Source organism: Paractinoplanes toevensis, from assembly GCF_018332695.1.
Classification (GTDB): domain Bacteria; phylum Actinomycetota; class Actinomycetes; order Mycobacteriales; family Micromonosporaceae; genus Actinoplanes; species Actinoplanes toevensis.
Window position 1 is genome coordinate 1 of the sequence record NZ_BOQN01000118.1, and the last position, 114,292, is coordinate 114,292.

Consider the following 114,292-nt stretch of genomic DNA (forward strand, 5'->3'; position numbering starts at 1 on the left):
CGCGATGATCGCGGCCGCGGCGGCGGCCGCCTGTGTGGGCTTCCTGTGGTGGAACACCTCGCCGGCCCGGATCTTCATGGGTGACACCGGCGCGCTCGGTCTGGGTGGCCTGATCGGCGGCCTGGCCGTGGCGACCCGCACCACGCTGCTGTCGATCATCATCGGCGGCCTCTTCGTGATCATCACGATGTCCGTGGTGATCCAGATCATCTCGTTCAAGACCACCGGTAAACGGGTCTTCCGGATGTCCCCGCTCCAGCACCACTTCGAGCTGGCCGGGTGGAGCGAGGTCAACATCGTCGTACGGTTCTGGATCGTCGCCGGCATCTGCGTGGCGATCGGTCTCGGGCTGTTCTACTCGGACTTCCTAGCGGTAATGGGATAGATATCTCTTTGCGACACGCCACAGTCATGACAGGGGCTCGCGTGTCGCCGGACCGATGATGTGTCCATGGCGGACGACCGAACGCAAGCGGCGGCTCGCCCGTCACTCAGCCGGCAGTTGCTGCCCGCCGTGCACGGGCTGCTCGCCCGTCCGCTTTCCTCGTACTACCTGCTGATCGCGAGCTCCGGTCTGCTGCTGCTGATCGGGCTCACCATGGTCTTCTCGGCGACCAGCGTGAAGGCGTACGCGGAGAACGGGAACGCCTTCTCGGCCATCGCCAACCAGGCGGTCTACGCGCTGCTCGGTCTGGTCGCCTTCTGGATCTGCCAGCGCCTGCCCTCCGGGACCCTGCGCGACCTGGGCAAATACATCCTCGCCACGGCGATCGTGCTGCTCGCGATCCTCGACCTGCTCGGTGCGCTGGAGTCGGTCGGGGTGATCAAGGACGCCGCGATCGGCCCGGTCCACGCCGAGCTGCTCTGGCTGTACCTCGGCCCGGTCGGCCTGCAGCCCGCCGAGCTGGCCAAGCTCGGCATGGTGCTGTGGGGCGCCGACGTCATCGCCCGCAAGGGCCCGGCGCTCGGGCACTGGCGCGAGCTGTCCCGCCCGCTGTTCCCGGTGGTCGGCCTGCTGTTCGTCCTGGTCGGCTACAACGACCTGGGCACGATGCTGGTGCTGCTCGCGCTGATCGTCGGCCTGCTCTGGGCGGCCGGGGTGCGGCTACGCGTGTTCGCGGCGCTCGGCGTACTCGGACTGGCCGGCATCGGCCTGCTCATCGCGGCGGCCTCCGGCGGTGCCGGCTCCGGCTCGACCGGCGAGGAGAACTACCGGCTGGCCCGGCTCACCGACTTCCTCAAGCCGCTCGACCAGTGCGACACGGCCGGGCCCTGTTACCAGCTCATCCAGGCGCGGTCGGCGATCTTCGAGGGCGGCTGGTTCGGCGTCGGGCTGGGCAAGGGCGTGATGAAGTGGAACTGGTTGCCCGAGGCCGACAACGACTTCATCTTCGGCGTGGTCGCCGAGGAGCTCGGAGTGGTCGGCTGCGCCGTGGTGCTGGCGCTGTTCTCGGTGCTGGCCTACACCGGCTTCCGGATCGCCCGCCGCTCGGTCGATCCGTTCCGGCGGCTCGCGGCCACCGCGATCACCACCTGGCTCGTCTCCCAGGCCGTCATCAACGTCGGCGGCGTGACCGGCATGCTGCCCATCACCGGCCTGCCGCTGCCGTTCATCTCCGCAGGTGGTAGCGCCCTCGTCGTGACGATGGCGGCGATCGGCATGCTCGCCTCGTTCGCCCGTGCCGAACCGGACGCGGCCAAGGCCCTGAACGCCCGTCCGCCCGCGAGATGGGTACGGCTAGTCTGGGCCCCGCTGCCGCCGCTCCCCCCGCAACGGCAGCCGGCCAAGAAAGCCGGCCGGGCACCTGCCGACGCCGGGGGTGTAAGGAGACGGTGATGGGTCTGCTGCGGTCGGTCGTGCTCGCCGGAGGAGGCACCGGCGGCCACATCTATCCGCTGCTTGCCTTCGCCGACGCCGTGCGGCGGCACTTCCCGGACGTCCGGATCACCACGCTGGGCAGCCCGAAGGGCATGGAGAACGAGCTGATCCCGCCGGCCGGTTACGACCTGCGCGTGATCCCGGCCTTCCAGCTGCCGCGCTCGGTCAACCTGAACCTGCTGCGCACCCCGGACCGGATGTACAAGTCTTCGCACGCGGCCGGCAAGATCCTCGACGAGGTGCAGGCCGACGTCGTGGTCGGTTTCGGGGGGTACGTGTCGGTGCCGGCCTACCTCGCGGCCTGGCGCCGTGAGCTGCCCATCGTCATCCACGAGGTCAACGTGCCGCCGGGCGTCGCCAACCGGATGGGCATGAAGTTCACCAAGAACGTGGCGGTCGGCTTCCCCAACCAGCCGCAGGCGGCCGAGTCGCTCAAGGACGCCCGGGTCGTCGGCGTGCCGCTGCGCACCGCGCTCACCCACCTCGACCGGGCGGCCCTGCGCCCGCAGGCGCTCTACCAGTTCGGCCTCCGGCCCGACCTGCCGGTGCTGTTCGTCTCGGGCGGCTCGTCCGGCGCCCGCACGATCAACCTGGCGGTGGCCGCGGCGGCCAAGCGGCTCGCCCACGCCGGCATCCAGGTGCTGCACGTGCAGGGTGGCCGCAACGATCCGTTCGAGGTGCCCGCCGACCTCCCGGTGCCGTACGTGGTGATTCCCTACCTCTCGGACATGCAGCTCGGTTACGCCGCCGCCGACCTGATGCTCTGCCGGGGCGGCGCGATCACGGTGGCCGAGACGACCGCGCTCGGCGTGCCCGCCGTCTACGTTCCCTACCCCCACAGCAACCAGGAACAGAAGCGAAATGCCCTACCGGTGGTGGAGTCCGGTGGCGGCATGCTGGTGGACAACGCCGAGTTGACCCCCGAGTGGATCGAGCAGCACATCATCCCGTTGGCACGCGACCGGCAGCGGCTCGCGATGATGGGTGCCGCCGCCTCCCGCTACGGGCGCCGCGACGGCGACGAAGCCCTGTTGGAATTCGTTCTGGAAGCGGTGGCGAAGACACGATGAAGGGGACTGGACAGTGAACACCGCGGAGCTCACCCCGGCCGGCAAGCTGACCGCCGAAGAACTGGGCAGCGTGCACCTGATCGGCATCGGCGGGGTCGGCATGGGCGGTCTCGCCCGGCTGCTGCTCACCCGCGGGGTGCCGGTCTCCGGCAGCGAGCTGCGCGACTGGCCGGCTCTGGCCGCGCTGCGCGCGCTGGGCGGCACGGTGCACATGTCGCACGTGCCGTCGAACCTCGACGGGGTCGACACCGTCGTCTACTCGACCGCCATCCCGCACGACCACCTCGAGCTGGCCGAGGCGCGCCGGCGTGGCCTGCGCATCCTGCACCGCTCCGAGGCGCTGGCCGCGGCGATGACCAACCGGCAGACCATCGCGGTGGCCGGCACCCACGGCAAGACCACCACCACCTCGATCATGACGGTGATCCTGCAGCACGCCGGGCAGGACCCGTCCTTCGTGATCGGTGGCGAGATCTCCGAGGCCGGCTCGAACGGGCACCACGGCACCGGTCCGCACTTCGTGGCCGAGGCCGACGAGTCCGACAAGTCCTTCCTCATCTACCGGCCGCACGTCGCGATCATCACCAATATCGAGGGCGACCACCTCAACAACTGGGGCGACCTGGACGGGCTCAAGGCCGGGTTCCTGCAGTTCGCCGGGCTGACCGACGACGACGGCTTCGTGGTGACCTGCGCCGACGACCCCGGCACCCAGGAGCTGATCGCGGCGCTGCGGGCCGCCGGTCGCACGGTCTGGACGTACGGCGAGAGCGCCGACGCCGACCTGCGGATCAGCGAGGTCGTCTCCACCGTGAGCGGCGTGCGCTACCAGGCGTGGCTGGACGGCACCTCGCTCGGCGAGATCAAGCTGGCCCTGCCCGGCAAGCACATGGGCCTGAACAGCGCCGCCGCCGTGCTCACGGCGCTGCGCCTGGGCCTGCCGCTCGACAAGATCACCGAGGCGCTGGCCTCGTTCCCGGGGGTGCGCCGGCGCTTCGAGCGCAAGGGCATCGCCGCCGGGATCCGGGTCTACGACGAGTACGCGTACCACCCGACCTCGGTCAAGGCCGCGCTGCTCACCCTGCGCGAGGTGGCCGGTGACGGCCGGCTGCTGGTGGTCTTCCAGCCCTACCGCGTCTACCGCACCCGCGACCTGCAGGCCGAACTGGCCGAGGGCCTGGCGATCGCCGACCAGGTGATCGTGATGGAGGTGTTCGGGCCGGGCGAGGTGCGCGGGCCGGGCGAGGGCGGGGTGGCGCTGACCGCGGCCATCGACCTGCCGGCCGACCGCAAGGTTTTCGTGCCGGACTGGGAGGACGTCCCGGCCGAGGTGCTGCGCCGCAGCCGCCCCGGCGACGTGGTGGTGACCATGGGCGCCCCGCCGATCTCGATGATGGGCGACGAACTGCTGACGGCCCTGGCCGCCGGGCAGCCGGAGTAAGCGACCGTGAGCGGGGGCGGCGGGCGCAACTGGCGGCTGGTCCGGGCGAACACCGACGCGGTGCCGTCCTCGGCGCGGCGGTTCATGGCGCGCGCCCGCCAGCGGCGGCTGCGGGCCGCCCTGCCGTGGGCGGTCGCGGCCGGCGTGGCGCTGGTGATCGGCGGCCTGGCCTGGGTCGTCTACGGCACGCCGCTGCTCGGTGTGCGTGACGTCAAGGTGGTCGGCGTCCAGTTCCTGACCACGCTGCAGGTCGAGGACGCGGCGGCCGTGCCGATGGCGGAACCGCTGGCCCGGGTCGACCTGGACGCGGTGCGGGCCCGGGTGCGCGGCCTGGCCGCGGTCGACCGGGTCACGGTGCGCCGCAGCTGGCCGTCCACCCTGGTGGTCGAGGTGGTCGAGCGCACTCCGGTGGCGGCCGTGCCGGTCGCGCCGGGCAAGCTCACCCTGATCGACGCGACCGGGGTGCCGTACCGCGAGGTGAGCCGGCAGCCGGACGGCCTGCCGCTGCTGCGCACCGCCTCGCCCGGACCGTCCGATGTGAACACCCGGTCCGCCCTGACCGTGCTGGACGCCCTCAGCGCCGAGCTGCGGGAGCAGTTGGTCGCGATCTCGGCGGCCACGCCGGCGCAGATTCGGCTGCAGTTGACCAAGGAGCGGGTCGTGGTCTGGGGCGACGACACCGAGAGCGACACCAAGAGCCAGGTGGCGACGGCCCTGCTGAAGAAGGCCGCGAAGCAGATCGATGTGAGCGCGCCGAAGGTCGTGACTATCCGCTGAGCGGGTAACTAAGCGGACATTCGGGCAGGAACCGCGTATTTTTCTGGAGGTTACGGCCGCGTCGGATATTCGCCAGGTAAGCGCCCCTCGACACGCCGCGCCGGTCCTTGGTTGCGGCATTACATGCGTTTACGTTGCCCCCAGAGGTTGAATGGTTGACATAACCCTAAGCCTCTAGTAGAGGGTGAGGGTTTCCTCGCCCTCCCTTGTACGGCAGCGGATGTTCGAGTTGCGGTTCCTGGCCGGACCGCACGGGGCCCACGACATCCGCCAACCCCGAAGGGAAGGCTGAGCCCGATGACACCTCCACACAACTACCTGGCGGTCATCAAGGTCGTCGGGATCGGCGGTGGCGGCGTCAACGCCGTGAACCGCATGATCGAGGTGGGGCTCAAGGGTGTTGAGTTCATCGCGATCAACACCGACGCCCAGGCGCTGCTCATGAGTGACGCCGACGTCAAGCTCGACGTCGGCCGGGAGCTGACCCGCGGCCTCGGCGCCGGCGCTCAGCCCGAGGTCGGCAAGAACGCCGCCGAGGACCACCGCGACGAGATCGAAGAGGTGCTCAAGGGCGCCGACATGGTCTTCGTGACGTGCGGCGAGGGTGGCGGCACCGGCACCGGCGGCGCGCCCGTCGTCGCCAACATCGCCCGTAAGCTCGGCGCGCTCACCATCGGCGTGGTCACCCGGCCGTTCTCGTTCGAGGGCAAGCGCCGCCAGGTGCAGGCCGAGGCCGGCATCGACGAGCTGCGCAACCAGTGCGACACCCTGATCGTCATCCCGAACGACCGGCTGCTCGCGCTGGGCGACCGCGGGATCAGCATGATGGACGCGTTCCGGCAGGCCGACCAGGTCCTGCTCTCCGGTGTCCAGGGCATCACCGACCTGATCACCACGCCGGGTCTGATCAACCTGGACTTCGCCGACGTCAAGAGCGTCATGAGCGGTGCGGGCAGCGCCCTCATGGGCATCGGCAGCGCGCGCGGCGACAACCGCGCCGTCGAGGCGGCCGAGAAGGCGATCTCCAGCCCGCTGCTGGAGCAGAGCATGGACGGCGCGCGCGGCGTGCTGCTCTCCATCGCCGGCGGCTCCGACCTGGGCCTGTTCGAGATCAACGACGCGGCCCAGCTGGTCACCGACGCGGCCCACCCGGATGCGAACATCATCTTCGGCGCGGTCATCGACGACGCGCTCGGCGACGAGGTGCGGGTCACCGTGATCGCGGCCGGGTTCGACGGCGGCACCCCGTCGTACAAGCCGGTCGAGACCACGCGCAAGGTCACCCCGCCGGTGCAGACCGCGCCCGCGACGCCGGCCCCGCCGGTGGTCACGCCGCAGGCTCCGCCGGCGCAGACGCCGCGGCGGGTGCTGTTCGACGACGTGGACGTGCCGGACTTTCTCAAGAACGGCTCCTGAGGGCCGGTGACCGACGCCGCGCGGCGCGACGAGCTCGCCGCTTCCCTCGCCCAGGTGCGGGAGCGGATCGTACGCGCCTGCGTGGCGGCCGGCCGGGAGCCGGACGCGGTCACGCTGGTGGCGGTCACCAAGACCTACCCGGTCGGCGACGTCGTGCTGCTGGCCGAGCTCGGCGTCACCGACGTGGGCGAGAACCGCGATCAGGAGGCCGGGCCGAAGATCGAGGCGGCCCGGGCCGCCGGTGCGACGCCGCGATGTCACTTCATCGGCCAGTTGCAGCGGAACAAGGCCAGGTCGGTGGCCGGGTACGCGGATGTGGTGGAGACGGTCGACTCGGTCCGGCTGGTGACCGCACTGGACCGGGCGGCCGCCGACCGGCCGGTGCCGCTTGATGTGCTGGTGCAGGTGAGCATCGACGGCGACGCGGCCCGGGGCGGTGCGGTCGGCGACGATCTATGGCGGATATCCGACGCGGTGGCCGCCACGGCCACCCTCCGGCTCGGCGGCGTGATGGCGGTCGCGCCCCGCGAGTGGGACCCGGACCGCGCGTTCGAGCAGTTGGCCGTCCTGTCCGGCCGGCTCGTCGAGCGGCACCCGGCGGCGACGGCCATCTCGGCCGGCATGAGCGGCGATATGGAGGCGGCCGTCCGGCACGGTGCGACACACGTCCGGATCGGCACTTCTTTGCTCGGAATGCGAAACCTGCTGCGGTAGCCTTGCGGCGGGCAGCAAACTACATAGGTGTTGTTTAGCAGCATGGCGTTGCCGGTCCGGATCGGACGGTCGGCACCGCGAGGGGGGAGCGGTTCGCCGGGGGGCGCGCACCGCGTAGCGGACTGAAGGTGGGGGACATGTCTGGTCGGGTCGACATCGCCCGGGTGCGGAATGGGGTGGGGGCATGAGCGCGATTCGGAAGGCGGGCGTCTGGCTGGGCCTGGTCGAGGAGGACGACGACCGCGACTACGGCGAGCAGGACTACCGCGAGTCCTCCTACCGTGGCCGGGATCGCGATCGCGACCGTGACCGCGGCGACCGCTACTCGAGCTCCCGCTACATCGACGACGAGGACGACGAGGTCGATGAGGAGGAGCGGGCGGTCCCACGCGCCCGCACCGAGCGGACCCGCGTCTCGGAGCGGCTGTCCCGCGCGGACCTCGATGACCACGATCGGGTGGATTCGTCGGATCGGGCCCGCGTGCGTTCGATCACCCGGCCGAACACGTCGAGCGAGCAGGCCGCTCCGCTGAGCTACGCCACCCGGGACAACCTGGCCCTGGCGCCCCAGCAGGTGCACCAGCCGCAGCCGCAGGCCCGCCCCGTCGAGGAGGAGCAGCGGTACCAGATCACCACGCTGCACCCCACCACCTACCGTGAGGCGCGCACCATCGGGGAGCACTTCCGCGACGGTGTACCGGTCATCATCAATCTCACCGAGATGGATGAGGGTGACGCTAGACGGCTGGTCGACTTCGCGGCGGGTCTGGCGTTCGGACTTCGCGGTACGATCGAGCGCGTTACGAACCGGGTTTTCCTGCTCTCTCCGGCAAATGTCCAGGTCACAGCGGAGGACAAGGCCAAGATCGCTGAGGGTGGGTTCTTCAACCAGAGCTGACCCGGCATAGCTCACCCGAGTGGGGGACCCTCAGACGTGCTGTCGATCCTGTTCCAAATCCTCTACCTTGTGGTCTATCTTTTCGTCCTGGTCCTGCTGGCCAGGTTCGTTCTGTCCGCGGTACTCCAGTACGGACGGCGGTGGCAGCCCGGCAGGGGCGCGTCGGCGGCACTCGAAACGGTGTGGAGCGTCACTGACCCGCCTCTCAAGGCGTTGAGGCGTGTGATCCCACCGCTGCGCATTGGTAACGTGAGCTTGGACCTGGCTTCCATCGTGCTGCTGGTTATCCTGTTCGTGCTCATGGAACTAGTGCTAACTAAATTGATCTCGACGTACAGCTAGACAGCAGCCCCCACCGCGGCCGCGACTGACCCGAGGAGTTTCGATGCCGCTGACCCCGGCCGACGTGCACAACGTCGCCTTCAAGAAGCCCCCGATCGGCAAGCGGGGGTACGACGAGGAGGAGGTCGACGCCTTCCTAGATGAGGTCGAGCGCGAACTCGCCCGTCTTATCGAAGAGAACAACGAGCTGCGCGCCCAGGTGGAGCGCGGCGGCCGGGGTGGCGCGCCAGCCGTCTCGGGTGCCGACCCCCGTCTCGCCGCCGAGCTCAACGATGTCAAGGCGCAGTTGGACCGCGTCCAGCGGGACAAGGCGCAGGCCGAGCAGGCCGCCCGTCAGATGCAGGCCGAGCTGGAGCAGGTCCGGGCCCAGGGCCCGGTCGGTGCGCCCAGTGGTGCCGGCGGTGACGGTGAGCAGCAGGCCCTGCGGGTGCTGATGATGGCCCAGCGCACGGCCGACGACCACGTCTCCGACGCCCGTCGCGAGGCGGACAAGCTTCTCTCCGACGCCCGCTCCAAGGCCGAGGAGGTCACCCGCGAGGCCCGCGCCAAGGCCGACGCTCTCGAGCGCGACGCTCGCCAGCGCCACCAGGAAGCCATGGGCGGCCTGGACGCCAAGCGGTCGGCGCTGCAGAAGCACATCGAGGAGCTCAAGCAGTTCGAGCGGGAGTACCGCACGCGACTGAAGGCGTACCTCGAGAGCCAGCTGCGCGACCTCGACGGTCGTGGCCAGGGACTCGAAGCCGAGATGTCGCGAGCCGATTCGGCTCGTGCGGTCGGTGGTTCCGGCGGTCTCGCTGCGGCCGGCCTCGCCGGGTCGTACGGCGGCTCCCGCACCGGTGCCATCGAGTCCGGGCGCTGACCCTCCACCCCCGGTAACCCCGACGAGGATGAGCCATGATCGTTGCTAGTTTGCTGCTCATCCTCGTCGCGGTGACGCTGCTCGTGCTGGGCCTCACCGGCGGTTCGAGCAATCTCCTCATCAGTTCGATCGTGGCCAGCCTGTTGGCCGCGGTCGCGCTGGTCATCGGCGCCCGCCAGAGCGCGGGCGCCCGCCGCGCCGCGGAGGAGGCGGTGCCCGAGCCGGCCCCTCGCACCGACGATTTTGCCGACCCGGCCGCGGCCTTCGCAGCCGAACCAGCATTTGTGGCCGAACCCGCATTTGTCGCCGAGCCGGAGTTCGTCGCCGACAGCCAGGACCGGCGCGAGACCGTGCAGTTCGACACCGGTCCGCTCCGCGACGAGCGGGATGACTTCCGCGACGACCACGATGACTTCCGCGACGACCGCGAAGATTTCCGCGATGACTTCCGCGACGAGCGCGACGAGGCCTTCGAGGCCGGCCGCCGTGACGCCGCCGCCGGCATGACCGCCGGCGCCTCGGGTGCGCGTCACGACGACGGCCTCGACCTCGTCGACGACTCCGGTCTAGGTGAGCCGGAACCCGACTACGAGCGCGCGGCCGAGGCGATCAACGCCGCACGCAGCGAGAACCCCGGGGAGCACGCGTGGCGCCGGGCCGATGCGCACGCCGAACCGGTGGACGCCGACCTGGCCGGTGACGACCTCGGCGAGGCCGACGACGACGATCCGGCCGACGAGCCGCTGCCGCAGGTGGTGAGCCCGGGCGACGCGGTCCGGGTGGCCCGGATGGACGCCGAGGTGCTGGTCGTCGACGGCCGCCCGCGCTACCACGTGCCGGACTGCCAGCACCTGGTCGGCCGGCTCAGCGAGCCGATCCCGGTCAACGAGGCCGTCGAGCTGGGCTTCAGCCCCTGCGGCCTGTGCCGCCCGGTCGACCGCCTGGTCGCGGCCGCCGCCCGCAACTGAGGGCCGCCGCCCGCCAACTGAGGGCCGGGGCGCTACTCCCTGCACAATGTGGGGCATGGTCAACCGCCGTCCCGCCGAAACCGCAGCTCTGTCCGTGGTCGTCCGGGTGCGGCCGGGGGCCGGCCGGGACCGCGTCGGCGGGCGTTACGAGGGGCCGCACGGGCCCGCGCTGATCATCGCGGTGGGTGCGCCGGCGGTCGACGGCAAGGCGACCGAGGCGGTGCGGCGGGCACTCGCCGGTGCGCTCGGCGTACGCCCGGCGGCGGTGACGCTGCGACTCGGTGCGACCAGCCGCGACAAGGTCTTCACGGTGACCACGGACAGCGACGAGACCCTCGCCCGCCTGGTCGCCTTGCGTGACGGCTCGGCGTGACCGGCCACCTCGACATCGCGCTGCTCGTCGGGGCCGCGGTGCTGCTGGTCGCGGTGTTCGCGGTGCGCGTCTCCACCCGGCTCGGCCTGCCCAGCCTTCTCGTCTACCTGGCGATCGGCATGATCATCGGGGAGGCCGGCTTCGGCATCCGCTTCGACGACGCGGAGTTGACCCGCACGCTGGGCTTCTGCGCGCTCATCGTGATCATCGCGGAGGGCGGGCTGACCGCCCGGTGGAGCACGCTGCGGCCGGTTCTCGGTCTGTCGGCCTCGCTGGCCACGGTCGGCGTCGCGGTGAGCATCCTCGTGGTGGGTGTCGTCGCACATTTCATCCTTGGTCTGAATTGGCGGTTGGCGCTGCTTTACGGTGCGGTGCTCTCCTCCACCGATGCCGCGGCGGTCTTCGCCACTCTGCGGCGCCTGCGGCTGCCGCGCCGCCTGGTCACCACCCTGGAGGCCGAGTCCGGCCTCAACGACGCCCCGGTGGTCCTGCTGGTCGTCCTGCTGAGCGCCCCGGTGCTGGGCCACCACCCCTGGTGGTACGAGGTGGTGATCGTCGCGTACGAGCTGGCCGCGGGCGCCGCGATCGGGGTGGCCGTGGGTGTGGCCGGGCGCTGGACGCTGCGCCGGGCGGCCCTGCCGTCGGCCGGCCTCTACCCGATCGCCGCGGTCGGGCTCACCGTCCTCGCGTACGCGGCCGGCACCGTCGCGCACGCCTCCGGTTTCCTCGCCGTCTACGTGGCCGGGGTGGTGCTCGGCAACGGCCGCCTGCCGCACCGCCGGGCCGTGCTCGGTTTCGCCGACGGCCTCGCCTGGCTCGCCCAGATCGGCCTGTTCGTGCTGCTCGGCCTGCTCGCCTCGCCCGGCCGGCTGGCCGGTGCCCTGGTCCCCGCGCTGGTCGTCGGCCTGGCCCTGGTGCTGCTGGCCCGCCCGCTGTCGGTGATCGCGTCGGCGGTGCTGGCCCGGCCGGTGCGCGGCCCGCGGCGGCCCGGTAACCGGGTCGGGTGGCGCGGGACCGCGTTCCTGTCCTGGGCCGGGCTGCGCGGCGCGGTGCCGATCGTGCTGGCCACCATCCCGCTCTCGGCCGGCACGCCGGGGGCGGACGGCCTGTTCGACGCGGTCTTCGTGTTGGTCATCATCTTCACCCTGCTCCAGGCGGGCACCCTGGGCCGGGCCGCCAAGCTGCTGGGCGTGACCGCGCCGGACGAGGCCGCCGAGATCCACGTGGAGACCGCGCCGCTGGAGAACATGCAGGCCGACCTGCTGCAGCTGGACGTGGCATCCGGGTCGCGGCTGTCCGGCGTCTACATCGACGAGCTGCGCCTGCCGGCCGGTGCCTCGGTGACGCTGGTGGTGCGGGACGGCGCCGGCTTCGTGCCCGGTCCGGACACCCGGCTGCGCACCGGCGACGCGCTGCTGATCGTGGCCACGGCGGCGGTCCGGGACGTGGCCGAGCGGCGCCTGCGGGCGGTGAGCCGGCGCGGCCGGCTGGCCCGCTGGTTCGGCGAGGACGGCCGTGAGCAGCAGTCCTGAATCAGGAACGGTCAGGTATCCGACCGGGGAATTTATGACCTTTGTCGGATCAAGATCGGAGGGCCGTGTTGTCGGTCCCGCATACGTTCCGTATCCTTGCGAACCTCCGGAGTGCGCGGCTGACGGTTCAGCCGCGCCGTTTGTGCAGGTGGGGCAAGATCTAACGGCGTGCCCGCCGCCCCGGGGAAGCCCGGCGCCGGCCGGGTCTCTATAACCGCTGATCGCCGCGCCGGGGGGTGCGGCCGAGGGAGCGACGATGGCCAAGGCAACCGAAACCCCGACCGCAGCCAAGGCCGCCACGAAGCGGAACCGCAGTGCGGCCGAGACGGAGAAGATCCGGGTCGCACTGACCGAGCGCCGCGACGAGCTGCAGCAGGAGTACGACCAGTCGATCACCGAGCTCACCGAGCTCCAGCGCGATCGGCTGGCCGACTCGGCCGGCGACGACGACGCCGACACCGGCACCAAGACGCTCGAGCGTGAGCAGGAGATCACTCTCGCGAACAATCTGCTCGAGCGGGTCAATCAGGTGGAACGCGCCATCGACCGGCTCGGCGAGGGCAACTACGGTTGGTGCGAGCGGTGCGGCAACGCGATCCCGGTCGAGCGACTGGCGGCGTTCCCGTCCGCGACTCTCTGTGTGTCCTGTAAGCAGTTGGAGGAACGACGCTGAACGCCGACGAGGCAGCGGGCGCAACGGTCGTGGGCGAGCCGGAGCGGGGTCCGAAACCCAGCTTCAGCGGCCGGGCCGTCGCCGTGCTCGGCGCCACGGCGGTGCTCGCCGTGGCGCTCGACCAGTGGGTCAAATGGCTGTCCACGGAACACCTGACCGAGGGCGAGCCGGTCCGCATCCTGGGCGGGCTGATCTACCTGTCGCTGCTGCGCAACAGCGGCGCCGCCTTCAGCATGGGCAGCGACCACACCTGGGTCTTCCCGGTGATCACCCTGGTGGTCATCGGCTGGATCGTCTACATGGCCACCCGGCTGCGGTCGGTGCCCTGGGCCGTCTCGCTCGGGCTGGTGCTCGGCGGCGCCTTCGGCAACCTCGGCGACCGGCTGTTCCGGGCGCCCGGCCCGTTCCACGGGCACGTGGTCGACATGATCAGCCTCTTCGCGCCGTACGCTGAGAAGTTCGCGGTCTTCAATATCGCCGACAGCTGCCTCACCGTGGGCGTCTGCCTCGCCGTACTCCTGGAATTGACCGGACGTCAGCGCGACGGCCGCAAGGTCGTACGCAAGAAAGTTGAATCAGCGTGACCCAGCGCTCCCTGCCGGTGCCCGACGGGTTGGACGGCATGCGGCTCGACCAGGCCGTCTCCCGGCTCTTCGGGCTGTCCCGCACCGCCGCCGCCACCCTCGTCGAGTCGGGTGACGCGCTGGTCGACGGCTATCCCCGGCCGAAGTCCGACAAGGTCGCGGCCGGCTCCTGGCTCGAGGTCACGCTGCCCGCGCCGGTCGCGGCGCCGGTCGTGGTCGCCGAGTCGGTGACCGGCCTGACCATCGTCTACAGCGACGACGACATCGTGGTGGTGGACAAGCCGGTCGGCGTGGCCGCCCACCCGAGTCCCGGCTGGACCGGCCCGACCGTCATCGGTGGCCTGGCCGCGATGGGACAGAACGTCGCGACCAGCGGCGCCGCCGAGCGGCAGGGCATCGTGCACCGGCTCGACGTCGGCACCACCGGGCTGATGGTGGTGGCCAAGAGCGAGATCGCCTACAGCGTGCTCAAGCGGGCGTTCAAGGAGCGCGAGGTCGACAAGCGTTACCACGCCGTGGTGCAGGGTCACCTCGACCCGCTGCGCGGCACCATCGACGCCCCGATCGACCGGCACCCCACCGCCGACTACAAGTACGCGGTGATGAACGGCGGCAAGCCGAGCGTCACCCACTACGACACGCTCGAGGCGTTCCGATCGGCCAGCCTGATCGACGTGAAGCTGGAGACCGGCCGCACCCACCAGATCCGGGTGCACTTCTCGGCGATGCGGCACCCCTGCGTCGGCGATATCACCTACGGCGCCGACCCGACCCTCGCGGCCCGGCTCAAGCTGAACCGCCAGTGGTTGCACGCCCGAGAATTGGGGTTCATCCACCCCCGAACGCACGATGAGGTTCGGTTCGTCAGCGAATACCCTGACGATCTGAAGTACGCGCTGGACGTCCTTCAGGATGCGAGCTGATTCGGGGAGCAGTCACGTGGGGCCCGCCGAAGGAGTGCGGGAGCCGATCGTGGACCGCGCGGCAGTGATGCGAGTGGTGAGCGGACTGGCCGTCGTCGCGGCCGCCGTTCTGGTGCTCGGCGTCATCTGGGCGACTCGCCGGGAGGTCATGCCACCCGGCGACGACCCGGGCGACGTCGTCCGGGTCGGGGTCGTGCAGGGGCAGACGGTCGACGGTTACCTGCGCTCCAGCGCGACCGAGCTGGCCGCGCTCACCGATCCCTCCGCGCCCGCCTCCACCGATACGTGGGCGCTGGTGAGCCTGAACGACTACGTCCCGCCCAGCGCGCTGGCCGGTCTGCTCGAGGGGGCGGCGGTGGCCCAGGTCTACGCCCGGGTACCGATCGCCGGCGCGCACACCCAGGTGGTGCGGATCCCGGTCTACCGGCTGTCCTCGGACGTGATGTCGGGCATGCTCGACGCGGCCCTGCAACGCGATCAGGAGCAGGCGGAGTACGAACAGTTGAGCCGTCGTCTCGGCGGTGACGACGCGAACCGGCGGGCCCGGGCGGCGTACGAGTCGGCCGCCCGCACGGCGCGGACCGAGGCCGACGCGTACCGATCGGGGTGTGCCTGTGTCTTCGCGGCCGTGGTCCGCGCCGCGCCGGCCGGGTTGCAGGCGGTCGCGGCCCGGTCCGGGGTGCGCGGTGTCGACCCGGCGCCCGAGGTCCGGCAGCTCGACCGGGCCGAATTCCGGCCACCGCAGCCGGAGCAGGAGGGCACGATCCCGGCCGAACCGAGCGGATCTCCGATTCCTGTGCCAAACGGCGGTTCTGCCATTGCCTCGCGGACGCCCGCGCCGATACTGTCTTCGTCCGGAGCACCTGTGACATCCAACTCATCGGTGGTCTCCGACCCCTCGCCTGATTCGTCGGCCACGGCACCGGAGGAGCGCACTGCCGTGCCCTCAGCAACAGACGTGAGCGCTGCTCAGGGCGTGCCGAGTCCTTGACAAACACATCTCGAGCGCCATCCGGCCGTTAGATTTCTCGTCCGCGAAACGTACGGATGGCCAGTCGATCACGACCATTGAGCCGTTGTTCGATCAACGAGAATGGCCAGGGTTGGTCGCTCGGGCAGTGGCCCGAATAGGGTTCGCTCCGTAGCCTGTCATGGGCGTAGCACGAGCCGTGGAATCACTGGAAGTAAGCGCAGGGAGGACGAGCCGTGGATGGGACCGAGACCGGCTGGGGCCGGCCTGCGGAACCAGCCCCGCGTTGGCGGGCGCTGCTCGATCGCGCCCGGCACGGCGCACGCGCCGCCGCCGAGGAATCGGCCGAACCGGAGCAGGAAGCACCGCAGGCGCCGCCGCAGCAGTTCGGCCAGCCGCTGCCGACCCGACGGCCCTACAACCCGCTCGACCCACGCTCCCAGCAGCCGCCGGATCGTTCCTTCGAGCAGCGTGCGCCCGAGCAGCCGTTCGAGCCGCGACCGATGCCGCAGCGGCCGATCAACCCGCTCGACCCGCGCCACCAGGTCCGCCAGCCGCCACCGCCCCCGCCGGCTCCGGTCCCGCAGCAGCTGCCGGCCGAGCCGAACGGGAACGGCCGGCGCGCCGCCCCGGAGCAACCGCACAGCTTCTTCAGCCCGGCCCCGGCGCCGGCCCGTTCCACCCCGGTCGCGCCGCCGGCCCCGCCGCAGCGCGACTATCCGCAGATCCGGGCGTCCGCCGCGGCGCCCGTGCGGCCGCCGGCCCCGGCTCCCGTGCTGGCCCCGGCGCCGACCTCACCGGCCGGCGCCCGCATCGAGTGGCGGCAGACCGAGCCCGCCGGCGAGATGGACCGTGCCGTCGCGGTGCTGCGCCGCAAGCTCGGCAAGCCGCGCGTGCTGGCCTTCGCCAACCCCAAGGGCGGCGTGCACAAGACCACCGCCACCGTGCTGGCCGCGGCCACCATCGGCAGCGTTCGCGGCCGCGGCGTGCTCGCCTGGGACGACAACGAGCTGCGCGGCACGCTCGGCCTGCGGGCCGGGAGCGCCCGGCACGCCCGCACCATCAAGCACCTGCTGGCCGACCTGATGCAGATCGAGAACCTGCACGGCGACGGCCTGCTCAGCGAGCTCGACGCCTACCTGCGGCACGCCTCCGACGGCTCCTACGACGTGCTGGCCGGCGAGGAGAACCCGCGCTTCGCCCAGCGGCTCGACCAGGGCACCGTGCGCCGGGTGATGGACCTGCTGCGCCGCACCCACGACGTGATCTGCGTGGACACCGGCAACAACGTGGAGAGCGTCAACTGGCAGACCGTGATGCGCCAGGCCGATCAACTGGTGATCACCACGGTGCCCCGGGAGGACGCCGCGTTCACCGCCGACTGGATGCTCGACGTGCTCGACGAGAGCGGCATGGGTGACCTGGTCGCCAACGCCGTGACGTTGATCTCCTGCCCGTCGCCCGGGCCGCTGCCGATGCTGGCCGATTTCGCCAAGCACTTCGCCACCCGCACCCGCGCGGTCGCGGTCGTGCCCTACGACCCGTCGCTCGAGGTGGGCTCCTCGATCGAATATCAGGAGCTCCAGCCGGAGACCAAGCAGGCGTGGCTCAAGGCCGCCTCGCTGATGATCGAACCGTTCGCCGAATGACCCGCGGGTTGGTCTCGTTCTTGTCGTAGGGTCCGGCTAAAGTCGCTCGGGTCGTCACAACTTAAGGGGGCCCCGGGTGTCTGACTCGTTCGTGCATCTCCACGTGCACACCGAGTATTCGATGCTCGACGGTGCCGCCCGCGTCAAGGAGTTGCTCGCCGAGGCCAAACGCCTAGGCATGCCGGCCGCCGCGATCACCGACCACGGCAACATGCACGGCGCCTACGACTTCTACAACCAGGCGAAAGCCGCCGGCATCACCCCGGTGATCGGCGTCGAGGCCTACGTCGCCCCCGAGTCGCGGCTCACCAAGAGCCGGATCAAGTGGGGCCGCCCGGAGCAGAAGAGCGACGACATCTCCGGTAACGGTGCGTATACCCACATGACCATGTGGGCGCGCAACGCGGTCGGCCTGAAAAACCTCTTCCGGCTCAACTCGCGGGCCTCGATGGAGGGCCAGCTCGGTAAGTACCCGCGGATGGACTTCGACATCATCGCGGAGCACGCCGAGGGCATCATGGGCACCACCGGCTGCCCGTCCGGCGCGGTGCAGACCCGGCTGCGGCTCGGCCAGTTCGACGAGGCGCTCAAGTCCGCCGCGATTTACCAGGAAGCCCTTGGTAAGGACAACTACTTCCTCGAGATCATGGACCACGGTCTCTCGATCGAGAAACGGGTCCGCGACGGCCTCCTCGAGATCGGGCAGAAACTCGGCATCAAGCCGCTGGTCACCAACGACTCGCACTACGTCTACGAGGCGCAGTCCGAGGCGCACGACGTGCTGCTGTGCGTGCAGACCGGCAGCAACGTGGCCGACCCCAACCGGTTCCGCTTCGACGGCAACGGTTACTTCGTGAAGTCGGCCGACCAGATGCGCGCGGTCGACTCCTCCGAGGCGTGGCAGGAGGGCTGCCGCACGACGCTGCTGGTGGCCGAGCGGGTCGACGTCGAGGGCATGTTCACCTTCAAGAACCTGATGCCCCGGTTCCCGATCCCGGAGGGTTACACCGAGGAGGAGTACTTCCGGCACGTCGCGTACGAGGGCCTGCACCGCCGCTTCCCGGACGGCATCCCGGAGACGCACGTCAAGCAGGCAGAATACGAACTCGGCATCATCATCCAGATGGGCTTCCCGTCCTACTTCCTGGTGGTCGCCGACTTCATCCAGTGGTCCAAGAACAACGGCATCGCGGTCGGCCCGGGCCGTGGTTCCGCGGCGGGCTCCCTGGTGGCGTATGCGATGGGCATCACCGACCTCGACCCGCTGCCGCACGGCCTGATCTTCGAGCGGTTCCTCAACCCCGAGCGCATCTCGATGCCCGACGTCGACATCGACTTCGACGAGCGCCGGCGCGGCGAGGTCATCAAGTACGTCACCGAGCGCTGGGGCGAGGACAAGGTCGCGCAGATCGCCACGTTCGGCACGATCAAGGCGAAGGCCGCGATCAAGGACTCGGCCCGGGTGCTGGGTTACCCCTACTCGGTGGGCGACCAGATCACCAAGGCCATGCCGCCGGACGTGATGGGCAAGGGCATCACGCTGGGCGGCATCTTCAACAAGGACGACAAGCGGTACAGCGAGGCCGGCGAGGTCCGGACCCTCTACGAGCAGAACCCCGACGTCAAGAAGGTGATCGACACCGCGCGCGGTATCGAGGGCCTGATCCGGCAGACCGGTGTGCACGCGGCCGGCGTGATCATGTCGGCCGAGCCGATCATCGACCACATCCCGCTGATGCGCCGGGCCGCCGACGGCGTGATCATCACGCAGTTCGATTACCCGACCTGCGAGACGCTCGGCCTGCTCAAGATGGACTTCCTGGGTCTGCGAAACCTGACGATCCTCGACGACGCCGTCAAGAACATCAAGCTCAACCACAGCATGGACCTCGACCTGCTGGCGCTGCCGCTGGACGACAAGCCGGCCTACGAATTGCTGGCCCGGGGCGACACGCTGGGCGTGTTCCAGCTCGACGGCGGGCCGATGCGGTCGCTGCTGCGGCTGATGAAGCCGGACAACTTCGAGGACATCTCCGCGGTCCTGGCGCTCTACCGGCCCGGTCCGATGGGCGTCGAGTCGCACACCAACTACGCGCTCCGCAAGAACAACCTCCAGGAGATCACGCCGATCCATCCGCAGCTCGAGGAGCCGCTGCGGGAGATCCTGGAGCCGACCTACGGCCTGATCGTCTATCAGGAGCAGGTGCAGCGCGCCGCGCAGATCCTCGCCGGTTACAGCCTCGGCCAGGCCGACCTGCTCCGCCGGGCGATGGGTAAGAAGAAGAAGGAGATCCTCGACAAGGAGTTCATCCCGTTCCGGGACGGCTGCCGCGAGCGTGGCTACTCCGACGAGGCGATCCAGGCGGTGTGGGACGTCCTGGTCCCGTTCGCCGGCTACGCGTTCAACAAGGCGCACTCGGCCGCCTACGGCCTGGTCTCCTATTGGACGGCCTACCTGAAGGCGCACTACCCGGCGGAATACATGGGTGGTCTGCTCACCAGCGTCGGTGACGACAAGGACAAGATGGCGATGTACCTGGCCGAGTGCCGGCGCATGGGCATCCAGGTCCTGCCGCCCGATGTCAACGAGTCGGCCGGCCCGTTCACCCCGGTCGGCAAGGACATCCGGTTCGGTCTCGCCGCGGTCCGTAACGTCGGGCACAACGTGGTCGAGGCGATCGCCCGGTGCCGTAAGGAAAAAGGCAAATACCAGGACTTCTACGACTTCCTGTCGAAGGTGGACGCGGTCGCCTGCAACAAGAAGACGATCGAATCGCTGATCAAGGCGGGCGCGTTCGACTCGATGGGGCACAGCCGCAAGGGCCTGCTCGCGGTGCACGCCGAGGCGATCGACGCGTACGCGGACGTCAAGCGCAACGAGGCGGCCGGCCAGTTCGACCTGTTCGGCGCGTTCGGCGACACCGACGGCGGCAGCGCCGCCACGGTCGCCATGCCGACCATCGGCGACAGCGAGTGGGACAAGCGCGACAAGCTGGCCTTCGAGCGCGAGATGCTCGGGCTCTACGTCTCCGACCACCCGCTCGCCGGTCTCGAGCAGCTCCTCGCGAACGCGGCCGACACCACCATCGCCGCCCTCAACGAGGAGGGCTCGGTCCCGGACGGGCAGATCGTCACCCTGGCCGGCATCCTCACCGGCGTGCAGCGGCGGATCACCAAGCAGGGCCGGGCCTGGGCGTCCGCCACCCTGGAGGACTTGGCCGGTGGGGTCGAGGCGCTGTTCTTCCCGAACACCTACGAGGTGATCGGGCAGTACATCGCCGAGGACGCGATCGTGGTGGTGAAGGGCCGCGTCGACCGCCGCGACGACACCCCGCGGATCATGGCGATGGACATGTCGCTGCCCGACGTCACCCACAACCCGGACAGCAAGCCGGTCACCCTGACCATGCCGATCACCCGCTGCACCCCGCCGCTGGTGTCGGAGCTGAAGGAGATCCTGACCAGCCATCCCGGCGACTCCGAGGTGCACGTCCACCTGCAGAACGGCAGCCGCACCACGGTCCTGCGGCTGGGCGCCGTCCGGGTCGCGCCGACGCCCGCACTGCGCGCCGACCTGAAGATGATCCTCGGTCCCTCCGCCGTGGCCTAGACAAGCCCAGGGCCGATCGCGACAGTTACCGGGCGGACCTGGCAGGATCGTAGGGTGAACCCGAGTCAGGAGCCGGTGCAGCCGCCCGACGAACCGGTCGGCTACGGCCTAGCCCATCCGTTCGGCGCCGAGGGCGACGCCCCCGACGCGCCGGCCCCCTGGTGGTCGCTGAGCCGCACCCCGCGCCGGCCGTGGCGGCGCACCGCGCTGGTCGCGACCCTCGCCGCGGCCGCGGTGTTCGTGCTGGGCGCCCCGTTCGGCCTGCTGTGGGCGTGGCTGGCACCGGCCGTTCCGGTCGTGCAGACCGGCACCGACATCGTCATCAACGATTCCTCCCCGGAGGAGTACATCGCCGCCGACGGGTGGTACACCCTGCTCGGCCTGGGCTTCGGCCTGCTCGTGGCGATCGTCGCCTGGCTGGTGCTGCGCCGCGACCGCGGCCCGTTCCTGCTGCTCGGCGTCGTGGTCGGCACCCTCGGGGCGGGCTATCTGGTCGGCCCGTGGATCGGCGAGATGATCGGCCGCGGCGACTACCAGCAGTGGGGCCGCACCGCCGCCAAGGGCGCCACCTACCTGGCCCCGCCCGAGGTGCACTCGACCGGGCCGCTGCTGGTGCCGGCGTTCGCGGCGGCCATCGTGCTGACGTTGCTGGCCGGTTGGTCCAACGACCCCGACCTGGACCAGCCGGGCGCGAAACCCGGTTACGGCCCCAACACGGCCGCCGAGCAGGACGCCTGGCCCGACCTCGAAGAGGCCGAGCCGGGCCGGCCGTCGGTCAGTTAGGGCTGGCCGGGCGGGCCAGGTCGGAGAGCGGCACCGGAACCGCCCGCACCTTGGCCAGCAGACCGGCCTCGCGGTTGAGCAGCTTGAGCTCGGCCCGCAGCCGGCTGGCCGTGTCGGGCGCGGCCAGCAGCAGCTGCCGCTCGTCGATGGTCAGCTGGGCGGTCGCCGCGATCAGGTGGGACAGCACGGTCGGGTCACCGGGGACCGCGTCGAGCGCCTCGGAGTCGGGTCGCAGCAGGTCGAGATAGGTGCGGAAGGCGGCGAGGGCCCGCGGGGCCAGCTGGGCGGCGGTCTCGTCGGCGGACTCTTCGGGGAGCCACTCGATCTCGGCCGTCAGGTAGGGCTCGGTGCCCTGCTGCACGTCGCGGACCGTGAACCGGCGCCGGCCCACGGTCATGATGTCGAAACGACCGTCGGGCAGCTCGGTGACCTGGCGGAGCTCGGCCGTGCAGCCCACCGGGTAGAGGTCGTCGGCCTTGATCGGGGGCGGCTCGGGGGCCGGGTCGTCGTCGGACTCGGGGGAGGGCGCCTCCACACCGCGGCGGAGGGTGACCACGCCGAACTCGTGCGGGCCGTCCTCGGTGCTGGCCACCAACTCGCGGACCAGCGAACGGTAACGCTCCTCGAAGATGTGCAGGGGGAGCACAAGGCCGGGAAACAGCACCGTACCCAGGGGGAATACTGGTAGCCGCTCGCTCACGACCTCAGCCTATCGGCAGCTTCACCATGGTCAACCCGCCCCCGGGCCGACCGAGGGCCGGAAACCGTCCCACCGGCTGGGCGCCTAGGATTGAGGCGTGCTGAAACTGACTGACCTGCGTGGCTCCCGCCGGGATCCCCGAGGCATCCTGCCCCGGGCTCAGCTCGACGTCTCCGAGGCCGTCGAGCGCATCCGTCCGGTGGTCGAGGCGGTCCATCAGCGCGGGTTCGCCGCCATTCAGGAGGCCACGACCAGGTTCGACGGTGTCGAGCTCACCCGGCTCCGGGTTCCGGTGGAAGCCATCGCGGCGGCGGGGGAGGCCCTCGAGCCGGAGATTCGCGAGGCGCTCCTCGAGGTGATCACCCGCACCCGCAAGGTGCACCGTGATCAGCGCCGGCCGGACGTCACCACCCAGGTGGTCGACGGCGGCACGGTCACCGAGCGCTGGCTGCCGGTGCAGCGGGTTGGGCTCTACGTTCCCGGCGGCCTGGCCGTCTACCCGTCGACTGTCGTGATGAACGTCGTGCCCGCCCAGGAGGCCGGGGTGGACGCGCTGGTCGTGGCGTCGCCGCCGCAGAAGGAGAACGGCGGCCTGCCGGACGCCCGGGTGCTGGCCGCCTGCGCGCTGCTCGGCGTCGACGAGGTCTACGCCGTCGGCGGTGCCCAGGCCATCGCGATGCTCGGCTACGGTTCCGACGGGGTGGACGAGGGTGACCGGTGCGAACCGGTCGACGTGATCACCGGGCCGGGAAACATCTGGGTCACCGCGGCCAAGCGGCTGCTGCAGGGCACGGTGGGCATCGACGCGGAAGCCGGGCCGACCGAGATCGCGATCCTGGCCGACGAGACCGCCGACCCGCGGCACGTCGCCGCCGACCTGATCAGCCAGGCCGAGCACGACCCGCTCGCGGCCAGTGTCCTGGTCACCGACTCGGAGTCGCTGGTCGCGGGGGTCGAGTCCGAGCTCACCCGGATGGTTGCGGCCACCAAACACTCGCAGCGGGTGCACACCTCGCTGACCGGCGCGCAGTCCGGCGTCGTCCTGGTCGACGACCTCGAGCAGGGGCTTGCGGTCGTCGACGCGTACGCCGCGGAGCACCTGGAAATTCAGACGCGCGACGCGCGGCAGTGGGCCATGCGGGTCCGCAATGCCGGCGCGATCTTCGTCGGTGCCTGGTCGCCGGTCTCGCTCGGTGACTACGCGGCCGGCTCCAACCACGTGCTGCCGACCGCCGGCTGCGCCCGGCACTCCTCCGGGCTCTCCGTGCAGTCGTTCCTGCGCGGGATCCACGTCGTGGAGTACGACGAGGCGGCCCTCTCCGACGTCGCGAAGCACGTGGTGACCCTGGCCAACGCCGAGGACCTGCCCGCGCACGGTGAGGCCGTGAAGGCACGGTTCGACCGATGAGGATCGACGATCTGCCGATCCGGGACGACCTGCGCGGGAAGTCGCCGTACGGTGCTCCGCAGCTCGACGTCGCGGTGCGGCTGAACACGAACGAGAACTCCTACCCGCTGCCCGACGACGTGGTGGAGGCGATCGGCAAGGCCGTGCAGGCCGAGCTGCGCGATCTCAACCGCTACCCCGACCGCGACGCGGTGGCGTTGCGCACGGTCCTCGCCGACTACCTCGGGCACGGGCTGACCACCGACAACCTGTGGGCGGCCAACGGCTCGAACGAGGTGCAGCAGCAGCTGCTGCAGGCGTTCGGCGGGCCGGGGCGCACGGCGCTCGGGTTCGGCCCGTCCTACTCCATGCACCCGCTGCTGGCGCTGGGCACCGGCACCGAGTGGATCGGCGCGCTGCGCGACCCGGATTTCGGTCTGGATCCCGATAAAGCGGTCGCCGAGCTGGCGAAGCACGACCCCGATCTGGTCTTCCTCTGCTCGCCGAACAACCCGACCGGCACCGCCCTGGACCCCGAGGTGATCACCGCGGTGCTGGAGCGGGCCCGCGGTGTGGTGATCGTGGACGAGGCGTACGCGGAGTTCGCCCGGGCGGGCACGCCGAGCGCGCTGACGCTGCTGTCCGAGCACCCTCGGCTGGTCGTCAGCCGCACCATGAGCAAGGCGTTCGGGTTCGCCGGCGGGCGGCTCGGCTACTTCGCCGCGCACCCGGCAGTGGTCGAGGCGATCCAGCTGGTTCGCCTGCCCTACCACCTGAGTGCCCTGACCCAGGCCGCCGCGCGCGCGGCGGTGGCGCAACGTGACGCCCTGCTCGCGACCGTCGAGGCGATCAAGGAGCAGCGCGACCGCATCGTCCGCACGTTGCGCGAGCGCGGTTACCGGGTGGCCGACAGCGACGCCAACTTCGTCCTCTTCGAGGTGGGCGGCGACCAGAAAATCGCTTGGCAGCGGCTGCTCGACCAGGGTGTATTGATCCGCGACGTCGGCCTCCCCGGCTGGCTGCGGGTGACCGCCGGGACGCCGGCCGAGACCGACGCTTTCCTGCAGGCAACGGAGGCCCTGAAGTGAGTCGCACCGCGAAGGTGGAGCGCGTCACCAACGAGACCAAGGTGCTCGTCGAGATCGACCTCGACGGCACCGGCAAGGGCGACCTGGACACCGGGGTCGGCTTCTACGACCACATGCTCAACCAGATCGCCAAGCACGGCGGCTTCGACCTGACCGTGCGCACCGAGGGTGACCTGGAGATCGACGCGCACCACACGATGGAGGACACGGCTATCGCCCTCGGTGAGGCCTTCTCCCGGGCGCTGGGCGACAAGGCCGGCATCCGGCGGTACGGGTCGGCGACGATCCCGATGGACGAGGTGCTCTGCCGGGCCGCGATCGACCTGTCCGGCCGGCCGTATGTGGTGCACGACGAGCCGGAGTTGGCGCCCTACATCGGGCCGGTCTACCCGACCAGCATGACCCGGCACATCTTCGAGTCGTTCGGCTTCGCGGCCAAGGTGACCCTGCACGTGAGCGTGCTGCGGGCGGCCCGCGACGGCGGCAAGCCGGACGCGCACCACGTGGTGGAGGCGCAGTTCAAGGCGTTCTCCCGGGCGCTGCGCGAGGCTGTCGAGATCGACCCGCGCAACGCGGGCGCGCTGCCGTCCACCAAGGGCGTGCTCTGATGGCGGTCGTCTGCTTCATCGTGGCCGGTTTCCTGGTCGGCGGCGTGATCCAGCTGGTCCGGTCGGGAGCCACCAAGTTCAGCGTGGGCGTGGTCGGCGTGCTCGCGGCGCTGGCCGTCGCGGGCGGCGTGGCCTGGATGCTCCCCGGGGGTGACTCGTGACCTCAGTGGTGATCCTGGACTACGGCTCCGGCAACCTGCGGTCGGCCGAGCGGGCCGTGGCTCGCACCGGTGTCGACGTGACGGTGACCAGCGACCTGGACGCGGCGGCCGCCGCGGACGGGCTGTTCGTGCCGGGCGTGGGCGCCTACGCGGCGTGCATGGCCGGCATCGAGGAGCTCGGGGCCGGGCCGGTGATCGCCGAGCGGGTCGCCGCCGGCCGGCCGGTCCTCGGCGTCTGCGTCGGCATGCAGATCCTCTTCGACTCGGGTGTCGAGCACGGCGTGGAGACCAAGGGCCTCGGCCTGCTGCCCGGCGTGGTCAGCAAGCTCGACGCGGACCGCATCCCGCACATGGGCTGGAACACCGTCGACATTCCCGAGAAGTCCAATCTGTTCAGCGGGCTGCCCCGAGACGCGCGGTTCTACTTCGTGCACTCGTACGCAGCGCGGGATCTCGGGGCGTTGAGTGGGGCCACGGTGACCACGGCGAGCCATGACCAGCCCTTCGCGGCCGCCGTCGAGCGAGGCAGCCTCACCGCCACCCAGTTCCACCCGGAGAAGTCGGCCGACGCCGGCTATGCGCTGCTGCGCAACTGGGTCGCTGGACTGTAGGTGTCGAAGGAGCGGGCAAAACGGCGGGCCGAGCGGCTCGCCGTACTCGAAAAAGAGAAAGCCGCCCGGGCCCGCAAGGTGTCCCGGCGGCAGCGCCGCCGGCAGTTGGTCCGCAAGCTCACTCCACAAAGAAAGGGCCGGCCCGGCCGGATCTACCGGCGCAGCCGCGGCCAGCGGCTCGGCATCGTGCTGGTGCCGCTGATCGCCGTCGCCGCGGTCTGGCTCTTCGTGCCGGACGTGCCGCTGCGCATCGTGCTGACCATCGTGATCGTCATGGCCCTGCCGGCCCTGGTGGTTCTGATTCTGAACAGGGAGAGAACGTGACCCTCCAGTTGCTGCCGGCCGTCGACGTCGCCGACGGCCAGGCCGTCCGCCTCGTGCAGGGCGCCGCCGGTTCCGAAACCGCCTACGGCGACCCCCTCGAGGCGGCGCTGGCCTGGCAGAACGACGGGGCCGAGTGGGTGCACCTGGTCGACCTGGACGCGGCGTTCGGGCGCAGCTCCAACGCCTCGCTGCTCGCGGATGTGGTGCGGCGGCTCGACGTGAAGGTCGAGCTGTCCGGCGGCATCCGCGACGACGAGTCGCTCACCCGGGCCCTCGCCACCGGTGCCGCGCGGGTCAACATCGGCACCGCCGCCCTGGAGGACCCGGAGTGGTGCGACCGGATCTGCGCCGAGTACGGCGACCGGGTCGCGATCGGCCTCGACGTGCGCGGCCGCACCCTGTCGGCGCGCGGCTGGACCCGCGACGGCGGCGACCTGTACGAGGTGCTGGCCCGGCTCGACAAGGCGGGTGCGGCCCGGTATGTCGTCACCGACATCACCAAGGACGGCACCATGCGCGGCCCGAACCTGGACCTGCTGCGCGAGGTGTGCGCCGCCACCGACAAGCCGGTCATCGCCAGCGGCGGCGTGTCCACCCTGGACGACCTGCGCGCCCTCGCCACCCTCGAACCGGTCGGGGTGGAGGGCGTGATCGCCGGCAAGGCGCTTTACGCCGGCGCGTTCACCGTGCGCGAGGCCCTGGCCGCGCTGGCCTGATCCCAGGACGCCCGCAGCGCCTGCTCGGCCGCCTTGATGGCCGGGCGGGCCGCGGCCGCCTCCCGCCAGGCGACCACGACCCGGCGGCGGGGCTCGGGATGCAGCCGCACGACCCGGACGCCGTCCGGGAGCGAGGTCCGGGCCAGCCGGGGGATCACCGCGATGCCCAGGCCCGCGGCGATCAGCGTCATCTGGGTCTCGAACTCGCCGACGTGGAAATCGGGCTGCACGCCCGGCAGCACCCGCATCAGCCACTCGTGGCAGATGTCCCCGACCGGCGCCGCGATCCACCGCTCGTCCCGGCATTTCGCCAGGGTCGTCGTGCCGCTGAGCCGGTGGCCGCTCGGCACCACCAGGTCGACCAGGTCCCAGCCCAGTTCGACGTGCGCGACGCCGGCCGGGTAGCGCAGCGCCGCCTCCGGCCAGTCGTCCAGGACGGCGAGGTCGACATGGCCGCGGTGCAGCGCGTCGAGACCCTCGTGCGGGTTCGCCTCGATCAGCCCGGTGGACAGCTGCGGATGCTCGGACGCGAGCCGGTGCAGTGCCCACGGCAGCAGCGCCCGGCAGGCGGTGGCGAAAGCGACCACGGTCAGCCGGCCGGTCACCGTGTCGCGGTGGGCGGCCAGGGCGGCCTCGGCCTCGTCGACGGCCGCGAGGACCCGCTCGGCGTGCCGGGCCAGCAACTGGCCGGCCTCGGTGAGGCGCAGGCCGCGGCCGTCCTTCTCGACGAGTGTGGTGCCGGTCTCCCGCTCCAGCTTGGCGAGCTGCTGCGAGACGGCCGACGGGGTGCAGTGCAGCGCGTCGCCGGCCGCCAGGACCGTCTTGTAGCTGGCCACGGCGTGGAGCGCGCGCAGACGGCCCAGGTCAATCATGTAGCAAACCTACAACGTAGGTGAAGCACTATTCGATGGTGCTTAACGGTTTTTCAGCGCATTTTTAGGCGATGAAACCGAGAGACATCGCTCTGGCGGTCGCCGTCATGGCGATCTGGGGCGTCAACTTCGTCGCCATCGAGAAGGGCCTCGACCACTTCCCGCCGCTGCTGTTCAACGCCCTGCGCTTCACCCTCGCCGCGTTCCCGGCGCTGTTCTTCGTCGGCCGCCCGCAGGTGCCCTGGCGCTGGGTGCTCGCGGTCGGCCTGATCCTCGGCGTCACCAAGTTCTCGCTGCTGTTCGCGGGCATGGCAGCCGGGATGCCGGCCGGGCTCAGCTCGCTGGTCCTGCAGAGCCAGGCCGTGTTCACCGTCGTGTTCGCGGTGCTTCTGCTGCACGAACGCCCGCGCCCGGTGCAGGTCGGCGGCCTGGCCGTCGCGCTGGCCGGCGTGGCCGTGGTGGCCACCCGGATGGGCACCAACCTCGGCGCGTTCCTGCTGATCATCGGGGCGGCCGCGGCCTGGGGCCTGTCGAACATCGCCACCCGCAAGGCGTCCCCACCCGACGCGCTGCGCTTCATGGTCTGGGCCAGCGCCGTCGCGTGCGGCCCACTCCTCGTACTCTCGCTGCTCATCGACGGCCCGGCCGCCGACCTCGCCGCGCTGCGCGCGATCGACGGCGAAGCCGTCGGGGCCCTGGCCTATGTCGCGCTGATCTCCACCCTCGCCGGATTCGCGGGCTGGGGTTTCCTGCTCAAACGGTACGGGGCCACGACGGTCGCCCCGTTCTCGATGCTCGTCCCCCTGTTCGGCATCTCCTCGGCCGCTCTGGTGCTCGGCGAGCGGATCCACCCCACCGACCTGATCGGCGGCGCGCTCGTGCTCGGCGGCATCCTGATCGGCCTGGCCCGGGCGCCCACGCCGAGAAGAGCGCTGGTTAGGGTGGACGCATGACGGTGGCGGTGCGGGTTATCCCTTGTCTTGACGTGGACGCCGGGCGGGTGGTCAAGGGGGTCAACTTCGTCGACCTGCGCGATGCCGGGGACCCGGTCGAGCTGGCCGCCGCCTATGACGCGGCCGGGGCCGACGAGCTCACCTTTCTCGACGTGACCGCCTCCTCCGACGACCGCGGCACCATGCTCGACGTGGTGCGGCGCACGGCGGAGAGCGTGTTCATCCCGCTCACCGTGGGCGGCGGGGTCCGCTCGGTGGAGAACGTCGACGTGCTGTTGCGGGCCGGCGCCGACAAGGTGGGGGTCAACACCGCGGCGATCAACCGGCCGGCGCTGATCTCGGAGATCGCCGAGCGGTTCGGCAACCAGGTGCTGGTGCTGTCGCTCGACGTGCGGCGCTCGGCCGATCAGCCCAGCGGGTGGGAGGTCACCACGCACGGCGGGCGGCGCAGCGCCGGCCTCGACGCGATCGAGTGGGCCCGCACGGTCGCCGAGCTGGGCGCGGGGGAGATCCTGCTCAACTCGATGGACGCCGACGGCACCAAGGCCGGCTTCGACCTCGACCTGATCACGGCGGTGCGGGCGGTGGTCGACATCCCGGTGATCGCCAGTGGCGGGGCGGGCGCGGTGGAGCACTTCCCACCGGCCGTGGCCGCCGGGGCCGACGCCGTGCTGGCGGCGAGCGTCTTCCACTTCGGAGACCTCAGCATCGGCCAGGTCAAGGACACCCTGCGGGCAGCCGGCAACCCGGTGCGCTAGCGACCGTTGGTCTCTAGCGGCCGTCGGCCAGGCGGAGCGAATATTCGCGTACGGCGGTGGCGTAGGTCTGTTCGTCCAGCGCCCAGTCCGAGTCGCCGGGGCGGGTGGCCCTGTTGAGCTGGGCCTGCAGGGTCATCACCGCGGAGGACAGGCCGCTGAACGGGCGGGTGCGCCACAGCTGCTCACCGCTCGGGGCGACCTCGATGATGTCGTCCTCGACCACGATCAGGCCGGCCCCGGCCAGGCGGCGCAGTGACTCCTGCAGCTCGTCGCGGCTCGGCACGGCGTGGTGCAGGAAGTCGGCGGCGGCCAGCAGGTCGGCCAGGCTGGCGCCGGTCACCGGCAGGGCGGCGTGCAGGGCCCGGTCGCGCTCGAGGCGCTCGGCGATGACCGCGGACACGAAGATCCAAGCGTCGTTCCACTGCCAGCCGCCAGCCCCCATGTCGCAATGATGCCGCGCGACGGGCCTGCCCGGAAGAAAATGTGTCCGGATGATCACCGAGGTGTGTCAGTCCACAGAGGTCAGTTTCGGTTCCCGGGCGGGTGCGACGGTGCACAGCGGCAGGAAGAGGTGCACGAGCGGGCCGATGGCCAGGGCATATGCCACCGTGCCGATGCCGACCGTGCCGCCGAGCAGAAACCCGACACCGAGGACGGTCAGCTCGATCGCGGTGCGGACCAGGCGGATCGACAGTTTGGGGAAGCGGCCCACGATTCCGGTCATCAGGCCGTCGCGCGGGCCGGGGCCGAAGTTGCTGCCGATGTAGAGGCCGGTTGCCAGGCCGTTGAGCAGGATGCCGCCGACCAGGTAGCCGATCCGGGCGGGGATGCCGTGTCCGGCCGGGAGCACGGCCAGCGCGCCGTCGACCGCGAAACCGACGACGAACAGGTTGGCGATCGTTCCGATGCCGGGCTTCTGCCGGAGCGGGATCCACAGCAGCAGGATCGGCACGCCGAGCAGGATCACCACCCAGCCGAAGCTGATGCCGGTCGCCTTGGACAGGCCCTGGTGGAACACGTCCCAGGGGTTGAGACCGAGACCGGACTCCACCATGAAGGCCATGCTCACCCCGTAGAGCACCAGGCCGGTGAAGAGTTGGGCCAGGCGTCGGGTGAGACGACGATCTCCGTTGCCAGTTGCGGTCATGAGTGCCACTCTGAAGGCCAATTGGCCCGGGCTGAAGAGCCAATTTCTGGGAGGTGGCTGTGACGAGCACGGTACGAGGCGCGCAACTGGCCCGCCTGCTCGGTCAGTGGCACTCCCTGCCCGGCCGCCACCGCAGTCCGGACTACGTCGCCCTGGCCGCCGCCGTGCGCGGTCTGCTCTCCGACGGGCGGCTGCCGCTCGGCATCCGGCTGCCGGCCGAGCGGGAACTCGCCGAGGCCCTCGCGGTCAGCCGCACCACGGTCAGCGCCGCGTACCGGACGCTCCGGGAGAGCGGCCACCTCACCAGCCGACGTGGCGCCGGCAGCTGGACCACCCTGCCGAGCGGGCACCGGGTGGCCACCTCCGGCCTGTGGGCGGCCGGCGACGACCGCGACGTCATCGACCTGGGCGTGGCCGCCCACCGGGCACCCGACGAGCTGCTCGGCGCGGCGCAGGCCGCCGTCAACGACGATCTGCCGCGCTACCTGGGCAGCGCCGGTTACCACCCGACCGGGCTGGTCGAGCTGCGCGAGGCGGTCGCGGCCGGCTACACCGCCCGCGGCGTCGCCACCAGCGCCGAGCAGATCCTCATCACCGCCGGCACCCAGCAGGCCCTCGACCTGGTGCTGCGGCTGTCCGTGCCGGCCGGGTCGCCGGTGCTGGTCGAGGCGCCCACCTACCCGAACGCGCTCGCCGCCCTCTCCGCCCGGCGGGCCCGGATCAGCACCCACGGCCTCGACACGGCCACCGGCTGGGACGCCGAGATGCTGCTGGGCGCGCTGCGGCAGGGCCGGCCGCGCTGCGCGTACGTGATCCCGGAGTTCCACAACCCCACCGGTCACCTGATGGACGCCGGCCTGCGCGAGCGCCTGGTCGCCACCGCGCACACGGCCGGCACCGAGCTGATCGTCGACGAGTCGTTCGTGGACCTCCAGCTCGACGGCGACGAGATGCCGCCGCCGGTCGCGGTCTTCGACCGGCACTCCCGGGTGGTGTCGATCGGCGGGATGAGCAAGGCGTACTGGGGTGGCCTGCGGATCGGGTGGGTGCGGGCGTCGGCGCCGCTCGTGCAGCGGCTCGCCGCCATCCGGGTCGGGGTCGACATGGCCAGCCCGGTGCTGGAACAGCTGGTCGGGGTGCGCCTGCTCGACCAGTCCGAGCGGATCGTCGCGGCCCGCCGGGTCGAGCTGCGGGCGCGGCGGGACGCGTTGATCGCGGCGCTGCGCGAGCACCTGCCCGAGTGGACCTTCACGGTGCCGGGCGGCGGGGTGATGCTCTGGGCCGAGCTGGACGGGCCGATCTCCAGCGCCCTGGCCCGGGCGGCCGAGGACGTCGACGTGCGGCTCGCGCCGGGCCCGCGGTTCGGCCTCGACGGCACCCTCGAACGATTCCTGCGGCTGCCGTTCACGCTGCCCGAGAGCGTGCTGGTCGACGCGGTCAAGCGGATCGCCTCGGTCCGCTACGACCTGGACCGGGGGATCCGCCCGTCCTGGCGGAGCCCCGCGGTCATCGCCTGACGAAACCTCAGCGGGTCTGCTCCAGCCACGAGGCGTAGAGCTTGGCGTAGATCGAACCCTCCTCGGCCACCAGCGCCGCGTGCGGGCCACGCTGCACCACCCGGCCGGCGTCCACCACGATCACCTCGTCGGCGGACTGGGCGGTGGAGAGACGGTGCGCGATCGCCACCGTGGTGCGGCCCCGGGTCACGGTGTCCAGGGCCCGCTGCAACCGGACCTCGGTGGCCGGGTCGACGGCGCTGGTCGCCTCGTCCAGCACGAGCAGGTCAGGATCGGCGACGTAGGCGCGTACGAGAGCAACCAGCTGTCGCTCGCCCACGCTGAGCGCCTCGCCGCGCTCGCCCACCGGGGTGTCCAGGCCGGCCGGCAGGCCGTCGGCCCAGTCGGCCAGGCCGAGTTCGGTGAAGGCCGCCCGGAGGTCGGCGTCGGTCAGCGCCGGCGCGGCGAACCGGATGTTCTCCGCGACGGTGGCGTCGAAGAGGAAGCCGTCCTGCGGGACCATCACCACCCGCGAGCGCAGCGACGAGAACCGCACCGAGGTCAGCGGCGTGCCGGAGAGCAGGACCTCGCCGGACGCCGGATCCATGAGCCGGGTCAGCAGCTTCGCGAACGTGGTTTTGCCGCTGCCGGTCTCGCCGACCACCGCGTACTTCCGCCGGGCGGCGAGGTCGAGATCGACGTCGGCCAGGACGATCGGACCGCCCGGGTAGCGGAACGAGACGTCGCCGAACCGCACCGACAGCGGGCCCGGCGGCAGGTCGACGCCCTCGTCGTCGGGGTCGGCGACGTCCGGGTCCAGATCGAGCACGTCCAGCACCCGCCGCCAGCCGGCCACCGCGTTCTGCGCCTCGTTGAGCATGTCGGTGGCGATCTGGACCGGCTGGATGAACAGGGTGACCAGGAACAGGAACGCCGTCAGCTCACCCACGCTCAGCCCGCCGCCGACGCCCAGCAGGGTGCCGATCACGACCACCGCGGCCAGCGCCAGACCGGCCCCGATCTCACCGGACGAGAAGCTGGTCACGCTGGTACGCAGGGCTCGTTGCTGGGCTACCCGCAGGCGTTCGATCGAGGTGTCCAGGCGCTGCTCGGTGCGGCCGCCCACGCCGTACGCCCGGATGACCATGGCCCCGACGACGCTTTCGGCGACCGCGCCCAGCATGACGCCGGTCCGCTCGCGGACCGAGCGGTAAACGGCGCCGAGCCGTTTCTGGAAGAGCCGGATGATGACGACCGAAGGGCCGAAGGCGAGGAGTACGACGAGGGTGAGCTGCCACGAGTAGATGAACATGACCAGCGTCGACACCAGCAGCTGACCGGCCGAGAGCAGCAGTTGCACGCCACCGAACTGGAGGAACTGGGAGATCTGGTCGACGTCGCTGGTCACCCGGGACACCATCGAGCCGCGCCGCTCGGACTGCTGGTGCAGCATCGACAGGTCGTGGATGTGCCGGAACGTGCGCGAGCGCAGGGCGCCGAGCGCGGTCTCGGAGACGGTGAACAGCCGCCGGGTCATCAGGTAACCGGCGATCGTGGAGATCACCAGGGCGACGAAGGTGAACGCCACGACCTCGACGACGAAGCCCAGGTCGGGGCCGTCGGCGCCGCGGATGCCGTGGTCGATGCCCTGTTGCACGGCGATCGGGACGGCGACCCGGCCGCCCATCTGCACGAGGGCGAGCGCGATGGTGCCGGCCAGGCCGGGGCGCAGCTCGGGGGAGAGGGCGATGCCCCGGCGGACGGTGGCGAGCGTTCCGTCACTCATGCTTCCACCCGCTCCGATTTTTCGTACGCCGTCACCAGGTCGGCGTAGCCCTGGTTGGTGGCGAGCAACTCGGCGTGCGTGCCGGTGGCCACCACCTTGCCCTGCTCCAGGTAGACGACCTGGTCGGCGAGCGCGATCGTGGCCCGGCGGTAGGCGACCACCAGGATCGACGCGCCGGCGTCGCCGGAGCGCAGCGCGGCCAGGATGTCGGCCTCGACGCGCGGGTCGACGGCGCTGGTGGCGTCGTCCAGGACCAGCAGGCGGGGACGGCCGGCCAGGGCGCGGGCCAGGGTGATGCGCTGGCGCTGGCCGCCGGAGAGCGAGGTGCCGCGCTCGCCGACCGCGGTGTCCAGGCCGTCGGGCAGTTTCTCGACGAAGCCTTCGGCCTGGGCCAGGCGCAGCGCCGACCAGGCGTCGGCGTCGGTCAGGCCGTCCCGGTCGAGGGTGACGTTGCCGCGCACGGTGTCGTCGAAGACGAACGGGATCTGCGGGACGACGGCGGCGGTCCGGGCCAGCGCGGCCTCGGTCAGGTCGCGTGACTCGACGCCGTCGATCGTGATGGTGCCGTCGGCCGGGTCGACCAGCCGGATCGCGAGGGAGGCGATGGTCGATTTGCCCGAGCCGGTCGGCCCGACCAGGGCGACGGTCTTGCCGGCCGGCACCTCGAAGGAGACGTCGTGCAGAACGAGCGGGCCGTCGTCGTAGCGGAAGCCGACGTGCTCGAAGGCCAGCGCCGCCGGGCCGCCGCTGCCAAGATCACGGTCGCCGTAGTGCAGATCGCCGGTAGCCGACAGAACGGCCTGCACGCGTTCCCAGCCGGCCACGCTGCGGGGCAGCTCGGCGACGACCCAGCCGATCGCCCGCACCGGGAAAGCCAGCACGGTGAACAGGAACGACACCGTGACCAGCTCGGCGACGCTGATCGCGCCGTTCTGCAGGCGCCAGGCACCGAGCAGCAGCACGGCCAGGGTGCCGACGCTGGGCAGGCTGTCCATCACCGGGTCGAACAGGCCGCGCAGCCGGCCCACCGAGATGAGCGCGTCACGCAGCTCCGACACGATGACGCCGAACCGCTGCGACTCGTCCTCCTCGCGGCCCATCGTCTTGACCACGAGCGCGCCGTCGAAGCTCTCGTGCGCCACCGCGCTGACCCGGGCCCGCATCTGCTGGGCCCGGATCTGCCGGGGCGACATGTACCGGGAGTAGATGACGTTGAGACCGAACAGGGTGGGGAACAGCGCCACGCCGACCAGGGCCAGCACCCAGTCGGTGAGGAACAGCACCAGCACCGCCGCGAACACCATGACGATCGTGCCGACCGCGAACGGCAGTGGCGCGATCGGCACGAACGCGGCCTCGACGTCCGAGTTCGCGTTGGACAGCAGGGTGCCGGTGGCGTGCTTCTGGTGCCAGGACGGCGGCAGCGACAGGTAGCGGCGGGTCACCGCGCGGCGGTAGCGGGCCTGGAGCCGGAACTGCATGTAGCCGGCGCCGAGCCGGCGGCCGAAGACCCCGGCGACCCGCAGCGCGCTGATGCCGAGGAAGGCGGCGGCGACCAGCGCGAGCGAGCCGGTGGTGGCACGATGGTCGGCGAAGGCGGGCACCACGACATCGCCGATGACGGCGCCCACGACGTACGAGTTCGCGATGATCAGCAGGCCGAACAGACTGCTGCCGACCACCCCGATCGTGAACAGTCGCGGCTCGGTCCGGATCGCCTGCCCGAGCACCCGCAGTCCCCGTCCCAGCACGTCGCGGCTGGCCCTGCTGTGGCTCATTTCCTACCTGACTGGTAAGGGTTAGCCGGGGTTACCGGCCTTACCAACCCATCCTGCCGAACGGGCGCGATCGTTTACACATGTGACGATGTGTCTACGATCACGTTCGTGACTGCCTTTGCGAAGAGCGAGCGTCATCAACTCGCCGACCTGTTGCTGCGACTCGGCCCGGACGAGCCGACGCTGTGTGCCGGCTGGACCACCCGTGACCTCGCCGCGCACCTGGTGGTGCGGGAGCGCCGGCCCGACTCGGCCCTCGGGATGCTGGTGCCGCCGCTGAGCGGCCGGACCGAGCGCATCCGGCTGGCCAAGGCGGCCGAGCCGTTCGAGCGGATCGTCGAGCAGGTGCGCAACCCGCCCTGGTGGAGCCCGGTGAGCAATCCGCTGACCGACGAGCTGGCCAACGCCGCCGAGTTCTTCATCCACCACGAGGACGTGCGCCGCGGCGGCGACGGCTGGGAGCCGCGTGCCCTGGGCGCGAAACACGCCGCGACGTTGTGGCGCAACGCGCGTTTTGCCGGGAAAATCGCCCTGCGTCGCGTCAAGATCCCGGCCCGGGTGATCGAGTCCGGCGGGCTCGGCGAGTTCACCGTGGGCGAGAACCCCCAGGTCACCCTCCGCGGCCCGGCCGGCGAACTGGCCCTGTTCCTGTCCGGTCGGCAACAGGCCGCCCGAGTGGAGATCGACGGGCCCGCCGAGGCCATCGAGAGGGCTCACCTGGGCCTCTGATTGGACCAAGTGACTGCGACCGAATTGGCCCAAACGGCGAGCCAATCACGCCGTACGTTTCCGGCATGAAGCTTTCCGTGGCGCAGGGGACCGCGCTCAGCGTCGGTGCCGTGCTCGGCACCGGGGTGATCTCGATGCCCGCCCTCGCGGCCGGCGTCGCCGGACCGGCCTCGCTGGTCGCCTGGGCCGCGCTGATCCTGCTGTCGGCCCCGCTGGCGTGGACGTTCGCGGCGCTCGGCGCCCGGCATCCGGACAGCGGCGGGGTCTCCACCTACGTGCGGCTGGCGTTCGGCCCGCGCGCGGCCGCGGCCGTCGGCTGGTGCTTCTACTTCGCGGTGCCGCTCGGCGCGCCCGCCGCGGCCGCGTTCGCCGGCGGTTACGTGGCCGACGTCGCCGGGGGCGGGCAGGCCACCGTGCTCGTCACATTCCTCGGCTCGGTCGGCGCGGTCTACGCCATGAACTGGTTCGGGCTGCGGATCTCCGGCCGGGTGCAACTGGTGCTGACCGGCGTCCTGGCCGTGCTGCTGCTGATCACCGTGGTGACCGCGCTGCCGCACGCCGACCTCGGCAACCTGACCCCGTTCGCGCCGCACGGGTGGGCCGGTGTCGGTGCCGCGGCGGCCGTGCTGGTCTGGGGGTTCGCCGGCTGGGAGGCGGTCTCGTCGCTGTCACCGGACTACCGCAACCCGCGCCGGGACGTGCCCCGGGCGACCGCGGTGGCGGTGGCCGTCGTTGGTGCGCTCTACCTCGCGGTGGCCGTGACCAGCGTGCTGGTGCTCGGACCGGCGCTCGGGGACAGCCAGGCACCGCTGGCCGACCTGCTCGCCGTGGGGGTGGGCGGGCCGGTCCGGATCGTCACCGCGGTGGTGGCAGTGCTACTGACCGTCGGCGCGATGAACGCCTACTTCGCCGGGGCGTCCCGGCTCGGCACGGCGCTGGCCCGCGACGGTGCCCTGCCGGCCCGGGTGTTCGGCACCGAGCGGGGGTCGCTGACCTTCGTGCTGGCCGGCAGCCTGGTGTCGGTCCTGCTGCCGATCGCGCTGCACACCTCGATGCTGCTGGTCACCGGCTGCTTCACGCTGGTCTACGTGCTCGGTACGGCGGCCGCCCTGCGGTTGCTGCCCCGCGGCGCGGCCCGGGGGTGGGCGGCGGTCGCGTTCCTGGCGGTGATCGTGCTGCTCGTGCTCACCGGTCTGCCCGCGCTGCTGAGCCTGGTGGTGGCGGCCGGCGCGATCGGTTACCAGGCGTGGCGGGCCAGCAGGCCGGCGAAGAGCGCCAGGCCCTCGTCGATCAGCGCGGAGTCGGCGGCGCCGAACCCGAACACGAACCCGGCCTGCGAGGTGGCGTAACCGGCCAGGTCCTCGACGACCAGGCCGGCCGTGGCGGCCGCGGCGACCACGGGGGCCGCCGACCCGCCCCGCAGCAGTGCGGTCACGTGCAGGCCGGCCGCCGACGGCAACACCTCCAGGCCGGGCATCGTGGCCAGCGCGGCGACGATGGTGGCGTGCCGGCGGGCGTACTGCTTGCCGGCCCGGCGCACGTGCCGGGCCAGCTGGCCGTCGTCGATGAACCGGGCCAGGGCGGCCTGGATCGGCGGCGAGCCGTAGCCGTCGCCCAGCTGGCGGGCGGCGGCCAGGGCGTCCCGCAGGCCCGGTGGCACCAGCACGAACCCGGTCCGGATCGACGGCAGCATGCTCTTGGAGAAGGTGCCGGCGTAGAGCACGCGGCCGGCCGTGTCGAGGCTGTAGAGCGGTTCGAGCGGGCGCGCCGAGTAGCGGAACTCGCTGTCGTAGTCGTCCTCGACGATCGCGGCCGACCGGCCGCGCGCCCAATCCAGCAGCTCGCGGCGGCGGGTGAGGCTCATCGGGCGGCCGAGCGGGAACTGGTGCGACGGGGTCGTGTACACCAGCCGGCAGCCGGCCGGCAGTGCGGCGACCACCAGGCCGTCCTCGTCGACCGGCACCCCGGTCACTCGGCAGCCGATGGCCTCGAACAGCATCCGGGCCGGCGGATAGCCCGGCTCCTCCACCGCCACCACGTCGCCCGGCCGCAGCAGCACCCGGGCGATCAGGTCGAGGGCGTGCTGGGTGCCGTTGGTGATCACGATGTCGGCCGCGTCCACCCGCAGCGACCGGGAGACGCCCAGGTAGCGGGCGATCGCCGCGCGCAGCGCCGGATGCCCGGCCGGTGCCGGGTAGGTGCCGGGGCTGTTCGCACCGAGCCGGATCTCCGCGGCCACCAGGCGCCGCCAGGTGTCGAACGGGAACAGCGTCGCGTCCGGGATACCGGTGCGGAAGTCGTAGCGCGGCGCCGGCTGCCCGTCGCCGGTCGGCCGGGGTGCGCTCGGCCGGCCCGGCCGCGGGCGGAGCGGATCGGCCGGGGTGCGCCGCGGACCGCGGGATGCCGGGACCTCGGCCACGTACGTGCCCGAACCCACCCGCGCGACCAGGTAGCCCTCGGCGGTCAGGCGTTCGTAGGCGGCCGCCGCGCTGCCCCGGGAAACGCCGAGGTCGGTGGCGAGCGCCCGGGTCGGCGGCAGCCGGTGCCCGGCCGGCAGCCGGCCGTCCACGATGGCCGCGCGCAGCGCCCGGTAGACGAGCACCGCCTTCTCGCCGCCGCCGCTCACCTCGAGAACCAGATCCACCCCACCATTCTGGTATGGGGTAACCGGTATGCGGCCCGACCGGGCAGCGCCACCTACGCTTTTGATCATGCGGAGCGGCGGCCGTCGCGCTGACGGGTCACGAGCTCGAAGACGGCCGTCGACCGACTCCCCGGTTGCGAGAATTGCTCGCGGTACATACCTTGCGCTAGGTGACCGAGGTGTTACCGAGCGGGGTTGAGCGGTGAGCACACTATGGCGCAACCGTGAGTTCAATCTTCTGTGGACGAGTCAGACGCTCTCCGACCTCGGTGGTGCGGTCGCGCAGCTCGCGGTGCCGCTGCTGGTGCTGGAGATGACCGGTTCCGCCGTGCAGGCCGGGGTGGTCGGCACCGCGGCCCTGGTCGCCAAGCTCGCCGCCCGGCTGCCCGCCGGTGTCCTGGCCGACCGGGTCGACCGCCGCCGGGCCCTGCTGGCCTGCGACAGCGTCCGGCTGCTGGCCTGCGTGACCCTGGCCGCCACGATCGCGACCGGCCGGGTCAGCCTCGCCGTCATCATCGTGGTGGCCGTGCTCGACGCCATCGGCACCGCCCTGTTCAGCACCGTCGAGTACGCGTCCCTGCGCAGCATCGTCGCGCCCGTCCAGTTGCCCGCCGCGGTGGCCCGCAACGAGGCCCGCGCCTACGGCGCCTCGCTGGCCGGGCCGCCCGTGGGTGGCCTGCTGTTCGGCGTCGCGCCCGCACTGCCGTTCGTCGGCAACGCGGTGTCCTACCTGTTCTCGCTGCTCGGCGTGGGGCTGATCCGCCGTCCGCTGCAGGCGGCCCGCGACCGGGATCCGCCCGGGCATGCCGCCGCGCTGGCCGAGGGCCTGCGCTTCGTCTTCACCAACCCGTTCCTGCGGGCCGTGCTGGTGATCGCGGCGCCGCTGAACTTCGCGCTCAACGGCGCCGTCTTCACCATCATCGTGACCCTCCAGCGGCACGACGTACGGCCCGGCGTGATCGGCTTGACCGAGACCATCGTCGGAGCCGGCGGCCTGGCCGGCGCGCTGTTCGCGCCGCGGCTGCTGCGCCGGCTGCCGTTCCCTCACCTGATCCGCTCGATCTGCTGGGCCTCGGCCGGGGTGCTGGTGGTCAGCGCCTGGCTGACCTCGAGCGTCGCCGCCGCGGTTCCGCTCGCGCTGGCCATCTTCATCGGGCCAGCCTGCAACGCGGCCCTCTTCGGCTACCAGGCCGCGATCACCCCCGACCACCTGCAGGGCCGGGTCCTCAGCGTCATCTTCCTTTCCGCGATGTCGGCGTCGGCCACCGCGCCGCTGCTGGCCGGTGTGGTCGTCACCAGCTGGGGGAGCCGGGCGGCGCTGCTGATGTTCGCGGTGGCGGTGACCATGTCGGCGCTGACCGCGAGCCTGGCCGCGGGCATCCGCGACATGAAACCGATCGACCAGGTCAGCGCCGTCTGGCCAGCTCGGCCCGATCGATGAAGCAGTCGGCACCGACCGGGCGCGTACACGCGTACGCCCCGGCGATGACCGCCTCCCGCAGGCAGTCCTCGTCGCCGGCGCCGGCCAGCCGGGCCGCCAGGAAGGCGGCGGCGAAGGCGTCGCCGGCGCCGTTCGTGTCGGCGATCGGCGCGCCCGGGTCGGCGGCCGGCTGATGCACCGAGCCGTCCCGGGTGTGCAGGGTGGCGCCCTTCGCGCCGTCGGTGACCAGCACCCGCGACGCCACGCCGTCGGCCAGGATGCGCTCGGCCGCTCCCGCGGCCAGTTGCACCGCGCTGACGAAGACGAGGTCGGCACCGAGCGCGAAGTCGAGGTGGTGGGGATCGGTCCCGTTCCAGTCGTGGAGGTCCGTGGAGACGGTGACGCCGGCTCGCCGCAAATCGGGCAAAAGGTGCCGGGCGAAATCGGTGATCGTCAGGTGCACGTGCGACGCTGCCGACAAAAGCGGCAAATAGAGATCGGCGGGCAGCCGGTAGCCGGGCACGTTGCGACCGTCGTAGATGGAGAGGCGGCGACCGTCCGGGCTCATCAGGTTGACCGCTCGGCGGGTGCCGCCCGGCGAGATCGCCGTGTGCAGCGGAATTCCCCACTCGGCGAAGGCCTCGGAGACCCGCCGCCCGGCGTCGTCGGCGCCGATCGCGTCGGCCACCGCGACCGGTACGCCCAGCGCGTGCAGCGCGAGCGCCACGCACGTGCCGGTGTGCGACACGTCGTCGTGGATCAGGCCGGTGGGCCGGGCCGAGTCGGCGCCGAGCACCGGAAGCCCGGCAACCGGGACGACGGTGTCGATTCCGGTGCCACCAATGACAAGCACGCTCATTCTTCCGGACGGTACCGGCCCGGCGGTCGATAGACTCGTCGGTACTAGCCCTCCAGCCGCACTTTCAATACCCTGCGGTAACTAGTACGCAATATTCCCCCGTCCTCGGTTATAAGGCGGCGCCCGATATGGCTCTCGATGTTCCCTACCGCTCGATCCCCGACATGTTCTTCAAGCGCGTCGCGGCGACCCCGAACGGCCGGGCCTTCGCGACGCCCACCGCCGACGACGCCGGCATGGTCTGGCACACCTGGTCCGACGTCGGCGAGCGGGCCACCCGCATCGCCGCCGGCCTGCGCACCCTGGGTGTTGGCCTGGAGGACCGGGTCGCCATCCTGGCCGGCACGAGTTACGAGTGGGTCCTGGCCGACCTCGGCATCAACTGCGCCGGCGCCGCCACCACCACGGTCTATCCGACCACCGAGCCCGAGGACGCGAGCTACATCGTGGCCAACTCGGGTTCCAAGGTGCTGATCGCGGAGACCCCGAGGCAGGCCCTCAAGATCTCCGGGGCCGGCACCAGCGTCACCCACGTCGTGCTGATCGACGGCCAGGCCGACGCCGGTGCCACCCCGCCCCAGCTCACCTTGGGCGAGCTGGAGGAGCGCGGGGCGGCCGCGCTGCGCGACAACCCGAAACTGATCGACGAGGTCGTCGAGAGCATCGGCCCCGACCACCTGGCCACCCTGATCTACACCTCCGGCACCACCGGCCGGCCCAAGGGCGTGCAGCTGCTGCACAGCGGCTGGACCTGGGAGGGTGTCGCGCAGGAGGACCTCGGCCTGTTCGAGTCCACCGACCTGCAGTACCTGTGGCTGCCGCTGTCCCACTCGTTCGGCAAGACGCTGCTCTGCGGCATCATCCACGTGGGCGTGCCGACCTACGTCGACGGCCGCGTCGACAAGCTGGTCGACATGCTCGCGGTGGTCAAGCCGACGCTGATGTGCGCGGCTCCCCGCATCTTCGAGAAGGTCTACAACAAGACCGTCACCACCGCGCTGGGCGGCGGCGGGGCCAAGGCCAAGATCTTCAGCTGGGCGGTCGGCGTCGGCAAGGAGAAGGTCGCCCTCGAGCAGGCCGGCAAGCCGGTTCCCGGCGGCCTCAAGCTGAAGTACGGCGTGGCCGAGCGGCTGGTCTTCTCGAAGCTGCAGGAGCGGCTCGGCGGCCGGCTGCGGGTGCTGGTCAGTGGCTCGGCGCCGCTGAGCCGGGACATCGCCGAGTTCTTCGCGGCCGCCAACCTTCCGATCATGGAGGGGTACGGCATGACCGAGAGCAGCGCCGCCAACTTCGTGAACCGGGCCGGCAAGCTCAAGATCGGTACAGTCGGGCAGCCGCTCGGCGACCTGGAGTGCAAGATCGACGCGGACGGCGAGATCCTGCTGCGCGGCGCGCCGGTGATGCGGGGTTACCACGACCTGCCCAAGGACACCGCCGAGGCCTTCACCGAGGACGGCTTCCTGCGCACCGGTGACATCGGCGAGCTCGACGGCGACGGCTACCTGCGCATCACCGACCGCAAGAAGGACCTGGTCAAGACGTCCGGCGGGAAGTACATCGCGCCGTCGGCGATCGAGGGCATGTTCAAGGCCGTCTGCCCGTACACGTCGCAGGCGGTCGTGGTCGGCCAGGCCCGCAACTTCGTCACGATGCTGATCTCGCTCGACGAGGAGGCGATCGTGTCCTGGGCGGCCGGTGGCCCGCTCGACGGCAAGAGCTACGCGGAGATCGTCGCGGCCCCCGAGACCGAGAAGCTCGTCGCCGACTACGTCGAGGAGCTGAACGGCAAGCTCAACAAGTGGGAGACGGTGAAGAAGTTCGCCATTCTCCCGCGCGACCTGAGCATCGAGGCCGGCGAGATCACCCCGTCCATGAAGATCAAGCGGCGCAGTGTGGAGACGAACTTCGCCGCCGAGATCGACAAGATGTACGCGGGTTCGCTGGCCCAGCTGTGACTTCTTGTGGGGGGCCGTCGGCCCCCCACAAAGCAATCAGCGCGCGTAGAACTCGACGACGAGCTGCTCGTCGCAGAGCACCGGGATCTCCTTGCGCTCCGGGAGCCGGATCACCGTGGTGCGCAGATCCTCCAGAGCTGTCGAGAGGTACGGCGCGGTCGGCCCGTCCAGGTGCGCGCCGGCCGCCGCGATCTGGAACGGCGGCTTCTGCCGGCTCTTCTCCTTCACCTGCACGACCTGACCCGGCTTGAGCCGGTAGGCCGGCCGGTCCACCTTCTGGCCGTCGACCGTGAAGTGACCGTGCACGACGAGCTGGCGGGCCTGGTAGATGGTGCGGGCCATGCCGGACCGGACCACGATGGCGTCGAGGCGGCGCTCGAGCAGCGTCACCATGGTCTCGCCGGTCTTGCCCTCGGCGCGGTGCGCGTCGTCGTACGCCCGGCGCATCTGGGCCTCGCTGATGTTGTACTGGTGGCGCAGCCGCTGCTTCTCCAGCAGTCGCACCTGGTAGTCCGAGGCCTTGCGCCGTGACCGGCCGTGCACGCCCGGCGGGAACGGCCGCTTCTCGAAGTACTTCACGCACTTGGGCGTCAGCGGGATGCCGAGGGCACGGGACAGTTTGGCCTTGGGCCGTGAGTTGTTCATGAAGTCTCCGGAGTCACTTGCGCTCGAGGCCGGTGTTACGGTTAGCCTCACCTTACTAAGGTCAGCCTAACCGGTTCCCGGAGGTACACACCATGCAGCCCAGCCACGCCGAGGTAGCGAGGACGCTCGCCGCCGGGCACCTGCCCGCCGTCGCGCACATCGCCTGCCGCCCCGGGCCGCTCCCGGTTCGGCACGTGACCGACTTGCACGGCCGTGTGCTGCTGCTTTCGCCCGCCGACGGCGCGTTCGCCGTCGCGACGCGACCGCAGCCCGGCACCGACGACACGGCCATGGTGCTCGACATCACCGACGTCCCGCCGATGGCCGGCTCGCCCGCCCTCGGCCGGGTCTGGGTCTCCGGCTGGGTCACCCGCATCGAGGGCGACGAACTCAAGCAGGCCGTGCTCGACTACGCCGACATCGACGCCACCGGCGATCTGCTCGACGTCGGCGACAGCAAGGTGATGCACCGGATGGACATCGCCGAGGTGCGCTACGAGCGCAACGAGAAGCTGGTCGACATCGACCCCGACGACTTCGTCGAGGCCACCCCCGACCCGCTGCGGCAGATCGAGTTCGACCTGATCGCCGATCTCGCCGACCACCACCTCGACGAGATGGGCGCCTACGTGCGCCGCCAGCTCGGCTCGACGTTCCAGCCGAAGAACGAGCCCCAGGTGGTCCGGCTGGACCGCTACGGCTTCATGGTGCGGCTCGACGACAAGCTGGCCCGGCTCGGTTTCCCGCGCCCGGTCACCGACCGGCATGACCTGGCCCACCTGCTGCACCCGGTGCTCTGCCACCGCTGCGGGCACTAATCCAGGGGTTCGTCCAGGAACCGCTGAATGTTCGGCCCGATCATGGTGGCCAGCAGCTCCGGGTCGGCGCTGGCAACCGGTTCGAGCCGTAGGACATAACGGACCACCATGAGCCCTGCGATCTGCGTCGCGACCAGCGCCGATCGCAGTGGAGCCTCCTCCGGGTCGACGATCAGCTCTCGCACCGCCCGCCGCAGGATCTGGGTGACCACGAACTCGCGCAGCAGCCGGGCCGTCCACTCGTTGCTCAACGCCGAGCGGAACATGGCCAGCGCGGCGGTGCCGGCCGGGGAATCCCACACGCTCAGCGCCATCCGGATCAGGCGGATGCCGGCCTCCTCGCGCGGCCCGGCGAGCGCCTGCGGAATCAGCTCGCCCGGGTTGATCGGCGCGTTCATGACCTCGAGGAAGAGCTTTTCCTTGGTGCCGAAGTAGTGATGCACGAGGGCCGGGTCGACTCCGGCGTCGCCCGCGATCGCCCGGATCGACGCCTTGTCGAAGCCCTTCTCGGCGAACGTCCGGCGGGCGACCTCCAGGATGGACGTCCGGGTGTCCTGATTGCCCGGTCGCCGCCCGCTCCGCTTCACCAACAAACGCTCCCTAGGGTGTGCGCCGCCGCAGTGTCGCGGCGGCCAGAATCAGCGCCACCACGGCCGCCCCGGCCACGATGGTCACGTCCCGCCACATCGTGGCACCGGCCGAACCCAGGGCGTCCACCGCGTAGGTGAGCGGCAGCACGTCGCTGATCGCCTGAAGCCACCCGGCCATCTGCGACCGCGGCACGAACAGTCCGCACAGCAGGATCTGCGGCACGACCACCACCGGCAGGAACTGTACGGCCTGGAACTCGGTGCGGGCGAAGGCGCTGCACAGCAGCCCGATCGCCACCCCCAGCACGGCGTCGACCACCGCGATCAGCAGGATCAGGCCCGCGCTCGCCGAGGTGTCCAGCCCGAGCAGCCCGTAGGCGACCCCGGTCGCGACCGCCCCCTGCACCACCGCGGCCAGCGAGAACGCCAGGCCGTACCCGAACAGCAGGTCGGTCTTCCGCAGGGGCGTGGTGAGCAGTCGTTCGAGCGTGCCGCTGGTCCGCTCGCGCAACATCGCGATGCTGGTCACCAGGAACATGATGGTGAACGGGAAGATCCCCAGCATGATGAGGGCGATCCGGTCGAACGTGTGCGGCGTGTCCTCGTACATGAAATAGAGCAGGGTCAGCAGCAGCGCCGGGACCACCAGCAGCAACGCCACCGTCCGCCGGTCGTGCCGCAGCTGCCGCAGAATCCGCCCGGTGGTGGCCAGCGCGATCACGCCGCCGCCCCCTGCTGCGACCGGATCAGCCGCAGGAAGGCCTCCTCGAGGTCGTCGGTCCCCGCGTCGGCCCGGATGGCGGCCGGCGTGTCGTCGCCGATGATCAGCCCGTCCCGGATGAGCAGCAGCCGATCGCACCGCCCGGCCTCGTCCATCACATGGCTGGACACCAGCAGCGTCGTCCCCGCCGCGGCGAGCGCGTGAAAACGCCCCCACAGCTCGGCCCGCAGCACCGGGTCCTGCCCCACGGTCGGCTCGTCGAGCACCAGCAGCTGCGGCTTCCCGATCATCGCGCAGGCGAGCGAGGCCCGGCTGCGCTGGCCGCCGGAGAGGTTCCCGACGAGCTGCCCGGCCGCGTCCTTCAATCCGACGTCGGCGACGGCCTGATCGGCCTCGGTCGCCCCGAGGCCGTACAGCGCGGCGAAGTACCGAGCGTTCTCCCGCACCGACAGATCCGCGTAGACGCTGGGCGCCTGCGTCACATAACCGACGCTGCGCCGCAGTGCCGCACTGCCGGCGGGCTTCCCGAGCACGGTGACGCTCCCGGACCGGACGATCTGCACCCCCACCACGGCCCGGATCAGCGTGGTCTTCCCACTCCCGCTGGGCCCGAGCAGCCCGGTCACGCTCCCGGCCGGCACCACACAGCTGATCCCGTGCAACACCCGCCGCCGCCCCCGCTCGACGACGAGATCGCGCACTTCGATCATCACAGTCTCCGATTTCATCAGGCGATGAGTTCAACGCTAGATGAATTACTTCAAGAGCAGAAGACCCAAGATGTACGGCGTACAAAAGTCCCGGATTTCAGCGGCCGGCCAAGCGTCCGGTCCGGGCCGTCGCGAGCCACCGGCGGCCCGGATGGGCGGTCGCCCGCCGAAGCGGGCGGCTCAGGCCCGCAGGTTCTCGATCGCCACATCCAGGGCGGCCTCGAGATGGGTGATCCGGCCGGTGCTCAGGAAGACGATGACGCCGCCCTGGATGCCGGCGATCAGGGCGGCCGCGGTGCGGTCGGCGTCGACCGTCGGGGCGATCTCGCCGATCGACTGCATGTGCCGGATGCCGGTGATCAGGGCCTGCTGCCACTGGCGGATCAGCTCGGTGGTGACCGCCCGGGCGCCGGGGGAGCGGCCGCTCATCTGGCCGAGCAGCGAGTTCAGCGGGCACTCCGGGCCCTGCGCCAGGTAGCGCCGCACCACGCTGTCGCGCCACGCCTGCCAGGCCGGCCACGAGGTCAGCTCGCCCAGCATCGGCTGCTGGTCGGCCAGGACCTGGTCGGCCTCGTGCCGGGCCACCGCGAGCAGCAGCTCCTCCTTGCCGCCGGGGAAGTAGTGGAACAGCTGGCTCTTACTGGTGCTCGTGCGGGCCATCACGTCCTCCAGGCGGGTGGCGGCGGCGCCGCGCTCGCGGATCTCGGCGGCCGCGCCGGTGACGATGCGCCTGCGGGTCTCCTCGCCCTTGCGGGTCAGGACGGTCATGATGGTGTCCTCCGGCTTCTGGACTTGCGGGTCCAATTTTAGCGACGCATCGTGGGCCGCGGGATCCACGAACGGAGAAAATCATGAGCACATCGCTGGCCGGCCGGACGGCCCTGGTCACCGGTTCCACCGACGGCATCGGTGCCGCCATCGCCCGCACGCTCGCCGAAGCGGGCGCCCACGTGGTGGTGAGCGGGCGGGACACCGCGCGCGGCGAGAAGGTGGTGGCCGGCATCGCCGAGCGCGGCGGCAGCGCCACCTTCGTCCGGGCGGACCTGGCCGAGGGCGGCCCCGCCGTGCGGGCCCTGGCCGAGGTGGCCGGGCCGCTCGACATCCTGGTCAACAACGCCGCGATGCTGATCACCCCGGCGCCGACCGCGGAGGTGCCGGAGGAGCTGATCGACCGGGCCCTCGCCACCAACGTCAAGGCGGCGTTCCTGCTGACCGGCGCGATCGCCCCGGCGATGGCCGCGCGCGGCGGCGGCGCCATCGTCAACATGGGTTCGGTCAACGGCCTCGGCGGGACGGCGCACTCCGCCCTTTACAGCGTCACCAAGGCCGCCATCCACTCGCTGACCATGTCGTTCGCCGACGAGTACGCGTCGCAGGGCGTCCGGGTCAACGCCGTCGCACCCGGCCCGACCATGACCGAAAAGGTGACCGGCATGGGTAGGCACATCACCGACATGGTGGCCCGCTTCCCGTCCCGGCGGGCCAACACCCCGGACGAGGTCGCCCGGGCCGTGCTCTTCCTGGCCGGCGACGACGCCGCGAACATCCACGGCGCCGTACTCCCGGTCGACGGCGGCGCCGCCGCGAAAGCTCTCTAACTAGAGGGCGAGGATGCGGTCGAGGAACTCGCGGTAGCCACGCATCGCCATCCGCATGCTCTCGGTGTCGGGGCTCGTGTTGCCGCGCAGCGGGTCCAGCTCGTCGCGCTCGGCCAGCAGCGCCTCGGTCAGCTCGTTGACCGCGTCGGTGAGCAGGTCGTGCGCGCGGGTCAGGGCTCGCTCCGGGTCGTCGACGAACTCCGCCTTCACCTCGTGCCAGGCGGCCCGGAAGTGGCGGGTGGCGTCGTCGTCCCAGAAGGCGATGTGCCCGGCCTCGACATCGCCGGGGCGCAGCGGCTGGTCCTCGGCGGCGGACTCCCGCTCGTCGTCGGGGTCGGGCGCGGCGCGGCGGCCGCGGCGGACCGGCTCGACGTCCTCGAGGCTGGCCGACCGGCGCGGCGTCGGCGGGCGGAGAGCGCTGTCGTCCTCCCACGGGCGGCGGATGGCCTGGTCCTCGGCGGCGCGCACGGCGACCACGGCCGCCAGCGCCTCGGCCGCGGAGGGCTGGAGGAATTCGGCCGGCTCGCTCTTCTCGGCCGGCTTCTCAGTCGGCGAGGCGACCGGCCCGGCGCTGGCCGACCTAGCGGTGGCCGACCGAGCGGTGTCTGACCCAGCGGTGGCTGACCGAGCGGTGTCCGATCCGGCGGTGGCCGGCCGGGCGGTGTCCGATCCGGCGGTGGCTGACCGGGCGGTCTCCGACCCGGCCGGGGCCGGCCCGGCGGTGCCCGGCCCGGTCGCGGCGACGGGGCCGGTCGGGCTGGCCGGCACGGCCGGGGCGGCGGGCATGCCGATCGAGGCGGACGGCAGGGCTGCCGCCGGCGGGGTCACGGTCGGCCGCGGGCTGTCGGTTTCGGCAGCCGGCCTCGCCGACACCGGCGCGTTCGCCGCCGGGGACAGTGGCGCCGGGGACAGCGGGGCCTGGGACAGCGGAGTAGGGGAGAGTGGCGTCGGCGGCGAGGCGGACCCGCGCGGGACGGGCACCCCGGAGACCGGGCCGGAGTTGGGGTCGGGCAGGGCCGGCACATAGGACGGCGGCTGGCCGTACGCCGGCGGGTGGTAGCCGGGGGATACCGGCGCGGAGGAGACCGGCGCGCCGGAGGTCGGGTTGACCACCGGGTGCGTCGAGGTCGGCACGGACGCCCAGCCGGTCGCCTGGCGGCGCCCCTCGGGCGCGGCCGGCTCGGCGGTCTCGGCGAGGTCGCGGCGGCGGCTCTCGGGACCGTCCACGGAGGGTACGGAGTCGCCGGGTGCCGTGAAACCGGGAACGCCGGCCCGTCCGTTCATGTCAACACGCCCGTTCTCGTCGGTTGCTTCAGCCGAATCCGTCTTCGCGGCCGGCTCGCCCCGCGCCGGGCCATCCACAGTAGACGGCTCGTCGCCCGGGTTCTTCGCCCGTCCGTTCAGTTCCGGGCCACCGTGCCCGTTCAGGCCGGGCCGTGGCTCGTCGCCGGTGTTGCGCCCGCCGAACAGGAACCGGCCGTTGCGCCCGCTCAACCCGAAGCCACCGAACGCTCCGGTATCCCGGTCCCACGGATTGGCTCGCCGAGACTCTACGTCCTGAGCTGCGTCTTCGCCGGTGTCCGACGCGCCGGAGTGATCTGGATCGCGCTCCTGCGCGGTGTGCTGGTGGCCCGCATCCGCACTCGGCCCGCTCAGCGAATTGCCGGCCGGGCCGCCCGATGCGGAGCCGGCCGACGCGGTAGGACCGCTCAGCGAACCACCGAACGAGCCGCCCGGGGTGGACGCCGGCTTCGGTCCGTCCGGTTTCGCTCTGTCCGGCGACGGGCCACCCGCGGGCGGGCGGGCCGACGCGAACGGTGACGCCGGCGCGACCCCGCCGTGCTGGCCCGGGCCGAGCGCGATCGGGCTGCCGTGCACCGGCCCGGCCGGCGGGGGAGTGAACAGCCCGCCGTTCTCCTCGGTGCGCCGCGAACCGAGCGCGACCATCTGAGGTTCACCCGGAAGGACTACCGAGATCTCGGGCTGTTCGGCGGTGTCGGCCGGGTCCCCGGCATCCCGATGGACCGGCCAGAAGCGGGACAGGCCGCGTGATGACCGGTTGTTGTCGGGGCTGGACGTCGGCTCCATCGGTGTAAGACTCCCGTCGCGAGGCTGCCCCACCCGCGCCCGTGAGCTGCGCGGACCCATATCCGGCGGGCGGGCACCCGCACCCTGGGCCGGGCGCGGCGCTTGACGACGGTACCGTCCCCGGCGTCCCGGCACATCCCCTGTGCCCGGATCGTGGGCCACGTCGCGGGGCCGATCAGGGTGTTCCCGGCCCGCGGTGGACAATCGGTGTCGTGGCCTCCAAGACCGACCTTGATCCGGCAATCGCGACGCGCCTCAAGCGCACCCCCGACGGCCTCGTCGCCGCGATCGTGCGCGAGCACGACACCGGCGACGTGCTGATGCTCGGCTGGATGGACGACGAGGCGCTGCATCGCACGCTGACCACCGGCCGGGCCACCTACTGGTCGCGCAGCCGCCAGGAGTACTGGGTGAAAGGGGCCACCTCCGGCCACCACCAGTACGTGAAGTCGGTCGCCCTGGACTGCGATGGTGACGCGCTGCTGGTCACCGTGGAGCAGGTCGGCGCGGCCTGCCACACCGGCGAGCACACCTGTTTTTTCACCGAGCTGCCGGTTACCGGCGTGGAGCAACGATGACCAGCGGTGCGGTCCGGCCCGACGAGGCGGAATTCCTGCGGCAGCGGCGCCGGGTGGTCCCGGTGACCCGGCGCCTGCTCGCCGACGGCGAGACCCCGGTCGGTGTCTATACGAAGCTGGCCGGCGGCCCCGGCACGTTCCTGCTCGAGTCGGCCGAGCAGGGCGCCGGCCCGTCCGGCGCGGCCTGGTCCCGCTATTCGTTCATCGGCGTGCGCAGCGCCGCCACCCTGGTCGAGCGGGACGGTTCGGCCGCCTGGCTGGGCACGCCGCCGGCCGGCGTGCCGACCGGCGGCGACCCGGTCACCGTGCTGCGCGAGACGGTCGCGGCCCTGGCCGACGGCCCGGTCGCGGAGGGCCTGCCGCCGCTGACCGGCGGCATGGTGGGCTATCTGAGCTATGACCTGGTACGCCGGTTCGAACGGTTGCCGGCCACCGCCACCGACGACCTGCCCCTGCCCGAGCTGGGCATGATGCTCGCGACCGACCTGGTGGTGCTCGACCACTACGACGGCTCGGCGATCCTGGTGGCCAACGCGGTGATGGCCGACGCCGCCGGCGACGCGGAGCGCCTCGCGGCGTACCACAACGCGGTCGGCCGGCTCGACGCGATGACCACCGCGCTGTCCCGCCCCACCCCGCCGATGATCTCCACGGTGGAGCGTCGCCCGGCCGGTGAGCCGGTCAGCCGCACCGCCCCGGGTGAATATCAGAAGGCGGTCGAGGAGGCCAAGGAGGCGATCCGGGCCGGCGAGTGCTTCCAGATCGTGGTGGCGCAGCGGTTCGAGCGGCCCACCGACGCCAACCCGCTCGACGTCTACCGCGTGCTGCGGGCGACCAACCCCAGCCCGTACATGTATCTGTTGCGGTTTGATGATTTTGACATCGTCGGGTCGTCACCGGAGGCGCACCTCAAGGTCAACGCCGACGAGCAAGGGGTACGCCGGGCGCTGTTGCACCCGATCGCCGGCACCCGCTGGCGGGGCGCCACCCCCGAGCAGGACGCCGCACTGGCCGCCGAGTTGCTGGCCGACCCGAAGGAACGTTCCGAGCACGTGATGCTGGTCGACCTGGGCCGCAACGACCTGGGCCGGGTGTGCAAGCCCGGCACGGTCGAGGTGCCGGAGTTTGCCCGCATCGAGCGGTACAGCCACGTCATGCACATCGTCTCCACCGTCACCGGCGAGCTGCGCGACGACCGGAGCGCCTTCGACGCGCTGGCCGCGACGTTCCCGGCCGGCACCCTCTCCGGCGCGCCCAAGGTGCGGGCCATGGAGATCATCGAGGAGCTCGAGCCGACCCGGCGCGGCCTCTACGGTGGCACGGTCGGCTACTTCGGCTTCGCCGGCGACATGGACATGGCGATCGCGATCCGCACCGCGCTGCTCAAGGACGGCGTCGCCTACGTGGGCGCCGGCGCCGGCATCGTGGCCGATTCGGATCCGGCCGCCGAGGAGACCGAGACCCGCAACAAGGCCGCCGCCGTGCTGGCCGCCATAGCCTCGGCGGAAACCCTGCGCGCCGCACGATGAACAGCCGCCGGACGTACGTCCTGACCCTGCTGGCCGCCCTGGCCGGCGCGGCGCTGGCGCTGTACGCGATCACCCGCACCTGGTCGGTCCAGCTGACCCCGCGGGCCGGGATGTCCGACCTGCGGGAGGCCCGCACCGGCACCGATCTGGAACCGTGGGTGACCGGCCTGGCCGTGGTCGCGCTGGCCGGCACCGGCGCGCTGCTGGCCACCGCCGGCTGGGTCCGCCGCGCCTTGGGCGTGCTGCTGGCCCTGGCCGGCGCGGGCGTGACGGCCGGCGCGATCATCGGCCGGGCCGGCCTGGACCCGGGCTCGGCGGGCGCCGGCGGCACGGTCTGGCCGATCGCCTGCGCGGCCGGCGGCGTGATCATCCTGCTGGGCGGCCTGACCGCGTTCGCCCAGGGCCACCGCTGGCCCGGCATGTCCGCCCGCTACGACCGCAAACCGGCCGCCCCCGAACGCCCGACGGCCGCCGCCGACCACCGGGCCGCCTGGGACGCCCTCGACCGCGGCGACGACCCGACCGCTTAGGGCCTGCCACCCGAACGGCTGGCGGAGCCGCCGTGCTCGGTGACAGACACGGCTGATCCGGATCGGCAGAATTGTCCTCTGTGAAGTCCGGACGCCGAACGCTGATCGTCGTGGCCGCTGCCGCCTGTCTGGCCGCTCTGGTCTGGATGTTCCGCGGCGGCACCGTGGACGAGGGACTTGTGGGCGGGGCCAATGTGATCGGCGGCGTCGCGGGCGCCGTCGCCTTGATCGTGGCCTTGGTGGCCTTCTGGCCGGGCAAGGGCACTGCAGCGGTGGCGCTCCCCGAGAAGCAGTTGCGTGACGCCGAGGCCTATCTGTCTGCCGAAACGCTCCGTCACTGGCGGCAGTTGGCCAAGGACCGGCGGATCACCACACCGTCACCGGCCACGGTGCGGTGGAGCTGGGCGGGTGCGGATGTGGCGGTGCCGCCCGTGCAGCTCGGCGCGGCCGACCTGCTCACCGAAGGTGTGGTGACGAGGCTGCGCCAAGACCTGTACGAATCGATGCCCGTGCCCGGGCCGCGGATCGTCCTTCTCGGCGGGCCGGGAGCCGGCAAGACGACGGCGATGATGCTGCTGCTGATCGATGTGCTGGGCAATCGGCCGGTCGGGTCGGAGGAGCCGGTGCCGGTGTGGCTCACGCTCGGCAGCTGGGACCCGGAGACGTCCCTGCTCGACTGGGCTGCCACCGTCCTGACCCGCGACTATCCGGGTCTCGCCGCAACGGCGTTCGGTGGGCCCGGCGTCGTAGCCGCTCTGATCCGGGTCGGCCGGGTGGCGCTGTTTCTCGACGGTCTCGACGAGATGCCCGATACCGTCCGCGGCCGGGCTCTGGCGGCCATTGACCGGGACAGCATCGGCATGCGGGTGGTGCTGACGAGCCGGTCCGAAGAGTTTCGGGAGGCGTCCGAGTTGCACCGACTGTGGGACGCCGCGGTTGTCGATGTGCTACCGGTCCGGATCGAGCACGCATGCGAATTCCTCCTCGATCAGCAGACCGGTCGCCGCCGGGAGGCATGGGCGAAGGTGGCCGACCATCTGCTCGCACACCGCGACGGCGTCGCTGCACAGGCTTTTGACTCGCCCCTCACGCTGAGCCTGGCGCGGGACACCTACACGCACACCGTGGCTGAACCCACCGAACTGATCGACGCCGAGGCGCACCCGACGCCGGAGGCCCTCCGGCGGCATCTGCTCACCCGGCTGATGGCTCTGGCCTATCCGGACCCGGTCGAGCACGCACATGCCCTGAAGTGGCTTACTTGGATTGCCGAGCGACTCGAGGGGCAACGTGACCTCAGCTGGTGGATCATCCCCATCTGGTTGGCCGGTTCCCAGCGACGCTTGCACGTTCAGGTCGGTCTGGTGATAAGCGCCTTGAGCGCAGTGACAACCGCGCTCGGGATCGGGTTGTTGGCTCAGTTGAACTCGGTGAACCCGTTCTCGGCAAGCATCGAAACCGTGGTGATCAGCCTGATTTCCGTGACCGTGGCGAGTTTGATCGGATTTGTCGGCGGTTACGTCAACACTTGGGACTCCGCCGGTCCGAGCACCTTCACGTTGCGCTGGATTGAACCGAGTCAGCGGACCTCGGTGATCAGGTTGAGCATGATCCTGGGGGTCCCCTTCGGCGTCCTGTTGGGGTCCGTGACGAATTCCTTCGTCGGGGTACTCGCGTTCCTGCTCACGGCAGGCGCGGTGCTCTTCGCCGAGCTACTCACTGTGTGGATCACTCCGCTGAGCACGGCGGAGGCGATCAGCCCGTTGTGGTCATACCGATCGACCAGGCAACGAGTAGTACTGACCGCTTCGATCAGTGGGCTGGCCGGCGGTCTCCTGTTTACCTTCCTGGTTCAGTTCCTGATCGAAGATCTCGGAAGGTGGCGAGCGCTGGTCGCGTTGTTGGTCGCCAGCGTGATCGTCGGACTGTTCATGACAGACGGACGGCCGCGGGATCTCACGGTGATGGAATTCTTCCGGGCAGTGCGTGGCGACCGAGTCCGATTCATGACGTTGCTCGAGACCGCGCTGGAACGGCAGGTTCTACGTCAGGCGGGGGCGATCTACCAGTTTCGGCATGCCGAGCTGCAAGATCTGCTCACCGACATCGACCTGGACGCCGGGATAAAGCCGGGAGCGCGCTGAGACCTAGCGGGTCCTGGCCAGCTTGCGGGTGCGGGTAGGGGTGGCGGCCAGGAGGGCGGCCACCTCGCGGGTCAGGTCGTCTCGGGCCTGGTTGCGGGCTCGGTCGGCCAGCATCGCGAAGTAGGCGTTGTCGCGTGCGGTGGGGACCTTGGTGGGGCCGACCACGGCGCGCTGGACGTTGGTCACCAGGCTGGCCGCCACCGAGACGACGGCCCGGGACACCTCGGCGAGGGTCGGGGACTGCTGGGAATCGGCCACGGTCAACTCCACGTCGATCATCTCCGCTGGTCGCATCGGGGGACGCGAACCAGTCTGCCTTGTCCACAGCATGAACGAGCCGTATTTCTGCTGGGTGACGTCGGTGTCAACGCGCCGCGGTATCCACCGATCAGATGAGGGAGCCCAGCACACGGGCGTGGTCATCGCTGCGCTCCCTGTGACTGACGTGACAGGATCCGCGGGCAGGCGGCATTATGCCGCAGCCCCACTCGTGAGGCTCGCCATACCCCGGGGGGCCGTGGATGACCGCGACCTCCTAGCATCGGGCGGAGGACACCCGGAGAGGGGAGTCATTACGTGACATCCGATCAGCAGGCGGAAGCGGGCACTGGCGGGCCGCAGAACGTGCTGGAGGAAATCCTCGCCGGCGTGCGCGAGGACGTGGCCGCCCGGCAGGAGAAGGCGCCGCTCGAGCAGGTTCGAGAGCTCGCCGCGGCGGCACCACCGGCCATCGATGCTTACGCGGCGTTGCGTAAGCCCGGTGTTGCCGTGATCGCCGAGGTGAAGCGTTCGTCGCCGTCCAAGGGCGCGATCGCCGACATCCCGGACCCGGCCGAGCTGGCCGGGGAGTACGCGGCGGGTGGCGCCCGCTGTATCAGCGTGCTCACCGAGGGCCGGTGGTTCGGCGGATCGCTGGCCGATCTGGCGGCCGTGCGGCAGTCGGTCGGCATCCCGGTGCTTCGCAAGGACTTCGTGGTCTCCAGCTATCAGGTGCACGAGGCCCGCGCGCACGGCGCTGACCTGGTTCTGCTGATCGTGGCCGCGCTCGAGCAGAACGTTCTGGTCGGGCTCCTCGAGCGGATCGAGTCGCTGGGCATGACCGCCCTCGTCGAGGTCCACAACGAGGAGGAGGCCGACCGGGCACTCGAGGCGAACGCGAAGGTCATCGGGGTCAACGCCCGCGACCTGCGGACGCTCGAGGTGGACCGCTCGGTGTTCGAGCGGATCGCGCCGGGGCTGCCGAACAACGTCGTGAAGATCGCCGAGTCCGGCGTGCGTGGTCCGCACGACCTGATCCGGTACGCGTCGGCCGGTGCCGACGCGGTGCTGGTGGGCGAGGGCCTGGTGACCCAGAAGTCGCCGCGGGACGCGGTGGCCGAGCTGGTGAACGCGGGCAATCATCCGGCGACGCCGAGGCCGGTCCGATGACCGCGCCGGTTCTCCCCGACTTATCCGGGCATTTCGGGCGGTATGGTGGCCGCTTCGTCCCCGAGGCGCTCGTGCGGGCGCTGGACGAGCTGGACGCCGCCTACCGGTCGGCCAAGACCGACCCGGAGTTCCAGGCGGAGTTCCAGGACCTGCTGCTCAACTACGCGGGCGTGCCGTCCCTGCTCTACCCGGCCAAGCGGCTGTCCGCCAAGGCCGGCGCGGAGATCCTGCTCAAGCGGGAGGACCTCAACCACACCGGCGCGCACAAGGTGCGCAACGTGCTGGGGCAGGCCCTCCTCGCGAAGCGGATGGGCAAGCCCCGGGTGATCGCCGAGACCGGGGCCGGCCAGCACGGCGTGGCCAGCGCGACCGCGGCCGCCCTGCTCGACCTCGAGTGCGTGGTCTACATGGGCGAGATGGACACCCAGCGCCAGGCGCTGAACGTGGCCCGGATGCGCATGCTCGGCGCCACCGTCATCCCGGTGACGAACGGCTCGCGCACCCTCAAGGACGCGCTCAACGAGGCCCTGCGCGACTGGGTGGCCAGCGTGGATTCCACGCACTACCTGCTCGGCACGGCGGCCGGCCCGCACCCGTTCCCGGAGATCGTCCGCGATTTCGTGGGTGGCATCGGGGTGGAGGCGCGCGCTCAGTGCCTGGACCAGATCGGGCGGCTGCCCGATGTGGTCGCGGCCTGTGTCGGCGGCGGCTCCAACGCGATCGGCATCTTCCACGCCTTCGTGCCCGACGAGGAGGTCCGCCTCTACGGCTTCGAGGCGGGCGGCGACGGCGTGGAGACCGGACGGCACGCGGCGTCGATCACCGGCGGTTCGTCGGGCGTGCTGCACGGCGCCCGGACGTACGTTCTGCAGGACGACGACGGCCAGACCCTCGAGTCGCACTCGATCTCGGCCGGCCTGGACTACCCGGGCGTCGGTCCCGAGCACGCCTGGCTGCACGACACCGGCCGGGCGGAGTACCAGCCGGTCACCGATGCCGAGGCGATGGCCGCGTTCCAGCTCCTCTGCCGCACCGAGGGGATCATCCCGGCGATCGAGAGCGCTCACGCGCTGGCCGGCGCCCTCCGGATCATTCCCGAAATAACGGCAGAAATCGGTCGCAAGCCTACGATCGTCGTCAATCTCTCGGGCCGCGGCGACAAGGACGTACACACGGCCGGCGCCTACTTCGGCATTCTCGACGAGGTCGAGACGCTGGTCCCGGGGGAACAAGAGTGAGCATCTCGGAAATTTTCGGCAAGGCGCGCGCGGAGCAGAGAGCGGTACTGGTCGGCTGCATGCCGGCCGGGTTCCCGACCGTGGACGACAGCATCGCCTCGATGATCGCGATGCACCGGGCCGGCTGCGACGTCATCGAGGTCGAGCTGCCCTACTCCGACCCGGTCATGGACGGCCCGGTCATTCAGAAGGCCAGCGACATCGCCCTCGCCGCCGGCGTGCGCACCCGCGACACGCTGCGGATCATCGAGGCGGTCGCGAGCGCCGGCGCTCCGGTCGTGCTGATGACCTACTGGAACCCCATCGAGAAGTACGGGGTCAACGCGTTCGCCCGCGACCTGGCCGCGACCGGCGCCACCGGGATGATCACGCCCGACCTGATCCCGGACGAGGCGGAGGAGTGGATCGCCGCGTCCGAGGAGCACAAGATCGACCGTACGTTCCTGGTCTCGCCCTCCTCGACCGACGAGCGGATCGCGATGACCGTGGCGAACTGCCGAGGCTTCGTCTACGCCACCGCGCTGATGGGCGTCACCGGCGCCCGCACCGCCGTGTCGCGGCAGGCCCCGGACCTGGTCGACCGGGTGCGCCACGCCGACCGCGACATGCCGGTGGGCGTCGGCCTGGGCGTCGGCAACGGTAAGCAGGCCGCCCAGGTGGCGGCATTCGCCGACGGCGTGATCGTCGGCAGCGCGCTGATCCGCTGTGTCCTGGACGCGCCCGACCGCGAGACCGGGCTGTCCCGGCTGCGGGCGCTGAGTGCGGAACTCGCCGAGGGAGTCCGGAACCCGGAAAAGTAGGCCCGCCCTGGGCGACCATGGCGAGCGTCGCGACGGTAGCGTGTGCACCCGTGAACTTTGCTGCGATCCCGAGCCCGACAACGTCCGTCTGGCACGTTCTCGGCCTGCCCATCCGGGCGTACGCGCTCTGCATCGTCCTGGGCATCGTCGCCGCCGTCCTGCTCATGGAGGTGCGCCTGCGCCGGCGCGGGGTGGCGCCTTGGGCGTCCCTCGACATGGCCGTGTGGGCGGTGCCGCTGGGCATCATCGGAGCTCGGCTCTACCACCTGGCCACTTCCCCGCAGGACTACTTCGGCGCCGGCGGTGACCCGGTCCGGGCCCTCTACATCTGGGAGGGCGGCCTCGGCATCTGGGGCGCGGTGGCCGGCGGGGCGGTGGGCGCGTGGATCGCCGCCCGCCAGCTCGGACTGCCGTTCGCGATCTTCGCCGACTCGCTGGCGCCGGCCCTGCCGGTCGCGCAGGCCATCGGCCGCTTCGGCAACTGGTTCAACAACGAGCTGTACGGCAAGGCCACCACGCTCCCGTGGGGTCTGCGGGTGCACGACATGGACACGTCCAATCCGGGGCACGCCACCGTGATCGACGGCGAGGCGGTGACCAAGACCGGCCTCTACCATCCGACCTTCCTGTACGAGGCGATCTGGGACCTCGGGGTGGCCGGGTTGGTCTGGGCGCTCGACCGGAGGTTCAAGTTCGGCCGCGGGCGGGCCTTCGCGCTGTACGTGATGGCCTACACGGCCGGTCGCTTCTGGATCGAGATGCTCCGCATCGACGAGGCCAACAAGATCTTCGGCATCCGGCTCAACGTGTTCACCGCGATCGTGGTGTTCCTGCTGGCGGCGATCTACTTCGTGGTGGCCCGTGGCCCACGGGCCTACGTGGTGCCGGACGACGCGCCGGAGACCGCGCCGGTGGCCGGTGCCGAGAGCGACGTCTCGCAGGTCGACGTGTCGGCGAGCACCGAGCCGCAGCGGGCGCCGAAGAGCTACCAGGTGGTCAGCGAGGCCCGCTTCGAGGCCTACCGGCGCACCGGCGTGCTGCCGCCCGACACCGAGGAGGACGTCGCGCTGGAGGTTGCCGCCGGCGCCCACCCGCACGACGCGGCCGACCCGGCCGGGCCGGCCGGAGTGGGCGAGGCGGTGCTGGCCACCGGCGCCGCCGCGGGCAACGGCCACGAGGGCACGAGCGACGCCGAGCCACCCGCCTCCCGCACCGACGAGAACTGATCCGCGGGCCGGTCGGCGTGCGCACAGCGGTGGTGGTGGGCGCGGGAATGGCCGGGTTGGCCACCGCGGGCGCCCTGTCGCGCGCCGGCTGGCAGGTGACACTGCTCGAACGCGGTGAGCGGGTGGCGGCCCCGCCGACCGCGCTGGTGCTGTGGTCCAACGGGCGTCGTGCCCTGGAGTCGCTGGACCCGGACGGCGGCTGGTCGGCCATCGCGTCACCGCTGCCGGACGGCGGCGTGCGGCGGCCGGACGGCCAGTGGCTGGTCGGGCCGCGTGGCCGCACCGGGGCCGGGCCGGCCCCCGCGGTCGTGCATCTGGAGGACCTGTACGACGCGCTGGTCGCCGGCCTCGGCGACCGGGTGGAGATCCGCACCGGCTTCGCCGTGACGACCGTACGGGTCGGGCGCCGCCAGCGGCCCTCGGTGAGCGACGGCCGCACCTTCCTCGAGGCCGACCTGGTGGTGGCGGCCGACGGCATCGACAGCCCGATCCGGCGCGTGCTGGCCCCCGAGTCGGTGGCCGTGGGTTCCGGCTTCGCGGCCTGGCAGGCGGTCGTCCCCGGTTACCGGGTGCCGCGCCTGACCGGGGAACAGGCGGCCGGCGGCGAGACCCTGGGCGCCGGTTACCGCTTCGTCTCCATCCCGCTCGGCGAGCGGGCGGCCGGCAAGGGCGGGGTCTACTGGGTGGCCACCGCGGCCGGAGCGCCCCGGCCCGAGTCGCCCGCCACCCAGCTGGCGCTGCTCCAGCGCTGGTTCGCGAGCTGGCACGCCCCGGTCGGCGATCTGCTGGCGGCGACCCACCCCGAGGACCTGGTGCCGCAGGAGGTGCGCGAGCTGCGGCCGCTGCCCCGGGCGTACGGCTTCGGTTCCGGTCCCGGGGGTGTGGTCCTGCTCGGTGATGCCGCCCACGCCATGCCGCACCACCTCGGACAGGGCGCCTGCCTGGCCTTCGAGGACGCGGCCACGCTGCGGTCCCTGGTCGCGGACGTCCGGCCCGGGCCCGACCTGATCGCGGCCATCGAGACCTTCAGCCGCACCCGCCGGCCCCGCACCACCAGCGTGGTGCGGCAGACCCGGCGGATGTCGGCGGTGGTGCAGGCCCGGGGGCGGCTCGCGCTGCGGGCCCGGGATGCCGCGCTCAACCACATGCGGCCCCGCATCCTGGGCAACCACACCCAACTCCAGGCCGACTGGACCCCGCCGGACTGAGCGGCCGCCTGGGCCGGCCGGACTGAGCGGCCGCCTGGGACCGCCGGCGTAAGCGATCAGAGCTGGGCGGTAGCCGGCTCGGCGATGCACGCCGTGCCCTGCCGGCGGAAGCCGACCTTGGTGTAGAGGCGGGCCACGTCGTCGTCGCCGGCTGACAGGAAGACCAGGTGGACGCCGTCGTTGAGGGCCTGGCGGGCCAGGGTCGCGGTCAGCTGGGAGGCGTAGCCGCGGCCGCGCGCGGCGGGCAGCGTCGCCACCCCGGCGATCTCGGCCACGTCGCCGGACCGCATCAGGGCGCCGGTGGCCAGGATTCCCTCGGTCGGGGACACCACCACGGCGGTGTGGTAGCCGCCCGACGCCGCGCGCTCGCGGAAACCCGCCACCACGGCGGGGCTCAGCTCCGTCACGGCGGCGTCCCGCTCGGCGGGCCCGGCCACCCCGGTGACCAGCGTCGTCTCGGTGGGGCCGGCGATCGCGACCACCTCTTCCAGCGGGCTCGCGTGCGGCGGGTTGCCGAAGGCCAGCTGGGCCACCGCGCGGGTGATGGCCAGGTCGATGGCGTAGCTCGCCGCTGCCGGGTCGAGCACCGAGACGGTGGCGTCGCGCACCGGGAGGTCGGGGACGAGGGCGGCCGGGTCCAGGGTCAGCAGCGGGGCGAGCAGCACCTCGAGGCCGGCCGAGCGGGCCACCGCGAGCAGGTCGGGCGTCGTCTCGTGGACCCATTCGAAAGCCTCGGGCACGCCCAGCTCTCGTTGCCGGCGGCGAACGGCAGTAATATCGGCGGCAGAAGGCGTCTCCGCCCCTATCCGGGGCCGGGCGTAGTAGGGCCACCCGTCGCCCTCGCGGACGAAAAGCACCAGCCCCCCGAAGTCTTCGACACGTGCGTAGGGTCGGGGGAGAGCGTCATAGAAACGCTCGAGCCTGACGAAGACGTCGGTATCCGGTTGCGCCACCGCGCGAGACTACCCAATTCGCCGCGTTGTCGCGCCGTACGCGTTGTGGGCCTTTTGATTTCTGCCTAGATGGGCGATTTACACCGATCCAAGTGTGATCCATCCGAACTGGCGGAGATCGGTGCCCCTTAACGTAGACTCTAGAGACTTTGCAGGGCCGACGTCGTCCCGACCTTGATTCGAAACACCAGCGACGACAGGAGGCCCGGTGGCTTTTCCGCACCCCCAGGGGCTTTACGACCCGTCCTCCGAGCGAGACGCCTGCGGTGTGGCTTTCGTGGCCGATCTGCACGGTCGCCGCTCCCATGATGTGGTCGCCAAGGGCCTGTCGGCGCTGATCCGCCTCGACCACCGGGGCGCCCGCGGCGCCGAGTACAACACCGGCGACGGCGCCGGGATCATGATTCAGGTCCCGGACGCGTTCTACCGCGAAACCACCGGGATCGACCTGCCCGCGGCCGGCGGCTACGCCACCGGGCTGGTCTTCCTGCCCAACGACCCGGCCGCGCAGGCTCGCGCCATCAAGATCTTCGAGAAGTACGCCCTGGTCGAGGGCGGCGAGGTGCTCGGCTGGCGAGATGTCCCGGTGCGGCCCGACGGTCTCGGTGCCACGGCCGACGAGGCCCGCCCGTACATCAAGCAGGTTTTCCTGGCCGCGCACCGGCTCACCGAGACCGCCGCCGGTCCGAAGGACGAGCCGCTGAGCGGCATCGAGCTCGACCGGGTCGCCTTCACCATCCGCAAGCAGGCCGAGCGGGAGTCGTCGCAGCGTGGCGTGGGTGCCTACTTCCCGTCGCTGTCCGGGCGCACCATCACCTACAAGGGCATGCTCACGCCCGACCAGTTGCCGGAGTTCTTCCCGGACCTGACCGACGAGCGGGTCGCCAGCGCGATCGCCCTGGTGCACTCCCGGTTCTCGACGAACACGTTCCCGTCCTGGCCGCTGGCCCACCCGTACCGTTTCATCGCGCACAACGGCGAGATCAACACGATCCGCGGCAACAAGAACTGGATGGCGGCCCGCGAGGCGCTGCTCCAGTCGACCGTGCTGCCCGGCAGCATCAAGCGGCTGTTCCCGATCAACACGCCGGAGGCGTCCGACTCGGCCAGCTTCGACGAGGTGCTCGAACTGCTGCACCTGGCCGGCCGGTCGCTCCCGCACGCGATGATGATGATGATCCCGGAGGCCTGGGAGAACGACCCGGGGATGGAGCCGAAGCGGCGCGCGTTCTACCGCTTCCACGCGTCGTTGATGGAGCCGTGGGACGGGCCGGCCGCGGTCGCGTTCACCGACGGCTCGTCGATCGGCGCGGTGCTCGACCGCAACGGCCTGCGGCCGGGGCGCTGGTGGCACACCGCCGACGGCCTGGTCGTGCTCGGTTCCGAGGCGGGCGTGCTCGACCTCGACCCGGCCACCGTGGTCGCCAAGGGACGGCTCCAGCCGGGCAAGATGTTCCTGGTCGACACCGAGCAGGGCCGGATCGTGCACGACGACGAGATCAAGGCCGGCCTGGCCGCCGCGCAGCCGTACGACGAGTGGCTGCACGCCGGGCTGATCAACCTGGCCGACCTGCCGCCGCGCGAGCACGTCATCTACACGCACGACTCGGTGACCCGCCGCCAGCAGGTGTTCGGCTACACCGAGGAGGAGCTGAAGATCCTGGTGGCGCCGATGGCGCGGACCGGGGCCGAGCCGCTCGGTTCGATGGGTACGGACACCCCGATCTCGCCGCTGTCCACCCGGCCGCGGCTGCTGTTCGACTACTTCCACCAGCTGTTCGCGCAGGTCACCAACCCGCCGCTGGACGCGATCCGGGAAGAGCTGGTCACCAGCCTGGCCGCGACGATCGGGCCGGAGGGCAACCTGCTCGACCCGGGCCCGGCGTCCTGCCGGCAGATCGTGCTGCCCTACCCGGTGATCGACAACGACGAGCTGGCCAAGCTGCTCTCCATCGACGAGGACGGCGACCTGCCCGGTTTCAAGGCGGTCCGGGTCTCCGGTCTCTACCCGCTGCGCGACGGCGCGGCCGGCATCAAGGCCCGGCTCACCCAGATCTGCCGGCACGTGTCGGAGGCGATCGAGGACGGCGTGCGCATCCTGGTGCTGTCCGACCGGGACTCCAACGCCGAGCTGGCGCCGATCCCGTCGCTGCTGCTCACCGCCGCGGTGCACCAGCACCTGGTGCGCGAGCAGACCCGCACCCAGGTGGCGCTGGTCGTGGAGGCCGGCGACTGCCGCGAGGTGCACCACGCCGCGACGCTGATCGGCTTCGGCGCCGCCGCGATCAACCCGTACCTCGCGTTCGAGTCGGTCGACGACCTGATCGCGACCGGGTCGCTCGCCGGGCTCGACCCGCGCGCCGCGGTCCGCAACTACGTCAAGGCGCTCGGCAAGGGCGTCCTGAAGATCATGTCGAAGATGGGCATCTCGACCGTCTCGTCGTACTGCGGCGCCCAGGTGTTCGAGGCCGTCGGTCTGGACAACAAGCTGCTGCAGCGCTATTTCGCCGGCACCAGCGGGCGGATCGGCGGATCCGGGCTCGCCGAGATCCACGCCGAGGTCAAGGCGCGGCACGAGAAGGCGTACCCGGCCAACCCGGCCGAGCGCAGCCACCGTCGGCTCGAGGTCGGCGGGGAATACCAGTGGCGCCGCGAGGGCGAACTGCACCTGTTCAACCCCGAGACGGTGTTCCTGCTCCAGCACGCGACCCGGTCCAAGCAGTACGACGTCTTCCGTAAATACACCGAGAAGGTCGACTCGCTGGCCGCGCAGGCGGGCTCGCTCCGCGGGCTGTTCGAGTTCAAGACGCGTACGCCGGTGCCGCTCGACGAGGTGGAACCGGTCAGCGAGATCGTCAAGCGGTTCGCGACCGGCGCCATGTCGTACGGCTCGATCTCGGCCGAGTCGCACGAGACCCTGGCGATCGCCATGAACCGGATCGGCGGCAAGTCGAACACCGGCGAGGGCGGCGAGGACCCCGACCGCCTCTACGACCCGCAGCGCCGCTCCGCGGTCAAGCAGGTGGCTTCCGGCCGCTTCGGCGTGACCAGCGAATACCTGGTCAACGCGGACGACCTGCAGATCAAGATGGCGCAGGGCGCGAAGCCGGGCGAGGGCGGCCAGCTGGCCGGCAACAAGGTGTGGCCGTGGATCGCCAAGACCCGGCACACCACCCCGGGCATCGGTCTGATCTCCCCGCCGCCGCACCACGACATCTACTCCATCGAGGACCTCGCGCAGCTCGTCCATGACCTGAAGAACGTCAACCCGCAGTCCCGGGTGCACGTGAAACTGGTCAGCGAGATCGGCGTGGGCACGGTCGCGGCCGGCGTCGCGAAGCTGAAGGCCGACGTCATCCTGATCTCCGGGCACGACGGCGGCACCGGCGCGTCCCCGCTCAACTCGCTCAAGCACGCCGGTTCCCCGTGGGAGCTGGGCCTGGCCGAAGCGCAGCAGACGCTGCTGCTCAACAAGCTGCGCGACCGGGTCACCGTGCAGGTCGACGGCCAGCTCAAGACCGGCCGGGACGTGGTGATCGCGGCCCTGCTGGGCGCCGAGGAGTTCGGCTTCGCGACCGCTCCGCTGATCGTCTCCGGCTGCATCATGATGCGGGTCTGCCACCTGGACACCTGCCCGGTCGGCATCGCCACGCAGAACCCGGTGCTGCGCGAGCGCTTCACCGGCAAGCCCGAGTTCGTGGAGAACTTCTTCCTCTTCATGGCCGAGGAGGTCCGCGAGATCCTGGCCGAGCTGGGCTTCCGGACCATCGACGAGGCGATCGGCCACGCCGAGGTGCTGGACATCAAGCCGGCCGTCGACCACTGGAAGGCGAAGGGTCTCGACCTGTCGCCCATCTTGTTCGTGCCCGAACTGCCCGAGGGCGCGGCCCGGCGCGGCGTGGTCGCCCAGGACCACGGCCTCGACAAGGCCCTCGACAACAAGCTGATCGAGCTGGCCCAGCCGGCCCTGACCAGCGAGCTCAAGGTGGCCGAGGAACTGGCGGTCCGCAACGAGAACCGCAGCGTCGGCGCGATGCTCGGCGGCGAGGTGACCCGCCGCTTCGGCGGTGCCGGCCTGCCCGACGACACCATCGAGTTCACTCTGCGCGGCACCGGCGGCCAGTCGTTCGGCGCGTTCCTGCCGCGCGGCGTGACCCTGCGGCTGATCGGCGACACCAACGACTACGTCGCCAAGGGACTCTCCGGCGGCCGGGTGATCGTGCGGCCCGACGAGAACGCGCCGTTCGTGGCCGAGGACAACATCATCGCGGGTAACACCATCCTGTACGGGGCGACCACCGGCGAGCTTTACCTTCGTGGCCGGGCCGGTGAACGTTTCGCGGTCCGCAACTCGGGCGCCGCGGCCGTCGTCGAAGGCGTCGGTGACCACGGCTGCGAGTACATGACCGGCGGCACCGTGGTGGTGCTCGGTCCGACCGGCCGCAACTTCGCGGCCGGCATGAGCGGCGGCACGGCGTTCGTGCTCGACCTGATGCCGACCCGGGTCAACCCGGAACTGGTCGACCTGGCCCCGCTCACCGGCGACGAGCAGGTCGTGCTGCGCGGCCTGGTGGACAAGCACCTGGCCGAGACCGGCTCGGCGGTGGCCGAGAAACTGCTGGCCGACTGGCCGGCAGCGGTCGACCGGTTCACCGCCGTGGTGCCGCGCGACTACAAGCGTGTGATGGAACTGATCAGGACCGCCGAAGCCGCCGGTCGCAACGTCGACGAGGCGGTCATGGGGGTCAAGAGTGCCTGATCCGAACGGTTTCCTCCGCTACGAGCGGCAGCTGCCCAAGCGGCGCCCGGTGCCGGTGCGGATCCGCGACTGGCGGGAGGTCTACCCGCCCGCCGGCGAGGACCTCATCCGCGACCAGGCCACCCGCTGCATGGACTGCGGCATCCCGTTCTGCCACGAGGGCTGCCCGCTGGGCAACCGCATCCCGGACTGGAACGACCTGGTCCGCACCGGGGCGTGGCAGTCGGCGGCCGAGTCGCTGCACGCCACCAACAACTTCCCGGAGTTCACCGGCCGGCTCTGCCCGGCGCCGTGCGAGGCCGCCTGCGTGCTGGGCATCTCGGACGACCCGGTGACCATCAAGCAGGTCGAGGTGGAGATCGCCAACCACGCGTTCGACCTCGGCTACGTCACGCCGCAGCCGGCGCCGCTGCCCTCCGGCTTCAAGGTCGCCGTCGTCGGTTCCGGCCCGGCCGGCCTGGCCGCCGCGCAGCAGCTGGCGCGGGCCGGGCACGCGGTCACGGTCTTCGAGCGCGACGACCGCATCGGCGGCCTTCTGCGTTATGGCATCCCCGACTTCAAGATCGAGAAGTCGGTGGTGGACGCGCGGCTGGCCCAGATGGAGGCCGAGGGCGTCGTCTTCCAGACCGGCGTGAACGTGGGCGTCGACATCACCGCCGACGACCTGCGCGAGCGGTTCGACGCGGTGCTGCTCGCGGCCGGTGCCCTGGCCGGCCGGGACACCCCGGCGACGCCCGGGCGCTCGCTGAACGGCGTGCACCTGGCGATGGAGCATCTGGTCCCGGCCAACCGGGTGGTGGCGGGCCTGCAGGAGAGCACCCCGATCGACGCGGCCGGCAAGCACGTCGTGATCATCGGCGGCGGCGACACCGGCGCCGACTGCCTCGGCGTCGCGCACCGGCAGGGCGCGGCCAATGTGATCCAGCTCGACCAGTACCCGTTGCCCCCCGAGGCCCGCGCGGCCGACCTGCACCCGTGGCCGACCTGGCCGGTCATCCTGCGCAACTACCCGGCCCACGAGGAGGGCGGCGACCGCGTCTTCGGCGTCGCCGTGCAGGAGTTCGTGGACGACGGCGAGGGCAACGTCGCGGCGATCCGGATCGCGGACGTCGTGGTCGAGCGGATCGACGGCGTACGCACGGTGACGATCACCGAGGGCAGCGAGCGCGACCTGCGGGCCGAGCTGGTGCTGCTGGCGATCGGTTTCGAGGGCACCGAGCAGCAGCCGCTGCTGGAGCAGTTCGGCATCGACCGCAACCGCCGCGGCGTGCTCGACGCCGACGCCAACTGGCAGACCTCGGCCGACGGGGTGTTCGTGGCCGGCGACATGCACAAGGGCGCCTCCCTGGTGGTCTGGGCGATCGCGGAGGGCCGGTCGGCGGCCGCCGCCATCCACTCCTACCTGGGGGCGAAGGGCGAACTACCGGCACCGGTGCTCTCCAGCGCCCAGCCGCTCAGCGCCTGATTTTTCCGACGACGACGCCGGCCCGTTTCGACGGGCCGGCGTTTTCCGTACGGTGGGCGGATGCGTGTCACGGTGCTCGGCGGGACCGGGGCGTTCCCGGAGAAGGACCGGGGTTGCAGCGGATATCTCGTCCAGCTGGACGGGTTCACCCTGCTGATCGACCCCGGATATGCCACCTACCAGCCTCTGCTAGCGCATGTCGCGGCGGCCGCGGTCGACGCCGTGCTGATCACCCACGGGCATCCGGACCACTGCGCCGACCTGCATCCGCTGCTGCGCAGCCGGGCGATGTCGTTGCCGCGGGCCGCGTCGCTGCCGCTGTACGCGCCGCCCGGGGCGCTCGACGCGATTCTCGCCCTGGACGGGCCGGCCACGCTCGACGGCGCCTATCAGCGGCACGACCTGCCGGTGCCGGGCCGGGTCACGATCGGGCCGCTGACCGTCGACACCCTGCCGACGCCGCACTTCCTGCCGAACGCCGGGGTGCGGGTGACCGGCGGGGGAGTGAGCATCGCCTACACCGGGGACGGCGGTCCGCACGAGCCGTTCGCGGCCTTCGCGGCCGGCGTCGACCTGCTCATCGCCGAGGCGACCCATCGCACCGAGTTGCCGCCGCGGATGGTGGGCATGCTGAGCACGGCGATCGACGCGGGCACGCTGGCCGATCGGGCCGGGGCCGGGTCGCTGTGGCTGACCCATCTGTGGCCGGGCAGCGACCCGGCCGGTCACCTGGCCGCGGCCGCCTCCGTCTACGCCGGGCCGATCGCGGTCGCCGTTCCGCATCTGAGCTGGAACTGACCGCCGTCGTCCGAGCTGGAACTGACCGCCCGCGTCCGAGCCGGAACTGACCGGCCCTCGCCTCGCGCGAAAGGCGCGTTTTCGGCCTTTCGCCGCATCTGGGTCGCGTCCGGGTGGCCGGGACGGACCGATTCGGCGGGGACGATCCACCCTCGTACGCCTCGGGTCTGATGTCGGAAGGCCGGGTCCGACGGCCTGTCATCGGGCCGGGGGAGGGGTTGTCGCGGCACTTGCGTGAGCGAGGCGGATAAGCTGTTGCGCGCGGTCGTTGAAGCCCGCTAGAACGGCGATGCGCGCCCTCCAGACACCCAGGAGAGTCTGTCCCGAGGACCCACGCCAACCGATGAGTTCACCCTGTTGACGGGGGTCGGCCGCCGGGCCGATCCGAAAGAGAGACTAGCCTGATGGCTGTGACACGCCGCGTAAAAATCGTCTGCACCATGGGCCCCGCCACCGCCTCCGCCGAGCGCATGCTCGGGCTTGTCGAGGCGGGCATGGACGTGGCCCGTATGAACTTCAGTCACGGCAGCCACGAGGATCACCAGAAGATCTACGAGCTGGTCCGGGAAGCCGCCCGGCAGACCGGCCGGGCCGTGGCCGTCCTCGCCGACCTGCAGGGTCCGAAGATCCGGCTGGGGAAGTTCGCGAACGGGCCGCACGTGTGGAGCACCGGTGACCTGGTCACCATCACCAGCGACGACGTGCTCGGCACGCCCGACCGGGTGTCCTGCACCTACACGAAGCTGCCGGAAGAGGTCAAGGTCGGCGACCGCCTGCTGATCGACGACGGCAAGGTCGCCGTCGAGGTCGCCGCGGTCGAGGGTCACGACATCCGCTGCCTGGTCATCGAGGGTGGCCCGGTCAGCAACAACAAGGGCGTCTCGCTGCCCAACGTCGCGGTCAGCGTGCCGGCGATGAGCGAAAAGGACGAGCAGGACCTGCGCTTCGCGCTCAGCCTCGGCGTCGACCTGGTCGCCCTGTCGTTCGTGCGCTCGCCCGACGACATCAAGCTCGTGCACAGCATCATGGCCGAGGAGGGCAAGACCGTCCCGGTCATCGCCAAGGTCGAGAAGCCCGAGGCGGTCGACCACCTCGAGCAGATCGTGCTCGCCTTCGACGGCGTCATGGTGGCCCGCGGCGACCTGGGTGTCGAGCTGCCGCTCGACCAGGTGCCGCTGGTGCAGAAGCGCGCCGTGCAGCTCTGCCGGGAGAACGCGAAGCCGGTCATCGTGGCCACCCAGATGCTCGACTCGATGATCGAGAATTCGCGCCCGACCCGCGCCGAGGCCTCCGACGTCGCCAACGCCGTGCTCGACGGCACCGACGCGGTCATGCTCTCCGGCGAGACGTCGGTCGGTAAGTACCCGGTGCTCACGGTCAGCACGATGGCCAAGATCGTCACGACCACCGAGGGTGGCTCGATCCCGGTCCCGCGCCTGCAGCACGACCCGCGCACGCACGGTGGCGCGCTCACCGTCGCGGCCTCGCAGATCGCCCGCAACATCGGCGCGAAGGCCCTGGTGGCGTTCTCGCAGACCGGTGACACCGTGCGGCGGCTCGCCCGGCTGCACTGTGAGCTCCCGCTGTTCGCCTTCACCCCGGTCGCCGAGGTGCGCGACCAGCTGGCGCTGAGCTGGGGCGTCGAGACGTTCCTGACCGACTTCGTGGAGCACACCGACGACATGTTCCGGCAGGTCGACGCGAAGATGCTCGGGCTCGGCCTGGCCAAGCCCGGCGACTACGTGGTCGTCGTGGCCGGCTCCCCGCCGAACGCCCCCGGTTCCACCAACACGCTGCGGGTGCACCAGCTCGGTTCGCTCGTCGACCCGGCGGCGGTGTGACCTTGCCGCTGCACGGACAGGCCGCCGTCGACCAGCTTCTCGAGATCCTCGACCTGAAGCAGGTCGACGCGGCCACGTTCGTGGGGGAGAGCCCGCAGACCGGTGCCCAGCGCGTCTTCGGCGGCCAGGTCGCCGGTCAGGCCCTGGTCGCGGCCGGTCGCACGGTCGACCCGTCCCGGTTGGTGCACTCGTTGCACGGCTATTTCGTGCGGCCGGGTGACCCGACCGAGCCGATCCAGTTCACCGTCGAGACGATCCGCGACGGGCGGTCCTTCTCGGTGCGGCGGTCCACCGCCCAGCAGCACGGCCGGACGATCTTCTTCATGTCGGCGTCGTTCCAGGTGCGCGAGGAAGGCCTCGACCACTACCTGCCGGCGCCGGTCGACGTGCCCGGCCCCGACGAGGTGCCGACGATGGCCGACTGGGTGCGGAAATACCCGTCCCGGGCCGGCATCTTCGCGTCGTCGCCGCAGGCCATCGACGTGCGGTACGTGGGCGTGCCGGGCTGGGTGCCGCCCGGTGACCGGGGCGCCAGCGAGCAGCAGCGGGTCTGGATGCGGATCAACGGCACGCTGCCGGACGACCCGCTGATCCACGCCTGCGCGCTCGCCTACGCCTCCGACCTGTCCCTGCTCGACTCGGTGCTGTCGGCGCACGGCGAGGTGTGGGGCCCGGGCGGCGTGATCGGCGCGAGCCTCGACCACGCGCTCTGGCTGCACCGGCCGTTCCGGGCCGACGAGTGGTTCCTCTACGACTGCACCAGCCCGTCCGCCTCGGGCAGCCGGGGCCTGGCCACCGGGCGGATGTTCACCCGGGACGGCACGCACATCGCGAGCGCCGTTCAGGAAGGGCTGCTGCGCCGGGTCGGCGAACGCAGGTAATCGTCCTCTTCGTCAACCGCGTCCGGAATGTCGTTCTCCGGCGTGTGGTGTGCCGCGGTGGCCGACACGCCGGCCTGGGCAAGCATGAGGTCCAGGTCGGCGGTGGTTCGCAGCACCTCGTCGTGGAAGTCCTTCGGTGCCCCGCCGGCCCGGTGCCGGGCCCGGCCCGCCTGCGGCGTGGCGTCGAAATCCTCCCGGCCGGCCGAATAGCCGACCACTCCGGCTTCGCGTTCCGGTGACAACTGCAAAACGTCATGGCGTACGCCGGAAACCTCCCGCAACCGCAACGCCGTCACCAGATCGGCCACCGCACGTAGCAGCCCGAGCCCGCCGAGCAGCAGAATCATCGGGTCGGCGGCGCGGGCGAGCGGACCGGCCGCGTAGAAGCCCAGCCCGGCCTGCGTCACCCCGAGTGCCATCATCAGCCCCCAGGTGCGGTCGGTGCCCCGGTTCATCGTCGACACCGCGATGTCCAGCGCGCCCCGCACCATCAGGAACCAGCCCACCAGGGACGCCGGCGTCGCATAGCTCGAACCGGGATCGAGCAGCAGGACCACGCCGGTCACCGTGAACAGCCCGGCCATGCCCGCGTTCAGCCACCAGGTGCGGGTGCCGGCCAGCGCTCGCACCCCCTCGCACAGCGCGCCGAACAGCACCACCGGCCCGGCCACCTCGGCCACGCCGACCGGCTCCAGCCGCAGGACGCTCCACGCGATCGCCAGCCATGCCACCCCGGCGAACATCAGGAAGCCCCACATGCTGTCACGCATGACCGTCAGGGGTGCGGAACCGGACCACAACATGGGGCCTCCAGCGAAGGTGTCCCTGCCATGACAACATCCGCGCTGACGGCCGGGCCGGGGTTCGGGCAGATTCACAGCGCTCCCTCAGGGGTAAGGCAGCGGGTAGCCCCCCAGCACCCGGGAGTCCCCTCGTGCGCCGTCCCGCCCCGACGCGACCACCCACCGAGATCGACCTGGAGGACGCGCTCCGCGCCGCCCAGGACGGGGACCCGCGCGGCTTCGCCACCCTGTGGCGCGGTCTCCAGCCGGCCGTTCTGCGCTATCTGCGGGTGGTGGTCGGTGAGCAGGCCGAGGACGCCGCGAGCGAGACGTGGTTGCAGGTCATCCGCGATCTCGGCCGGTTCCACGGTGACCTGGGCGCGTTTCGCGGGTGGCTGTTCCGGATCGCCCGGCACCGGGGGCTGGATGAGAAGCGCCGCCGGACCGCCACTCCCATCTCGGAACCGCCCGCCAGCCCGGATGCGGCCACTCTCGCTCTCGAGGACGAGGGCACCGCGTGGGCGGTCGGGTTGATCGCGACCCTGCCGCCCGACCAGGCCGAGGCCGTGATGCTGCGGGTGGTGGCCGGCCTCGACGTCGCCGCCACCGCCCGGGTGCTGGGCAAACGACCCGGCGCGGTGCGCATCGCCACGATGCGCGGGCTGCGCCGGCTGGCCGGTTCGCTGGGGGGTGTAACAGGATGAGGCTCCCGCGCGCTCTTCTTCATGCGATGCGTACGAGAAGAATCCACCGCATCGGCCCCGCCGAGGCCGAACGCCTGGTCGCCGGCGACCCAGCTGGTCCCGATCTCGCCGCACTGAAGAAGCTCCTGGACGCCGCCCGTGCCCCCGCTGCGGTGTCCGAGCTCACCGGCGAGAAGGCCGCGGTCGCCGCCTTCCGTGCGCATCGCACCCGTGCTGCCCGGGCCGCCCGGCGGCCGGCGAGGACGCGGGTCGGTGTCGTGACCGTGGCGACCGGCCTGGCTCTCCTTGTCCTCGGCGGAACCGCCGTGGCGGCCCGGACAGGCAACCTCCCCCAGGATGCCCAGCAGCACGCACATCGCCTGTTCTCGGCGCTGGGCGTACCAGCGCCGAGAACAGGCCCGTCCCCTGCTCCTACCCCCGCTCCGTCCTCGTCCCGGCCGGTCCCCACCCGGCCGGCGTCCCCGTCGCCCTCGCCCTCGCCCTCGCCGGACATCACCGCGCTGGGCTGGTGCGAGGCCTGGCGTGGGGCTCCCGGCCGGACCCCGCTCGCCCGGGACGACCGGCGACGGCTGGCGATGGCGGCCGGGGGAGAGGAGCGGATACCGGGTTTCTGCTCCCGTCCTTCGCCCGGCGCGCACAGCCGGTCAGTGCCGCCGGTCACGCCGTCCCGGTCGCCGTCAAGATCGACGTCACCGAGTGCCGCCGAACCGGGCACCCGTTATGCCAGCCCGCCGGTGTGGGATCGGGCATCGCCGGATATGCCTCGATGACCGTGGATTCGTTTACAGAGGCGTAACGCGTGAATGCGCGATTGTTGCCGTTCTATGCGTCACGATTCCTGGACCGGCGCGACGCGAAACCTTCCGGCCAGAGGTGCCGGAATTCGAAAGTTCTGCGCCCGGGCGGTGTGGTGGCGAAAGAGCGGATCCGGGGTGGTGAGCTGATGCTGGTTCCCGAGTTGGATCATGTGGGAGCGCCGGTGGGAGCGTGGATGCGGGCGGAAATACCGGGGCCCCTGGTGATTACCGCGCGCATTGCGTGCGGTTTTGACAATTCTTGTGCCCCCGGTGGGATTCGAACCCACACTGTATGGTGTTTGAGACCATCTTCTCTGCCGGTTGGAATACAGGGGCCGACGGTCAACCTGGCTGCCACAAGTTGGCGACGCCAGGATGAGCTTCCGACAGCCTACCCACTACGCTTAGGGCGGCGATACCCACATACCGGGGTGTCGCGACTTCGGGAGTGTTGGGGGTAGAGGTTCCGTGGCCGACACGCAGGCTGGGGCCGATCGCAAACGGGTGCTGATCGCCGAGGACGAGGCCCTCATCCGGTTGGATCTGGCCGAGATGCTGGTCGAGGAGGGCTACGACGTGGTCGGCGAGGCCGGCGACGGCGAGACCGCCGTCCGCCTGGCCGAGGACCTCCGTCCGGACCTGGTCATCCTCGACATCAAGATGCCGATCATGGACGGCCTCGCGGCCGCCGAGCGGATCGCCGGCGGGCGCATCGCCCCGGTCGTGATCCTGACCGCGTTCAGTCAGCGCGACCTGGTCGAGCGGGCCCGCGCCGCCGGCGCGATGGCCTACCTGGTCAAGCCGTTCCAGAAATCCGACCTCGTGCCGGCGATCGAGATCGCCCTGTCGAGGTATTCGGAGATCGCCGCGCTCGAGTCCGAGGTCGCCGGGCTGACCGACCGCCTCGAGACCCGCAAGTCGGTCGAGCGGGCCAAGGGCGAGCTGATGACGAAGTACCAGATGACCGAACCACAGGCGTTCAAGTGGATTCAGCGCACGGCGATGGACCACCGCATGACGATGCGTGAGGTTGCCGACCGGATCCTGGCCGAGGGTCAGGAGGCCGGCGGAGCTCAGGCAACCACAAGTTGATCTAGCGGAAACACGACTGTTGTAACACCTTCTCCTGCCTGGGCGTCTGTGCACGTAACGGTTCGGTGAAAGCCCGATCGAAGTCTTTTGGCAGGCAGCGAACCTGGGATAGCGTCCCGGCCCATGACGGGCGCAGCGTGGTCGCGCGGGCACGCAAGTGCCAATCGACCAGCGGTGGCTCGGTGGGTTCGGTATGGAGGAGAGGTTCCAACCTTGAGGCAGGTTCTCGCACGAGCCATCGGCGGGGTGGCCATCATCGGGCTCATCGCCGGTGCCGCTGCTTGTAATAAGGACACAAGTAGCAGCAGCGACACGGCGAGCGGCTCGAACTGCGGCTACAAGCTCGCATACTTCGGCGCTCTGACCGGCTCGGCCGCCAACCTCGGTGTGAACATCGAGCAGGGCTTCGAGCTGGCCATCAACCAGTACAACAAGACCAAGGGTTCCGACTGCATCACCGTTGCGAAGTTCGACTCGCAGGGTGCGGCCGAGGTCGCCCCGGGCGTCGCCCGGAACCTCGTCGCGGACAAGAAGATCCTCGGCGTCGTCGGCCCGCCGTTCTCCGGCGAGTCCGAGGCCGCTGACCCGATCTTCGAGGCGGCGGGCATCCCGACGATCACCCCGTCCGCGACCCGCGTGTCGCTGTCGGCGAACGGCTGGAAGACGTTCCACCGCGCGGTGGCCAACGACGACGCGCAGGGCCCCGCGGCCGCGGCGTACATCAAGGACACCCTGAAGGCCACCAAGGTCTTCATCGCGGACGACCAGTCGGCGTACGGTGCCGGTCTGGCCGACGTCGTCAAGTCCAAGCTCGGCTCGCTGGTTGTCTCCTCGGACAAGACCGAGGGCGACGGCAAGCAGACCGACTTCTCGGCGCTGGTGCAGAAGGTGACCTCGTCCGGTGCGACCGCGCTGTTCTACGGCGGTTACTACACCAACGCGGGCGTCATCCGTAAGCAGCTGACCGCGGCCGGCTGGAAGGGCACCCTGCTCGGCGGCGACGGCATGAAGGACCCGGGCCTGTCCAAGGCGTCGGGCGTGGCTGCCGCTGTCGGCACCGTCGTGACCTGCCCGTGCTCCCCGCCTGAGGCGGCCGGTGGCACGTTCGTCAACGACTACAAGGCGCAGTGGAACGTCGCCGCCGGTACCTACTCGGACGTCGCGTTCGACGCGGCGAACATCTTCCTGCAGGGTATCGACGCCGGTAACACCACCCCGGAGAAGCTGAACACCTACCTGTCCACGGTGAACTACAAGGGCATCGCGAACACGTACAAGTTCACCTCGACCGGTGAGCTCGACCCCACCCTGATCAAGGTGTGGGCGTTCAAGTTCGACCAGAGTGGCGACGCCAAGTCCGACGTGGAGATCAAGACCTCCTGATCGCGCAGTAACTCTTCGTAGGGCCGGTGTGGCCGGATGATCTCCGGCCACACCGACCTCGTCGTTTTGGAGCCCCTCTGTGAACTTCTCCGGCCTGATCAACGATTTCGGGCCGCTCACCGTGACCGGGCTTGCACAGGGCGCGATCATTGCCCTGTTCGCACTGGGCTACACCCTGGTCTACGGTGTCCTGCGGCTGATCAACTTTGCACACTCCGAGGTCTTCCTCCTCGGCACCTACGGGTGCCTCATCGCCTGGGGATGGTTCGGCCTCGACCAGAACTCGAAAGCGCCGAACTTCGGCGCGATGCTCGCCTACATGGCCCTCGGGCTGGTGGTGGCCATCGTCGCGTCGGGTCTCACCGCGCTCGCGGTGGAGCTGGTGGCCTACCGGCCGCTGCGCCGCCGTAACGCCCCGCCTCTCGCATTCCTGATCACGGCGATCGGTGCGTCGCTCGCGATCTCGGAGACGGTGGGTGTTCTGACGCACCGCAATCAGAGGGGTGTCCCGCCGATCATCCAGGCCCGGACGGTCATCACGATCGGCGACACGCACATCACGAACCTGCAGATCCTGATCGTCGTCCTGGCGCTGGTGATGATGTTCGTGCTCGACCGCTTCATCAACGGCTCGCGCCTGGGCCGGGGCATCCGCGCGGTGTCCCAGAACCCGGACAGCGCGGCGCTGATGGGCGTCAACAAGTCCCGGGTGATCTCGCTGGTCTTCCTCCTCGGCGGCCTGATGGCGGGCATCGCCGCGGTGATGTACGACCTGAAGATCGGCGTCACCAAGTACGACGCGGGTTTCCTGCTCGGCATCGACGCGTTCACCGCCGCGGTGCTGGGCGGCATCGGCAACCTGCGGGGCGCGCTGCTCGGTGGCCTGCTCCTGGGTGTGCTGCAGAACTACGCGGCCGGCCTGTTCGGTTCGCAGTGGCTGCACGCGGCGGCGTTCGTGCTGCTCGTGCTGATCCTGCTGTTCCGTCCGACGGGCCTGTTGGGTGAGTCTCTCGGAAGGGCACGAGCATGAGTGACACCGCAGTGGCCCCTCCGAAGGCCAAGCAGAACTTCCGCGGCAACGGCGGCGTTCGCGGCTGGTTCGGCCGGCAGCCGACCTGGGTGCGGGCGATCGTGACGCTCGTGGCGCTGGGGCTGGCGATCCTGCTGCCTTACGCGGGCGACGTCCCGCTGATCGGCCCGCAGATCGTCACCCAGGGCATCGACTGGCCCTCGTCGCTGTTCAACATGTCCTACTACGTGCTGCTCGCGCTGGGCCTGAACGTGGTGGTCGGTTATGCGGGCCTGCTCGACCTCGGTTACGTGGGCTTCTTCGCGATCGGGGCGTACGGCACGGCGCTGCTGACCTCGAGGGACAGCCTGCTGTACGCGCACTCGGGCTGGTCGTGGCTGGCGGCGGCGCCGGTGGCGCTGGCGATCACGATGGCGGCGGGCCTGATCCTGGGCTGGCCGACGCTGCGGTTGCGCGGCGACTATCTGGCGATCGTGACCCTCGGCTTCGCCGAGATCATCCGCATCGTGGCCACCAGTACGCCGAACTTCCTGCGCGGCGACCGGGGCTTCACCAACATCCCGCACCCGCCCGGCCAGGGCGCGGACGGCAAGCCGATCTTCGGCGTGACCGACGCGACGCCGTACTTCTGGCTCGGCCTCGCGGTGATCGTCGTGGTCATCCTCGGCGTCCGCAACCTCGACCGCAGCCGGGTCGGCCGGTCGTGGCTGGCGATCCGCGAGGACGAGGAGGCCGCCGAGATCATGGGCGTCCGGACCACCCGCTTCAAGCTGTGGGCGTTCGCGATCGGCGCGTTCATCGGTGGTCTCGGTGGTGTGCTGTTCGCCGGCGAGCAGGGCTTCATCAACTCGCAGACGTTCGTGCTCCAGTTCTCGATCCTGGTGCTGGCCGGTGTGGTCATGGGCGGTTCGGGCAACATGGCCGGCGCGATCCTGGGTGGTGCGCTGATCTCCTACATCCCGGACCGGCTGCGCGGTATCTCGGACCCGTTCTTCCACACCGACCTGTATGAATACCGGTTCGCGATCTTCGGCGTCGTGATCATCGTGATCATGGTCCTGCGCCCGCAAGGTCTCATTCCCAGCCGGCGCCGGGCGATGGAGCTCAAGGACCGGGAGAAGGAGGTGGCTCCGCTGTGAGCGAGCCGCACATCGAGACTCCGGAGGAGCTCGACCGTTCCGACGCCCGTCCGGTGGACGAGCCGGCTCCGACCGGCGGATCCTCCCCATCCTCCTCGGCAACCGGCGATCCGGATCTTCTGCTGGAGGTCGACCACGTCACCCTGCGGTTCGGTGGTGTCGTGGCGCTCAACGACGTGAGCTTCTCACTGCGTCGCGGGGAGATCTTCGGTCTGATCGGCCCGAACGGGGCCGGCAAGACCACCTGCTTCAACGCGATGACCGGCGTCTACCAGCCGACCAGCGGAGCCATCCGGTTCCAGGGCGAGTCGCTCGTCGGCAAGAAGAAGCACGAGATCACCCGGGGCGGCATCGCCCGCACGTTCCAGAACGTGCGGCTGTTCCCCGAGATGACGGCGCTGGAGAACGTCATGGTGGGCGCCGACGCGCACCACAAGACGAGCGTGCTGAGCGCGCTGTTCCGGCTGCCGCGGTTCTGGCGGGAGGAGAAGTCGGGCCGCGAGCGCTCGATGGAACTGCTCCGCTTCGTCGGCATCGCGCACCGAGCCGGCGACGTCAGCCGCAACCTCTCCTACGGCGAACAGCGCCGGCTGGAGATCGCCCGGGCGCTGGCCACCGACCCGACCCTGCTCTGCCTGGACGAGCCGGCCGCCGGCTTCAACCCGGCCGAGAAGGTGGATCTCCTCGCGCTGATCCGCCGGATCCGGGACACCGGCGTCACGGTCCTGCTGATCGAGCACGACATGCGCCTGGTCATGGGCGTCACCGACCGGATCGTGGTGCTGGAGTTCGGCAAGAAGATCGCCGAGGGGACGCCCGCCGAGGTGCGGGACAACCCGGCGGTCATCGCCGCGTACCTGGGGGTTCCGACCGATGCTGCTTGAGCTTGAGAACGTTTCCCTCGCGTACGGCCGCATCCAGGCCCTGCACGGCATCAGCCTGAGCGTCGCGCAGGGCGAGATCGTCGCCCTGATCGGCGCCAACGGCGCCGGGAAGTCCACCACGATGCGGGCCATCTCCGGTCTGCGCCCGGTCTCGGAGGGTTCGATCCGCTTCGACGGGCAGGACATCTCCAAGCTGCGGGCCGACCTCCGGGTGATCCGGGGCGTCTCCCAGTCGCCCGAGGGCCGGGGCATCTTCCCGGGCATGTCGGTGCGGGAAAACCTGGAGATGGGCGCCTACACCCGGAAGAACAGGGCCGAGATCGACGAGGATCTGCAGCGGGTGTTCACCCTGTTCCCGCGGATGAGGGAGCGGGAGAAGCAGTCCGGCGGCACGCTGTCCGGCGGTGAGCAGCAGATGCTCGCCGTGGGCCGGGCGCTGATGAGCCGGCCGAAGCTGCTGCTGCTCGACGAGCCGTCGATGGGTCTCGCGCCCATGCTGATCCAGCAGATCTTCGACATCATCGTGGAGATCAACCAGCAGGGCACCACCGTGCTGCTCGTGGAGCAGAACGCCCAGCAGGCACTTTCCCGGGCACACCGGGCGTACGTTCTGGAGACCGGACGGATCGTGAAGGAAGGCACCGGCGCCGAACTTCTGCACGACCCGGCGGTCAAGGACGCCTACCTCGGCGTTGCTTAATTTCTCTTGAGGAGACATCCATGTTCCGCACCACCCCTGGCCGTCGGGCGATCCTCGGGCTGGCACTTGCGGCGGCGCTGACCACCTCGGTCGCCGCCTGCGGCTCGGAGTCCGGCGACGACACCGGCAGCAGCACCCCCACCGGCGCCTCGTCGGCGAGCACCGCCGTCGACGCGGCCCTGGTCGCGAAGCTCCCGGCCGACATCAAGTCGGCCGGCAAGCTGACCATCGGCACCGACTCGACGTACGCGCCGAACGAGTTCCTCGACGCCGACGGCAAGACCGTCATCGGCTTCGACGTCGACCTGTTCAACGCGGTGGCGGCCAAGCTCGGCCTGACCACCGAGTGGCAGTCGGCCAGCTTCGACAGCATCATCCCCGGCGTCACCAGCAAGAAGTACAACGTCGGCGTCTCGTCCTTCACGATCAACGCGGACCGCCTGAAGGAGACCACCATGGTCTCCTACTTCTCGGCCGGCACCCAGTGGGCGGCCAAGGCCGGCGCCACGATCAGCGCGGACGACGCGTGTGGCAAGAAGGTCGCCGTGCAGACCGCGACCGTGCAGGTCGACGACATCACCGCCCGGTCGAAGAAGTGCACCGACGCCGGCAAGGCGAAGATCACGATCGACCAGTACCAGGCGCAGTCGGACGCGACCAACGCCGTGGTCACCGGCAAGGACGACGCCATGCTGGCCGACTCCCCGATCGGCGCGTACGCGGTGAAGCAGACCAACGGGCAGCTCGCCCTGGTCGGCGACATCTACGACTCGGCGCCGTACGGCTATGTGGTGGCGAAGGACCAGGCCGACGGCCTGGGCGCGGCCCTCGAGGGCGCGCTCGAGGCGCTGATCGCCGACGGCACCTACAAGACGGTCCTGACCAAGTGGGGCGTCGACGCGGGCGGCATCACCGACCCGGCCGTCAACCCCACCGTCTGACCCTTATGTCGGACCAGACACAGACCGACCGGGCACGGCCTGAACCCATCCAGGCCGTGCCCGTCCGGCACCCAGGACGCTGGCTGGCGATCGCGGTTCTCGCCGTGCTCACCGCGATGTTCCTGCACCTGATCTTCACGAACGATCAGTTCCGGTGGTCGTTCATCTTCAGCTCGTACGAGCCCGGCAAGCGCGGTGTCATGTTCACCGAGCCGGTTCTCGACGGCCTGCGCGGCACCCTGCTGCTGACCGTGACGTCGATGGTCATCGGCGTCGTGCTCGGCGTGATCATCGCGATCATGCGGCTGTCCGACAACTGGATCCTGCGCGGGGTCGCGTTCGTCTACACCTGGTTCTTCCGGGCCGTACCCCGGCTGGTCCTCGCCGTGCTGTTCGGCAACCTGAACATCCTGTGGGACCGGATCGGCTTCGGCCTGCCGTTCGACCAGCAGATCGGCAAGCTGTTCGGCATCGATGACCTGAACGCGCAGTTCTACAGCATCAAGGCCAGCGACCTGCTGGCCGGTTTCGTGGCCGGCATGCTCGCGCTCGGCCTGTCCGAGGCGGCCTACATGGCCGAGATCGTCCGGGCCGGCATCCAGTCGATCGACCCCGGCCAGGGCGAGGCGGCGACCGCGCTCGGTCTCTCCCGCGGCCAGGTGCTGCGCCGGGTCGTGCTGCCGCAGGCGATGCGGGTGATCGTGCCGCCGACCGGCAACGAGATCATCGCGATGGTCAAGGACACCTCGCTGGTCGCCTTCGTACCGGTCACCTACGAACTGTTCTTCCAGCTCAACGCGATCAAGGCGCGCACCTTCGTGGTGCTGCCGGTGCTGGTCGCCGCGGTGATCTGGTATTTGATCATCTGCACCGTCCTGATGATCGCGCAATACTTCGTGGAGCGGCACTTCGGCCGGGGCTACGGCGCTTCCGGGCGGGCCCGGCAGCGATTGCGGAACATCCAGGCGGAGCAGGGCGGCGTTCCGGCTTCGGAGAGTGGGGCGGCGACATGAGTACGGAGATGGTGCGCGCCGACAACGTGCACAAGTCGTTCGGCTCGCTCGAGGTACTCAAGGGCGTCGACCTGGTGGTCAACTCGGGCGAGGTGTGCTGCGTGCTCGGCCCCTCCGGTTCCGGCAAGTCGACGTTCCTGCGCTGCGTCAACCACCTCGAGAAGCTCAACGCCGGGAAGATCTTCGTGGACGGCGACCTGGTCGGCTATCACGAGCGCGGCGGCAAGCTGCACGAGATGAAGGGCAAGGAGGTCGCCCGGCAGCGCCGGTCGATCGGCATGGTCTTCCAGCGTTTCAACCTCTTCCCGCACATGACCTCCCTCCAGAACGTGATGGAGGCACCCTGCCGGGTGAAGAGGGAGAACAAGGCTGAGGTACGCGAGCGCGCGGCGTCGCTGCTGGAGCGGGTCGGTCTCGGCGACAAGATCGACGCGTACCCGGGCATGCTCTCCGGTGGTCAGCAGCAGCGGGTCGCGATCGCCCGGGCCCTGGCCATGCGTCCCAAGCTGATGCTGTTCGACGAGCCGACCAGTGCCCTCGACCCGGAGCTGGTGGGCGAGGTGCTGGACGTGATGAAGGACCTGGCCCGGGACGGCATGACCATGGTGGTCGTGACCCACGAGATCGGCTTCGCCCGCGAGGTCGGCGATCAGGTCGTCTTCATGGACGGTGGGGTCGTGGTCGAGAAGGGCACGCCCGCCGAGATCATCGCCAATCCGCAACACGAACGAACCCAGGCATTCCTCAGCAAAGTGCTGTAAATGCGACCGGGGCGGTCAGCGTTGTTGTCGTACCTCAGGTCTAGAGTTCCCTGACGTGAGCGACGACGCCCTGACCCCCCGTTTGCTGCTGCTCGACGGCCACTCCCTGGCCTACCGCGCGTTCCACGCGCTGCCGAAGGACAACTTCAGCACGGTGACCGGGCAGCACACGAACGCCGTGTTCGGCTTCACCTCGATGCTGATCAACATGCTGCGCGACGAGAAGCCCACCCACATCGTGGTCGCGTTCGACGTCTCCCGCGTCTCCTTCCGCACGGAGAGATACCCGGAATACAAGGCCGGCCGGTCGGCGACGCCTCCCGAGTTCCTGGGTCAGGTCAGCCTGATCAAAGAGGTCCTCGACGCGCTGCGCATCCCTTATGTCGAGAAGCCCGGCTTCGAGGCCGACGACGTCCTCGCCACCCTCGCCTGCCAGGCCCGCGACGCCGGCATGGAGGTGCTCATCTCCTCCGGCGACCGCGACGCCCTGCAGCTGGTCGACGACCACGTCACGGTCCTCTATCCGAGCCGCGGCGTCTCCGAGGTCTGGCGGATGACCCCCGCCCTGGTCGAGGAGAAGCAGCTCGTCCCGCCGCACCTCTACCGCGACAAGGCCGCCCTGGTCGGTGAGAGCAGCGACAACCTGATCGGCGTCCCCGGCGTCGGGCCCAAGACGGCGGCCAAGTGGATCACCGAGTTCGGCGGCATCGAGGGCGTCGTCGCCAACGCCGACAAGATCAAGGGCAAGGCCGGCGACAGCCTGCGCGCCCATCTGTCGTCGGTGATGCTCAACTACGAGCTCAACGCGTTGCGCAAAGACCTCGAGCTTCCGATCCGCCCCGAAGACGTGCGCTGGCACGGGTGGGACCGCGAAGCCGTCCACCAGGTGTTCGACGCCCTCGAGTTTCGGGTGCTGCGCGAGCGGCTCTACTCCTACCTCGACGCCGTCGAGCCCGAGGCCGAGGCCGGCTTCGACATCGCCGGTTCGGTTCTCGCCGTCGGCCAGGTCGCCGGATGGCTCGCCGCGCATGCTCTCGAAGCCCCGGTCGGGGTGGCGGTAAACGGCACCTTCGGGCGGGGCACCGGCAATCTCACCGGTGTGGCCGTGTCCACCGGCGACGGGCCGGCTGCCTGGTTCGACCCCGCCGTTCTCGACGAGGCGGACGAAAAGGCCGTCGCCGCATGGCTTTCGGATCCCTCGCGGCCGAAGGTGGTGCACGACGCCAAGCCGGCCTCGCTGGCCATGCGCGCGCACGGGTGGTCCCTTTCCGGCGTACGGGTCGACACCGCCCTCGCGGCCTACCTGGCGAAACCCGACCAGCGCGCCTACGACCTCACCGACCTGGCCCTGCGCTACCTGAAGCGCGAGCTGCGGGTCGAGGAACCGGACAACGGCCAGCTCACCATCGAGGGCTTCGGTGACGACAAGGGCGCCGCCGAGGAAAACCTCATGCTGCGCGCCCGGGCCACCCTCGACCTGGCCGACGTGATCACCGAGGAGTTGTCCCGCGACGGTGGCGAGTCGCAGACCCTGCTCACCGAGGTGGAGCAGCCGCTGTCGCAGGTGCTCGCCGAGATGGAGCACCTCGGCATCGCCGCCGACACCGAATACCTCTCCGAGCTCGAGGCGCACTTCGCGGCCGAGGTGAAAGCGGCCCAGCAGGGCGCGCACGAGGTCGTCGGTCGTGAGTTCAACCTCGGCTCGCCCAAGCAGTTGCAGGAGATCCTGTTCAACGAGCGGGGCCTGCCCAAGACCAAGAAGATCAAGTCCGGCTACACCACCGACGCCGACGCGCTGCAGAGCCTCTTCGCCCAGACCGGCGACCCGGTGCTGCACCACCTGCTGCGGCACCGCGACGTCGCGAAGCTCAAGTCCACGGTCGACGGTCTGCTCAAGTCCGTCTCCGACGACGGCCGCATCCACACCACGTTCAACCAGACCGTGGCGGCGACCGGCCGGCTCTCGTCGACCGACCCCAACCTGCAGAACATCCCGATCCGCACCGAGGAGGGCCGGCGCATCCGCCGCGCCTTCGTCGTCGGCCAGGGGTTCGAGCAGCTGATGACCGCCGACTACAGCCAGATCGAGATGCGCATCATGGCGCACCTGTCCGGCGACGAGGCGCTGATCGCCGCGTTCAACTCGGCGTTCGACTTCCACGCCGCCACCGCGTCGTCGGTATTCCACGTCCCGGTGGAGGAGGTCGTCCCCGACCAGCGCCGCAAGATCAAGGCGATGAACTACGGCCTCGCCTACGGCCTGTCCGCGTTCGGCCTGTCCAACCAGCTGACCATCGGGGTCGACGAGGCCAAGGCCCTCATGGAGGAGTATTTCCAGCGGTTCGGCGGCGTCCGCGACTACCTTCAGTCGGTCGTGAAGCGGGCGGTCCAGGACGGTTACACGGCGACGATCCTCGGCCGCCGGCGATATCTGCCCGACCTCTCCAGTGACAACCGCCAGCGCCGTGACATGGCCGAGCGGATGGCGCTGAACGCCCCGATCCAGGGCTCGGCCGCCGACATCATCAAGGTCGCCATGCTCCGGGTCGACGCCGCCATCAAGGAGGCCGGCCTGCGGTCCCGCATGCTCCTCCAGGTCCACGACGAACTCGTCTTCGACGTGGCGCCCGGCGAGCGCGAGACCCTGGAGGAGCTGGTCCGCCGCGAGATGGGTGGCGCCCACCCGCTCTCGGTCCCGCTCGAGGTCTCGGTCGGCTCCGGCCGCGACTGGAACGGCGCCGACCACTAGCGCCCCGCTCCTGGCTCGATGCGGGCTGGGAGCGAGCGCAAAGAGTCCTGAGTGTTGTGGCGGCGCCATTGCTCCTGCCTCCCACAAGCCGTAGGACTGGCGGTGACGATCGGTCCCGTGGGCGGTAATGTTCGGCGCGGCGGCTGCTTGAGAGCGGAGGGGTCGTGGTGGGACGTCGTTGGTTTCGGAGCGGTGTGAGGCTGGCGGGATGTTGAGCAAGATGACCGAGGGGACCGCGGCCGCGGTGGCTGACGACGGTGCGCCGATCGCGCACGCTCCGCTGGACGCCGCGCAGGCGAGCCGGTTCGCTCCGATGTTCAAGGCGCTCGGCGACCCGGTGCGTCTCCGGCTGCTTTCGATGATCGCCTCGGCCGGCGGGGGCGAGGTCTGCGTCTGCGACCTGACCGGCGCCTTCCACCTGACCGGCCCGACGATCTCGCACCACCTGCGGGTGTTGCGCGAGGCCGGCCTGGTCGACAGCGACCGCCGCGGCACGTGGGTCTACTACCGCCTGATCCCGGCCGGCCTGACCGTGCTGGCCGCCCTCCTGGACGCCGGCACCTTCCTCTGAGCTCCGCGGCCGCCGGCGGTCTGATCGCGCCTGCGGCCGCCTTCCGGTCGTCGGCCTCAGGGCCCGCTCAGTGCCGCGGCGCGTTTGCCGGGAGCGGCGCGGGCAGGTCGGCGACGAAGATCGCGGTGCCGGGGAAGAGGCGGCCGCGCAGCGGGCTCCACTGGCCCCAGATCTGCTCGTGGCCGGCCGGCCATTCGGGCTCGATCAGGTCGCGGAGCACGAAGCCCGCGGCCACCAGCTCCCGGATGCGGTCGCCCAGGGTGCGGTGCTGCTCGACGTAGGAGGGCTGGCCGTCGTCGTCGATCTCCACGTACGGCGTCCGGTCGAAGTAGGAATTTCTGGCGATCAAGCCGGTTTCATCCGGTTCGTCCCAGAAAATCCAGCGCATCGGGTGAGTGATCGAGAAGACCCAGGTGCCGCCGGGGCGCAGGACGCGGGCCACCTCCCGCATCGCGGCGCCCGAGTCCGCCACGAAAGGGATCGCCCCGAAGGCGGTGCAGACAATGTCGAATACGCTGTCCGCGAACGGCAGAGCCAGTGCGTCGGCTTGCACCAGCGGCACGCGTACACCCGAGCGCTCGGCCCCGGCCCGCGCATGCCGCAGCATGCCCGCCGAGAGATCCATGGCCACGACGTTCGCGCCCTGGCCGTCGAGCCACCGCGCGCCGGCGGCGGCGCCGGCGCCCAGCTCGAGCACTCTCTTGCCCTTGACCTCGCCCAATAGATGAGCGTCGGACTCGCGCAGGCCCTCCGGACACCAGACGAAGTCCAGATCGCCCAGGAATTTGCCATGCTCAGCTTGGTACTCGTCGGCGTCCAGATCCCACCAGGAACGGCTGGCGACACGGCTTTCGGCATCGCTGACCGAGCGGCGATGCGGGAGTGGGGTGTCGATCACGGGGCAACGGTACGGCAGGGCGTGGTGCCGCCCTGATTCGGCATATTACGGGCATGCTACGAGGTTTCCCCCGAACATTGTGCCGCCGTCGTGAGGAGGGCTTGCAACCTGTGGTAATGCGCACGGTAAGCTAGTCGATGCGCTCGCGGATCGTGTGCCTCGGCAGGGAGCAGGTTCCGTGGTCGTCGGTCTCGACATGATCGACTGCAAGGATCTGATCTTCCCGGTCTGGTCTTTCCCGCTCGGTTGTGTCGTGCCCGCCGGCAGTTCCGCGGAGCGCGAGAGACACCACGAATCCATCCGTTCGGAGCAACTGTCCACATGACGAGCAGCATCGAGGCCACCTCGAGCGCCAACAAGGTCACCGTCGACGATCTCGGGTCCGAGGAAGCATTCCTCGCCGCCATCGACGAGACCATCAAGTACTTCAACGACGGCGACATTGTCGAAGGCACCGTCGTCAAGGTCGATCGGGACGAGGTCCTGCTCGACATCGGCTACAAGACCGAGGGTGTCATCCCCTCGCGCGAGTTGTCGATCAAGCATGACGTGGACCCCGCGGAAGTGGTGTCGGTCGGTGACCACATCGAGGCTCTTGTTCTCACCAAGGAGGACAAAGAAGGCCGCCTGATCCTCTCGAAGAAGCGGGCGCAGTACGAGCGCGCCTGGGGCACCATCGAGAAGATCAAGGAAGACGACGGCGTCGTCCGTGGTTCGGTCATCGAGGTTGTCAAGGGTGGCCTCATCCTCGACATCGGCCTGCGCGGCTTCCTGCCCGCGTCCCTGGTCGAGATGCGTCGCGTTCGCGACCTCCAGCCCTACGTGGGCCGGGAGCTCGAAGCCAAGATCATCGAGCTGGACAAGAACCGCAACAACGTGGTCCTGTCCCGCCGTGCCTGGCTGGAGCAGACGCAGTCCGAGGTTCGCACCGAGTTCCTCAACAAGCTGCAGAAGGGCCAGGTCCGCAAGGGCGTCGTCTCTTCGATCGTCAACTTCGGCGCGTTTGTCGACCTCGGTGGTGTCGATGGTCTGGTGCACGTCTCCGAGCTGTCCTGGAAGCACATCGACCACCCCTCCGAGGTCGTCGAGGTCGGCCAGGAGGTCGAGGTCGAGGTGCTCGACGTCGACCTGGACCGTGAGCGCGTCTCGCTGTCGCTGAAGGCGACCCAGGAAGACCCGTGGCGTCAGTTCGCCCGCACCCACGCGATCAACCAGATCGTGCCGGGCAAGGTCACCAAGCTGGTTCCGTTCGGTGCGTTCGTCCGCGTCGACGACGGCATCGAGGGCCTGGTGCACATCTCCGAGCTGGCCGAGCGGCACGTCGAGCTGCCCGAGCAGGTCGTCCAGGTGGGCTCCGACGTCCTCGTCAAGGTCATCGACATCGACCTGGAGCGCCGCCGGATCTCGCTGTCGCTCAAGCAGGCCAACGAGGGCTTCGTCGAGGGCGAGGAGCACTTCGACCCGACCCTCTACGGCATGGCGGCGACCTACGACGCCGAGGGCAACTACATCTACCCCGAGGGCTTCGACCCCGAGACGGGTGAGTGGCTCGAGGGCTTCGAGAAGCAGCGCGAGACCTGGGAGAAGCAGTACGCCGACGCTCGCGAGCGCTGGGAGGCCCACACCAAGCAGGTGCAGGCATCCCGCGACGCCGACGCCGAGGCTGCGCTCAACCCGACCCCGGTCACGGCTGGTGCTCCCACCGCGACGTCGTCCTCGACCACGTCGAGCTCGCCGGCTCCGGCGCGCGCTTCCGAGGAGCCGTCCGGCACCCTGGCCACCGACGAGGCTCTCGCCGCTCTGCGCGAGAAGCTCGCGGGCGGCAAGGCCTGACGCAGTAATCCGCCGAAAGGCCGTCCCGACTCCGGTCGGGGCGGCCTTTCGCCGTTCCCGGGCGGGCGCCGGGCGGGCTGACCGGCGATACTTGGCGCGTGCTGAAGGTGGGGCTTACCGGCGGGATCGGTGCGGGCAAGAGCGCGGTCGCGAAGCGGCTGGTCGCCAATGGTGCGGTGCTCGTCGACTCCGACGTGCTGGCCCGCGAGGTCGTGGCGGCGGGCACCTCCGGTCTGGCCGAGGTGGTCGACGCCTTCGGCGCCGGCGTGCTCACGCCCGCCGGCGATCTCGACCGGCCGGCGCTGGGCGCCAGGGTCTTCGGCGACGACGAGGCACGGCGGAAGCTCGAACAGATCATTCACCCACGGGTACGCTCGCGTGCGGTCGAGCTGGCGCATGCTGCCCCGGTCGATGCGATCCTCGTCAACGACGTACCGCTGTTGGTGGAGACCGGGCAGGCACCCTCGTACCATCTGGTGATCGTGGTCGAAGCCGACCGTGACCGGCGCATCCGCCGTCTCGAAGAGACGCGCGGGATGACCGCCGACCAGGCGGCCGCGCGGATCGCCGCGCAGGCCGACGACGAGCAGCGCCGAGCCGCCGCCGACGTCCTGCTGGAGAACAACGGCACCCTCGACGACCTGCACGCCCGAGTCGATCTTCTGGTCCGGGAGCGGCTGCGCCCCTTCGAGGAGCACGTGCGGCTCGGCACGGCCGCCCGGCTGGGCCCGGAACTGCGCCTCGTCGAACCCGACCCGACCTGGCCGGCGCAGGCGGACCGGCTGATCGCCCGGATCCGGCACGCGATCGGCGCCGAGGCGGCCGTGACGCACATCGGATCGACCGCGGTGCCGGGGCTGCCGGCCAAGGACATCATCGACCTCATGCTGGCCGTGCGGACGCTCGACGAGGCGGACGCGCTGGCCGCCCGGCTCGGGCAGGCCGGCTTCCCGCGGCGGTCGGGGGAGTGGTTCGACAACGCGCGCGGGCTGCCCGGCCAGACCTGGCCGAAGCGGCTGCACGGCACCGCCGATCCCGGGCGGCCGGTCCACCTGCACGTGCGGGTCAGCGGGTCGCCCGGCTGGCGTTTCGCCCTGCTCATGCGAGATCACCTGCGAGCCGTGCCGGCCGCGCGAGACGAATACACGGCGGCGAAGGCGGCCTGGGCGGCCGAACACACCGACCGATATGCGTACGGCGAGGCGAAGGAGCCGTGGTTCGACGCGGAGGCACAGGCGGCCGACGACTGGGCGGAGTCGACCGGCTGGTGCCCCGGGCAGTGATGAAAGAAGGGCGCTCGCGGCGGCCGGTCAGCGCATAGCGCGACCACCGCGGGTGCGCGCGCCGGGAGTGCCGGGGCGCAACGACCGCGGGCCGGTCGAGCGGGCCGTGTGGTGGCCCGGTATCGATGCCGGTCGGCCGCCGCGAGCGGCCTACCCGAACAGGTTAGGCGAGGGCCGCAAGCGCGAACAACGGCATTCACCGGGACGGAATGTGCACCCTCCGCACGCCGTCGACCGGAACTTGTCATACCCCCGACGTACCGTTGTGGCCATGGCGTTCGACATCCCATTGCTCGACGGCCGCTTCGAGGTCATCAGCGAATTCCAGCCCGCCGGAGACCAGCCGGCGGCCATCGACGAGCTCGAGCGCCGGGTGCGCCAGGGCGACCGCCACACGGTGCTGCTCGGCGCGACCGGCACCGGCAAGAGCGCGACCACCGCGTGGCTCATCGAGCGGTTGCAGCGCCCCGCGCTCGTGATCGCGCCCAACAAGACGCTCTGCGCGCAGCTGGCCAAGGAGTTCCGCGAGCTGCTGCCCAACAACGCGGTCGAATACTTCGTCAGTTACTACGACTACTACCAGCCCGAGGCTTACATCGCCCAGACCGACACCTACATCGAGAAGGACTCGTCGGTCAACGAGGAGGTCGAGCGGCTGCGGCACTCGGCCACCATGTCGCTGCTGACCCGCCGCGACGTGATCGTCGTGGCGACGGTGAGCGCGATCTACGGCCTCGGCACCCCGCAGGAATATGTGGAGACCGCGGTCAAGCTCAAGGTCGGTCAGGAGACCGACCGCGACAAGCTGCTGCGCCGCCTGGTCGACATCCAGTATTCGCGTAACGACATGGCCTTCCAGCGCGGCACGTTCCGGGTCCGGGGCGACACGCTGGAGATCATCCCGGCCTACGAGGAGCTGGCCATCCGCGTCGAGTTGTTCGGCGACGAGGTGGAAAAGCTGTATTACCTGCACCCGCTCACCGGCGAGGTGGTCCGCGAGGTCGACGAGCTGATCATCTTCCCGGCCACGCACTACGTGGCCGGCGCCGAGCGGATGGAGCGGGCGATCCACGGCATCGAGGCCGAGCTCGAAGAGCGACTGGCCGAGCTCGACCGGCAGGGCAAGCTGCTCGAGGCGCAGCGGTTGCGGATGCGCACGACCTACGACATCGAGATGATGCGGCAGGTCGGCTTCTGCAACGGCATCGAGAACTACTCGATGCACATGGACGGCCGCAGTCCCGGCGAGCCGTCCTACACCCTGCTCGACTACTTCCCCGACGACTTCGTCACGGTCATCGACGAGTCGCACCAGACCATCCCGCAGATCGGCGGGATGTACGAGGGCGACGCGTCGCGGAAGCGGATCCTCATCGAGCACGGCTTCCGGTTGCCGAGCGCGGCCGACAACCGGCCGCTGCGGTTCGACGAGTTCCTCGAGCGGGTCGGTCAGATGGTGTTCCTGTCGGCCACCCCCGGCCCGTGGGAGATGCAGCAGGCCCAGGGCGAGTTCGTCGAGCAGGTCATCCGCCCCACCGGGCTGGTCGACCCGCAGGTGGTGGTCAAGCCGACCAAGGGCCAGATCGACGACCTGATGCACGAGATCCGGTTGCGCACCGAGCGCAACGAGCGGGTCCTGGTCACCACGCTGACCAAGAAGATGTCCGAGGACCTGACCGACTACCTCCTGGAGAACGGCATCCGGGTGCGCTACCTGCACTCCGAGGTGGACACCCTGCGCCGGGTCGAGCTGCTCAAGGAGCTGCGCAAGGGCGACTACGACGTGCTGGTCGGCATCAACCTGCTGCGCGAGGGCCTCGACCTGCCCGAGGTGTCGCTGGTGGCGATCCTCGACGCCGACAAGGAGGGCTTCCTGCGCAGCGGCCGGTCACTCATCCAGACCATCGGCCGGGCCGCGCGAAACGTCTCCGGCGAGGTCCATATGTATGCGGACAAGGTCACCCCGTCGATGCGGGACGCCATCGAGGAGACCGACCGGCGCCGCGACAAGCAGATCGCCCACAACGAGGCCAACGGCATCACCCCGACCGCCCTGCGCAAGAAGATCCACGACATCCTCGACGACATCTACCGCGAGTCGGAGGACACCGAGGCGACGGTCGGCGCGATGGTCGGCGGCGGCGGCCGGCAGGTCTCCCGCGGCAAGGCCCCGGTCCCCGAGACCAGGTCGAAGGCGCGCGCGTCGAACGGCACGGCCCGCGAGGGCATGGCCCGGGCCGAGCTGGCCCAGCTCATCCAGGACCTCAACGACCAGATGCTGGCCGCGGCCCGCGAGCTGCAGTTCGAGCTGGCGGCCCGAATCCGCGACGAGATGTCCGAGCTGAAGAAGGAACTGCGCGGCATGGATATGGCAGGCGTGAAGTAGGAGCTTTCGCTAACCTCGCCCGCGTGACCTCCGCGGACGACCAACCTCGAACAACACCGGACGGCCCCGGCCAGGGCGTGACTGCTTCGGCCGCGTCCGGTCAGGGCGTGGCTGCTTCGGCCGTGCCTGGCCGGGGTGCTTCGGCCGCGCGCGACGAGGCGGCGCCCGCTTCGGCCGTGCCTGGTCAGGGTGTGACTGACGCGGCTGTGGCCGCCTTGGGCGTGACCGGCCAGGCCGGGGTCAGCTCGGCCGGGGCCGATGTGGTCGGGCCGGATCTGATCGGGCTGGCCGAGCGGTGCCTGCGGGCCGACGGTGGCATGCCGCTCGCCGTCGAGCCGTGGTTTCTCCGCCGTCGTTGGGCGGTCCCGGAGGGCGTGACGTTCGGGCTTCGGCAGCCGGTGGACGGGCGGCTGGTGGCGGCCGGGGCGGTGTGCCCCTCGGGAGACGGCGTCATCGTGACCGGGCTGGTTGATCCGGCGGTTCGGGGGCGTGGGCTGGGTGCGCGGGTGCTCGACCACGGACTCTCACTGGCCGGCGGCAAGCCGGTCACCGTCGAGACGGAGTCGTTGACCGAGGCGGGTGCGGCGCTGTTCGCCTCGCGGGGGTTGGTGCAGACGTTCGCCGAGGACGTCATGCGCATCGGGCTGACCGGGCCGTTGCCGGCTACCGCGCGCCCGGGCGAAGTCGATCTCGCCGAAGGACCGGCCGGGTCTGAGCCTGCCGATCGGCCGGGTGTAGCTCAGTCTGCCGCTCAGCAGGGAGGGCGTGAGCTTGCCGGCCGCTCGGGTGTGATTGAGCATCTCGATCGGCCAAGCGCAGCTGAATTTGCCGCTCGGCGGGCAGGGTTTGAGCCTGCTGGCCGGCCGGTTGTAGCTGAGCATGCCCATCAGCCGAATGGGGTTGAGCCTGGTGATCGGCGGAGTGGGGTCGGGCCGGCTGGTTGGCCGGGCGGGGTTGAGCTTTTTGAATGGTCTGGTCGGACGGCGGAGCGGTTTCACCGGGTTTATGTGGGCGCGTTTCGGGATCGGCCTGGGTTTTCGGGGGAGTCGGCCGCCTCGTGGATCGCTGAGCATGACGAGGATGACGAGTTTCGGGCGGCGTGGTCGGTTCTGGTTGCCGATTCCGGTGGGGACGTCGGCTTTGTTACTGCGGCGGTGGGGTGGATCGTGCAGGTCGGGGTGTTGCCCAGGGCGCGCGGGCGCGGACTCGGGGCGGCCCTGGTGCGGGAGTCGCTGGGCCGGATGGCCGCGGCCGGTGGCACCGAGGCTTGGCTCAACGTCAACGTCAACAACCCGGGGGCCGCGGCGCTCTACCGCGGACTCGGATTCGTGGATCGTGGGCGCCGGGCCCGGTTTCAGCGAGCGGCAATTGAGCTAGCCTCCTAGGACGTCTCGCCTGTCCGTGGGCCTGGTCACCCCGTCAACCCTCGATAGCGTGCCGTATTACCTGGTCAATCGGCGGCAGCAGGGAACTCTGTATAGCTGCGAAGTCCCGAGTAGGCGTTACGCTGGCGGTAGGAACATGTTCGGGAGGGCGGTTCGGCCGAGAGGCTGGACACGATTCCCGGGGTGCCCTGCCGTTGCGTCTCGTCATGAGACACAATGGCTGCCGTAGGAGGGGAGTATTCCCTCGTGCCGGTCTCGTCAACACGGAATGCCCTTACGGGCTACCCGGGGCCGGCGGTCGCTCCAGGGCGGCGGAAGAGACCTCCGACAGCCGTACCGTCGCTGCGCCCGCTCAAGTGGGTGCGGGGTCGCACCGTGTCTGCCGGAGGTCCTCGTTGTCTGTGTCCGCCTGGGTGTGGATTGCCACACTGGTCGCCCTCATCGCCGTTCTCGCCGTTGATCTGCTGATCATCGGCCGGCGGCCGCATGAGCCCTCCGTGAAGGAGTCCGGTGGGTGGGTGGCCCTGTATGTCGGGCTGGCGGTCGTCTTCGGGATCGGTGTCTGGATCACCGCGGGTGGGCGGTACGCGGGTGAGTTCTACACGGGGTGGCTGACCGAGTACTCGCTGTCCGTGGACAACCTCTTCGTCTTCGTGATCATCATGGCCCGGTTCTCCGTGCCCCGGCAGTTCCAGCAGAAGGTGCTGCTCATCGGCATCGTGCTGGCGCTGGTGATGCGCGGCCTGTTCATCGCGGCCGGTGCCGCCCTCATCGCCCAGTTCTCGTGGGTCTTCTACATCTTCGGCGCGTTCCTCGTCTACACGGCGATCAACCTGCTGAAGGAGGGGGAGAACGACGCGGACGACTTCAACGAGAACGTTCTGATCCGGTGGGCCAAGAAGGTGCTGCCGGTGTCGAACTCGTTCGGTGACGGCCGGATGATGACGGTCACGTCGGTGGGGAAGCGGATGTTCACGCCGCTGCTGATCGTGACGATCGCGATCGGCACCACCGATCTGCTGTTCGCCCTGGACTCGATCCCGGCGATCTTCGGCATCACCAAGGAGCCCTACCTGGTCTTCACGGCGAACATCTTCGCCCTGATGGGCCTGCGCCAGCTCTACTTCCTGCTGGGTGGCCTGCTGGAACGCCTGGTGTACCTGAACTACGGCCTGGCCGCGGTGCTGGCCTTCATCGGTGTGAAGCTGTTCCTCGAGGCCCTGCACACCAACAGCCTGCCGTTCATCAACGGTGGCGAGGGCGTGCACTGGGCGCCGGAGATCCCGATCTGGCTGTCGCTGCTGGTCATCATCGGCACGCTCGGCATCGCGACCGTCGCCAGCCTGGTGAAATCGTCCCGGGACCGCAAGCGCGCGTTAGTCGACTCGAAAGCCTAGAAACGCACACCGCCCGATGGTCGCGCTGGGAAGCGCGACCACCGGGCGGGCGGCGTTGTGGCGGCGGTGCCCCACCGTGCGGTTGGGGCACCCCTACGGCGTACCGATAATTGTTACTGGTGTTTGCGGCGGGCCGCGGCCCGGCCTCGGGTCTGCTGGTCGAGGACGACCTTGCGGATGCGGACCGCGGCCGGGGTGACCTCGACGCACTCGTCCTCGCGGCAGAACTCGAGGGCCTGCTCCAGCGACAGCTTGCGCGGCGGGATCAGTTTCTCGGTCTCGTCGGAGGTCGACTGACGCATGTTCGTCAGCTTCTTCTCCTTGGTGATGTTGACGTCCATGTCGTCCTGGCGCGAGTTCTCACCGACGATCATGCCTTCGTAGACCTCGGTGGTCGGCTCGACGAAGAGCTGGCCGCGCTCCTGGAGGTTGGTCATCGCGAACGCGGTGACCACGCCGGCCCGGTCGGCGACCAGGGAGCCGTTGCTGCGGGTGCGCAGCTCGCCGAACCAGGGCTCGTAGTCCTCGAAGAGGTGGTGCATGATGCCGGTGCCGCGGGTCTCGGTGAGGAACTCGGTGCGGAAGCCGATCAGGCCGCGCGCCGGGACCAGCCACTCCATGCGCAGCCAGCCGGTGCCGTGGTTGATCAGCTCTTCCATCCGGCCCTTGCGGGTCGACAGCAGGGTGGTGATGGCGCCCATGTATTCGTCCGGGGCGTCGATCGTGAGGCGCTCTACCGGCTCGTGGATCTTGCCGTCGATGGTCTTCGTGACCACCTGCGGCTTGCCCACGGTGAGTTCGTAGGACTCGCGGCGCATCTGCTCGACCAGGATGGCCAGGGCGAGCTCGCCGCGGCCCTGGACCTCCCAGGCGTCGGGGCGCTCGGTCGGGAGAACCCGCAGCGAGACGTTACCGACCAGTTCGCGGTCGAGGCGGTCCTTGACCATGCGGGCCGTGACCTTGCCGCCCTTGACCTTGCCGACCAGGGGCGACGTGTTGGTGCCGAGGACCATCGAGATGGCCGGCTCGTCGACGGTGATCAGCGGCAGGGGGATCGGATTTTCCGCGTCGGCCAGCGTCTCGCCGATCATGATGTCGGAGATGCCGGCGATGGCCATGATGTCGCCGGGGCCGGCGCTCTCGGCCGGCTTGCGCTCGAGACCCTCGGTGATGAGCAGCTCGGAGATGCGGACGTTGCTGACCGTGCCGTCGGTCTTGCACCAAGCCACGGTCTGGCCCTTGCGGATCGTGCCCTCGTGCACGCGGCAGAGCGCGAGCCGGCCCAGGAAGTTGGACGAGTCGAGGTTGACGACGTGGGCCTGGAGCGGGGCGCCCTCGGTGTAGGTCGGGGCCGGGATCGTCTCGAGGATCGTCTTGAACAGGACCGACAGGTCGGTGGCGTCCTCGGGGACGGTGCCGTCCTTGGGCATGTTCAGCGAGGCGATGCCGTCGCGGGCACACGCGTAGACGATCGGGAACTCGATCTGGTGCTCGTCGGCGTCGAGGTCGAGGAAGAGCTCGTAGGTCTCGTCGACGACCTCTTTGATCCGGGCGTCGGGACGGTCGACCTTGTTGATGATCAGGATGATCGGGAGCTTGGCGTGCAGCGCCTTGCGCAGCACGAAGCGGGTCTGCGGGAGCGGGCCCTCGGAGGCGTCGACCAGCAGGGCGACGCCGTCGACCATGGTGAGGCCGCGCTCGACCTCACCGCCGAAGTCGGCGTGACCCGGGGTGTCGATGATGTTGATGGTGACCGGGCCACCCTCGGCGGGCTGATAGCTGATCGCCGTGTTCTTGGCGAGAATGGTGATGCCCTTTTCCCGCTCCAGGTCCATGGAGTCCATGGCGCGGTCGGCCATCTCGCCACGCGCGTGGGACTGGCTCCCCTGGCGCAGCATGGCGTCGACCAGGGTGGTTTTGCCATGGTCGACGTGAGCGATGATGGCGACGTTGCGTAGGTCGGTGCGGGTCTGCATAGCTCTATTGTCCCCGGTCTTGGTTGCTGGGGTGGGTCCGGGGTGTGACCGCGGAACTCGGGTTGTTTGTCCGTAATCGCCGGGCAGCGGATCTTGGGTGGGGGCTGTTAGCGTTCGTCGGCGGCGGGTTCACGGGGAAGGTGGTCGTCGATGACGCATCGATGGAAAGTGCTTGCGGCGGTGGTCGCCTTGATCGTCGCGGCCGGGTGCGGGCTGACCGGCAACAAGGATGACGATGTGGCCGCGGCCGTGACGCCGTCCGCCGAGCCGACCTTCGACCTGGAAACCGAGTCACCGACGCCGGAGCCGGAGCCGACGACGCCGTCACCCACGCCGACAAAGAAGAAGAAGCCGAAGACGGCCGAGCCGACCCAGCCGGCGTTCTGGAGCCAGCTTCCCGACTGCGCGCACTACGACAAGACCAAGGCCGTGCCGAAGGGCACGATCAAGGTCGCGCTGAAGGCGGCCGCCGGGCGCACCTACTGGAACACCGAGGCGCCCCAGCTCAAGCTCAACTATCCGCTGCTCAAGGCGGTGGCCTGGCAGGAGAGCGGCTGGCAGAGCAACATCCACAACTGTGACGGCGGGGCCGGGGTCATGCAGGTCATGCCGGCCACGGTGGAGATGATCAACCAGCGGTTCGGGCTGGCCTACAACCCGGCGTTGTTCCAGGACAACGCTTACGTGGGAGCCAACTACGTGGCGTGGCTGACCAAGTGGGCCGGCGACAAGTACTTCCCGGGCGCCAACTACAACCTGAGCGCGAGCAAGTGCAAGACGCATTCGTCGTGGTGCCTGCTCAACGTGGTGATCTCGGGCTACAACGCGGGCCAGGGCGGCATCGAAGCGGCCGCGGAGAGCAAGACGTTGCCCAACCCGGAGTACGTGGCGGCGGTCCGCTCGTTGATGACCCGGTGCCAGTGCGATAAGTACTGAGCCGCCGAGCTACACTTTTTGTCGTGCGCCCGGGGCCTGTAGTAGGGTCCTCGGGTTAGTCGTGTGTTGATGATGCTGGCGAGCTGCACTTTCAAAGCTTGCAGCTCACCCTAAGGAGCCCTACGCAATGCCGCCCAAGAAAAAGACCCATGAGGTAACCCTCGCGCTTGAGGCGGGTAACGCCGCGATGGTCGACCTCGGCAAGATGCTTGGTCCGACCGGGGCCAACATGCGGGCCGTGAAGGTGGAGTACGACGAGGCCACCTCGAAGAACCGGGGCGAGATCATCCCGGTCGTCGTGTCCGTCTACGAGGACCGCAGCCACACGCTGGTCTACAAGACGCCGCCGACCAGCTTCCTGATCCGCAAGGCTCTGGGGATCCAGTCCGGCGCGTCCAACCCGCTGACCCAGACCGTCGGCACCCTGAGCACCACCCAGGTCAAGGAGATCGCCGAGCGCAAGCTCCCCGACCTGAACGCGAACGACGTCGACGCCGCGATCCAGATCGTGGCCGGCACCGCCCGCTCGATGGGTGTCAAGGTCGCGCAGTAGCTTTTGCGAAAGCCCCCGGGGTCGACCCCGGGGGCTTTTTCATGCCTTGCCGACGATCTCGTCGATCAGGCCGTACTCCACGGCCTCCTGGGCGCTGAGGATGCGGCCCGAGGACAGGTCGTCCTCGATCCGGCTGCGGGGCTGGCCGGTTACCTCGACCAGGCGCAGCACGATCTCCTCCAGCTCACGCAGGTGCTGGCCGGCGGCCCGGGTCACCTCGTCGGCGGTGCCGGTGACCCCGGCGGCGCGCGGCTCGGTCAGCTTGAACCGGGCGTGCCGGTAGGCGGTGCGCTTGTCGGCGGCGGCGAGCACGGCCACCACCGCGCCGGCCGCCTGCGCGGTGACCAGGGCATGCACCGGGGCGGTCATCGTGTCGATCACGTCGATGACGGTGAGCGCGGCGCTCAGGTCGCCGCCGTCGCCGGCCACGTGCAGCTGGACCGGGGCGGGGCCGGCCGCGTCGAGGGTGAGCAGGGCCGCCGAGATGCCGGTGGCGGCCTCGTTGCTGAGATGGCCGCGGATCATGACGATGCGCTGGTCGAATAGCCGTTCCTCGAGCCAGGCGGGCAGGCCGGGGCCCGGCACGGGCTCGTTCTGCGGGGGCCGGCCCCAACTCGGATCGTGCCGCATCTCCACGCCGGCCTCCTGGTCTTTGCCCTCGTGGAGAGCCTAGCCTGGCGAGAAGAGTGACGAGGGCCACAGGAGGCGTGCGATGGCGGAGACGCTGCAGTTCGATCCGGCGAGGACGGCGGTCGTGCTGATCGAGTTCCAGAACGAGTTCACCACCGAGGGCGGCGTGCTGCACGGCGCGGTGGCGCCGGTGATGGACAAGACCGGCATGCTGGCCAAGACGGTGGCGCTGGTGGCGGCGGCCCGGGCGGCCGGGGTGACCATCATGCACGCGCCGATCACGTTCGCCCCCGGGTTCGGGGAGCTGACCCGCCATCCGTACGGGATCCTCAAGGGCGTCGTGGACGGTAACGCGTTCGTTAAGGGCACCTGGGGCGCGGCGATCGTCGACCAGCTCACCCCGGCCGACGGCGACATCGTCATCGAGGGCAAGCGGGGGCTGGACACGTTCGCCAGCACCAACCTCGACTTCATCCTGCGCAGCAAGGGCATCGAGACGGTCATCCTGGGCGGGTTCCTGACCAACTGCTGTGTCGAGTCCACGATGCGCAGCGCCTACGAGAACGGGTACCGCGTCATCACCCTCACCGACTGCATGGCGGCGACGTCACCGGAGGAACACGACAACGCGATCGCCTACGACTTCCCGATGTTCTCGATTCCGGTCGAGTCCGCCGCCGTCGTAGCGGCGCTGTAACCGGAGCGGTTTAGGGTCCGGGCATGTCAGGTCCTCGCCGCCGGTCGATTCTGATCTCGCGGCTGGGCGGGCGTCCGCTCGGTGGCGTTCTGGACGAGCTGCGCGGCATCATCCTGGACGGGGAGGTGCCGCCCGGCTCGGCAATACCGGTCGACGCGGTGGCGGCCGCGTTCGGGGTGAGCCGCATACCCGTACGCGAAGCCCTGATGACCTTGATCGGCGAGGGGCTGGTCGATCACCGGCCGAACGGCGGTTACCGGGTGGCGACCATGACCGCGGCCGAGTTCACCGAGATCTACCTGGTGCGGGAGGCGCTCGAGACGGCCGCGCTGCGGGCCGCCGTCGAGCTGGCCGGCGAGGACGACGACCGGCAGGCGCTGGCCGCGCTCGGTGCGCTGGACGCGGCGATCAGCGCCTACGACGGGCGGCTCTACCACCGGGAGAGCCGCCGTTTCCACCTGGCGCTGCTGCGGCCGTGCCGGATGCGCCGGCTGTTGCACATGCTCGACGCCGCCTGGAACATGACCGAGCCGCTGCAGCCGATGACGCACCTCGACGGCGAGAGACGAGCGCTGCTGCACGCCGATCACGCCGGCATGCTGGCCGCGTTCCGGGCCCGCGACGCCGAGGCACTCACGGCGGTGTTCGCCGAGCATCACCACCGGCTGCAGACGGCGATCGGTGCGTTGCCGCACGACACCGGGCTCTTCGAGCCCGCCGAGAATCAGGCCGGTTCGGGTACGCCGTCCGGGTCCGGGCCCGGGATGGGTACGCCGATCGGGTCCGGGTCGGGGCCCATCGGTTCGACCCGGGCCGGTGGCAGGGTCTCCGGGGTGTCCGGGGAGAGTTCACCCGGGTCGTCGGGGATCGGGGCGCCAGGATCGAGCGGTGGGTAACGATCTGGATCAGGCATGCCCCGCTCTTACCCTCGGTCCGAGTTGGCAAAACGGGCAAATGCCTAGGTGTCGAACTCACCGTCCTTCACGCCGGCCACGAACGCGTCCACCTCGGCCGGCGTGAAGAACAGGATCGGGCCGTCCGGCTCGCGCGAGTCACGCACCGCCCACCCGCCGTCCGGCAGCAGGGCCACCTCGACGCTGTTGCCGTCGCCGCCCTGGTCGGTGGTTCGCCAGTCGGCGGTGTGCCGGTCGAACCGTTCCTGGTATCCCTTGACGCTCACCCGTCCATCGTGCAGGTTGACCGCCACCGATGTCGCCCACCTTGTCCGGTTAAAGACCAAAGGGCAACAGCATTCCGGTGTACGGCTTGGCCGGTGGCGAGGCGTATTCGCCGCGCCGGGACGTCGTCACCGACATCGTGACCAAGGCCTGGACGAGCAGCGTGGCGGCGGCGACCCCGTCGATGACCGGCACGCCGAGCTCGGCGGTGGCGGCCGCGCACAGGTCCGCCATCCCCGCGCAGCCCAGCACGATCACGTCGGAGCCGTCCCGCTCCAGCGCGACCCGGGCCAGCCCCACCACCCGCTTCAGGACGGTGGGGTCGCTCTCCAGGGCCAGCACCGGGATGTCGCAGGCGTACACCCCGCGGCAGGCCCCGGCCGGGGCATAACGAGCGGCCAGGTCCAGTGCCCGGCCGCGGGTCCGGTCCAGCGTGGTCACCACGCTGAACCCCCGGCCGACCAGCGTCGCCGCGTGCATGGCGGCCTCGGCGATGCCGACCACCGGGCCGTTCGCCAGTTCCCGGGCGGCGTCCAGGCCGGGATCGCCGAAGCAGGCCACTACGTACCCGTCGATGCCGTCCCGTTCACCCTGCGCGACCGCCGCGAGCAGGCCGGGCACCGCCAGTGCCTCGTCGTAATGGCTTTCGATCGACGCCGGGCCCATCGGCGCGGTGACCGCGTCCAGGGTGACGCCCGGGCCGGTCACGGCCCGGGCGGTCACCTCGATCAGTGCGGTCATCGACTCCGTGGTGTTGGGGTTGACGACCCGGATGTGCATCAGACCGGCTCTTCCACCCGGCTGCGGACGGTCAGTGCGAGATAGACCAGGAAGCCGAGGCCCATGCCGATGAACCAGCTGTACTGGGCGATGGTGTGCATGTGCGGGCCGCCGGTCCACAGCACCGGGATCATCGCGACGACCGCGCCGACCGCGGTGGCGATGACGGCCGCCGGGTTGACGCCCTTGCGGTAGTAGTACCGGCCGGTCGGCTTCATCGTGAACAGGTCGTCGACCTCGACCTGCTGCTTGCGGACCAGGTAGTAGTCGGCGATCAGCACCCCGAACAGCGGGCCGATGAAGGCGCCCAGGGTTTCCAGCGTGTAGTGGATGACGTCCGGGTTGTTGTAGAGGTTCCACGGCGTGATCAGCACCGAGCCGACCGCGGCGATCATGCCGCCGGCCCGCCAGCTGATCCGCTGCGGCGAGACGTTGGAGAAGTCGAACGCCGGGGAGATGAAGTTGGCCACGATGTTGATGCCGATCGTGGCGATCGCGAACGTCAGCGCGCCCAGCACGATCGCGAAGGTGCTGTCGATCCGGGCCACCGTGGTGACCGGGTCGGTGATCAGCTCGCCGAAGACCGGGATGGTCAGCGACGCGGTCACCACCACCAGGATCGAGAACATCAGGAAGTTCAGCGGCAGCCCGAGCAGATTGCCGGTCTTGACCGCCTTGAACGACTTGCCGTAACGGGAGAAGTCGCCGAAGTTCAGCATCGGCCCGGAGAAGTACGAGACGACCAGGGCGATCGCCCCCAGCATGATCGGCAGGGCGTCCCAGCCGTGGTACTTCACGTCGCCCAGCGACAGGTTGATCGAACCCCAGCCCGCCTTGTAGATGAGGTAACCGGCGAGCAGGAACATCACGACGTAGACGGCCGGGCCGCAGAAGTCGATGAACCGGCGGATCGTCTCCATGCCGGTCCAGAACACCGCGGCCTGCAGCACCCACAGGATCGCGTAGGTGCACCAGCCGAGCGTCGGCAGACCCAGGAAGCCGTGCAGGTCGACATCCGCGTACGGCGCGAGTGACGGCCACAGCTTCAGAACGACGACATCAAGGGCGGCCGAGGCGAGGTACGTCTGGATGCCGTACCAGGCCACCGCGATAGCGCCCCGGATGATCGCCGGCACGTTCGCGCCGAGCACCCCGAACGCCGCCCGGTTGATCACCGGGTAGGGCACCCCGGTCTGCTGCGACGGCTTGGCCACCAGGTTGCAGAAGAAGTAGACGATCGTGATTCCCACGACCAGCGAGACCAGCACCTGCCAGCTGGACAGGCCCAGGGCGAACAGGCTGCCCGCCGTCACGTACCCGCCGACGCTGTGCACGTCGGACATCCAGAACGCGAAGATGTTGTAGGAACCCCAGTGCTGATCCTTCAGCGGTGCGAGGTCTTCGTTGGTGAGCCGGAGGTCGTACTCCGGCTTGATGACGCCGCTGCCGACCGGCATGCCGGCGGCTTCGACCAGGTCCTGTGGCGTGCTCGAGGTGATGTCGGCCATGCGAACACGCTAGGTAGCCGCTGTTTCACCGGGATTTGCGGAACTGTATATCTTCGCGCCCATGCAACCGATCCCGGCTGCCGGTCGTCATGGGGCTGTGAGAGCGAAGGAGGGCACGTGAATGACAGAGCGTGACGAGCAGTTCCACAGCTTCGTGCTTGAGAAGCGCGCCGGGTTGGTGCGTACGGCGACTTTGCTGACGGCGGGTGACGGACATCTGGCCGAGGATCTGGTCCAAGCCACCCTGACCAAGCTTTATGTCGCCTGGCCGGCGTTCCGGCGCGCGGACAACCCGGACGGTTATCTGCGCCGCACCCTGGTGAACGCCCTTACCGACGAGAAGCGTCGGTGGTGGCGCCGCCACGAACGGCCGGTGGCCGAGCTGCCGGACCGCCCGCACGCCGCGTCGACGGACCCGGACGACCGCACCGACGGGCTGCGTGCCGCGTTGGGCGAGCTGCCGCCGAAGATGCGGGCCGCGCTGGTGTTCCGCTACTTCTACGACCTGGACGTCGCCGACACCGCCGACGCCCTCGGATGTTCCGAAGGCACGGTGAAGAGCCAGACCGCCCGGGCCCTCGACCGGCTCCGGGCGGTCATGAACCTTCCCCTGACAGGAGTGATCCGATGATGGATCTGCACCACCGTCTGTCCCAGATCGCCGGGCCGTCCGGCGCACCCTCGGCCGAGCAGGCGGACGCCGACCTCACCCGCGGCAAGCGGGCCCTGCGCCGCCGCCGCGCGTTCCAGGGAGCGGGTGCCTCGGTCTTCGCCGTGGCCGCGCTCGCCGCCGTGGTCGCCTACGGCACGACCAACCAGGCCACCGCGCCGACCACCGAGGCCGCCCCGGCCGGGACATCGACCGTGAGCACCGCCAAGCTCGTCGCCTACCACGGTGAGCAGCCCAAGGGCTTCACGATCGACAAGGTGCCGGCCGGCTGGGAGCTGCAGGGCGTCAGCGAATCGGTGCTGACGATCGCCCCGACCGGCTTCAAGGACAAGGACGTCAACAGCTTCGTCGGCAAGATCGCCGTGATGCTGCAGTCGAAGGACGACAAGAGCACCCCGACCGGCACGACCGTGACGGTCGCCGGCAAGCCGGGCGTGATCAACACACCCACCGACGGCGGCGACACCCGCAACCTCTGGGTGCAGCAGCCCGACGGGATCTGGCTGCTGGCGCAGATCTGGGACGCGAGCGGCTGGACCACCGACGACATCGTCGAATTCGGCGCGGGCCTGCACGTCCTGCCGGGCGCGGTCCAGGGCGTCGGCTAACGGGTGATCCCGCGCGCGACCGACTCGACCTCGGCCGCCGGGAACGCCGCGTTGGCCTCCACGGTGATCACCGCCCCTTCCGGGGTGGTGATCACCGCCGTGTAGGTGGTGACCTCGCTGCCGGTGTAGGTCAGCAGCTCGGCGTCGCCGGCCGGGACGGCGAACGTGCGCACCGTCTCGTTCGCGCCGGCCGCCCAGTCGCGCACCTGCTCGGTGGTGGCGCCGGTCTCCGGCCGCAGGACGGTCACCCACATCCCGATGCCGGTGCCCCGGTCGAAGCGGCGGCTGGCGATGCCGATGCCGGGCTCGCCGGCGGTAACGTCCTCGCTGGTCAGGCCCCGCCGCGAGGTGCTGTCCGGGCCGGTGCGGGTGACTCCGTCGGGCAGCCAGGTGATCTGAAAGCCGTCCAGCACCTGCCCGATCGCGGGCGCGACGACCGCCGGACGTGGATCGTTCGTGCCCCGCACCGCGAGCGTGAGGCCGCCGGCCGCGAGCAGCACCGCCGCGCCCGCCGCGGCCCGGCGCAGCAGACGGCGCCGCCGGACACCCCGGCTGACGTTCCGCACGAAATGGTCGGTGACCGGAATATCCCAGCTCATCGGGATCCCTCCTGGGCGCGCAGGGCCGCGAGGCCCCGGGACACCTGCGAACGGACGGTCTGCGGACTGCACCCGAGCAGCTCACCGATCTGCTCGTCCGGCAGATCCAGGACGTAGCGCAGGGCGACCGCGGCCCGCTGCTTGGGCGGCAGGGCGGCGAGCAGATCCCGTACGCCGTCGAAGGCGTCCACGGCCGCGAACCCGGCGTCCTCCCCGGGCCGATCGGGCACCGCCGCGACCGGGATGTCGCCGCGGCGCCGGCGCTTGTTGAGGAAGAGGTTGAGCAGCGTGCGCTGGGCGTAGCCGACCGGGTTGCCGTCCCGCCGCACCCGCGACCAGGCCAGGCCGACCCGGATCAGGGCCTCCTGGGCCAGATCCTCGGCCTCGGCGCGGTGCAGGGTGAGGACGTGCGCGAAGCGGAGCAGCCCGGGACTGACCTCGCGCACGTAGGCCTCGAAGTCGGCACCCGGGAATCGGCTCACATGCTGATTACACGGGCGGTACCGAATCTGTTGCATCACCAGCCGCGTTCGCGCCACTCCGCGAGGTGCGGGCGCTCGTTGCCGAGGGTGGAGTCCTTGCCGTGGCCCGGGTAGAACCAGGTGTCGTCGGGGAGCCGGTCGAACAGCTTGTGCTCGACGTCGTCGATCAGCGAGGCGAACCGGGCCGGGTCCTTCTGGGTGTTGCCGACGCCGCCCGGGAAGAGGGAGTCGCCGGTCCACAGGTGGCCGTGGCCGTTCGGGTCGCGGTAGAGCAGGGCGATCGAGCCGGGCGTGTGGCCCACGATGTGGATCACCTCGAGCTCGCACTCACCGACCGCGACCTTGTCACCGTCGGCCAGGGTGCCGGTGACCACCGGGATCTCGGCCGCGTCGTCGGCGTGCGCGAGGGACCGGGCGCCGGTCGCCTCGACCACCGCGGACAGGGCCTGCCAGTGGTCGCCGTGCCGGTGGGTGGTGACCACAGTGCTCAGCCCGGCCGGGCCGATCAGCTCCAGCAGGGCCGGCGCGTCGTTCGCGGCGTCGATCAGCACCTGCTCGTCGCCGCAGCGCAGCAGGTAGGCGTTGTTGTCCATCGGGCCGACCGAGATCTTCGTGACGGTCAGGTGGTCGAGGGTGCGGGTGGCGGGGACGCCGCCCCGGGTCACGTCGCCGGTGTAGGCCACGGTCATTTCCACCTTCCGGGAGCGGGGAGCTGGCCGTCCGGCGAGACGGTCAGGTCGGCGCCGTCACCACGGCCGGACAGCCAGGCGGCGATCGACTTGGTGGGGCCGCCGATCACCGGCGGGTCGGCGGCGTCGCCGATGGTCAGGGCGTGCTCGAGGCCGAACGGCCGCAGCACCATGGCCGGACCGTCCAGGCCGGTGACCAGCTCCTTGAGCAGGCGCTGCGCGAACGCGTCGGACCAGTCGGCCGGTGTGTAGGACAGGGCCAGATCGACGTGGTGGACCTCGACCTCGCGCAGCCGCGCCCACGGCACCACGGCGGCCGGCGCCTTGAGGAAATCGAGGTGGACCGTCCACGCCTCGGCCGGCATGGCGGCGCCCGCGTCGGCGAACCGCTCGTGCGACTCGCGGATGTCGGCGATCTGCTCGCGCAGCGGCCGGGTCGCCCCGGCCTCGATGTCGGCGCCCCGCTGGCCCGGCGCGTAGCCCTCGGCGGGGGAGCCGGTGCGGGCGCCGGTGAGCAGCCGGGTGTACGCGTCGGCGTTGCGGGCGACGTGGGTCAGCACGTGCCCCACCGTCCAGCCGGGCAGCAGCGACGGCTGCGAGATCACCGTGGGGTCGAGGTCCGACGCCGTCCGGACCAGCGAATCCGTGGCGCGGTCGACGTCGGTGAGCAGAACGAGCGGGTCCATGGTCATGAGCGACTGCACCGAGCGCAGCGAGGGCCAGGAGAGCATGACAAAGATGTCGCGGTCACGCGGCCAACCCTATCGGCCCGGAATTCGCTTTCGCTGGTGTAGTGGCCGTCGTACCGTCGGTGGCAGACGCGCCGATCGACCCGCGGGGAGGTGAGGAACGTGCTCTTCGACCGTGATGCGTCCCTTCACCCGGAGGCCCGGCCTCCCCTCCCGTAAAGGGTTCCCATGTCGCACGCCCTGTCCCACCTCGGGTGGGACGACACCTTCGCATCCTCGTATCGTCCCTTCGACCGCCCCGACGCCGCGCCGGCCCGGGTGCTGCGCGCCGACCGCGGCGTCTGCACCGTGCTCGGGGAGAACGGCGTCACCCGGGCCACCCTGGCCGGCAGTGTGCTGCTCGGCGCCGCGCAGGACCCGGTCAACCTGCCCTGCGCCGGCGACTGGGTGGTGACCCGCCGCTGGCCCGACCGCCGGGTGACGATCGAGCTGGTGCTGCCCCGGCGCACCGCGTTGATCCGCCGCACCTCGGACAAGGACGCCACCGGCCAGCTGCTGGCCGCCAATATGGACACCGTCGCCGTGGTCGAACCGATCCACCCCGAACCGGACGACGCCCGGATCGAGCGGCTGCTCGCCCTGGCCTGGGAATCGGGGGCGAAACCGCTGCTCATCCTGAGCAAGAGCGACACCTCACGCGATCCGGACGCGGTGGCCCGGCAGCTCGCCGAGCTCGCGCCGGGCGTGCCGGTGGTCGCGGTCAGCACGCGCGGCCGGGCCGGCGTCGAGAAACTCCGGCCGTACGTGGCCGACGGCCGCACCCTGGCCCTGCTGGGCCGTTCCGGGGCCGGCAAGTCGACCCTGGTCAACGCCCTGACCGGGACGGCCGTGATGCCGGTGCAGGCGACCCGGGACGCCGACGGCAAGGGCCGGCACACCACTGCCTACCGCAACCTCGTCCCACTGCCCGGCGGCGGCGCGGTCCTCGACACCCCGGGCATCCGGGGCGTCGGCCTGCTCGACACGGCCGACGGGCTCGACCGGGCCTTCGCCGACATCGCCGAGCTGGCCGCGCACTGCCGGTTCGGCGACTGCCGGCACGGCGCCGAACCGGGCTGCGCGGTCGCCGCCGCCCTCGCCAACGGCTCGCTCGCCCCGCGCCGGCTGGCCAGCTGGCGCAAGCTGCACCACGAGGTCGAGGTGGAGAGCGCCCGCCGGCAGGCCCGCCTGACCGCGGCCGCCGGTCAACGCCGACGCCGGAGCTGACCGGCTGGTCTGCAAGAATGCTCCGATGCGCGCGGTGGACGAGGTGGTCGAGGAGCAGGCTGTCCCCGAGCCGCCGGAGCCGGCCACCGTGCCGCGCCGGCGCGCCGACCTGTGGTCGCTGCTGAACTATGTCGTCCTGTCGCTGCTGGTGATGAGCCAGCTCTGGCGCGACCCCAACGGCCGGGTGCTGGCCAGCAACGACGACGACCACGGCGTGATGCTGTTCATGCTGGCGCACGGCGAGCGGGTGATCTTCCACGGCGACAGCCCGTTCTGGTCCGACCGGCTGAACGTGCCGGACGGCGTGAACATGATGGCCAACACGGCGATGCTGGCGCTGACCCTGCCGGTGTCACCGATCACCCACTTCCTCGGCGCCGGCGTGTCGGTCGCGCTGCTGCTCACCCTGGGCCTGGCCGCCACCGCCTGGGCCTGGTATTGGGTGTTGTCCCGGCACCTGGTGACCAGCCGGGTCGCGGCCTGGCTCGGCGGGCTCTGGTGCGGCTTCGCGCCGACCATGGTGTCGCACGCGAACGGGCACGTGAACTTCGTCTGCCAGTTCGTGATCCCGTTCATCGTGCTGCAGGTGCTGCGGCTGCGTGAGCCGGGCCGGGCGATCCGGGGCGGGCTCACCCTCACCGCGCTGATCGTGCTGCAGGTCTTCATCAACGAGGAGTCGCTGCTCTTCACCGCGCTGGCCCTGGGCGTGTTCGTCGTCGCGTACGCGGCCATGGCCTGGCCGCAAGCCAAGCGCGACGCGCGGCACTTCCTGGCCGGTCTCGGGGTCGCGGCCCTGTCCTCACTCGCCCTGCTCGCCTACCCGCTGCACTACCAGTTCTTCCGCACCGGCAGTTACCACGGCCAGCCGTTCTCGCCGGACGAGTACGTCACCGACCTGCTGTCGGTGGGCGCGTTCGCGCGGCAGTCGCTGGCCGGTTACGCGGCGCTGACCCGGCACCTGAGCGTCAGCGCGACCGAGGACAACACGTTCTTCGGGCCGGTCGGCCTGGTCATGATCGTGGTCTCGGTGGTGGTGCTGTGGCGCTCGGTGGCGGCCCGGTCCGCGGCGATCTCCGCCCTGGTGCTGCTGCTGGTGTCGATGGGCCCGCGGCTGCGGGTGGCCGGTCACGACACCTCCATCCCGCTGCCGTTCGGCCTGGTCAGCCACGTGCCGATCATCGACCTGGTGAGCGTGACCCGGTTCGCGATGGTGCCCGCGACGATCGCCGGGGTGCTGCTGGCGATGGCCGCCGACCGGATGCCGGCGATGTCGGTCAAAGGCCGCCGCTGGTTCGTCACCGGCCTGGTGCTGGCGCTGGTGCCGCTGGCGCCGAAACCGCTGCCGGTGGTCGCGGGCGAGCCGCTGCCGCCGTTCCTGACCGAGGGCATCTACCAGCAGTACGTCGCGGACGACCGCAGCCTGGTGACCGTGCCGCTGCCGGACGTGACCACCGGCCGCACCGGGATGCGCTGGGTCACCCTGTCCAACCTCGCGTACCGGTCGCCGCGCGGCTACTTCATGGGCCCGGTCGACCCGCCGGCCGACGACACCGGCTCGTGGAGCGCCCCCGTCCGATACACATCCAGCCTGCTGTGGCGGGTCCGCGAGTACGGCCAGCGGCCGACCGTGACCGACACCATGCGGATCCGGATCCGGCAGGACCTGATCTTCTGGCGGGCCGCGGTGGTCGTGCTGGTGCCGAACAGCCGCAACGGCGATGCCCTGCTGGCGACCTTGACCGACGCCCTGGGCCCGCCGCAGCTGGTGGGCGGTGTCCAGATCTGGGACGTACGCTATCTCCCGGTTCCCTCGACCGAGTGAGTTAGCCCGGTCTGAACTGCGGGAATGTGCGTCATGTGACAGGCGCTGCACGGAGGCAGGCCGTTTCCGGCGAAAACTTGTCGTACCCCATGGCTAGAGTGGCCGCGGCTTTGCTCGACTCATACACCTGTACGGAGAGGCTGGCTGGTGGCCGACCGTTTGATCATTCGAGGCGCGCGCGAACACAATCTGCGTGACGTCAACCTCGACCTGCCCCGCGACGCGATGATCGTCTTCACCGGACTCTCCGGCTCGGGCAAGTCCAGCCTCGCGTTCGACACGATCTTCGCCGAGGGCCAGCGGAGATATGTGGAGTCGCTGTCGTCGTACGCCCGGCAGTTCCTCGGGCAGATGGACAAGCCCGACGTCGACTTCATCGAGGGCCTGTCGCCGGCCGTCTCGATCGACCAGAAGTCGACCTCGCGCAACCCGCGCTCGACCGTGGGCACGATCACCGAGGTCTACGACTACCTTCGCCTGCTCTTCGCCCGCACCGGCATCCCGCACTGCCCGGTCTGCGGCGAGCGGATCAGCAAGCAGACCCCGCAGCAGATCGTCGACCGGGTCCTCGCCATGGACGAGGGCACCCGCTTCATGGTGCTCGCCCCGGTGATCCGCGGCCGCAAGGGGGAATATGTCGATCTGTTCGCCGAGCTGCAGGCCAAGGGTTACGCCCGGGCCCGGGTCGACGGCGTGGTGCACCCGCTCACCGAGCCGCCGAAGCTGAAGAAGCAGGAGAAACACACCATCGAGGTGGTGATCGACCGGCTCAGCGTCAAGGCGTCCAGCAAGCAGCGCCTGACCGACTCGGTCGAGGCCGCCCTCGGCTTGGCCGGCGGCATCGTGCTGCTCGACTTCGTCGACCAGCCGGAGGGCGACCCGGCCCGCGAGCGCCGCTTCTCCGAGCACCTGGCCTGTCCCAACGACCACCCGCTGGCGATCGAGGACCTCGAACCCCGGGTGTTCTCCTTCAACGCGCCCTACGGCGCCTGCCCCGAGTGCACCGGCCTCGGGACGAAGAAGGAGGTCGACCCCGAGCTGATCATCCCGGACGTGGAGCGCAGCCTCCGCGAGGGCGCGATCCAGCCGTGGTCGGGCGGCCAGACCCAGGAGTACTTCCTGCGTCTGCTCGAGGCCCTGGCCAACGCCGAGAAGTTCTCGATCGACATGCCGTGGCGGCAGCTGCCGGCCCGCGCGCAGAAGACGATCCTGTACGGCTCGGAGGACCAGGTCCACGTCCGCTACCGCAACAAGTACGGGCGGGAGCGCTCCTACTACACCGGGTTCGAGGGCGTGATCCAGTGGATCGAGCGCCGGCACAACGACACCGAGAGCGACTGGTCCCGCGACAAGTACGAAGGCTACATGCGCGACGTGCCGTGCCCGGTCTGCGGCGGCACCCGCCTCAAGCCCGAGGTGCTGGCCGTGACGATCGCCGGCAAGAGCATCGCCGAGGTCTGCAACCTGTCGATCGGGGACTGCGCCGAGCTGCTGGCCACCATCGAGCTCGACGACCGGCAGAAGATGATCGCCGAGCGGGTGCTCAAGGAGATCAACGCCCGGCTGCGCTTCCTGGTCGACGTCGGCCTCGAATACCTGTCCCTCGACCGCGGCGCCGGCACCCTGTCCGGCGGTGAGGCGCAGCGCATCCGGCTGGCCACCCAGATCGGCTCCGGCCTGGTCGGCGTGCTCTACGTGCTGGACGAGCCGTCGATCGGCCTGCACCAGCGCGACAACCACCGGCTGATCGAGACCCTGGTCCGGCTCAAGAAGCTGGGCAACACGCTGATCGTGGTCGAGCACGACGAGGACACCATCCGCACCGCCGACTGGATCGTCGACATCGGACCGGGCGCCGGCGAGCACGGCGGCAAGATCGTGCACAGCGGCTCGGTCGAGGGCCTGCTGGCCAACGAGGAGTCGCCCACCGGCGCCTACCTCTCCGGCCGCCGGTCGATCCCGACGCCGCGCACCCGCCGCCCGCAGACCGCCGGCCGGGAGCTGGTGGTGCAGGGCGCCCGCGAGCACAACCTGCGCGGGCTGACCGTCGGCTTCCCGCTCGGCCAGTTCATCGCGGTCACCGGGGTCAGCGGCTCGGGCAAGTCCACCCTGGTCAACGACATCCTCTACACGGTGCTGGCCAACCAGGTGAACGGCGCCCGGATGGTGCCCGGCCGGCACACCCGCATCACCGGCCTGGAGAACGTCGACAAGGTGGTGGGCGTCGACCAGTCGCCGATCGGGCGCACCCCGCGGTCCAACCCCGCGACGTACACCGGCGTGTTCGACAACATCCGCAAGCTGTTCGCGGAGACGGTCGAGGCCAAGGTGCGCGGCTACGGCCCGGGCCGGTTCTCGTTCAACGTCAAGGGCGGCCGCTGCGAGAACTGCGCGGGCGACGGGACGATCAAGATCGAGATGAACTTCCTGCCGGACGTCTACGTCCCCTGCGAGGTGTGCAAGGGGGCGCGGTACAACCGGGAGACCCTCGAGGTGCACTACAAGGGCAAGACGATCTCCGAGGTGCTGGAGATGCCGATCGAGGAGGCCGCGACCTTCTTCGAGCCGATCACGTCGATCCACCGGCACCTCAAGACGCTGGTCGACGTCGGCCTCGGCTACGTCCGGCTGGGCCAGCCGGCCCCGACCCTGTCCGGTGGTGAGGCGCAGCGCGTCAAGCTCGCCTCCGAGCTGCAGAAGCGGTCCACCGGCCGGACGGTCTACGTGCTCGACGAGCCGACCACCGGCCTGCACTTCGAGGACATCCGCAAGCTGCTGCTGGTGCTCAACGGCCTGGTCGACAAGGGCAACACGGTGATCACCATCGAGCACAACCTCGACGTGATCAAGACGGCCGACTGGCTCATCGACATGGGTCCGGAGGGCGGCAGCAAGGGCGGCCTGGTGCTGGCCACCGGCACGCCGGAGGAGTTGGCCGAGGTGCCGGAGAGCCACACCGGCCAGTTCCTGCGGCACATGCTGGGCCTGGAGGGCGAGCCGGCCGGGGCAGCCGCGGCAACTGCCCGGGCGGCCAAGGCCAACGGCACCGCCGCGCCGAAAACCGCCACCAAACCCCGCGCGACCAGGTCACGGGCCAAAGCCGCGGTCTGACGGGTGCTTGAAGCGTAAAGTTCCAGCAAGGTCACAGGTGACTCATAGCAACGGCGCCGGGTCGGGTCCATAGGCTCGACCGGGCGCCGTTCCGTGTGTAAACAACGGGGAAAGGCGCCGGGCAAAGGCGCCCAAATACCAGGAAAGAACCGCACTTTCAGCGGACAATTTCGCCGAACCCCTGAACCGGCTCGGCCATGACCGCGTACACATCTGCGACGCCGCGTGACCACTAGCGCGGACATGCACTGGAGGGCTAACCGATGACAGACGTGCAGACGAGGACCGACAACGCGCTCCCCACCGAGGAGCCGCCGGGCCGCACGGGCACGGCCTCGACGCGCCGGCTCGTCCTGCTCGGCGCCGGCGCGG

105 protein-coding genes, 1 tRNA gene and 1 pseudogene (1 of these 107 cut by a window edge) are annotated in these 114,292 nt (G+C 70.5%); 79 read left to right on the top strand and 28 right to left on the bottom strand.

The genetic code is table 11. The features are described 5' to 3' along the window. From Ato02nite_RS40620 to Ato02nite_RS40715, 20 genes and pseudogenes are all read left to right on the top strand, one after another. The coding region (locus Ato02nite_RS40620; protein WP_498371291.1) for an MraY family glycosyltransferase at positions 1-385 on the top strand (385 nt) is incomplete at its 5' end. 66 nt (positions 386-451) lie between these two features. Continuing rightward, a complete protein-coding gene (locus Ato02nite_RS40625) occupies positions 452-1,837 on the top strand; it encodes an FtsW/RodA/SpoVE family cell cycle protein (protein ID WP_213012034.1) in 1,386 nt (461 codons plus the stop codon). Then, complete coding sequence (murG, locus tag Ato02nite_RS40630) at positions 1,837-2,949, top strand: undecaprenyldiphospho-muramoylpentapeptide beta-N-acetylglucosaminyltransferase (protein ID WP_213012035.1); 1,113 nt, start codon at positions 1,837-1,839, stop codon at positions 2,947-2,949. The genes Ato02nite_RS40625 and murG overlap by 1 nt, the downstream gene beginning before the upstream one ends. Before the next feature lie 13 nt (positions 2,950-2,962). Continuing rightward, positions 2,963-4,390, top strand: a complete 1,428-nt coding sequence (gene murC, locus Ato02nite_RS40635; RefSeq protein WP_213012036.1) for a UDP-N-acetylmuramate--L-alanine ligase — start codon at positions 2,963-2,965, stop codon at positions 4,388-4,390. A 6-nt stretch (positions 4,391-4,396) separates the two neighbouring features. Further along, entirely contained in the window at positions 4,397-5,167 is a 771-nt protein-coding gene (locus Ato02nite_RS40640; RefSeq protein WP_246608010.1) for a cell division protein FtsQ/DivIB, read from the top strand. A 297-nt stretch (positions 5,168-5,464) separates the two neighbouring features. Then, a complete protein-coding gene (ftsZ, locus tag Ato02nite_RS40645; RefSeq protein WP_213012037.1) occupies positions 5,465-6,583 on the top strand; it encodes a cell division protein FtsZ in 1,119 nt (372 codons plus the stop codon). Between the two features lie 6 nt (positions 6,584-6,589). Further along, positions 6,590-7,297 (top strand): YggS family pyridoxal phosphate-dependent enzyme, encoded by a 708-nt coding sequence (locus tag Ato02nite_RS40650; RefSeq protein ID WP_213012038.1) that lies wholly within the window; start codon positions 6,590-6,592, stop codon positions 7,295-7,297. Positions 7,298-7,481: 184 nt separating this feature from the next. Then, on the top strand, positions 7,482-8,195 hold the full coding sequence (locus Ato02nite_RS40655; protein WP_213012039.1) for a cell division protein SepF: 714 nt from the start codon (positions 7,482-7,484) through the stop codon (positions 8,193-8,195). Between the two features lie 36 nt (positions 8,196-8,231). Continuing rightward, positions 8,232-8,537, top strand: a complete 306-nt coding sequence (locus Ato02nite_RS40660) for a YggT family protein (protein WP_203807563.1) — start codon at positions 8,232-8,234, stop codon at positions 8,535-8,537. Positions 8,538-8,580: 43 nt separating this feature from the next. Further along, positions 8,581-9,396 carry a DivIVA domain-containing protein gene (locus Ato02nite_RS40665; protein WP_213012040.1) on the top strand — a complete coding sequence of 272 codons (816 nt, stop codon included), beginning with the start codon at positions 8,581-8,583 and terminating at the stop codon, positions 9,394-9,396. 35 nt (positions 9,397-9,431) lie between these two features. Next, positions 9,432-9,617 (top strand): annotated as a pseudogene (locus Ato02nite_RS53380) (hypothetical protein); the annotation flags it as partial. Positions 9,618-10,419: 802 nt separating this feature from the next. Further along, positions 10,420-10,737 (top strand): DUF167 domain-containing protein, encoded by a 318-nt coding sequence (locus Ato02nite_RS40675; protein ID WP_213012041.1) that lies wholly within the window; start codon positions 10,420-10,422, stop codon positions 10,735-10,737. Next, positions 10,734-12,269 carry a potassium/proton antiporter gene (locus Ato02nite_RS40680; RefSeq protein ID WP_213012042.1) on the top strand — a complete coding sequence of 512 codons (1,536 nt, stop codon included), beginning with the start codon at positions 10,734-10,736 and terminating at the stop codon, positions 12,267-12,269. Before Ato02nite_RS40675 ends, Ato02nite_RS40680 begins: the two co-directional genes overlap by 4 nt. Before the next feature lie 256 nt (positions 12,270-12,525). Then, positions 12,526-12,942 (top strand): TraR/DksA family transcriptional regulator, encoded by a 417-nt coding sequence (locus tag Ato02nite_RS40685; protein WP_213012043.1) that lies wholly within the window; start codon positions 12,526-12,528, stop codon positions 12,940-12,942. Between the two features lie 29 nt (positions 12,943-12,971). After that, positions 12,972-13,526: a signal peptidase II gene (gene lspA, locus Ato02nite_RS40690; RefSeq protein ID WP_213012044.1), complete on the top strand. Its 555-nt coding sequence runs from the start codon at positions 12,972-12,974 to the stop codon at positions 13,524-13,526. A 38-nt stretch (positions 13,527-13,564) separates the two neighbouring features. Continuing rightward, positions 13,565-14,449 (top strand): RluA family pseudouridine synthase, encoded by an 885-nt coding sequence (locus tag Ato02nite_RS40695; protein ID WP_246608022.1) that lies wholly within the window; start codon positions 13,565-13,567, stop codon positions 14,447-14,449. Positions 14,450-14,498: 49 nt separating this feature from the next. Beyond that, positions 14,499-15,440: a hypothetical protein gene (locus Ato02nite_RS40700; protein WP_246608011.1), complete on the top strand. Its 942-nt coding sequence runs from the start codon at positions 14,499-14,501 to the stop codon at positions 15,438-15,440. Between the two features lie 215 nt (positions 15,441-15,655). Beyond that, a complete protein-coding gene (locus Ato02nite_RS40705) occupies positions 15,656-17,068 on the top strand; it encodes a MinD/ParA family ATP-binding protein (RefSeq protein ID WP_213012045.1) in 1,413 nt (470 codons plus the stop codon). Between the two features lie 76 nt (positions 17,069-17,144). Beyond that, complete coding sequence (gene dnaE, locus Ato02nite_RS40710) at positions 17,145-20,678, top strand: DNA polymerase III subunit alpha (protein ID WP_213012046.1); 3,534 nt, start codon at positions 17,145-17,147, stop codon at positions 20,676-20,678. 54 nt (positions 20,679-20,732) lie between these two features. After that, positions 20,733-21,461: a hypothetical protein gene (locus tag Ato02nite_RS40715; RefSeq protein ID WP_213012047.1), complete on the top strand. Its 729-nt coding sequence runs from the start codon at positions 20,733-20,735 to the stop codon at positions 21,459-21,461. Here Ato02nite_RS40715 and Ato02nite_RS40720 read toward each other — a convergent pair. Next, a complete protein-coding gene (locus Ato02nite_RS40720) occupies positions 21,454-22,161 on the bottom strand; it encodes an LON peptidase substrate-binding domain-containing protein (RefSeq protein ID WP_213012048.1) in 708 nt (235 codons plus the stop codon). The two genes, Ato02nite_RS40715 and Ato02nite_RS40720, sit on opposite strands and share 8 nt — an antisense overlap. Positions 22,162-22,258: 97 nt before the next feature. On the opposite strand from Ato02nite_RS40720, the gene hisD reads away from it, so the two are divergent. From hisD to priA, 7 genes are read left to right on the top strand one after another with little or no spacing between them, the layout of a single operon-like run. Then, the gene (gene hisD / locus Ato02nite_RS40725; RefSeq protein ID WP_213012049.1) at positions 22,259-23,569 is read left to right on the top strand and encodes a histidinol dehydrogenase; all 1,311 of its coding nucleotides are present in this window, start codon (positions 22,259-22,261) and stop codon (positions 23,567-23,569) included. Continuing rightward, a complete protein-coding gene (locus tag Ato02nite_RS40730) occupies positions 23,566-24,636 on the top strand; it encodes a histidinol-phosphate transaminase (RefSeq protein ID WP_213012050.1) in 1,071 nt (356 codons plus the stop codon). The genes hisD and Ato02nite_RS40730 overlap by 4 nt, the downstream gene beginning before the upstream one ends. Beyond that, complete coding sequence (gene hisB, locus Ato02nite_RS40735) at positions 24,633-25,244, top strand: imidazoleglycerol-phosphate dehydratase HisB (protein ID WP_213012051.1); 612 nt, start codon at positions 24,633-24,635, stop codon at positions 25,242-25,244. The genes Ato02nite_RS40730 and hisB overlap by 4 nt, the downstream gene beginning before the upstream one ends. After that, the gene (locus Ato02nite_RS40740) at positions 25,244-25,405 is read left to right on the top strand and encodes a CG2302 family histidine operon protein (protein WP_213012052.1); all 162 of its coding nucleotides are present in this window, start codon (positions 25,244-25,246) and stop codon (positions 25,403-25,405) included. Before hisB ends, Ato02nite_RS40740 begins: the two co-directional genes overlap by 1 nt. Beyond that, positions 25,402-26,016 (top strand): imidazole glycerol phosphate synthase subunit HisH, encoded by a 615-nt coding sequence (hisH, locus tag Ato02nite_RS40745; protein WP_213012053.1) that lies wholly within the window; start codon positions 25,402-25,404, stop codon positions 26,014-26,016. The genes Ato02nite_RS40740 and hisH overlap by 4 nt, the downstream gene beginning before the upstream one ends. Continuing rightward, entirely contained in the window at positions 26,017-26,340 is a 324-nt protein-coding gene (locus tag Ato02nite_RS40750) for a hypothetical protein (RefSeq protein WP_213012054.1), read from the top strand. Next, entirely contained in the window at positions 26,337-27,056 is a 720-nt protein-coding gene (gene priA, locus Ato02nite_RS40755; protein WP_213012055.1) for a bifunctional 1-(5-phosphoribosyl)-5-((5-phosphoribosylamino)methylideneamino)imidazole-4-carboxamide isomerase/phosphoribosylanthranilate isomerase PriA, read from the top strand. Before Ato02nite_RS40750 ends, priA begins: the two co-directional genes overlap by 4 nt. Here the strand turns inward: priA and Ato02nite_RS40760 are convergent. Next, entirely contained in the window at positions 27,008-27,928 is a 921-nt protein-coding gene (locus Ato02nite_RS40760) for a LysR family transcriptional regulator (protein ID WP_213012056.1), read from the bottom strand. The genes priA and Ato02nite_RS40760 overlap by 49 nt on opposite strands. Positions 27,929-27,999: 71 nt before the next feature. Between Ato02nite_RS40760 and Ato02nite_RS40765 the strand changes: the two genes are divergently transcribed. Then, positions 28,000-28,881, top strand: a complete 882-nt coding sequence (locus Ato02nite_RS40765) for an EamA family transporter (protein WP_213012057.1) — start codon at positions 28,000-28,002, stop codon at positions 28,879-28,881. Continuing rightward, entirely contained in the window at positions 28,878-29,639 is a 762-nt protein-coding gene (hisF, locus tag Ato02nite_RS40770) for an imidazole glycerol phosphate synthase subunit HisF (protein WP_213012058.1), read from the top strand. Before Ato02nite_RS40765 ends, hisF begins: the two co-directional genes overlap by 4 nt. Before the next feature lie 13 nt (positions 29,640-29,652). Here hisF and Ato02nite_RS40775 read toward each other — a convergent pair whose 3' ends face one another. Then, positions 29,653-30,081, bottom strand: a complete 429-nt coding sequence (locus Ato02nite_RS40775) for a hypothetical protein (RefSeq protein WP_213012059.1) — start codon at positions 30,079-30,081, stop codon at positions 29,653-29,655. Positions 30,082-30,147: 66 nt separating this feature from the next. After that, positions 30,148-30,786 carry a membrane protein YczE gene (yczE, locus tag Ato02nite_RS40780; protein WP_213012060.1) on the bottom strand — a complete coding sequence of 213 codons (639 nt, stop codon included), beginning with the start codon at positions 30,784-30,786 and terminating at the stop codon, positions 30,148-30,150. A 59-nt stretch (positions 30,787-30,845) separates the two neighbouring features. On the opposite strand from yczE, the gene yczR reads away from it, so the two are divergent. Continuing rightward, positions 30,846-32,303, top strand: coding sequence for a MocR-like transcription factor YczR (yczR, locus tag Ato02nite_RS40785; protein ID WP_213012061.1), 1,458 nt, complete (start codon positions 30,846-30,848; stop codon positions 32,301-32,303). A 7-nt stretch (positions 32,304-32,310) separates the two neighbouring features. Here yczR and Ato02nite_RS40790 read toward each other — a convergent pair whose 3' ends face one another. Continuing rightward, positions 32,311-34,068, bottom strand: coding sequence for an ABC transporter ATP-binding protein (locus tag Ato02nite_RS40790; protein WP_213012062.1), 1,758 nt, complete (start codon positions 34,066-34,068; stop codon positions 32,311-32,313). After that, positions 34,065-35,846: an ABC transporter ATP-binding protein gene (locus tag Ato02nite_RS40795; protein ID WP_213012063.1), complete on the bottom strand. Its 1,782-nt coding sequence runs from the start codon at positions 35,844-35,846 to the stop codon at positions 34,065-34,067. The genes Ato02nite_RS40790 and Ato02nite_RS40795 overlap by 4 nt, the downstream gene beginning before the upstream one ends. Positions 35,847-35,954: 108 nt before the next feature. Between Ato02nite_RS40795 and Ato02nite_RS40800 the strand changes: the two genes are divergently transcribed. Together Ato02nite_RS40800 and Ato02nite_RS40805 are read left to right on the top strand one after the other, a co-directional pair. Beyond that, positions 35,955-36,575: a TIGR03085 family metal-binding protein gene (locus tag Ato02nite_RS40800; protein ID WP_213012064.1), complete on the top strand. Its 621-nt coding sequence runs from the start codon at positions 35,955-35,957 to the stop codon at positions 36,573-36,575. A gap of 65 nt (positions 36,576-36,640) precedes the next feature. Beyond that, positions 36,641-37,924: an APC family permease gene (locus tag Ato02nite_RS40805; RefSeq protein WP_213012065.1), complete on the top strand. Its 1,284-nt coding sequence runs from the start codon at positions 36,641-36,643 to the stop codon at positions 37,922-37,924. Here Ato02nite_RS40805 and pdxR read toward each other — a convergent pair. Continuing rightward, positions 37,813-39,219 carry a MocR-like pyridoxine biosynthesis transcription factor PdxR gene (gene pdxR / locus Ato02nite_RS40810; RefSeq protein ID WP_213012066.1) on the bottom strand — a complete coding sequence of 469 codons (1,407 nt, stop codon included), beginning with the start codon at positions 39,217-39,219 and terminating at the stop codon, positions 37,813-37,815. The genes Ato02nite_RS40805 and pdxR overlap by 112 nt on opposite strands. 202 nt (positions 39,220-39,421) lie before the next feature. Here pdxR and Ato02nite_RS40815 point away from each other — a divergent pair, with 202 nt between their 5' ends. Beyond that, the gene (locus Ato02nite_RS40815) at positions 39,422-40,660 is read left to right on the top strand and encodes an MFS transporter (protein WP_213012067.1); all 1,239 of its coding nucleotides are present in this window, start codon (positions 39,422-39,424) and stop codon (positions 40,658-40,660) included. Here Ato02nite_RS40815 and Ato02nite_RS40820 read toward each other — a convergent pair. Continuing rightward, positions 40,626-41,498: a carbohydrate kinase family protein gene (locus Ato02nite_RS40820; protein ID WP_213012068.1), complete on the bottom strand. Its 873-nt coding sequence runs from the start codon at positions 41,496-41,498 to the stop codon at positions 40,626-40,628. The genes Ato02nite_RS40815 and Ato02nite_RS40820 overlap by 35 nt on opposite strands. 128 nt (positions 41,499-41,626) lie before the next feature. On the opposite strand from Ato02nite_RS40820, the gene Ato02nite_RS40825 reads away from it, so the two are divergent. After that, positions 41,627-43,450: an AMP-dependent synthetase/ligase gene (locus Ato02nite_RS40825; RefSeq protein ID WP_213012069.1), complete on the top strand. Its 1,824-nt coding sequence runs from the start codon at positions 41,627-41,629 to the stop codon at positions 43,448-43,450. A 36-nt stretch (positions 43,451-43,486) separates the two neighbouring features. Here Ato02nite_RS40825 and rpsD read toward each other — a convergent pair whose 3' ends face one another. Next, a complete protein-coding gene (gene rpsD / locus Ato02nite_RS40830) occupies positions 43,487-44,095 on the bottom strand; it encodes a 30S ribosomal protein S4 (RefSeq protein WP_213012070.1) in 609 nt (202 codons plus the stop codon). 92 nt (positions 44,096-44,187) lie between these two features. Here rpsD and Ato02nite_RS40835 point away from each other — a divergent pair, with 92 nt between their 5' ends. Further along, positions 44,188-44,913 carry a DUF2470 domain-containing protein gene (locus Ato02nite_RS40835; RefSeq protein ID WP_213012071.1) on the top strand — a complete coding sequence of 242 codons (726 nt, stop codon included), beginning with the start codon at positions 44,188-44,190 and terminating at the stop codon, positions 44,911-44,913. Here the strand turns inward: Ato02nite_RS40835 and Ato02nite_RS40840 are convergent. The 4 genes from Ato02nite_RS40840 to Ato02nite_RS40855 form a co-directional block, all read right to left on the bottom strand. Beyond that, positions 44,910-45,503 carry a TetR/AcrR family transcriptional regulator gene (locus Ato02nite_RS40840; protein ID WP_213012072.1) on the bottom strand — a complete coding sequence of 198 codons (594 nt, stop codon included), beginning with the start codon at positions 45,501-45,503 and terminating at the stop codon, positions 44,910-44,912. The genes Ato02nite_RS40835 and Ato02nite_RS40840 overlap by 4 nt on opposite strands. Before the next feature lie 10 nt (positions 45,504-45,513). Beyond that, positions 45,514-46,224: an ABC transporter permease gene (locus tag Ato02nite_RS40845; RefSeq protein ID WP_213012073.1), complete on the bottom strand. Its 711-nt coding sequence runs from the start codon at positions 46,222-46,224 to the stop codon at positions 45,514-45,516. After that, on the bottom strand, positions 46,221-46,934 hold the full coding sequence (locus Ato02nite_RS40850; RefSeq protein ID WP_213012074.1) for an ABC transporter ATP-binding protein: 714 nt from the start codon (positions 46,932-46,934) through the stop codon (positions 46,221-46,223). The genes Ato02nite_RS40845 and Ato02nite_RS40850 overlap by 4 nt, the downstream gene beginning before the upstream one ends. A gap of 180 nt (positions 46,935-47,114) precedes the next feature. Then, a complete protein-coding gene (locus tag Ato02nite_RS40855; RefSeq protein ID WP_246608012.1) occupies positions 47,115-47,702 on the bottom strand; it encodes a TetR/AcrR family transcriptional regulator in 588 nt (195 codons plus the stop codon). Positions 47,703-47,785: 83 nt separating this feature from the next. On the opposite strand from Ato02nite_RS40855, the gene Ato02nite_RS40860 reads away from it, so the two are divergent. Continuing rightward, on the top strand, positions 47,786-48,532 hold the full coding sequence (locus Ato02nite_RS40860; RefSeq protein WP_213012075.1) for an SDR family NAD(P)-dependent oxidoreductase: 747 nt from the start codon (positions 47,786-47,788) through the stop codon (positions 48,530-48,532). Here Ato02nite_RS40860 and Ato02nite_RS40865 read toward each other — a convergent pair whose 3' ends face one another. Continuing rightward, the gene (locus Ato02nite_RS40865; RefSeq protein ID WP_213012076.1) at positions 48,533-50,620 is read right to left on the bottom strand and encodes a hypothetical protein; all 2,088 of its coding nucleotides are present in this window, start codon (positions 50,618-50,620) and stop codon (positions 48,533-48,535) included. It lies immediately after the preceding gene. A gap of 212 nt (positions 50,621-50,832) precedes the next feature. Between Ato02nite_RS40865 and hisI the strand changes: the two genes are divergently transcribed. The 4 genes from hisI (at position 50,833) to Ato02nite_RS40885 (ending at position 55,401) form a co-directional block, all read left to right on the top strand. Then, entirely contained in the window at positions 50,833-51,198 is a 366-nt protein-coding gene (hisI, locus tag Ato02nite_RS40870) for a phosphoribosyl-AMP cyclohydrolase (protein WP_246608013.1), read from the top strand. Further along, the gene (locus Ato02nite_RS40875; protein WP_213012077.1) at positions 51,195-52,727 is read left to right on the top strand and encodes an anthranilate synthase component I; all 1,533 of its coding nucleotides are present in this window, start codon (positions 51,195-51,197) and stop codon (positions 52,725-52,727) included. Before hisI ends, Ato02nite_RS40875 begins: the two co-directional genes overlap by 4 nt. Further along, positions 52,724-53,257, top strand: a complete 534-nt coding sequence (locus tag Ato02nite_RS40880; RefSeq protein ID WP_213012078.1) for a Trp biosynthesis-associated membrane protein — start codon at positions 52,724-52,726, stop codon at positions 53,255-53,257. The genes Ato02nite_RS40875 and Ato02nite_RS40880 overlap by 4 nt, the downstream gene beginning before the upstream one ends. A gap of 80 nt (positions 53,258-53,337) precedes the next feature. Next, positions 53,338-55,401, top strand: a complete 2,064-nt coding sequence (locus Ato02nite_RS40885) for an NACHT domain-containing protein (RefSeq protein ID WP_213012079.1) — start codon at positions 53,338-53,340, stop codon at positions 55,399-55,401. A 3-nt stretch (positions 55,402-55,404) separates the two neighbouring features. Here the strand turns inward: Ato02nite_RS40885 and Ato02nite_RS40890 are convergent, their stop codons facing one another. Next, on the bottom strand, positions 55,405-55,695 hold the full coding sequence (locus tag Ato02nite_RS40890; protein ID WP_246608014.1) for a hypothetical protein: 291 nt from the start codon (positions 55,693-55,695) through the stop codon (positions 55,405-55,407). A gap of 330 nt (positions 55,696-56,025) precedes the next feature. On the opposite strand from Ato02nite_RS40890, the gene trpC reads away from it, so the two are divergent. Genes trpC through Ato02nite_RS40915 form a run of 5 tightly spaced genes read left to right on the top strand, consistent with a single transcriptional unit; the run spans position 56,026 to position 61,301 of the window. Continuing rightward, on the top strand, positions 56,026-56,829 hold the full coding sequence (gene trpC / locus Ato02nite_RS40895; RefSeq protein ID WP_213012141.1) for an indole-3-glycerol phosphate synthase TrpC: 804 nt from the start codon (positions 56,026-56,028) through the stop codon (positions 56,827-56,829). Then, complete coding sequence (gene trpB / locus Ato02nite_RS40900; protein WP_213012080.1) at positions 56,826-58,067, top strand: tryptophan synthase subunit beta; 1,242 nt, start codon at positions 56,826-56,828, stop codon at positions 58,065-58,067. The genes trpC and trpB overlap by 4 nt, the downstream gene beginning before the upstream one ends. Then, positions 58,064-58,867 carry a tryptophan synthase subunit alpha gene (gene trpA / locus Ato02nite_RS40905; RefSeq protein ID WP_213012081.1) on the top strand — a complete coding sequence of 268 codons (804 nt, stop codon included), beginning with the start codon at positions 58,064-58,066 and terminating at the stop codon, positions 58,865-58,867. The genes trpB and trpA overlap by 4 nt, the downstream gene beginning before the upstream one ends. 17 nt (positions 58,868-58,884) lie before the next feature. Beyond that, complete coding sequence (lgt, locus tag Ato02nite_RS40910; RefSeq protein WP_213012082.1) at positions 58,885-60,093, top strand: prolipoprotein diacylglyceryl transferase; 1,209 nt, start codon at positions 58,885-58,887, stop codon at positions 60,091-60,093. A 17-nt stretch (positions 60,094-60,110) separates the two neighbouring features. Beyond that, the gene (locus tag Ato02nite_RS40915; RefSeq protein ID WP_213012083.1) at positions 60,111-61,301 is read left to right on the top strand and encodes an FAD-dependent oxidoreductase; all 1,191 of its coding nucleotides are present in this window, start codon (positions 60,111-60,113) and stop codon (positions 61,299-61,301) included. 56 nt (positions 61,302-61,357) lie between these two features. On the opposite strand, the gene Ato02nite_RS40920 is transcribed toward Ato02nite_RS40915, so the two are convergent. Continuing rightward, positions 61,358-62,041, bottom strand: a complete 684-nt coding sequence (locus Ato02nite_RS40920) for a GNAT family N-acetyltransferase (RefSeq protein ID WP_307854227.1) — start codon at positions 62,039-62,041, stop codon at positions 61,358-61,360. Positions 62,042-62,462: 421 nt separating this feature from the next. Here Ato02nite_RS40920 and gltB point away from each other — a divergent pair, with 421 nt between their 5' ends. The 5 genes from gltB to Ato02nite_RS40945 all read left to right on the top strand — a co-directional run bounded on the left by gltB (position 62,463) and on the right by Ato02nite_RS40945 (position 71,998). After that, the gene (gene gltB / locus Ato02nite_RS40925; RefSeq protein ID WP_213012085.1) at positions 62,463-67,013 is read left to right on the top strand and encodes a glutamate synthase large subunit; all 4,551 of its coding nucleotides are present in this window, start codon (positions 62,463-62,465) and stop codon (positions 67,011-67,013) included. Beyond that, on the top strand, positions 67,006-68,478 hold the full coding sequence (locus Ato02nite_RS40930) for a glutamate synthase subunit beta (protein ID WP_213012086.1): 1,473 nt from the start codon (positions 67,006-67,008) through the stop codon (positions 68,476-68,478). The genes gltB and Ato02nite_RS40930 overlap by 8 nt, the downstream gene beginning before the upstream one ends. Before the next feature lie 60 nt (positions 68,479-68,538). Further along, entirely contained in the window at positions 68,539-69,276 is a 738-nt protein-coding gene (locus Ato02nite_RS40935) for an MBL fold metallo-hydrolase (RefSeq protein ID WP_213012087.1), read from the top strand. A gap of 404 nt (positions 69,277-69,680) precedes the next feature. Continuing rightward, positions 69,681-71,117 carry a pyruvate kinase gene (pyk, locus tag Ato02nite_RS40940; protein ID WP_213012088.1) on the top strand — a complete coding sequence of 479 codons (1,437 nt, stop codon included), beginning with the start codon at positions 69,681-69,683 and terminating at the stop codon, positions 71,115-71,117. Continuing rightward, a complete protein-coding gene (locus Ato02nite_RS40945) occupies positions 71,114-71,998 on the top strand; it encodes an acyl-CoA thioesterase (RefSeq protein WP_213012089.1) in 885 nt (294 codons plus the stop codon). The genes pyk and Ato02nite_RS40945 overlap by 4 nt, the downstream gene beginning before the upstream one ends. Here Ato02nite_RS40945 and Ato02nite_RS40950 read toward each other — a convergent pair. Then, the gene (locus tag Ato02nite_RS40950; protein WP_246608016.1) at positions 71,959-72,768 is read right to left on the bottom strand and encodes a DUF308 domain-containing protein; all 810 of its coding nucleotides are present in this window, start codon (positions 72,766-72,768) and stop codon (positions 71,959-71,961) included. The genes Ato02nite_RS40945 and Ato02nite_RS40950 overlap by 40 nt on opposite strands. Positions 72,769-72,932: 164 nt before the next feature. On the opposite strand from Ato02nite_RS40950, the gene Ato02nite_RS40955 reads away from it, so the two are divergent. Continuing rightward, positions 72,933-73,484 carry an RNA polymerase sigma factor gene (locus Ato02nite_RS40955; protein ID WP_213012090.1) on the top strand — a complete coding sequence of 184 codons (552 nt, stop codon included), beginning with the start codon at positions 72,933-72,935 and terminating at the stop codon, positions 73,482-73,484. A 26-nt stretch (positions 73,485-73,510) separates the two neighbouring features. Next, complete coding sequence (locus Ato02nite_RS40960; RefSeq protein WP_213012091.1) at positions 73,511-74,254, top strand: hypothetical protein; 744 nt, start codon at positions 73,511-73,513, stop codon at positions 74,252-74,254. 289 nt (positions 74,255-74,543) lie between these two features. On the opposite strand, the gene Ato02nite_RS40965 is transcribed toward Ato02nite_RS40960, so the two are convergent. Next, positions 74,544-74,617, bottom strand: a tRNA-Leu gene (locus tag Ato02nite_RS40965). Positions 74,618-74,749: 132 nt separating this feature from the next. Between Ato02nite_RS40965 and Ato02nite_RS40970 the strand changes: the two genes are divergently transcribed. The 11 genes from Ato02nite_RS40970 to Ato02nite_RS41020 all read left to right on the top strand — a co-directional run bounded on the left by Ato02nite_RS40970 (position 74,750) and on the right by Ato02nite_RS41020 (position 86,544). Further along, on the top strand, positions 74,750-75,373 hold the full coding sequence (locus Ato02nite_RS40970; RefSeq protein ID WP_203807669.1) for an ANTAR domain-containing response regulator: 624 nt from the start codon (positions 74,750-74,752) through the stop codon (positions 75,371-75,373). 213 nt (positions 75,374-75,586) lie between these two features. Next, positions 75,587-76,756: a branched-chain amino acid ABC transporter substrate-binding protein gene (locus tag Ato02nite_RS40975; RefSeq protein WP_213012092.1), complete on the top strand. Its 1,170-nt coding sequence runs from the start codon at positions 75,587-75,589 to the stop codon at positions 76,754-76,756. A gap of 79 nt (positions 76,757-76,835) precedes the next feature. Then, a complete protein-coding gene (locus tag Ato02nite_RS40980) occupies positions 76,836-77,786 on the top strand; it encodes a branched-chain amino acid ABC transporter permease (protein WP_213012093.1) in 951 nt (316 codons plus the stop codon). After that, positions 77,783-78,925: a branched-chain amino acid ABC transporter permease gene (locus Ato02nite_RS40985; RefSeq protein WP_213012094.1), complete on the top strand. Its 1,143-nt coding sequence runs from the start codon at positions 77,783-77,785 to the stop codon at positions 78,923-78,925. The genes Ato02nite_RS40980 and Ato02nite_RS40985 overlap by 4 nt, the downstream gene beginning before the upstream one ends. 53 nt (positions 78,926-78,978) lie before the next feature. Further along, on the top strand, positions 78,979-79,809 hold the full coding sequence (locus Ato02nite_RS40990; RefSeq protein WP_213012143.1) for an ABC transporter ATP-binding protein: 831 nt from the start codon (positions 78,979-78,981) through the stop codon (positions 79,807-79,809). Further along, positions 79,799-80,509, top strand: a complete 711-nt coding sequence (locus Ato02nite_RS40995) for an ABC transporter ATP-binding protein (protein WP_213012095.1) — start codon at positions 79,799-79,801, stop codon at positions 80,507-80,509. Before Ato02nite_RS40990 ends, Ato02nite_RS40995 begins: the two co-directional genes overlap by 11 nt. A gap of 20 nt (positions 80,510-80,529) precedes the next feature. Further along, positions 80,530-81,450, top strand: coding sequence for an ABC transporter substrate-binding protein (locus Ato02nite_RS41000; protein ID WP_213012096.1), 921 nt, complete (start codon positions 80,530-80,532; stop codon positions 81,448-81,450). Positions 81,451-81,455: 5 nt separating this feature from the next. Then, on the top strand, positions 81,456-82,463 hold the full coding sequence (locus Ato02nite_RS41005) for an amino acid ABC transporter permease (protein WP_213012097.1): 1,008 nt from the start codon (positions 81,456-81,458) through the stop codon (positions 82,461-82,463). Next, positions 82,460-83,224 carry an amino acid ABC transporter ATP-binding protein gene (locus tag Ato02nite_RS41010; RefSeq protein ID WP_281419889.1) on the top strand — a complete coding sequence of 255 codons (765 nt, stop codon included), beginning with the start codon at positions 82,460-82,462 and terminating at the stop codon, positions 83,222-83,224. The genes Ato02nite_RS41005 and Ato02nite_RS41010 overlap by 4 nt, the downstream gene beginning before the upstream one ends. Positions 83,225-83,279: 55 nt before the next feature. Continuing rightward, the gene (gene polA / locus Ato02nite_RS41015; RefSeq protein ID WP_213012098.1) at positions 83,280-85,973 is read left to right on the top strand and encodes a DNA polymerase I; all 2,694 of its coding nucleotides are present in this window, start codon (positions 83,280-83,282) and stop codon (positions 85,971-85,973) included. A 208-nt stretch (positions 85,974-86,181) separates the two neighbouring features. Continuing rightward, complete coding sequence (locus Ato02nite_RS41020) at positions 86,182-86,544, top strand: ArsR/SmtB family transcription factor (protein ID WP_246608017.1); 363 nt, start codon at positions 86,182-86,184, stop codon at positions 86,542-86,544. A 67-nt stretch (positions 86,545-86,611) separates the two neighbouring features. On the opposite strand, the gene Ato02nite_RS41025 is transcribed toward Ato02nite_RS41020, so the two are convergent. Continuing rightward, positions 86,612-87,439, bottom strand: a complete 828-nt coding sequence (locus Ato02nite_RS41025) for a class I SAM-dependent methyltransferase (RefSeq protein WP_213012146.1) — start codon at positions 87,437-87,439, stop codon at positions 86,612-86,614. A gap of 181 nt (positions 87,440-87,620) precedes the next feature. Here Ato02nite_RS41025 and Ato02nite_RS41030 point away from each other — a divergent pair, with 181 nt between their 5' ends. The 6 genes from Ato02nite_RS41030 to Ato02nite_RS41055 all read left to right on the top strand — a co-directional run bounded on the left by Ato02nite_RS41030 (position 87,621) and on the right by Ato02nite_RS41055 (position 95,726). Next, positions 87,621-87,767, top strand: a complete 147-nt coding sequence (locus tag Ato02nite_RS41030; RefSeq protein WP_213012099.1) for a hypothetical protein — start codon at positions 87,621-87,623, stop codon at positions 87,765-87,767. Further along, positions 87,764-89,275: a 30S ribosomal protein S1 gene (gene rpsA / locus Ato02nite_RS41035; RefSeq protein ID WP_213012100.1), complete on the top strand. Its 1,512-nt coding sequence runs from the start codon at positions 87,764-87,766 to the stop codon at positions 89,273-89,275. The genes Ato02nite_RS41030 and rpsA overlap by 4 nt, the downstream gene beginning before the upstream one ends. A gap of 98 nt (positions 89,276-89,373) precedes the next feature. After that, positions 89,374-90,558, top strand: coding sequence for a dephospho-CoA kinase (gene coaE, locus Ato02nite_RS41040; protein WP_213012101.1), 1,185 nt, complete (start codon positions 89,374-89,376; stop codon positions 90,556-90,558). A gap of 271 nt (positions 90,559-90,829) precedes the next feature. Beyond that, entirely contained in the window at positions 90,830-92,944 is a 2,115-nt protein-coding gene (gene uvrB / locus Ato02nite_RS41045) for an excinuclease ABC subunit UvrB (RefSeq protein ID WP_213012102.1), read from the top strand. 23 nt (positions 92,945-92,967) lie between these two features. Next, positions 92,968-94,329, top strand: a complete 1,362-nt coding sequence (locus tag Ato02nite_RS41050; protein WP_213012103.1) for a GNAT family N-acetyltransferase — start codon at positions 92,968-92,970, stop codon at positions 94,327-94,329. 401 nt (positions 94,330-94,730) lie between these two features. Next, positions 94,731-95,726 (top strand): TerC family protein, encoded by a 996-nt coding sequence (locus Ato02nite_RS41055; protein WP_213012104.1) that lies wholly within the window; start codon positions 94,731-94,733, stop codon positions 95,724-95,726. 113 nt (positions 95,727-95,839) lie between these two features. Here the strand turns inward: Ato02nite_RS41055 and typA are convergent, their stop codons facing one another. After that, positions 95,840-97,702: a translational GTPase TypA gene (gene typA / locus Ato02nite_RS41060; RefSeq protein ID WP_213012105.1), complete on the bottom strand. Its 1,863-nt coding sequence runs from the start codon at positions 97,700-97,702 to the stop codon at positions 95,840-95,842. A 150-nt stretch (positions 97,703-97,852) separates the two neighbouring features. Between typA and Ato02nite_RS41065 the strand changes: the two genes are divergently transcribed. After that, entirely contained in the window at positions 97,853-98,638 is a 786-nt protein-coding gene (locus tag Ato02nite_RS41065; RefSeq protein WP_213012106.1) for a lytic transglycosylase domain-containing protein, read from the top strand. A 127-nt stretch (positions 98,639-98,765) separates the two neighbouring features. Continuing rightward, positions 98,766-99,191 carry an uL11 family ribosomal protein gene (locus Ato02nite_RS41070; RefSeq protein WP_213012107.1) on the top strand — a complete coding sequence of 142 codons (426 nt, stop codon included), beginning with the start codon at positions 98,766-98,768 and terminating at the stop codon, positions 99,189-99,191. A gap of 39 nt (positions 99,192-99,230) precedes the next feature. Here the strand turns inward: Ato02nite_RS41070 and Ato02nite_RS41075 are convergent, their stop codons facing one another. Continuing rightward, positions 99,231-99,821: an ATP-dependent Clp protease proteolytic subunit gene (locus Ato02nite_RS41075; protein WP_246608023.1), complete on the bottom strand. Its 591-nt coding sequence runs from the start codon at positions 99,819-99,821 to the stop codon at positions 99,231-99,233. An 82-nt stretch (positions 99,822-99,903) separates the two neighbouring features. Here Ato02nite_RS41075 and Ato02nite_RS41080 point away from each other — a divergent pair, with 82 nt between their 5' ends. Both Ato02nite_RS41080 and Ato02nite_RS41085 read left to right on the top strand, forming a co-directional pair. Continuing rightward, the gene (locus tag Ato02nite_RS41080) at positions 99,904-100,518 is read left to right on the top strand and encodes a cysteine hydrolase family protein (protein WP_213012109.1); all 615 of its coding nucleotides are present in this window, start codon (positions 99,904-99,906) and stop codon (positions 100,516-100,518) included. A gap of 23 nt (positions 100,519-100,541) precedes the next feature. Then, entirely contained in the window at positions 100,542-101,414 is an 873-nt protein-coding gene (locus Ato02nite_RS41085) for a GntR family transcriptional regulator (protein ID WP_246608018.1), read from the top strand. Between the two features lie 62 nt (positions 101,415-101,476). On the opposite strand, the gene Ato02nite_RS41090 is transcribed toward Ato02nite_RS41085, so the two are convergent. From Ato02nite_RS41090 to Ato02nite_RS41100, 3 genes are read right to left on the bottom strand one after another with little or no spacing between them, the layout of a single operon-like run. Continuing rightward, positions 101,477-101,698 carry a DUF397 domain-containing protein gene (locus Ato02nite_RS41090; RefSeq protein ID WP_213012110.1) on the bottom strand — a complete coding sequence of 74 codons (222 nt, stop codon included), beginning with the start codon at positions 101,696-101,698 and terminating at the stop codon, positions 101,477-101,479. Positions 101,699-101,747: 49 nt separating this feature from the next. Continuing rightward, entirely contained in the window at positions 101,748-102,476 is a 729-nt protein-coding gene (locus Ato02nite_RS41095; RefSeq protein WP_213012111.1) for an aspartate/glutamate racemase family protein, read from the bottom strand. After that, on the bottom strand, positions 102,476-103,984 hold the full coding sequence (locus tag Ato02nite_RS41100; RefSeq protein ID WP_246608019.1) for an NCS1 family nucleobase:cation symporter-1: 1,509 nt from the start codon (positions 103,982-103,984) through the stop codon (positions 102,476-102,478). Before Ato02nite_RS41100 ends, Ato02nite_RS41095 begins: the two co-directional genes overlap by 1 nt. A 121-nt stretch (positions 103,985-104,105) precedes the next feature. Here Ato02nite_RS41100 and Ato02nite_RS41105 point away from each other — a divergent pair, with 121 nt between their 5' ends. Both Ato02nite_RS41105 and Ato02nite_RS41110 read left to right on the top strand, forming a co-directional pair. After that, on the top strand, positions 104,106-104,615 hold the full coding sequence (locus Ato02nite_RS41105; RefSeq protein WP_203807756.1) for a SigE family RNA polymerase sigma factor: 510 nt from the start codon (positions 104,106-104,108) through the stop codon (positions 104,613-104,615). Beyond that, positions 104,612-105,262, top strand: a complete 651-nt coding sequence (locus Ato02nite_RS41110) for a hypothetical protein (RefSeq protein ID WP_213012112.1) — start codon at positions 104,612-104,614, stop codon at positions 105,260-105,262. Before Ato02nite_RS41105 ends, Ato02nite_RS41110 begins: the two co-directional genes overlap by 4 nt. Here Ato02nite_RS41110 and Ato02nite_RS41115 read toward each other — a convergent pair. The 4 genes from Ato02nite_RS41115 to Ato02nite_RS41130 all read right to left on the bottom strand — a co-directional run bounded on the left by Ato02nite_RS41115 (position 105,259) and on the right by Ato02nite_RS41130 (position 107,724). Beyond that, on the bottom strand, positions 105,259-105,861 hold the full coding sequence (locus Ato02nite_RS41115; protein ID WP_213012113.1) for a hypothetical protein: 603 nt from the start codon (positions 105,859-105,861) through the stop codon (positions 105,259-105,261). The two genes, Ato02nite_RS41110 and Ato02nite_RS41115, sit on opposite strands and share 4 nt — an antisense overlap. Next, positions 105,858-106,307 (bottom strand): SigE family RNA polymerase sigma factor, encoded by a 450-nt coding sequence (locus Ato02nite_RS41120; RefSeq protein WP_246608024.1) that lies wholly within the window; start codon positions 106,305-106,307, stop codon positions 105,858-105,860. The genes Ato02nite_RS41115 and Ato02nite_RS41120 overlap by 4 nt, the downstream gene beginning before the upstream one ends. 71 nt (positions 106,308-106,378) lie before the next feature. Further along, positions 106,379-107,026, bottom strand: a complete 648-nt coding sequence (locus tag Ato02nite_RS41125) for an MBL fold metallo-hydrolase (protein ID WP_213012149.1) — start codon at positions 107,024-107,026, stop codon at positions 106,379-106,381. Between the two features lie 2 nt (positions 107,027-107,028). Beyond that, positions 107,029-107,724: a maleylpyruvate isomerase family mycothiol-dependent enzyme gene (locus Ato02nite_RS41130; RefSeq protein WP_213012148.1), complete on the bottom strand. Its 696-nt coding sequence runs from the start codon at positions 107,722-107,724 to the stop codon at positions 107,029-107,031. A 225-nt stretch (positions 107,725-107,949) separates the two neighbouring features. Between Ato02nite_RS41130 and rsgA the strand changes: the two genes are divergently transcribed. From rsgA to Ato02nite_RS41150, 4 genes are all read left to right on the top strand, one after another. After that, a complete protein-coding gene (rsgA, locus tag Ato02nite_RS41135; protein WP_213012115.1) occupies positions 107,950-108,987 on the top strand; it encodes a ribosome small subunit-dependent GTPase A in 1,038 nt (345 codons plus the stop codon). A gap of 25 nt (positions 108,988-109,012) precedes the next feature. Then, the gene (locus tag Ato02nite_RS41140) at positions 109,013-110,809 is read left to right on the top strand and encodes a hypothetical protein (RefSeq protein ID WP_213012116.1); all 1,797 of its coding nucleotides are present in this window, start codon (positions 109,013-109,015) and stop codon (positions 110,807-110,809) included. Positions 110,810-110,956: 147 nt separating this feature from the next. Further along, complete coding sequence (gene uvrA, locus Ato02nite_RS41145) at positions 110,957-113,920, top strand: excinuclease ABC subunit UvrA (RefSeq protein WP_213012117.1); 2,964 nt, start codon at positions 110,957-110,959, stop codon at positions 113,918-113,920. A gap of 263 nt (positions 113,921-114,183) precedes the next feature. Next, a protein-coding gene (locus Ato02nite_RS41150) for a Rieske (2Fe-2S) protein (protein WP_213012118.1) crosses the window boundary here: on the top strand, positions 114,184-114,292 show its 5' end (the start). Its footprint extends 419 nt past the window's final position; 109 of the gene's 528 nt are visible here — the first part of the coding sequence; its start codon is at positions 114,184-114,186; the stop codon falls past the right edge of the window.

What these genes read in the sequence shown, in the direction of transcription:
- Ato02nite_RS40655 (WP_213012039.1), top strand. Translation starts at nt 7,482, where the DNA reads ATGAGCGCGATTCGGAAGGCGGGCGTCTGGCTGGGCCTGGTCGAGGAG.
- Ato02nite_RS40860 (WP_213012075.1), top strand. Translation starts at nt 47,786, where the DNA reads ATGAGCACATCGCTGGCCGGCCGGACGGCCCTGGTCACCGGTTCCACC.
- Ato02nite_RS40850 (WP_213012074.1), bottom strand. Translation starts at nt 46,934, where the DNA reads ATGATCGAAGTGCGCGATCTCGTCGTCGAGCGGGGGCGGCGGCGGGTG.
- Ato02nite_RS40730 (WP_213012050.1), top strand. Translation starts at nt 23,566, where the DNA reads ATGAGGATCGACGATCTGCCGATCCGGGACGACCTGCGCGGGAAGTCG.
- Ato02nite_RS40695 (WP_246608022.1), top strand. Translation starts at nt 13,565, where the DNA reads ATGCGGCTCGACCAGGCCGTCTCCCGGCTCTTCGGGCTGTCCCGCACC.
- Ato02nite_RS41105 (WP_203807756.1), top strand. Translation starts at nt 104,106, where the DNA reads ATGACAGAGCGTGACGAGCAGTTCCACAGCTTCGTGCTTGAGAAGCGC.
- Ato02nite_RS41010 (WP_281419889.1), top strand. Translation starts at nt 82,460, where the DNA reads ATGAGTACGGAGATGGTGCGCGCCGACAACGTGCACAAGTCGTTCGGC.
- Ato02nite_RS40935 (WP_213012087.1), top strand. Translation starts at nt 68,539, where the DNA reads ATGCGTGTCACGGTGCTCGGCGGGACCGGGGCGTTCCCGGAGAAGGAC.
- Ato02nite_RS41020 (WP_246608017.1), top strand. Translation starts at nt 86,182, where the DNA reads ATGTTGAGCAAGATGACCGAGGGGACCGCGGCCGCGGTGGCTGACGAC.
- Ato02nite_RS40985 (WP_213012094.1), top strand. Translation starts at nt 77,783, where the DNA reads ATGAGTGACACCGCAGTGGCCCCTCCGAAGGCCAAGCAGAACTTCCGC.
- Ato02nite_RS40625 (WP_213012034.1), top strand. Translation starts at nt 452, where the DNA reads ATGGCGGACGACCGAACGCAAGCGGCGGCTCGCCCGTCACTCAGCCGG.
- Ato02nite_RS40795 (WP_213012063.1), bottom strand. Translation starts at nt 35,846, where the DNA reads ATGAGCCACAGCAGGGCCAGCCGCGACGTGCTGGGACGGGGACTGCGG.
- rpsA (WP_213012100.1), top strand. Translation starts at nt 87,764, where the DNA reads ATGACGAGCAGCATCGAGGCCACCTCGAGCGCCAACAAGGTCACCGTC.
- Ato02nite_RS41140 (WP_213012116.1), top strand. Translation starts at nt 109,013, where the DNA reads ATGCGCGCGGTGGACGAGGTGGTCGAGGAGCAGGCTGTCCCCGAGCCG.
- Ato02nite_RS40665 (WP_213012040.1), top strand. Translation starts at nt 8,581, where the DNA reads ATGCCGCTGACCCCGGCCGACGTGCACAACGTCGCCTTCAAGAAGCCC.
- typA (WP_213012105.1), bottom strand. Translation starts at nt 97,702, where the DNA reads ATGCAGACCCGCACCGACCTACGCAACGTCGCCATCATCGCTCACGTC.
- Ato02nite_RS40835 (WP_213012071.1), top strand. Translation starts at nt 44,188, where the DNA reads ATGCAGCCCAGCCACGCCGAGGTAGCGAGGACGCTCGCCGCCGGGCAC.
- trpB (WP_213012080.1), top strand. Translation starts at nt 56,826, where the DNA reads ATGACCGCGCCGGTTCTCCCCGACTTATCCGGGCATTTCGGGCGGTAT.
- uvrB (WP_213012102.1), top strand. Translation starts at nt 90,830, where the DNA reads ATGGCGTTCGACATCCCATTGCTCGACGGCCGCTTCGAGGTCATCAGC.
- Ato02nite_RS40760 (WP_213012056.1), bottom strand. Translation starts at nt 27,928, where the DNA reads ATGATTGACCTGGGCCGTCTGCGCGCGCTCCACGCCGTGGCCAGCTAC.
- Ato02nite_RS41095 (WP_213012111.1), bottom strand. Translation starts at nt 102,476, where the DNA reads ATGCACATCCGGGTCGTCAACCCCAACACCACGGAGTCGATGACCGCA.
- rpsD (WP_213012070.1), bottom strand. Translation starts at nt 44,095, where the DNA reads ATGAACAACTCACGGCCCAAGGCCAAACTGTCCCGTGCCCTCGGCATC.
- Ato02nite_RS40790 (WP_213012062.1), bottom strand. Translation starts at nt 34,068, where the DNA reads ATGAGTGACGGAACGCTCGCCACCGTCCGCCGGGGCATCGCCCTCTCC.
- Ato02nite_RS40950 (WP_246608016.1), bottom strand. Translation starts at nt 72,768, where the DNA reads ATGCGTGACAGCATGTGGGGCTTCCTGATGTTCGCCGGGGTGGCATGG.
- Ato02nite_RS41075 (WP_246608023.1), bottom strand. Translation starts at nt 99,821, where the DNA reads ATGCGGCACGATCCGAGTTGGGGCCGGCCCCCGCAGAACGAGCCCGTG.
- Ato02nite_RS40675 (WP_213012041.1), top strand. Translation starts at nt 10,420, where the DNA reads ATGGTCAACCGCCGTCCCGCCGAAACCGCAGCTCTGTCCGTGGTCGTC.
- Ato02nite_RS41100 (WP_246608019.1), bottom strand. Translation starts at nt 103,984, where the DNA reads ATGGCCGACATCACCTCGAGCACGCCACAGGACCTGGTCGAAGCCGCC.
- Ato02nite_RS40855 (WP_246608012.1), bottom strand. Translation starts at nt 47,702, where the DNA reads ATGACCGTCCTGACCCGCAAGGGCGAGGAGACCCGCAGGCGCATCGTC.
- Ato02nite_RS40995 (WP_213012095.1), top strand. Translation starts at nt 79,799, where the DNA reads ATGCTGCTTGAGCTTGAGAACGTTTCCCTCGCGTACGGCCGCATCCAG.
- Ato02nite_RS40875 (WP_213012077.1), top strand. Translation starts at nt 51,195, where the DNA reads ATGACCAGCGGTGCGGTCCGGCCCGACGAGGCGGAATTCCTGCGGCAG.
- Ato02nite_RS40890 (WP_246608014.1), bottom strand. Translation starts at nt 55,695, where the DNA reads ATGCGACCAGCGGAGATGATCGACGTGGAGTTGACCGTGGCCGATTCC.
- Ato02nite_RS41110 (WP_213012112.1), top strand. Translation starts at nt 104,612, where the DNA reads ATGATGGATCTGCACCACCGTCTGTCCCAGATCGCCGGGCCGTCCGGC.
- pyk (WP_213012088.1), top strand. Translation starts at nt 69,681, where the DNA reads ATGGCTGTGACACGCCGCGTAAAAATCGTCTGCACCATGGGCCCCGCC.
- lgt (WP_213012082.1), top strand. Translation starts at nt 58,885, where the DNA reads ATGGCGAGCGTCGCGACGGTAGCGTGTGCACCCGTGAACTTTGCTGCG.
- Ato02nite_RS41070 (WP_213012107.1), top strand. Translation starts at nt 98,766, where the DNA reads ATGCCGCCCAAGAAAAAGACCCATGAGGTAACCCTCGCGCTTGAGGCG.
- rsgA (WP_213012115.1), top strand. Translation starts at nt 107,950, where the DNA reads ATGTCGCACGCCCTGTCCCACCTCGGGTGGGACGACACCTTCGCATCC.
- hisF (WP_213012058.1), top strand. Translation starts at nt 28,878, where the DNA reads ATGACGGTGGCGGTGCGGGTTATCCCTTGTCTTGACGTGGACGCCGGG.
- Ato02nite_RS40765 (WP_213012057.1), top strand. Translation starts at nt 28,000, where the DNA reads ATGAAACCGAGAGACATCGCTCTGGCGGTCGCCGTCATGGCGATCTGG.
- Ato02nite_RS40865 (WP_213012076.1), bottom strand. Translation starts at nt 50,620, where the DNA reads ATGGAGCCGACGTCCAGCCCCGACAACAACCGGTCATCACGCGGCCTG.
- Ato02nite_RS41080 (WP_213012109.1), top strand. Translation starts at nt 99,904, where the DNA reads ATGGCGGAGACGCTGCAGTTCGATCCGGCGAGGACGGCGGTCGTGCTG.
- yczE (WP_213012060.1), bottom strand. Translation starts at nt 30,786, where the DNA reads ATGACCGCAACTGGCAACGGAGATCGTCGTCTCACCCGACGCCTGGCC.
- Ato02nite_RS40880 (WP_213012078.1), top strand. Translation starts at nt 52,724, where the DNA reads ATGAACAGCCGCCGGACGTACGTCCTGACCCTGCTGGCCGCCCTGGCC.
- Ato02nite_RS40820 (WP_213012068.1), bottom strand. Translation starts at nt 41,498, where the DNA reads ATGAGCGTGCTTGTCATTGGTGGCACCGGAATCGACACCGTCGTCCCG.
- murG (WP_213012035.1), top strand. Translation starts at nt 1,837, where the DNA reads ATGGGTCTGCTGCGGTCGGTCGTGCTCGCCGGAGGAGGCACCGGCGGC.
- Ato02nite_RS41065 (WP_213012106.1), top strand. Translation starts at nt 97,853, where the DNA reads ATGACGCATCGATGGAAAGTGCTTGCGGCGGTGGTCGCCTTGATCGTC.
- Ato02nite_RS40805 (WP_213012065.1), top strand. Translation starts at nt 36,641, where the DNA reads ATGAAGCTTTCCGTGGCGCAGGGGACCGCGCTCAGCGTCGGTGCCGTG.
- Ato02nite_RS40740 (WP_213012052.1), top strand. Translation starts at nt 25,244, where the DNA reads ATGGCGGTCGTCTGCTTCATCGTGGCCGGTTTCCTGGTCGGCGGCGTG.
- Ato02nite_RS41005 (WP_213012097.1), top strand. Translation starts at nt 81,456, where the DNA reads ATGTCGGACCAGACACAGACCGACCGGGCACGGCCTGAACCCATCCAG.
- Ato02nite_RS40685 (WP_213012043.1), top strand. Translation starts at nt 12,526, where the DNA reads ATGGCCAAGGCAACCGAAACCCCGACCGCAGCCAAGGCCGCCACGAAG.
- Ato02nite_RS41130 (WP_213012148.1), bottom strand. Translation starts at nt 107,724, where the DNA reads ATGACCATGGACCCGCTCGTTCTGCTCACCGACGTCGACCGCGCCACG.
- Ato02nite_RS40960 (WP_213012091.1), top strand. Translation starts at nt 73,511, where the DNA reads ATGCGTACGAGAAGAATCCACCGCATCGGCCCCGCCGAGGCCGAACGC.
- Ato02nite_RS41085 (WP_246608018.1), top strand. Translation starts at nt 100,542, where the DNA reads ATGTCAGGTCCTCGCCGCCGGTCGATTCTGATCTCGCGGCTGGGCGGG.
- ftsZ (WP_213012037.1), top strand. Translation starts at nt 5,465, where the DNA reads ATGACACCTCCACACAACTACCTGGCGGTCATCAAGGTCGTCGGGATC.
- Ato02nite_RS41115 (WP_213012113.1), bottom strand. Translation starts at nt 105,861, where the DNA reads ATGAGCTGGGATATTCCGGTCACCGACCATTTCGTGCGGAACGTCAGC.
- Ato02nite_RS41000 (WP_213012096.1), top strand. Translation starts at nt 80,530, where the DNA reads ATGTTCCGCACCACCCCTGGCCGTCGGGCGATCCTCGGGCTGGCACTT.
- Ato02nite_RS40775 (WP_213012059.1), bottom strand. Translation starts at nt 30,081, where the DNA reads ATGGGGGCTGGCGGCTGGCAGTGGAACGACGCTTGGATCTTCGTGTCC.
- Ato02nite_RS40825 (WP_213012069.1), top strand. Translation starts at nt 41,627, where the DNA reads ATGGCTCTCGATGTTCCCTACCGCTCGATCCCCGACATGTTCTTCAAG.